Below are 102919 nucleotides of genomic sequence, written 5' to 3'. Positions count from 1 at the left end.
GTTAGCATCGACTGCCGAAATTAACCTGTAAATGATGGTAACCGTTCATATCCTGCGAACCTCGATCGTACTCATTTATACGTTGGTACTGTTTTTATATGCTTCCCGCCTCCCGCCTCCCGCCTCCCGCCTCCCGCCTCCCGCCTCCCGCTTCCCGCTTCCCGCTCTTGTTGTGTCCCATCCAAGGCTTACGCACTGTTGGTATCGCGATATTACATAGCACAGGTGAATATGGGGCTATTGAGAATAAGCCCCGGATCACCACTGTGTATTGTAAGGAGGAATCAGGATGTGCGTACTTAAATATGGAGACTCTGACAAGGATGTACGCCGTCTACAGAAATTACTTATTGCCAACGGGTATGATGTAAAGCTTAACGGCGCTTTCAATGAGGAAACCGAGCGTGCCGTTGAAGTATTTCAAGAGGATCATCGACTGGTCTGCGATGGGGTGGTTGGGCCCAAGACATGGGCGGCACTGAGTGGTGCACCGCTACCCAAGACGCTGTGTCAACGTGATATCGAAAAGGCTGCCGCTTTATTGAGTGTAGAGGTACCTGTTATCCAGGCTGTCAATGCTGTGGAGTCGAGTGGTTGTGGCTTTCTTGACAGTGGCATGCCCAAGATACTCTATGAACGACATATCATGTACCGGCAGCTAAAGTCGCATGGCCAAAAAGCTGATGAGTGGGCGCGAGGTATCCCCGCGCTTGTCAGCACGTTACCTGGTGGTTATAGAGGCGGTGCTAATGAATGGATACGCTTGCGTGATGCGGAGAGGATTCATGAAAAGGCCGCGCGTGAATCGTGCAGTTGGGGCGCGTTTCAGATCATGGGATGGCACTGGTCGCGCTTGGGGTACAGCAGTATTGATGAATTTGTTGACTGCATGCGACGTAGTGAGGGGTACCATCTTGACGCTTTTGTTCGTTTTATCATGGCGGACCCTAACCTGACCCGAGCACTACGGCAGCATGACTGGGCGACATTCGCGCATGGCTATAACGGCAAGGATTATCGCAAGCATGCATACGACACCAAGCTTGCACTCGCTTACCAGCGCTATGCAGCCAAGGGTACGGGAGAGGCTCCCTTTTCGAAGCCGGTACAGGCGACATATTGAGGAGGCATTCTGCTGCTTGATAGGTGGTGCATCAATCATTACAAAACAATAACCCTGCTATAAGCAGGGTTATCATTGAAACAATAAGAACTTTTAAGAGCACATGCCGTTGCCACCATGGCGATGGCTACTACTAAACAGGGAAGACCAGAAGTTCTGCCAACCTGATTCCTCCTTGTGGTTATCATAGGCGTACGCGTTACCTGTAGAGAGCGTGAAAGCGATGCCTAGGGCCATGATGGTTTTCATGAGTGTGACCTCCAATATCATTATTTAGCTGCGTGAGCGGATGGAAGTCCGCGCGCTGATTTAAATGACTTGGAAGGATAAAAACTGTGCTGATTGGGAGTACAGCAGGATAGCTGGAACTCAATTGATGTGAAAAAGGTGCTATCGGCATAATAGTGATCACCAGGACCAATCTTTGCGCCTCGGTCCTGGGGTTTGCGCCTCGGTCCTGAGAATAGTAGGGCTATTTAACGGTGACTAGAGTTAGCTCGATCAGTAACGACGTCCGATCAATATGCCAGTAATCAGGCCCAGTGCTGTGCCGGCGCCAATGTAGGCCCAAGGCTTGCGATGTACATGATAATCGAGATCACGCAAGGAGTCCTCGGTGTACTCCCAGGCGCGATGACCTTCATGATCCAGATAATCGCCAGCTTTGCCTAATCTTTCGCGTGTCCCTTCTGTCAATTCGCTGAGACGGCGACGTCCGTATTTATCCTGATGACGTAGCTCCTTGCGAAATTCCTTGGCATAACGATCGCGCTTGGAAGAAAAAAGCCCAAACATAAGTAGCCCTCCTGACGGTATATGGCCTGCATGTGACCTTGCTATTCAAGTTTGCCTAAAAGCGGACAACCTAAATATCCACTCTAATAGAAGCAAGGCTCTAAACCGAGGTAAATATGAACCAGGAACAAATTGCAGGCATCTTTAATCAATATGGTTAACTTCTTGTCGGTTCCAAAAGCTGTCTAAGGCATAGATAAGGCGTGTGCTTCACTGCGCCATTCCCGGCAGGGACCATTAGCAGGATCAGTTTGGCGTACTTTCTCTGGTGGACGCGGCCTCGTCGGGCGTAATTAGACGCCAGTCACGGTTGTACATACATGTGTTGAATTCATGTTGTGCTGTGTCGCTCTGGGCGCTGGTGATGAGACCATCATTGGCAGCGGAGTGTGCATCGGCAGGCAATGTTTTGGGTAAGGCGCTGCGCTCGGTCAATTCGAGTTGCTGGCCGCATTCACGGCTATCTTTACGATATTGCTTAGCGTTGACGTTTTCCTTGCTCCAGCCACGCTGTGTGCTTGTACACCCTGCGCTGGATAGGAGAGCGATCGTGACAAGGACCGTAGCAATACATCGGCTGTGAATTCTCATTGCCGTTCCTCTTGGGAAGTGTGGCTTACCCGCTCGCATCCATCATGATGCTATTGCTCGTATGAGACTGGCAAGCCGGAAAAGATGACGGCATGCTGGCGACTTTACGGGCTCAAGGAAATGGCATGACACTGACTCACTGGATATCGCTTGCATTGGTCTGTGCGCTGGGGGCGCTGTCGCCTGGACCAAGCCTTGCCATGGTGGTTCGACACAGTGTTCACGGTGGGCGGCGAGCCGGAATCAGTGCTTCACTCAGTCATGCGCTTGGCGTCGGCATCTATGCCTTGCTGACCGTGTGGGGGCTAGGGGCGATCATTCAGCATCAGCCGTTGCTTTATCGTGGGATAACCTTGTTGGGTGCGCTTTACCTGGCATGGCTTGGCTACCAGGCACTGCGTACCAAAGGGGAAGTGATTGACGATGAGCCCACATCAGGCGATGTGGGCCGTGCGGTACGAAATGGCCTGCTTGTGGCGCTGGGTAATCCCAAGCTGATTCTGTTTTTCGTTGCCTTGCTCAGTCAGTTCGTTGAAACCGATATGACGTGGCTGGGCAAGGCACTGATTGTGTCAACGGCTATGATCATTGACGGCGCTTGGTACATGCTAGTCGTGATCTTATTGTCACAAACTCGTGTGCTTGACCTGTTACGCACGCAGGCGGTTTGGCTAGATCGGATTATGGGCATCTTATTGCTGGCACTCGCCTTCAGCGTCTTCATCGAGGCATTGGCCTGACAGGAGCGGGTAACGGGTCGCTCGTTACGACCAAGGCAGTTCAATGATAAGCCCTGTATATTACGCCTTATATATGAACACGTTTATTACGCTTACATGTATTACCCAACGCTTTTAATCATGACGCTTCCTGAACAGGCTGGGGTGCTGTCCCATGTGCTCAAAAGGCGTTTGCCTAGAATAAAAGAGGAGGACTAATGTCCCCAGGCCAGGAACTCATTCAGATTACTGATGCGAACAATCGTCCTTGCGGTGCGACTACGCGCGCACGAATGAGGCGGTTAAAGCTATGGCACCGCGCAACCTATATCTTCGTCAGCAATCGTCAGGGCCAACTGTGCGTACAGCGGCGCACCATGAGCAAGGACATCTTTCCCGGCGGTTTTGATCTCGCTGCTGGCGGTGTCGTCGATGCTGGAGAGGACATGCACAGTGGGGCGCGCCGTGAGCTAGGCGAGGAGTTGGGCATTTACGGCGTGCCGCTCAGGCACTGCTTCGATTTTCGCTACGTCGATGCCGATCTGCACGTTCATGGCGGCGTATTCATGGTCCGCTACGACGGGCCGCTGATACTGCAGGCGAGCGAGGTCGCTGGCATTGAATGGCTCAGCCCCGAACAGGTGCTGGGGCTGGATAACGTCACGCCCGACAGCCGCCGGGCGTTCGAACGTTTGCTCAAGGAAAGCTGGCTGGCATCTTCGCCTCCTTCCAAGGCGAGAGAACAAGTGTCAGCCATGTGACATATCGCGGGTGCCTGGGTCCTTGACGCTGCCAGCGGAGAAATCGAGCGCGTCCTCGACGTCGCGGGCGAGCCACAGTGGGCCGTCGAGGTCGACAATGCGGGCCTGGGCGGCGAGCGGCAACGCCGCACGCATCGCCACTGAGGTGCCGAGCATGCAGCCGACCATAAGCTCCAGCCCCAGCCGTCTGCTCTCTTCGATCATGGCAAGCCCTTCGGTGATTCCGCCGCATTTGTCGAGTTTGATGTTGATCATCTCGTAGCGCGTCGCCAGCCGTTCCAGATCGGCGCAGGTATGGCAGCTCTCGTCGGCACATAGCGGCACGGGATGGGCGAAGTCGGCCAATATTGCATCCTCTCCGGCCGGCAGCGGTTGTTCGATCATCTCAACGTTCAGCTTGGCCAACGCCGCGCAGTGTGCCGCGACGCTGTCGGCACGCCACGCCTCGTTGGCATCGATGATGATCCGTGTCTTGGGCGCGGTATCACGCACCGCGGTGACCCGCTCGATTATCTGCTCGTTGTCGAGCTTGACCTTGAGCAGGCGCGCGCCAGCGGCCAGGGCCTGCGTTGCGGCGGCGGCCATCTCGGCAGGTGAGGCAATGCCAATAGTGTGAGCGGTGACGATCTCACAGTTAGGATCGAGGCTGAGCTGCTGCCAGATGGTACGTCCCGAGATACGCGCTTCCAGCATCCACAGCGCACAGTCGACAGCGTTGCGCGCTGGGCCGGCCGGCAGCCGCTGCTGCAGTGCCTGGCGGTCGAGACCTTGTTCGATCTCGGCCGCGATAGCATCGAGTTCGGCGAGGATGGTGTCGATAGAGTGACCGTAACGCGGCGTTGGCTTGCATTCGCCGATGCCAACGTGACCGTCCTGCGTGATGCGCACCTGCACCACGTCGATCGAGGTACTTACGCCGCGGGCGATCACGAAGGGGCGCTCAAGTGGCCAGGTCTGGACGAGGCGTTCGAAATGGCGAGTCGGCGTCATCTCAGCGATCTCCTTGCGCATCGAGGGCGAGCAGGTGAGAGGCAACCTTCTCGATGCCGAAGCGTACCGGATCGGTGGCGGGCACGCCGAAGCGCCTCTCGAGTTCCTGCAGGAAGGTACGCGCTTCCTCCTCATTGGCGCTCGAGGTGTTGACCGAAAAGCCGGCGAGGCGCACAGCGGGATTAGTGACACGCGCGCAGGTCAGGTTGAGTTCGACGCAGGCATTGATATCGGGCACTGGAAAGTGCGACATGTGGCGCATGTGTGGACGACCCAGTTCGTGGCACATGATCAGATAGTCGGGCTGGGCGCCATGGATCAGGCCCATGCTGACGCCAGCGTAGGCGGGATTGAGTAGCGAGCCCTGGCCCTCGATGACGTCCCAGTGGTCGGTGTCGTTGGCGGGCGTGAGCTGCTCGACTGCACCGGAAATGAAGTCGGCGATCACCGCGTCGATGGCGATGCCTTCGCCAGCAATCATGATGCCGCTCTGGCCGGTGGCGCGAAAGTCGGCGTCGATGCCGCGCTTTTTGAGCTCCGCCTCCAACGCCAGCGCAGTGAACATCTTGCCCACCGAGCAGTCGGTGCCGACGCTGAGCACGCGCTTGCCGGGACGCCGCGCGCCGTTGCCCACCTCGAGCGGCGGATGGACGTGGCGCACGTCAAACAGCTCGACGCCCTTGCCGCGCGCTGCGGCGGCGATATCCTCGACGGCGCCGAGGCGCTGGTGCATGCCGCTGGCGACGTTCATGCCGTGGGCCACGGCCTCGCGCACGCTGTCGAGCCACTGTATAGGCAGCTTGCCGCCGGCGTTGGCGGTGCCGATCACCATCGTCCTGGCGCCGCGCGCCGCCGCCTCGGCGACGGTGAGATCGTCGAGGCCGAGGTCAGGCGTCTGAGCATCGAGGCGAAGCTGGCCGACGCACGCCTCGGGGCGCCAGGCGAGGATGCCGCGCGCCATCTTGACCGCGAGCGGGTCGCGCACGTCGCCGAGAAAGAGCAGGTAGGGCTGAGGAATCTGCATGGCGGTCTCCAGGAGTTGACGGGAATACTGGCGACAGTATCCCGCGGTGGCATGCGGAGGACGAATGCTTATCCATCGTAGCGTCATAACCTCAAGTTATGGCTGCTCAAGCATTGTCACCTCGGTAGATGCAAGCCGTTGGCATAGGATATCGCGAAACTGTTGAGCGGTATGTGACAGCGGTGAGTGGCGGGGATGGAGCAGCACAACGTCGAACGTCAGCGCAGGCACGAGCGGCACAACCTGCAAGCGCTCGCTATAGCGTGCCGCGGTGAAGGCATCGACGATGCCGACCCCGGCGCCGGCCAGCACCATGTCAGCAATCACCGAGTAGGTCTTGATCTGATAGTCACTCAACGTCGATAGCCCTGCGTCCGCCAAAGCGTGATGGAGAATCGTGCCGAGCGGGTCGTGGCGCTGCATCAACAGCAGATCGCGTTCGCGCAGCCAGGCTAGCGACACGGGGTAGGGCGCGGCCATGCCTTTGGGCACGAGTGCCACCATTGCTGCACGGCACAGCACGTCTTGCCGGATGCCGTCCGGAACCTGTTGAGCGAAGGCGAGGGCGACGTCCATGCGATAGTTGAGTAGATCGTCGCATAGCGTGGCGAAGTGCGACGTCACCAGCTCAAGGGTGAGCTTGGGCATGCGCACGCGCGCAGTGATCATCGCCTCCGGCATTACCGCCTGGCCGAGCGCGTGGGCAGCACCGATGCGCAGATGCTGGCCATCGCCGCGACGCAACCTGCGGGTCAGCTCGTCGATGGTGTCGAGCTGCTGCATCACCTGTTCGATTTCGGGCCACAGGCGCAGCGCTTCAGGGGTGGGAATCAGCCCCTGGCTGCGCCGTTCAAACAGTGCGAAACCGAGCTGCTGCTCGGCGTGGGCGAGTACGCGAGTGACGTTGGGTTGCGACACGTTCAGACGGCGCGAGGCGCTGCTGATGCTGCCGCTGCGCATGATGGCATGGAAGATTTCGATATGGCGCAGGTTCATGGCACGCTCGCTGCCGGACAGAATGCACTATTGTGCAGCGCGCACGGCGGCAATGCATTCACTCATCCGGATTGAGCACGGCGTGGAGAAACTCGCGGGTACGTTCTTCCTTCGGCGCGGTGAAGATTTCCTCCGGGGTGCCTTGTTCCTTGATCTTGCCCTTGTCGAAGAAGCAGACCCGATCGGAGAATTGGCGTGCGAAGTGCATCTCGTGGGTGACCATCAGCATGGTCAGATCATGCTTGGCGCCGATTGAGCGGATGACATTAAGCACTTCACCGACCAGCTCCGGGTCGAGGGCTGAGGTCGGCTCGTCGAACAGCATGATCTTGGGGCGCATCGCCAAGGCTCGGGCGATGCCGACACGCTGCTGCTGACCGCCGGAGAGCTGGCCGGGAAACTTGTCGGCATGCTCGTTCAGTCCGACCATTTCCAAGAGCTCCTCGGCACGGGCCGTGGCGTCCTGTTTGGATAGGCCCAGCACGCAGCGCGGCGCCTCGGTCAGGTTGCGCAGAACGCTCATGTGCGGAAATAGATTGAACTGCTGAAAGACCATACCCATCTGTTCGCGCATGCGACGAAGATGGGGCTCTCGCGCATCGACCAACTTGTTGCCGCTGCGCCGTTCGTGCCACAGCGGGTCGCCGCCGACATAGACCACGCCACCGTTGATCTTTTCCAATGTCATCAGGATACGCAGCACCGTCGATTTGCCCGAGCCGGACGGACCGATAATAGTGACCTTCTCGCCTTGCCCGACCTCGAAGTCCAGCTCGTCGAGCACCGTTACCTTGCCGAAGCGCTTGGTAACCTTGTCGAATTTGATGATCGGATCTTTCATGTCGTTGCCCTTCGCAATTGTTGTATTGGCCGCTACTTGAGCGGCAGCCCATGCTTGGGCAGGCGCGTGTCGAGATAGCGCACGCCATAGGAGGCGATCAAGGTCATGATCAGATAGAGCCCACCGACCATCGACAGCGGAATCAGGTAGTTGAATGTGCGGTCACCGATGATCTTGGCGACGTTAAGCATCTCAAGTACGGTAACCACCGACAGCACCGGCACGTCTTTCATGATCGAAACCAGATAGTTGCCGAGCGCCGGCACGATACGCGGGATCGCCTGGGGCAGGATGATGTGGGTGAAGGTGCGCGTCGGCGACAGGCTCAAGGCGCGCGCTGCCTCGCGCTGGCCACGGGCCACTGCCTCCAGCCCGCCGCGGTAGACTTCGGAGGTATAAGCGCTGTACTGCAGGCCGAGGGCCAGTGCGCCGGTCAAGAAGGCGGGGAAGACCAGACCGTAGTCCGGCAGCACGTAATAGAGGAAGAACAGCTGAACCAGCAGTGGCGTATCACGAAGGAACTCGGTGACGAGCTTGGCCGGCCAGGCAATGAAGCGCGTCGGGGCGCCTTTCAGCGCGGCGAGAACGAGGCCGAAGATCAGTGCGATGATGAAACCGAGTACGGTCGCCTGGATGGTAACCCACAGTCCATGCAGCAAAATCGGCAGGATCGAGACGGCAAAGGCCCAGCCGCCGCTGGTATCCCATTCAATTCCAAACAGCATCGCTTATCTCCTTACCATGCGCCACTGGCCGACGTAGCGTTCGAGCAGCTTCATCAGCGCGGTAACGACCAGTGCCATGCCGAAATACATGAGCAGCACCAGCGTATAGACGGTGGTGCTGTCCTGGGTGAAATTCCTGATCTGTTCAGCGCGGAAGGCGAGATCGCCGAGACTAATCAGCGATACCAGCGCGGTGTCCTTGAGGTTCTGAACGGCCAAGTTGCCGAAGGTCGGCATCATCTCGGGGATAGCCTGGGGCAGGCTGATACGCCACAACACCTGGCGCGGGGTGAAGTTGAGCGCCTTGGCGGCCTCGTACTGGCTGTGCGGCACGGACTGGATCGCCCCGCGCACTACCTCCGCGCCGTAAGCGCCAATGTTGAGCGCCAGCGCCATGACGCCTGCGGTGACCGGTGCCAGACGCAGGTCGATGCCCAGCGCGTCACCGGCCACGGGCAGGGCGAAATAGAGCCAGAACAGCTGTACCAGCAGTGAAGTGCCGCGAAAGATTTCGATATAGGCGACGCTTACGCTCTTGATCAGCACATTAGGTGAAAGCTTGCCGATACCAAACAGAAAGGCGAACAGGCCGCCGAGCAGGGTGGAATAAACGGTCAGTTCAACCGTCACCCACGCCCCTTGCATCAGCGGGCCTACATAGCTTGTCCATTCCATGTCAGGCTCCACGTAACCAGACGTTCGCGTAGAAGCCGCGACCGGGTGGGCCCCGGAGCGCAGCGATCAAACCGGCGCAATGATGTCACGCCTGCGCAAATGCAGGCGTGAGATGATCATGCGCGACGCCTCATTGTGACGCGGAGCAGAGCTCTTCGGTGCTGTGCGCAGTAGAGCCTTGGATATCGGCTTCGGTGAAACCGTACTGGTTTAAGGTTTGCTGCCATTCATCGCTTTGCTTGTATTCGGCCAGCTGTTCATTGACGGCGTCGCGCAGCGATGCGGAGTCCTGGTTGAAGGTAAAGGCGCCCCAGCTGCGCACTTCCTCGCCATTAACGATAGGATCCTTGAAGTTGTGCACGACATCGACGCTCTTGCCTTTCTCGGCCAACTCGCTGGCGGTCAGACTGGTGGCGGCATAAGCATCTGCGCGGCCGGTGGCGACAGTAGAAATGGCATCGGCATTACTGGAGAGGGTGACGATACGCGATTCAGGTACGCCGAGCGCCTGAAGCATCTCTAACTGATCGGCACCGGCCATGATGGCGACCTTGATGTCATCGCGCTTGGCGAAATCCTCGAACGCGTGGATATCCTTGGGATTGCCTTGCTTGACTAGCAAGCCTTCGCCATAGGAGGAGTTGGGTTCGGAAAAAAGTACTTGTTTGCAGCGGTCGGGCAGCACCGCCATTTCAGCGGCAACCATATCAAAGCGATTGGCTTGCAGGCCTGGAATCAGTGAGCTGAAATTCGTGGTGACCCATTCGATATTATCGATCCCGAGTTCTTCAGCGATATGTTTGGCCACGTCGGGGCCAGCGCCCTTGGCTTCGCCGCTCATGTCGGTGTAACCATAGGGAATTTCGTTGGCGATGGCGATACGCAGCGTGCCGCGCTGCTTGACCTCATCCAGGGTAACGGCATGGGCAGCATTTGCTGCAAGGCAGGAAAGCAACGTGGTTGCCAGCAAGGTAGAGGTGTTTTTTTTGAACTTGTCGAGCATGGGTGAGTCCTTTTAATTGTGTTGTAGCCTTCACATCAACGCTTGTATCAGCATGCCAGAGCACCAGGTTATGAGCATTGATAAACTCCCTATAAACATACGTTATTCTTTTGTGGTGTTTCAATAAACTTACTGTGCTCTATAGGCTGCTGTTGAAGAGCGACTCATTCTCGCAGTCTACCCTTATCCTCCTGCTGGCGAAGGTATCGAGCGTTCAGCTCGTTAGTATGTGTTATGGTAAATATCGAAGCAGTACTGCATAGCTTCCCGCCGCGAAGCATGACACGCTGCATAACAATTCTTCCTTTATAAGATATCGATCACGCACCGATCATGCAGATTTACGCTCAGGACTGCCGGATGTTGACCGGCGAACCGTTCAATCTCCGTGCGCTACGCGGCCAAGTGTTGTTGATCGTTAACGTGGCCAGCCGCTGTCGCTTCACACCGCAACTTGCTGAACTCGATCAGCTTTATCGTCGCTACCGTGATCAGGGGTTTACGGTGCTTGCCTTTCCCTGCAACCAGTTCGCGCATCAGGCGCCAGAGGAGGGTGAGGCGTTCGAGTCCTTCTGTTCACGCAGCTATAACACCACTTTTCCGTTGATGGAGAAGGTCAAGGTCAACGGTGCGCACGCTCATCCGCTGTTCAGGCTGTTGCGTCAGCAGGCCCCGGGTATGCTGGGGTCGACGCCTATCAAGTGGAACTTCACCAAGTTCCTGGTAGGACGTGATGGCCAGGTCATTCGACGGTTCGGCCCCTCGGTACCCGCAGCTCGAATGGAAGAGGCCATCAAGCTGGCGCTAGATATCCCCTTTTCTGCCTGACATAATCCTCCCTCAAAGCAAAACAGCCGTCTTAAACAAGAAGTTAAGCCGTTAATGTGCCATGCAACGCAACTCATGGTGCAATAGTTTTCCTTTGGTCTTGGTGGCCATCATTTAATATGGATCATGGCTCATGGATAAGACGTCATGTGGCTGCGCCGTTGTGGATCGTTGCGTTCTTAGCTAGGTTGAAGTGGTTGTCTAATCTGGAGATCAACGCCCCGGCCAGTCTGGCTTTCAGCGTCTTGGACGGATACAAGCGTGTATGCTCATGCCTGATGGTGTCCACTACGGAACTGGTGTGACTTTAGGGATGAAACGTTAAATCGAAGAACAGGGAGATACCATTGTGGCGTTGATGAAGCTTTTCAGATGGCTTCGGCTAATGCCGTTCATCATGGTCTTTTGCATGGTGACCGGAGCGGTACAGGCTGCCCCGGGGGATGCGGCGCCGAGTGAATCGGCCGAGAGTGCACCCTACGCGACGCTGGCGGATATTCTTGAAAATGAGCAGAGTCGCAATCAGTTGATCGGCGAGTTGCGGCGCATTGCGCAGGGCGAGGCGCCAACGCCCGAGCAGGCCGGCGATCAAAGTGGCGCCAATGCCGATGCCACCGCACCTGCTGAAAGTGGCATGACTGTATCGCTGCCCCGGCAGATTGCCGATGTCACTCAGGAATTCGCTGAAGGACTGGCAGGTAAGGTCACCGCCGCGATTGCGACGGTTCAAGCCTTAGGTAACGGTGCCTCTAGCAGCCCCGGTTTCGATAGCGATGCGTTCATTGATACGTTGATTGGACTGGCACTGGTGGTCGTTGCGACCGTTGCAGCCTTCTTTATTCTACGCAAGCTCATCACGCCCTTGTTTGCCAAGTTCGATGGCTGGGTCTACAGCGAAGATGGTGCCACTACGTTGTTGAGACGCTGCCTTGCCGTCATCGGTGCCTTGATTCTTGATGTCGTGGCGATCTTGCTGGCGTGTGTTATCGGTTATGCGGTGGGCCTGTTTGGCGCTGGCAATACCGGTTCCATCGGTACCTATCAGTCGCTGTTTATCAATGCTTTTGCGCTGGTGGAAGCCATCAAGGCATTGATCCGTATGGTGTTTGCAACGCGTTATCAGCATCTGCGCTTGTTCGCGATGCCTGATGATGTCGCTTCCTACTGGAATCGTTGGTTGGCACGCATCGTGGGTATCATCGGCTACGGCATGATGGTCGTCGTACCGGTGCTCAATGCCACGCTGTCGACGGCGCTCGGCCAGTTGGTGGGGTTGCTGATCATGGTCGGCACCTACATCTATGCGGTGCGCGTGATTTTGAAAAACCGTACGTCAATTCGTGACCGTCTCCATGAGCGCGCTGCGCAGTCATCCGCTGGTTTCTTTGGTGTCCTGATCCGCATTCTGGCGAAAACCTGGCATCTGATTGCTATCGCCTATTTCACTATCCTGCTGGTGGTTAGCCAGGTCGAACCCGATCAGGCATTGCCATATATGGTTAGGGCCACAGTGCAAAGCCTGGTCGCCATTGCTGTCGGCTTATTGGTATCCAGCGCAATTACGCAACTGTTGGAGAAAAAGCTGCATCTCTCGGCGGATCTCAATCGCCGCCTGCCGCTGCTGGAGAAACGGCTGAACTCTTATATTCCAGCTGCTCTCAAGACGATTCGCGCTCTGTTGCTGATTGCGGTGGCACTAGTGGTGCTCGATGCCTGGCAAGCCTTCGATCTCACCGGCTGGCTCACCTCTGAAAGCGGCAAACATATTATTGCCATGATTGTCCATGTGGCGATTATCTTGTTCTTTTCTGCACTGATCTGGACGGTTTCGGCCAGCATCATCGAGCATCGATTGAGTCCGGATACCGGTCGTGGTGCACCGAGCGCACGTGAAAAGACTCTGCTGTCACTGTTCCGTAATGCATTGATTATCGTGATCTCGACGTTGACGATCATGATTGTGCTGTCGCAGATCGGTATCAATATCGGGCCGCTGATCGCCGGTGCGGGCGTGCTGGGTCTGGCGATCGGCTTCGGGGCGCAGAAGCTGGTTCAGGACATCATTACCGGCGTATTCATTCAGCTTGAAAACGCGATGAACACTGGCGATGTTGTCGGCGTTGCAGGGATTACCGGGACGGCGGAAAAACTGACGATCCGCTCGGTCGGCATTCGTGATCTGTCCGGTACCTACCATGTGATTCCGTTTTCATCTGTCGATACGGTATCGAATTACATGCGCGATTTTGCTTACCACGTCGGCGAATACGGTATTTCCTACCGCGAGAACGTCGATGATGCTATCGAGCATCTGCACGCTGCCTTCGAGGAGCTCAAGCAAGATCCGGTGGCCGGTGAAGGTATCCTCGAGGATATGACGGTGCCTGGCGTGACCGCGCTGGCTGACAGTTCAGTCAACATCCGCATCATGATCAAGACCAAGCCGGGCTCGCAGTGGGCCACGGGCCGTGCCTTCAATCGATTGGTCAAGAAGCACTTTGATGCCGCCGGCATCGAGATTCCGTTCCCGCATCTCACCATGTACTTCGGCGAGGACAAGAACGGCAATGCACCGCCCGCCAACATTCGCATGCTCCATGCGCGCGAGGTCATCGAAGGAGAGACGAGTACGCCTGATCAATCGGCCACGGCTGATAATGACAAGCTCAGTGATCAGACCCCGGCACATGAACCGGGCAAGACCTTAACCGGGCGCAACACCATGCCCGATCATGACAATGATGAAGGCGATAGCGAGGGCGTCGAGCGATAACTGCTTGCTGCTTCTCACGCTAACAACGGGGCGCCTCGGTGCCCCGTTTTTTATGGGCAGGACTTGTACATGTGACTTCTTGAGGGTTCAGTTCAGTCGATGGCGTGGCCGCGCCGGGCCAGAACCAATTCCATCAGTGTGCCCCAGCGATGACGCGTCATCATGGTGGTCAATCCGGAAAACAACAGCCATAGACGTCTGCGCCACGGCGTCAGTCGCTTACAGTGGCCGACCAGCTGCGGCAGGATGGTATCTTCGTCGAAATTTCGCCAGCCGCCGACCATTGATGCCTGGTATTTGGCAAGTACCGGAGAGAGCTCAAGCCGGTAGATCCATTCGAGCTGCTTTGCTGTCAGGTCATGCCGGTCGATTTCATCGGCCATACGAACATAGTCTTTTTCGCTGGGCTCGCGGTCGAGCCACAATGGCGCTAATGCAAGCCACAGCTCACGACGCGCGGCGATGATTGTTTCGGTATCGGTCATGGTGTTGAGTTGCCAAGTAGTGTTCAAAATCCGTTGATCGCTTATGCGCTCAACCAGAGACATCGTACAAGTACGAGAGTGGATGGGAGTAAAGGCGGACAGCCCGCCTATCTGCCGCTAAAATAACCCTCAACGGTGGTCGGCTCAACGACCATGGTGCCGTCCCGGACGGCCTGCCCATTCGATTCATTACCTTAAACAAAGAGGTTAGACGTGGTCATTCACCCCAAGGTTCGCGGTTTTATTTGTACAACGACGCATCCGGTCGGTTGCGAGAAAAATGTGCTCGAACAGATCGAGGCGACGCGGGCCAATGGCGTGCGCGAAGATGGGCCCAAAAAGGTGCTCGTGATCGGGGCGTCCAGCGGCTACGGCTTGGCGGCACGGGTCACGGCGGCCTTCGGTTACGGCGCCGACACGCTTGGGGTGTTCTTCGAGAAGCCGAGCAGTGAAAAAAAAACCGGTACGGCAGGATGGTACAACTCGGCGGCGTTTGACAAGTTTGCCAAGGCTGAAGGGCTCTACAGCAAATCGATCAATGGCGATGCGTTTTCCCATGAAGCGCGTGCCAAGGCGATCGAACTGATCAAGCAGGACATGGGCGGGCAAATAGACCTGGTGGTCTATTCACTGGCTTCACCGGTGCGCAAGCTGCCCGATTCCGGAGAGGTAGTACGTTCAGCACTCAAGCCGATCGGCGAGACCTACCGTGCTACCGCAATCGATACCAATAAAGACCAAATTATCGAGGCTGAAGTCGAGCCTGCGACGCAGGAAGAGATCGATAACACCATCACGGTAATGGGCGGTGAAGACTGGGAACTCTGGATCGACGCACTTGATCAGGCCGGCGTACTTGCTGATGGCGCCAAGTCGGTGGCGTTCAGCTACATCGGTACCGAGATTACCTGGCCGATCTACTGGCACGGTGCGCTGGGCAAGGCGAAGGAAGATCTCGATCGCGCCGCGCATGAGATTGATCAGCGCCTCAAGGCCAAGGGTGGCAGCGCCAACGTCGCAGTACTCAAGTCGGTGGTGACTCAGGCCAGTGCGGCGATTCCGGTCATGCCGCTCTATATCGCGATGGTTTATCGCATCATGAAAGAGCAGGGGCTGCATGAAGGCACGATCGATCAGCTCAACCGACTCTACCGTGATCGTCTCTACAGCGGCCAGCCGCCTGAGACCGACGACGCCGGACGTTTGCGTCTCGACGATTGGGAACTACGTGATGATGTCCAGCAGGCATGCAAGGATCTGTGGCCGCAGGTGACGACCGAGAATCTGTTTGAGATTACCGACTACGCCGGCTACAAGCATGAATTCCTCAAGTTGTTCGGCTTCGAGCGCAGCGATGTCGATTACGATGCTGACGTCAACCCTGATGTCAAATTCGATGTGGTCGAGCTGTAAATCCACCGAAGCAAGGTAATCTCATGATCTATCGTACGCCTTGGGCCGCTGTGTCGCTATTGATGCTGCTAGTGCTGACGGGCTGTCAAAGCGCCTATTACGACACGCTGGAGCAGGTGGGTGTTCATAAGCGCGATATCATGACTGATCGGGTCGAGCGAGCGCGCGATTCGCAGCAGGCCGCTGATGAGCAGTTTGCCTCGGCACTGGAGCGCTATCGCAGCGTTGTCAATGTGCCGGAAAGCGAGCTGTCGCGCACCTATGATCAGCTCAATGATGATTATGAAGACAGTCAGCAGGCAGCCGACTTAGTCAGCCAGCGCATTGATGCTATCGAGAGTGTCGCCGATGCCCTGTTTGATGAATGGGAGGATGAGCTCGACGAGTATCAGAATGCATCGTACCGACGCCAGAGCGCCGAGGAGTTGCGCGTCACGCGCCAGCGTTACAGTGACATGCTCAAGGCGATGCGCGCAGCGGAGGACAGCATGGCGCCGGTGCTGACAGCGATGCATGACAATGTGCTGTTTCTCAAGCACAACCTCAATGCGCGGGCAATCGGTGCGCTCAAGGGTGAAGTCAGTACGCTGGAAAGTGACGTTGCACAGCTTCGCCAACGCATGCAGACCGCGATTGAGCGCTCCAATGCCTTCATACAAGCGATGCCGGCCTCAGCTGATTCTTGAGACGCGTATTCTATATCATCCGTTCTACCCCCTCTCACGCACCGGCCGATATCGGCCGGTGCGTGTCTTTGTAATATGACAATGTGAACAAATGCGTGAAATCGCAAGCGCAGCGATGACGCGGCTGAGAACTGCAGGTACGATTCGCTGTCTTTGAAGTTTGTGTTTCTCATCTTTCAGGAGCGAAGAGACGATGACACGGTGGGTATGCCTCGGGCTGGCGTCGTTATTGATGACAATGACGCTGATGGGCTGCCAGAGCACGTATTACGATGCGATGAGCTATGTGGGGGTCAACAAGCGTGAAATTCTGGCTGGCCGGGCTGAATCGGCGCGTGAGGCTCAGCAGGAGGTGAGCGACAAGCTGGCATCGACCCTTAGTCTTTTTCATGATGTGGTCGATGGCGCGGCTGATCAGCGCGTTTCGAAGTTCAGCCAGCTACAGCTGGCCTACCAGAATGCACAGATGGCCGGTGACCGATTGGCACAGCGCAACGACGCCCTGCGCAATGTAGGCGATGCGCTGTTCGATGAGTGGAATACACTACTCGCACAGCAGCAGGATCAGGATCGCCGTTTTCAGCGCGCCGAAGAGCTTCAACGTAGCCAGGCTCTCTACACGGCAATGCTGGAAGCCATGGACGCGGCGCAAAAGCATATGGACCCGCTGCTGCTGGGTATTCGTAACGACCTGCTCTCCATGCAAGATGATATCCAGGACGGGGACGCGACCGAGTACCTGGCGGAAGCCAAGCGCCTCGATATCGAAATCAATCAGCAGCGCCAGCGGATGCAGACCGCCATTGAGCGCAACAAGGCATTTACCGAACAACTGCCAACGAACAATGCTCTCTGAACCTCAGGGTACGCTGGCGACCCGGCAGGTGGGATTTCTGCTGCTGCCGGGTTTCTCTCTACTTTCACAGGCTTGTGCGCTGGAGCCCTTGCTTATTGCCAACCAGCTCGCTAGTGCTCCGCTCTACAACCCCGTGTTGTTCAGGTCTGATGCTACGGCCAGCCATTGCGTATCGTCAGCGTCGGCAACGTCTTTTCTACCCGTGCAGCACATCGAGAATACGGAGCCTCAGTGCCTCGATATGCTGATGGTTTGCGGTGCCAGTGCGACACAAGTGATGGATCTACCGAAGCCGTCGCTCATCGTCTGGCTTGAAGGCTTGGCGAAGCAAGGCGTGATGCTGGGCGCTATTGCCGGCGGCTCGCATGTGCTGGCGCGTGCCGGTGCGCTAAATGGATATCGTGCAGCGATTCATTGGAAAAATGCCGAGTCCTTTCAGCGTGATTTTCCCGAGGTGCGCGTTTCTCATCAGCTATTCGAAATTGATCGTGACCGTTTCACCTGCGGCGGAGGGACCGCCGCCATCGATCTGATGATGACGCTGATCGGCCATCATCATGGCCGCACGTTTGCTGAGCGTGTGTCTGAATATCTCGTCTGCGAACGGATTCGTCTGGCAGATGAGCCGCAGCATGTGCCGGTCCGCTCGCGCCTGGGCCATGCACCGCAGGCGCTGGTCGAGGCCGTGACGCTGATGGAGTCCAATGTGGAGGAGCCGCTCGGTACCAATGAGCTGGCCGCTCATCTGGGGCTGTCACGCCGTCAGCTTGAGCGGTTGTTCAAGAAGTATCTACATGCCGTGCCGAGCCGTTACTACCTCGATCTTCGCCTGCAATGCGCGCGCAAGCTGTTACGCGAGACCGATCACGTCATTGGCGATATTGCGCTGCAGACAGGCTTTTCCTCGGCGGCTCATTTCTCTACCGCCTACCGTCAGCACTTCGGGCAAAGCCCACGCGATGAGCGACTGCTCTGATCCCTCGTTTTCCAAAAGGTTCGTTTTTCAAAAGATAGTGCTAAGAATGTGCCGGTCATGAAGGTAGAAGTGCCTGGCTGGAAAGAGATGATGCACAACAGCCAATAATTCATCATGAGTCCCCCATCGGCACGCCGGCCCTGATACCATGAAATGAGCCTTACCGTCGCCTCCCCCTGCTGGTCTGGTGGCGGGAACGGCCCGTTTTCGTAAATGGCTGTCCCAAAGCTGTAAGCCGTTCACTACGCGTTCTCATATACTCAAATAGCCCCATCCTAAGACTCTAGGAGACCATGGACATGAGCTGGACCCCGGCCCGCGAAGATTTCGACAATTATATGCTGCCCAATTACTCGCCCCAGCGGGTGATTCCCGTGCGAGGCGAGGGCAGCCGCCTGTGGGACCAGGAGGGACGAGAATACATCGACTTCGCCGGCGGGATCGCCGTCAACGGCCTCGGCCATTGCCATCCGGCGCTGGTCAAGGCGCTGCGTGAGCAGAGCGAGAAAGTCTGGCACCTGTCCAATGTCTATACCAACGAGCCTGCACTTGCTCTGGCTAAGTCACTGGTCGACAAGACCTTTGCCGACAAGGTGTTTCTCTGTTCGTCTGGCGGTGAAGCCAACGAAGCGGCGCTCAAACTGGCGCGGCGTTTTGCCTATGACACCTTCGGCGAGGCCAAGCACAAGATCGTCTCGTTCCGTCAGTCGTTTCACGGCCGCACTTTCTTCACCGTCAGCGTTGGCGGTCAGCCCAAGTATTCCCAAGGCTTCGGCCCGGTACCGGGCGGCATCGTCCACGGCGAGTTCAACAACCTAGATAGCGTGCGAGAACTGATCGATAACGATACCTGCGCGGTAATTGTCGAGCCGGTTCAGGGCGAGGGCGGCGTGACGCCGGCGACGCCGGAGTTTCTCAAGGGACTGCGTGAGCTGTGCGATCAGCACGATGCGCTGTTGATCTTCGATGAAGTGCAGTGTGGCATGGGCCGCACTGGCCAGCTTTACACCTACATGCACTACGGCGTGACGCCGGACATACTGACCAGCGCCAAGGCGCTCGGGGGCGGCTTCCCGATTGGCGCGATGCTGACCACCGACCGTATCGCCAAGGTGTTTGTGGTCGGTACCCACGGTTCGACCTATGGCGGCAATCCGCTCGCCTGTGCCGTGGCCCTGGCGGCGGTAGAAACGATCAGTCAGCCTGACGTGCTCAAGGGCGTGGAGCAGCGGTTTGAGCTCTTCAAGTCGCATCTCGAAGCGCTTGATCGCAAGTACGGCGTATTCAAGGAAATTCGCGGCATGGGGCTTTTGATCGGCGCAGAGCTGTCCGACGCTTACGCCGAGCGCGGCCGCGACGTACTGGCCGCGGCGATTGATGAAGGCCTGATGATGCTGGTCGCCGGGCCAAGTGTGCTGCGCTTTGCACCCTCGCTGGTGATCAGTGAGCAGGAAATCGAGGACGGCATGGCGTGCCTTGATCACGCGCTGGCCCGACTCCAGGACTGAATGACCCGCCATTTACTGTCAGGAGAACACCATGCTGGTTGTGCGTCCCGCCCAGCCCGGCGACCTGCCGGCGCTGGAGCGTCTGGCCGGTAATGCCATGCCCCGGCTGACCAACTTGCCAGCGCATCGTGATCGTCTGGAGGAGCGCATTGCGCGCTCCTCCCGATCCCTGGCAAGCCAAATCGATTATCCCGGCGATGAAATTTACAGTTTTGTGCTTGAAGACTGTCCGGGAAACGCTTCTTCCGGCGACATTGTCGGGACCGCCAGCATCCGCGCCCAGGCTGGTGGCAGTGAGGCCTACTACACGTATCGTCAGGAAACGCTGATTCACGCCTCGCAGCAGCTCGACGTGCGCCGTGAAGTCCAGGTGCTGTCGCTGTCGCACGAGCTGTCGGAGGTCACGCTGCTGTGTGCATTGACACTCGATGAACGATACAAGGACACCAGCGCTCATTACCTCTTGCGTCGCGCCCGGTTGATGTTCATCGCCCAGTATCCCGAGCGTTTTGCAGACACCGTGGCGGTGGCGATGCCGGGCTATCTCGATGCGGATAACCTCTCACCGTTCTGGGAGAGTGTCGGTCGTCATTTCTTCGATCGCAGCTTTCAGGAGATGAATGCCTTTGCTGGGGTGCGCTCGAAGAGCTTTATCGCCGAGGTGATGCCGCAATTTCCGCTTTATCTGCCGCTCTTGACGCCGGAGGCGCGCGCATCGATCGGGCGTGAGCATCCGTTGCATGAGACAGCCCTGGCGGACTTCATTGCCGAGGGGTTTCGGCGTTCGCGTCATGTCGATATCTTCGATGCCGGGCCAATTCTCAAGGCTGAGCGCGCCAAGCTGCACGGCATTGCCCAATGCGGCTGGCATCCGGTACGCATTCGCCCTGAACAATCATTGCCAGACGCTGAACTGGCACTGGTGGCCAATCAACGCCTCGACGGGTTTCGCTGTCTGCTGGCGCGCTATGCGCTGACGCCGACCGGACAGTTGATGCTCTCGCCCGAGCAGGCCGAGAGGCTTGATGTCGAGGAGGGGCGGGCAGTGCTTGTCACGCCGTTGAAGCTGCTCGACGCCGATGAGGGAGAGCTTTGATGCGTATTCGCCCTATTGTCCATGCTGACATCGAGGATCTGTTGCAGATCGCTCGCGAGACTGGAGTCGGCTTCACCTCATTACCCGATAACCGCGAGTTTCTGGAAGCCAAGCTCGCCCACACCCGGGCAACCTTCGAACGACATAGCCACGGTGCTGCGCCAAGCGCGGCTGATGAGCCGGAACTCTATTTCTTTGTGCTCGAAGATGATTCGCCCGAAGGCGCTAATCGTATTGCGGGCTGTTGCGCGATCGAAGCGCGTGTTGGCCTCGATACGCCTTTCTATAACTACCGGGTCGGACGCATGTCGCACTCATCGGTGCAGCTGGGGCTGCATCGTACCATCGACACGCTGTTTCTATCGTCCGATCACACCGGTGATGCTGAAGTCTGCTCGCTTTATCTACGGCCTGAATATCGTCGCGATCGCAATGGCGTACTGCTGTCGAAGTCGCGCTGGCTATTCATGGCAAGCTTTAGGGCACTATTCCCTGAGCGGGTGCTGGCCGAGATGCGCGGTGTCTTTGATGAACAGCACCAGAGCCCGTTCTGGGAATGCTTGGGGCGCCATTTCTTCCCGATGGACTTTCGTGATGCCGACCGCTTGACCGGGCTTGGCCAGAAAAGCTTCATTGGTGAGTTGATGCCGAAGTTCCCGATCTACACCCCCTTTCTGTCCGAGGCGGCACGGGCCTGCATTGGACAGGTGCACGAGCACACCCGCCCAGCCTTGGCCATGCTCAAAAAGGAAGGGCTGCGTTGGGAAGGCTACATCGACATCTTCGATGGTGGGCCGACGGTCGAATCCTATCTCGATGATGTGCTGGCGGTACGCGATAGCCGCACGGTGACGATAGACATTGCCGAGGGGTTGCCCAGCGAGGAGCGCACCTCATGGTTAGCGGCCACCTTCAAGGCGCCTGATGATTTTCGTGCCGCCTGGGTCGGACGTGCGCCGACCGGTGACATATTGATGGTCACGCCCGAAGAGGCACGCCGGCTAGGAGCCGTAAGCGGGGAGCCCCTGCGCATCCTTTCGGCCTGACAGCGGTGACCATCATCACTTGCTGGGCCCGATGCTTAACAGACGCAACCATCCACAGGGAAGACGTCCATGACGCTCGAATTTCGACAACAGCTCCTGGTCGGTAGTGACTGGGTTACAGGAAAAGGCGCTGCCTTCGAGAAACACGATCCAATTGGTGGTACTCGTGTCTGGCAGGGCCAAGCGGCAACGCCCGATCAGGTCGAACAGGCTGTCGCGGCGGCGCGCGTGGCGTTCCCCGCCTGGGCGCGTCAACCGTTTGACGCACGTGTCGCTATCGTAGAAGCCTTTCGTGAACGCCTTGAGCATCATCGCGAGCAGTTGGCTAATACCATCGCGCTGGAAACCGGTAAACCGCTGTGGGAGGCGCGCACCGAGATTACTGCGATGATCGGCAAGGTGGCGATCTCGAGTGCCGCCTACCGTGAGCGTACCGGTGAGCGCAGCAAGGAGGTTGCTGGCGGGCAGGCGACGCTGCGTCATCGTCCCCACGGCGTGCTGGCCGTGTTCGGCCCCTACAACTTCCCCGGCCATCTGCCCAATGGCCATATTGTGCCGGCGTTACTGGCAGGTAATACGGTGGTGTTCAAGCCGAGCGAGCTGACGCCAGCCACCGCCGATCTGGTGCTGCAGTGCTGGCAGCAGGCTGGCCTGCCAGCGGGGGTGATCAATCTGGTTCAGGGCGCAGTTGAGGTCGGTCAGGCGTTGTCTCAGGCGACTGACATCGATGGCTTGCTGTTCACCGGCAGTGCAACCACCGGCACGCTTTTGCATAAGCAATTTGCCGGTCAGGTCGGCAAGATCCTGGCGTTGGAACTGGGCGGTAATAACCCGCTGGTGATCAAGGACGGCTTCGATCAGCAGGCGGCAGTGCTGACCATCTTGCAGTCGGCGTTCCTGTCCGGTGGCCAGCGCTGCACCTGCGCGCGTCGCCTGCTGGTGCCGGAGACACAGGCGGGTGAGCAATTGATCGATGCGCTGATCACGGCGATGGGCACGCTTGAGGTCAAGGACCAGTTCGCTGTGCCTGAGCCGTTCTACGCCGGGCTGGTGACGCAGCAGGCTGCACACAAGCTGCTTGAGGCACAGCAGGCTCTTGAGGCGCGCGGTGCGCGGGTACTGGTCAGGATGAAACTGCTTGAAGAGGGCACCAGCCTGATCTCACCGGGGCTGATCGATGTCACGGGCTTTGAGGTGCCGGACGAGGAATATTTCGGACCACTGCTCAAGGTCAGCCGTTACCGCGACTGGGATGGTGCCCTTGCCGAGGCCAACAACACTCGCTTTGGGCTCGCCGCCGGGCTGATAGGGGGCTCCCGCGACGATTGGGATGACTTCGTGCTGCGTATTCGTGCCGGCATCGTCAACTGGAACCGCCAGACCACCGGCGCGGCCAGTGACGCGCCGTTCGGCGGTATCGGTGATAGCGGCAACCACCGTCCCAGCGCCTATTACGCCGCCGATTACTGCGCCTATCCGGTCGCCTCGATGGAGGCCGAAGCGGTCGAACTGCCCAATCAGCTACCGCCGGGAGTCACGCTATGAGCGCATCATCTGGCACCGCTGCGCAGGACACGACGCAGGAGGTCAACTTCGACGGTCTGGTCGGCACGACTCACAATTATGCGGGCCTGGCCCAGGGCAATATCGCCTCGTCGCGCCACGAGGGTCTCATTTCTAACCCTCGCGAGGCGGCACTGCAGGGCCTGGCCAAGATGAAGGCATTGCATGACGCCGGCTACGCTCAGGGCGTGCTGCCACCGCAGCAGCGTCCCGATATCGAGGCGCTCCGGAGGCTCGGCTTTGTCGGTAACGCCGAACGTGTGCTGACCCAGGCCGCTCATGAAGCACCGCAAATATTGCGTGCGGTGTGTTCGGCGTCTTCGATGTGGACCGCCAATGCAGCGACAATCACGCCAAGCACGGATGCCGCCGATGGCCGCGTTCATTTTACCCCGGCCAATCTACAGTCAAGTTATCATCGCTCGCTTGAGCCTGAGACCACCGGGCGCATTCTCCAGGCGATCTTCGCCAACGAGCATTATTTTGCTCATCATCAGGCGTTGCCGACCACGCCGGTATTCTCCGATGAGGGCGCGGCCAACCACACTCGGCTTTGCGGACGCTACGGCGCGCCGGGAATGCATCTTTATGCCTACGGTCGACGTGCCTTCGGTGGGGGCCCAGCGCCTCAGCGCTACCCGGCGCGACAAACGCTGGAGGCAAGCCAAGCGGTGGCGCGTCAGCATGGCGTCGATAATGGTCAGTTGGTGTTCGCCCAGCAACACCCTGAGGCGATTGATGCTGGCGTGTTCCACAATGACGTGATCGCGGTGGGCAACGGCCCGGTATTGCTTTATCACGAGCGCGCCTTTCTTGATGAGGAAGGCACAATCGATGCGCTGCGCGACAAGCTGGCGACGGTCTCCGGCGAGCCATTGATTCCGGTACGCGTGCCGGAGGAGGCGGTGAGTCTTGAAGATGCCGTCAGTACGTATCTGTTCAACAGTCAGCTGCTGTCCAATCCCGACGGTAACATGACATTGGTGGTGCCCGGCGAGTGTCAGGAAAATGAAAGCGTCTGGCATGCGCTGCATAGCCTGTTGCTCGACGGCCCCAATCCGATCGGTGAAGTCGTGGTACGCGACGTCAAGCAGAGCATGCGCAACGGTGGCGGTCCTGCTTGCCTGCGCTTGCGCGTGGTATTGAATGAGGCTGAGCGGGACGCGCTTTCCGGGCGGGTGTTGCTTGATGATGCGCTCTATGAGGAACTGGTCGCCTGGGTCAATCGCCACTATCGCGACCGCCTCGCCCTTGAGGATCTCGGTGATCCACTGCTGCTGCGCGAGTCGCTCACTGCATTGGACGAGCTTACCGGTATCATGCGCTTGGGCGCGTTGTATCCCTTCCAGCGGGGCTGATTCTTCAGGCGTATCGGCTGTGTTGTGTGCCGATACGCACTTATTGCCTGTTCGCCCCCTTTATCCTTTGGTCGTAATTTTCTCGTTACTGCTCTCCCTCAGATCGCTGGTGGTATGCGTGCGGCGTTAGCAATGGCGCGGCTGTCAGCGTCTTGGCGAACTGAATTGCAAAAACGTATTAATCGACTGCAATAAACCTACTAGTGGCCTGGACATCGACACGGGTAGCTTCTCCGCATCGGCAGCGCTAGACAGGCGCTGCGCTCATGAGTCGAGAAGGAGTCAGCGATGAAGGCCAAGGCATTGGTACTGGAGAAGCAGCACGAACTCAGCCTCCGTGAGATTGATATGCCTGACGAAGTGGGTTCCCACGACGTCAAGGTGCGGGTCCACACGGTAGGTATCTGCGGCAGTGACGTGCATTACTATACGCATGGCCGTATCGGCCCCTTCGTCGTTGAGACGCCGATGGTATTGGGCCACGAAGCGTCCGGCACAGTTGTCGCGGTCGGTGATCAGGTCAGCCACCTGAACATTGGTGACCGGGTCTGTATGGAGCCTGGCATTCCTGATCCCAATTCCAAAGCATCCAAACTGGGCCTGTATAATGTCGACCCCGCTGTGCGCTTCTGGGCCACGCCGCCGATTCACGGCTGTTTGACTCCTGAAGTGGTTCATCCCGCAGCCTATACTTTCAAGCTTCCCGATAATATCTCCTTCGCCGAAGGAGCGATGGTCGAGCCGTTCGCGATTGGTATGCAGTCGGCACTGCGAGCACGCCTGCAGCCGGGTGATACTTGCGTGGTCACCGGCGCAGGCCCAATCGGTCTGATGGTAGCGCTGGCGGCCCTTGCCGGAGGCGCCAGCCGTGTGGTGATTTCCGATGTTGTTGACGAAAAACTCGAGATTGCCGATGGTTACGATGGTTTGTTTCCGGTCAACGTTAGCAAGGCCTCGCTGCGTGAACGGGTCAGCGAACTGACCGGAGAGGATTGGGGGGCAGATGTAGTATTCGAAGCCAGCGGCAACCCGCGTGTTTATGATGATGCACTGGCGTGTGTTCGCCCTGGTGGTGCGCTGGTACTGGTCGGTATGCCAGTCGAAAAGGTCGAATTCGATATCGTTGCCGCACAGGCCAAGGAAATCCGCATCGAGACGGTATTTCGCTACGCCAACGTCTATGACCGGGCTATCGACCTGATCGCCTCAGGCAAGGTCGACCTCAAGCCATTGATTGTCGAGACCTTCCCGTTCGAGCGCAGCGTCGAGGCATTCGAGCGCGCCGCCAGCGCACGTCCTACCGACATCAAACTGCAGATCCAGGTGCAGCAGGACTGAACCTGCGCGGAGCGCACGCTAAGCGGGCGCTCCGTCATATGCTGATCCGCTGATTAGGTCTTCTCGAAAGGGTTTTAATTCTTTCAAGGTATGGCCTTGTCGATTTTCTATGTTTGATCTTACCGATAGTGGAAGCAAAGATGTCCGGGGAAACCTACGTGAATCAGGATCAATCAAAGCAGATTGTTCTTGGCATGCCCGTCGTATTGTTCTGGGGATATATTGCAATCGCCTTTTTCATGACCGGTGACGGTATTGAACAGGCCTTCTTGGCCAAATATATTGTTGATATCGGTTTCACTCCCGGTCAGGCGTCGATGGTGTTTACTGTTTATGGTGCGGCAGCGGCACTATCAAGCTGGCTTTCCGGCGTGTTGAGTGAGGTCTATGGTCCGCGCCGTATCATGTCGATTGGTGTTGTCATGTGGCTGGTACTGCATGCGGCTTTTCTGCACTGGGGGCTGGGAATCGGTAATTATCCCATGATGTTGCTGTTCTATGGGCTGCGCGGCTTCGCGTATCCATTGTTTTTTTATGCTTTCTTCGTCTGGGTAGTTCAGAAAACGCCGGATAATCGACTCGCTTCTGCGACCGGCTGGATCTGGGCGATGTTTACCATCGGGTACGGCATCATGGCTTCATATCTGCCGAGCTGGACTATTCCTGCGATAGGCTTTATGGGTACGTTATGGATGTCGATGATTTGGGTGCTGGCAGGCGGGGTGATGGCGCTATGGTTTGTCAAAGATACTCCGTCCGAGGCTGAGCGCGCCATAGCAAAATCAGCACCAACAAGCGATAAAATGCGCGAAATTAGCAGGGGCATGACGCTGATCTTCGAAAATAAGTATATGTTTCGCGCATTAATAATTCGCATTATATGCAATTTGTCGTTGTTCGGTTTTCCTGTGATCATGCCGCTATTCTATACTTCTGATCATGTCGGGTTTACGACTACCGAGTGGCTGCGTATCTGGGGCACATTCTTTGTCATTCAACCGTTGACCAATGTAATGTGGGGCATTATCGGTGACCGTATCGGCTGGATGCGTCAGATGCGATGGATTGGCTTCGTGGGCTGCGGTACTGCAACATTGCTGTTCTATTACCTACCATATTACATTCCAAATAACTTCCCAATAGCCATTCTGGTTGCATTGTTGTTCGCCTTGACTGTGACATCTTTCGTGCCGATGGGAGCCATCTTCCCAATGATAGAGCCCAACCATAAAGGCGCCGCAATCTCGATTCAAAATCTGGGCGGTGGCTTGAGCAACTTTTTTGGGCCGGCTATAGCCACGGTGCTGTTGTCTATTGGAAATGTTGCTTGGGTTGTGATTGTTTACGGCGCACTTTACTTCTTTGCTGCTGTGCTGACGCTATTCATTCATGTTGATCAGCCCAGGGGGAAAAGTGCGAGGAACTTTACAGCGCATTGAGCAATGATACAGCTAGCCGAAAAGATGCCGGTACGCTTGAGCTTATGGCTCAAGCGTACCGGCTTGAGAATGAGTGGCAGTTGTCTACTAAAGCTCCGGCGTTGCCATTGTGTGTTCAAGCTTAAATAGCAAAAAAATGAGTTCAAGAAGATGGCGAAGATATTGAATACGGGAGCTGATGTAAGTTCAGCGCTTGGCGAACCTGTGTTCGAGACTATTTCGCCTGCACCGCTGCATAGCTTCTATTGGCATAGACACGACTATCCGGCGCCTATCGCTAAATGGAATTATCACCCCGAGTATGAATTGCACCTGATTACGCATACCTGCGGCAAATTCTTTGTAGGCGATTATCTCGGCCTGTTCGAGCCGGGCCAGCTGGTTCTTGTGGGACCGAATCTTCCCCATGCCTGGTTCAGTGACCTACCTGAAAATGAGCACGTCGCCTGCGGGCGTGACGTAGTACTGCAGTTCAGGGGTGAGATGGTTGCGCAACTGGCTGGAACTTGCCCTGAGTTTGAGCGGATAGTGAAATGGCTCGCTCTGGCGAGGCAGGGATTTGAGTTCCAAGGTGATGTGGCAAGGCAAGGAGCGCAATTGATGCTGGCGATGGAGGATCAGGATCCTTTGGCGCGGCTGTTAGGTTTTCTTGAGCTGCTCAAGGTGTTGGCGTCCGACCGCGAAGGGAGCGTACTGGCAAGCGCCTCGTACAATCCGATGTTGCAGGGAGGCGCTTCGGAAATTATCAGTCAGGTGCTGCATTATCTGAGCAAGGAGTACGCCAGCGACGTTCGCATGGGCGACGTGGCTGCTATGGTAGGAATGAACGAGTCGACATTTTCGCGCTTTTTCAAACGTACTACCGGCGAGTCGTTTGTTGTTTTCTTGCATAGGTTAAGGATTCGCCAGGCGTGCAAAATGCTGCTCGATGAACGGTTGAGTATTTCGGATATCTGCTTTCAGGTTGGATATAACAACCTGTCCAATTTCAACCGCCATTTTCTCAGCGAAATGCACCTGACGCCTACACGCTACCGCCGCAAGATGCTGGCACGCAGCTTGAACGCCTCGGTTCATTGAGAGTATGAATCAGGCCGGGGTGATATGAGACGTTATGCCCTGATGGGCAACGACGCCGATGCCTGGCTGCGTTAAGCTTGTCGTTTTTGGCGTTACGGCATCGCGCCGTTCCAATCACGTTTTCTGGAGTGCACTTATGTTTCTGGTATGCGGCGAAGCGCTGTTCGATTTCTTTGCAGACCCCAAGGCAGCCGATAGCGACGCTTCCTCACTGGGGTTCGACGCCGTTGCCGGTGGTTCGCCGTTCAATGTGGCGATTGGGCTCAAGCGGCTGGGACGCGAATCAGCACTGTTTACCGGGCTTTCCACTGATTTTCTTGGCCAGCGCTTGGCACGCGTGCTGGCCCGTGAAGGCGTCAGCAGCGATTATCTGATCCGCCTCGACGACCCCACTACGCTTGCGATGGTGGCCCTTGATCCTAATGGCTCGCCGCAGTACGCCTTCTACAATGATCGCGGCGCTGATCGTGGCCTGGCGCTTGAGCACCTGCCTGAGCTCAATGATAGCGTGCGCGGTATCCATATCGGCTCGTATTCACTGGTGGTATCGCCAACGGCAGAAACGATCCAGGCGCTGGTGGAGCGCGAAAGTGAGCGGCGGTTGATTTCGCTTGATCCTAACATTCGCCTCCAGATCGAGCCGGATCTGGCCCGCTGGCGTGAGCGAATCGAGACGCTGGCGCAGGTAGCGCACATTATCAAGGTCAGCGAAGAGGATCTTGAGGCGCTATACAGCGACCGTGCATCGGAGGAGGTCGCTCAAGGCTGGCTTTCCGAGCGCTGCAAAATCGTGATCATGACTCGTGGCGAGCAGGGCGTCATCGTGTTCACTCAGGCGCATGGCCGCTCACATGTGGCGGCGTGTCAGGTCGAGATGGTTGACGCTGTCGGCGCTGGCGATACTTTCCAGGCAGCGCTGCTGTGTTGGCTGGATGAACATGATCTGGCATCGCCGGCCGGAGTAGCCGAACTGACGGCGGCCCAAATCGAAGCGATGCTAACGTTTGCCTCTGCTGCCGCTGCCTTGACCTGCTCGCGCCGTGGCCCCGACCTGCCAAGACGTGATGAATTGGCCGAGATCAATTAATAAGCATGTGCCGTCAAGTTGCACGCTGGGGCACATTAAGGCACGCATCAGTCTGCCGAGCGGAGATGTTCGTTAGTTATTAGAGAAACCGTGATGGTTACGATGAAATACGTCTTGCCCGCTACCGCTATGCTGTGTGCCGCGATGCTCACCGCCTCCGTACAGGCTGAGGAAACGACGACCCATGCCCACAATGATCACACTGTGACCAGCGTGGAGGCTGAGCAGATTATCAATGATCAGCAGGAGGCTGAGATTGAAACGCTCAAGCGTTGGGTGGAAAAGCATGACAGGTCAGTCAAGCCGTAACTGATGTGACTATTTTCTTCTACTGTTTCACTAAACCCGCGCCCTGGCGCGGGTTTTGCTTTATGGGTATACGGATTTAATGGTTGATGGTGCACTCTCACCCCACCAACCTGATACCACCCTCAGATGGTTGATAGATCGACCCCGTAGTTGAGTTCTTCTGCGAAGTCCGGCAATTCGTAACCGATGGTTTTCTTGTAGAACGGAGAGACCTTCGCAGTCGGAGCCTTCTTCTTGTGCTTCGTAGGGTAGAGCATTCGTGCCCGCATCACCTCAAAGGAGTAACCACGTCCTTCACGGTTCTTGTCCTTGGCCAGTCGGTTGATAGACTCCGTGTAAGCGTTGGTGACGGGCATGTCCGTCTGTCTCGAAGTAGGTCATGATCTCTTCGCGCCAGTTGCCCACCGCCCTGACCAGATTGCTCCAGACTTCCTTCTGGCCTTTTGGGATGGTGGCTATCCACTCGTCCAGGGCGGCTTCTGCCTGGGGCCGTGTGGTGGCGTCCCAGATGCCGTAGAAGCGTTCTTTGTACTCGTAGGCGGCCAGCAGTTGCGGAAATGCGCCTGTCCAGATCTCCATGATGAGCCGTTCCCGGTCTGAGACTTCGTGAGCGCGTTTCAGCAGGATTTTCCTCTCCCTTGAGGGTTCGGCTCTGGGAAGGTTTCAGCTCCTTTCTCAGGCCCTTGCGCACCTTCTCCAGGGCACCGTTGGCCATGCGCACCACATGGAACTTATCGACCACGATACGGGCCTGTGGCAACACTGTCTTGACCGCCGTCTGGTAGGGATTCCACATATCCATGCTGACGATCTCGACCTTCTGCCGGTCTTTCATCTTCATCAGGTAGTTGGTCACCACGTCCTGACGGCGGGTGGCCAGCAGGTCGAGCAGGGTTCGCTCCTCGATGTTGGTCAGGATGCAGCGGTAGCGCTTGTTCAGGTACAGCTCGTCGATGCCCAGAATGCGGGGCGTCTCGAAGCGGTGCCAGCGCCCCAGGAACTCGGCGCGGGCGTTGAAGATGTCGCGTACCGTATTCTCGTCCAGGCCGGTCTGTGCCGCCATGAAGGTGTAGGGTGGTTGAAGGATTCCTTCTCCACGTACTCATGCAGCCGCAGCGTCATGCGAAAGCCGTCCACCATCTCCGGTAGCTGGGGCCTGAAGGTGGTCTTGCAGGCCCGGCAGGTGTACCGGCGACGGACCACCCAGAGGGTGACCCGCTTGCCGTGGATGGGCAGATCACGATAGGGAACATCACGCTTGCCGAACCGCACGGACTCACCCTGCACCCCGCATTCCTCGCAGGCGATGGGATCGGGCGCGTCCACCTGGAAGTGCATTTCGTCATCGGTGGGTTTGCAGCCCAGCACTTGGTATTCCGGCATGTGCAGGATGTTGTCGGGCATTTCGGTCACGCAGTGTTCTCCTTAGAGGTTGGCTCCATTGCTATTCTAGTTTCGCAAGCCCCTTGCCGGTCACAGCGTGAAATACCGCCCAATCTTCGGGCAGATAGCAACTAAACTCACCCCGTAGTGTCTCGTCCAGCATGAAGCCAGGAATCAGAACGACCGAAACTGGCGGGCTGTCCATATTTTTCTCCAGGCCACTGTCATGCCAGCAAAAACCATTATCTCGAACGAGCTAAAGCTGCCTTAATAAGGCCGCAGCCAATATACCGGCAGCGATGGCTGGTAATGGCTTTTTCAACAACAACATGATGGTTGCCGTGGTCAACAACGCGAGGCGGGCACCGTTATCGCCCGCAATAGCCATGGGTGCAAGAAGCGCCACAAGTACAGAGCCAGACATCGCCTGAATGAACTGCTTTACTCGGTAGCTTATCGGTACGAAGGACATGACATAGATACCGCCCCAGCGAGTTGCCAATGTCACTACAGCCATGGCTAGAGCGATTGCCAGTGCTCCTATTCCCGCCGTTTCAACGTTCATTGTCTTGCGTCCCCCAAACTGTTCCGGCAACTCCGCCTGCCAGTGCTCCTACAATGACGTGGCTGTTTTCCGGTAAGTACCAGTACGCCAGCAATGATGAGATAGCCGCGATTGCCCATATGACCAGCATGCGTAGGTTCTTTTCCCCACCAACTACCATGGCGAGCAGGAAACATCCCATGACCATATCCAGACCAAGACTCTTAGGATCACTAACTGCATTGCCAAAATAGATACCCAGCCAGGTGCCAAATACCCAGAAGAACCAGAGGGCAAGGCCGCCGCCTAGCAGCAGCCCTAGCCCCGGCTGCCCACGACTGAATGCTTGCATGGACATCGCCCAATTGGCGTCAGATGCGACCAGCATCACTCCATATCGCTTTGCTGGTGACAGATGACGTAACCACGGATACAAAGTCGCGCCCATGAGAAGGTGGCGAGCATTGATTGCAAACACCGTAATCATCACAGTGAAAAATGGTATTTGCGTGCCCCACAGATCCAGCGCGGCAAACTGGGCCGCCCCGGCAAAGACCAGAGTGCTCATGACAACAATGGTCGAGTCGCTCAGTCCAGCCTGTGTTGCCGCCAGACCAAAAGCAGCCCCGAATGCGGTCACAAAGATAGAAATAGGGGCTAGCTGCTTGAAACCGGACCAAACCAGCGGTCTGTTGAGCTGATACAGCTCTGTATCGGCGTTTGCCATTTAGTAATCCTCTAGCTCAACGATTCCTCAAGCACTATGCACTGGTCATGTGACTTAGGAAATCGCATAATTCAGGCATAAGATATTCGATATTCTAATAATTAGTTGAGCACAATGACATACCAAGACCTCCAGGTGGATTGGCTCAAATGCTTCGTTGCCGTGGTGGATGCAGGCTCGCTGTCCGCTGCCGCTCCGGAAGTACACCGCTCTCAGTCTGCGGTGAGCATGCAACTGAAAAAGCTAGAATCCGCCTTGGGCTGCCAGCTCCTGATACGAGGCCCACGCCAACATCAGCTCACCCCCGAAGGGCAAAAACTGTTGGGGTATGCCCGCCGAATGCTCGATCTGCATGCCGAAACTCAAGCTGCGTTTCATGGCAGAGAACTGACCGGCCGGATTCGCCTCGGCGTTCCAGATGACTATGCCGCCAAGTACCTTACCCCTGTTCTAAAACGTTTTGCCCCGCATCATGGCTCGGTAGAAATCGAACTGAATTGTGAGCAATCAACCTCTTTAATTCCCCGTGTTAAGCGTGGTGATTTAGACTTGGCGCTGGTCTCACGGGATATTTCTCGACACGGAACGTTATTATTCTACGAACCCATGGTCTGGGTCGGGGCTTCTCAATTCCAAGTATGGAGACGAGATCCTTTACCCATTGCCGTTTATGAGAGCACTAGCCTTGCTAAGCGTAGTGCTATTAACTCACTGGCTTTGCAGGGGCGTCGGTATCGGGTGGTTTACAACAGTTCCAGCCTGGCAGGACAGATTGCAGCCGTTGAAAGCGGCCTTGCCGTTGCTGTGTTAACTCAGTGCAGCGCCCCTTCCCACCTTGAAATCCTTGGCAGCGATCATGGCCTTGGACCGCTTGAACCCATGGAGGTGGCTATCTATAGGAGTCAGGCTTCGCAGAGTTCGGAGGCTGTCGATAGTCTTTACAAGCTGATGGTCAGAACGCTCAGGACGATGGCTACATCCTAGGTTTACTAACAACCACTTATTCCGTTGTGAGAGTAAAAGCTATTGCTGCGCAACCAGATATTCCGATTACCCTGCTTTATTAGGCGTGGGAATGTCGTGAGGGATGATGGTCGCCGTGATAATTCGCTCGTCTCAAGCCAAGCGCCTTGGCATGATGGTAACGGGAAAGGCTAAAGTACCAAGGGAAACCGGCCCATGATGGCGCGATTCCCGACATGTCTGATTGAATAAAAACAACCGGAGTTGAATGACATGGCAACCAAGCATACCGCCAGCGAAAGCGTTGGCTACGAATCCGTTGATGCAGATTATCTCGAGAAGCGTCAGCTCAAGAAGGGCGCGGCAGGCTGGTGGTTACTGGCCGGTCTGGGCGTCTCCTACGTGATTTCCGGTGACTATGCTGGCTGGAACTTCGGCCTTGCGGCTGGTGGCTTCGGTGGCATGCTGATTGCCACTATTCTAATGGCGATCATGTATACCTTCATGGTCTTCTCGCTGGCCGAACTCTCCTCCTCGCTGCCTACCGCAGGCGGCGGCTACAGTTTTGCGCGTCGTGCTATGGGGCCGTGGGGCGGTTATATCACCGGCACCGCGATTCTGCTCGAGTACGCCATTGCCCCGGCGGCCATCGCGATCTTTATTGGCGGTTATGTCAACTCGCTGATCGGCGTCGATGGACCGCTGGTCTACGCCGTGTTCTACGTTATCTTTGTCGGCCTGCACCTGTGGGGTGCGGGCGAGGCGTTGAAGATCATGATGGGCATTACGGCACTGGCAGTACTTGCGATCATCGTCTTCATGCTCGGCATGTTGCCTCATTTTGACAGTGCCAATCTGTTTGACATGGCGGTCAATGACGCGGCAACCGGTGCCTCGGCCTTCCTGCCGCAGGGCTATATGGGAATATGGAGCGCGCTGCCCTTTGCAATGTGGCTGTTTCTCGCTGTAGAAGGCGTACCGTTGGCCGCCGAGGAATCACGCGATCCGGGCCGCGACATGCCAAGAGGAATCATTACTGCCATGATCGTGCTGCTAGTGTTTGCCGCCGGCGTGCTGTTGCTGACGCCAGGCGGTGCTGGTGCCCAAGCAATGAGTGAGTCCGATGCACCGCTTGTCGATGCGCTTGCTGCCGTTTACGGTGAGGGCAACTGGGCGTCAGGATTCGTCAACCTTGTGGGTCTGGCTGGACTGATTGCCTCATTTTTCTCGATCATCTTTGGATATTCGCGCCAAGTCTTTGCACTTTCTCGCGCTGGTTATCTGCCGCGTGCACTGTCGGTGACCAGTACGCGACGTGCGCCTTACCTGGCACTGATCGTGCCCGGCGTGATCGGATTCTTGCTTTCATTGACCGGGCAGGGCGATCTGATGATCACCATGGCGGTGTTCGGCGCGACGATCTCGTATGCGATGATGACCCTCTCGCACATTCTGCTGCGCAAGCGTGAGCCGAGCCTGGCGCGTCCTTACCGTACCCCGGGCGGCACGCTGACGTCGGGGATTGCCTTTGTGCTTGCCATCATCGCCTTTATCTCGACCTTCGTGGTCAGCGTTCAAGCTGCGCTATGGTCGGCGCTGTTTTACGCAATCATGCTCGCCTACTTCGGCTTTTATAGCCGTAAGCGGCTGGTCGCTCAGGCGCCAGAGGAAGAGTTCGAAGCGATCGCCCGCGCTGAGGCAGAGCTGAAATGAATGTTGGTTAGAACCTATATAGCGGAACACACCATGCGAATTGGATTGCTGCAATGTGATGATCTGGCCCCGCCGCTGCGTGAGGCTTACGGCAACTATCCCGAGCTCTATGCGCGGTTGCTGCAGAGTGTTGATCCTACTCTTGAGTTCACGACCTGGCGGGTTCATGACGGGTTTCTGCCGGGCAGCCCGGAGGAGGCCGATGCCTGGCTGATTTCTGGCAGCAAGGCGGGCGTGTATGAGAGCCACTCGTGGATGGCCGATCTGTTCGGCTTCATTCAGCAGCTATGGGAGGCGGAGAAGCCGCTGGTCGGGATATGCTTTGGTCATCAGGCAATCGCTCAGGCGCTAGGTGGCAGCGTCGTGCGTAGCCCTCGCGGCTGGGGCATCGGGATATCGTTCAACCGTGTCAATGGACGCAAGGAATGGATGACGCCGTGGCAGGAAGGCCTTGATCTGGTGGTCAGTCATCAGGATCAGGTGATGACGCTACCTCAAAGTGGCGAAGTACTGGCCGAGAGCAGCTTCTGCCCGCATTACATGGTCCAGTACGGTAAGCACTTTCTTGGCGTGCAGGGCCATCCGGAGTTTTCCAAGGCGTGCAGCGCCGATCTGATGGCCAGCCGTGGTGAGGCCTTGCCCGATCACCGTCGCCGTGAAGGTCTGGCCTCGTTGTCCGCTGCGGTCGATGATGCCGTGATGGCGCGCTGGATCGTCAACTTCATGCGTCAAGATGCCGGGATAGCCTGACGCTTGGCAGTGAGTGTTGGTAAATGAAGCTCAGTGCTCGAAACCGATACGCGTTGAGGTTTCGAGCGCTGGGCTCAGCGTGATTTTAAAATCATCGTCTTGCTTTTCGATAAAATAAATCGGCAGTTGCTGGGCGCGGGCGACCTTTAAACCCTCCTGCTCGCCCAGGCAGAGCATCGCTGTCGCCCAGGCGTCGCTGACGGCGGGGTCGACGCCGAATACCGAAGCGGAGACTAATGTATGCGTCGTCGGCCGACCGGTACGTGCATCGATGATGTGACTATAGATATTGCCATTATCATCGAAGTAACGCCGGTAACTGCCTGATGTGTTGAGTGAGACTCCGGATTCATCTTCGATAGTGACGATCTTTTGCGCCTCGATGCGATCGGGCACAGGACTTTCGATGCCGACGCGCCATTTCTCACCGCCGGGCTTGTGCCCGCGCACTTTCATATCGCCGCCCAGTTCGACGAGATAATCAGTCACGCCGCGGGCCTCAAGCTGCTCGCTCAGGCGACGGATCGTGTAGCCTTCACCGAGGGAGGAGAGGTCGATGGACAGTTCGGGCAGGTCCTTGCGAATGCGCTGATGCTCGGCGTCGACCTGAACGTGTTCAAGGCCAACATGGGCAAGGATCGTGGCGATCACGTCGGCATTGGGAACATGAAAATTGTGATCGTGAAATCCCCACAGCGAAAACAGCGGGGCAATGGTCGGATCGTAGCAACCGTTAGATTGTTGATGAACAGTGGCGGCAATCCCCAGCAGTTCTATCACTTCTGGCGGCGCCTGCTGCCAGTCTGTGCTGTGGTTGTGGTTGAACTCGGCTAGCCAGGAGTCGTCACGGTAGGTCGAAATTGCCTTGTCGATCTGCTTGAAGGTGGTGATGACGTCGGCGGCGATGGCCTGTTCATCAACATCGCCGTCACGCCAGTAGGTGATGTGATAGCTGGTGCCCTGAGCTTCGCCCTGGGCCTTGTATAATTCGGGCGTGCGTTCGCAGGCGGTGAGCAACGTAGCGACGAGCGCGGCGCCGAGCAGGGTAATTGAGCGATAGGTAAAAGAAAGCTGACGCATGATTTGCCTCTATGATGAGGTCATTACTGAAGATGAACATGGCTGGATGCCCTTGCTGGTCGCTATTGTGCGGGTTTACGACGCGGTATGCCAAGCTAGCGAGTACGTTGCCGGGCGCCTAGTCTTGTAAGCGATACGGCCAACTGACAGGAGACATCAATGCCGCTCGACCCGCTCATCAAACAATGGCTTGATGCTGACGCCGCACAACCCGGGCCAGATTTTACCTCTCTGGCACCCGCCGATATCCGTATTGCACTGGATGCGGCCAATATGCGCCGCATGACGACCGAGCACGTCGCAGTAGCCCGGGTCGAAGACGCTGCTGCACCGGGGCCGCGTGGTGATATACCGCTGCGTATTTATACCCCTACCGTCCATGGCAGCATGAAGACGCTACCAATGACGGTATTCTTTCACGGCGGCGGGTTTGTGGTCGGCAGTATTGCCAACTACGACATGCTTTGCCGCGTGCTGTGCCGCGAATCGAAGTCTCTGGTAGTGTCGGTAGATTACCGGCTGGCTCCGGAATACCCTTTCCCCGCTGGGCCGGATGACTGCCTTGCCGCGCTACGGTTCATCGCCTCGCATGGCGAAACATGGGGCGGAGACACGGCGCGTATTGCTGTGGCCGGTGACAGTGCTGGTGGAGGATTAGCGGCAATTACCGCATTGCGCGCTCGCGAGGAAGGTGGACCGGCTTTAAAAGGGCAGTGTCTGATCTATCCGATGGTCGATTTTTCCCGCGATGGCCTGCCTTCAGTGGCAGAAAACGCGCAAGGGTATGGATTTACCCGTCCGGCCCGTGACTGGTACATCGATCAATATCTTGGTGACGACAGTGAGCGCGACCATCCTTTCAATACGCTGCTCACGCGCGACGACCTTGCAGGTTTGCCACCGGCACTGGTCATAAGTGCTGAATATGATCCGCTGCGTGATGAGGGCGAGCGTCTTGCTGAACGGCTGGCACAGGCTGGCGTGCCTACCGTATCGACGCGCTATTTCGGCATGATTCACGGTTTCATGCGCCGCGCGGGTCAACATCCGCAAGCCGATCAGCTGATGGCACAGTGTGGTAACTGGCTTCGCCGAGCACTCAAAGCAGATTAAGACTTTGGTCGTTTACACCAAGGTCTAGCAGGCATGGTCAGTAACTTTCCGTAAGCTCCTCCCATACCACTTCACGTCTGGAGTGGCCTCCATCACCTAGTAGTCAATTTCCTCAGGCAGGTACGACAGTCCGGCAAGCGCGATTAACTCCTGTTGTGCCGACGCCGTCCTGCCTGGGGCCATCATGCGTATCCTTGGGGGTCGAGATGATCACATTTATTGCCGCTATCGCGCTGCTTGTCCTGGGGTATTTTACCTATGGCAAGTTTGTCGAGCGTGTATTCAAGTTCGATGACAAGCGCAAGACGCCGGCCTATGCGATGCAGGACGGCATCGACTATGTGCCGATGAATACAAAACGCAACTCATTGATTCAGCTGCTAAATATTGCCGGTGTTGGCCCGATCTTCGGGCCGATCCTCGGCGCCCTGTACGGCCCTGTGGCGTTTTTATGGATTGTGGTGGGCTGTATCTTTGCCGGGGCGGTGCATGACTACCTCACCGGGATGATCTCGATTCGCAATCACGGCGCGCATCTGCCGCAACTGGCGGGTAAGTTCCTCGGAAAGACAATGAAGCATGTGGTCAACTTCTTCGCCATCTTGCTGCTGCTGCTGGTTGGTACGGTCTTCGTGACCTCGCCTGCAGCGCTGCTGGCGAGTATCACACCGTTTAACATGCTGCTTATTGTCGCGGCGATCTTTGCCTACTATCTGGTGGCCACGCTGCTGCCGATCGATAAGGTAATTGGCCGCATCTACCCTTATTTCGGCGCATTGCTGCTGTTCAGCGCGGCAGGCATCGGTATCGGATTGGTGGTAACGGGGGCGCCGATCCCTGAGCTTTCTCTGACCAACATGCATCCGCAGAATGCACCGATTTTCCCGCTGCTGTTTCTGACCATCTCCTGTGGCGCGCTGTCGGGTTTTCACGCTACCCAGACGCCGATCATCTCGCGTACCACGCAAAATGAGCAGAACGGTCGCAAGATTTTCTACGGCATGATGATTACCGAAGGCGTTATCGCAATGATCTGGGCGGCGGCGGCCATGAGTTTGTTCCATGGCGATACCAGCCTGTCCGCCGTATTGGCGAACGGTGGCCCGGCAGCAGTGGTCAGCGCTGTATCGACGCAAATGCTGGGTGCGATCGGCGGTACTCTGGCGGTGCTGGGTGTCATCGTGTTGCCGATCACCTCAGGTGACACGGCGTTTCGCAGCGCGCGCATGATCATTGCTGACTATCTCAAGATCGATCAGCGTCCTATTGCCAAGCGTCTGATGATCGCAGCACCGCTATTCGTGCTGTCGTTCGCGTTGACCAAGATGGACTTCACTCTGCTGTGGCGCTATTTCTCCTGGGCCAACCAGACCACGGCAGTTATCGCGCTGTGGGTAGGAACCATGTATCTGGTACTGGCGCGCAAACCGCACTGGATTACCTCGATACCGGCGGTCTTCATGACCATGGCGACATTTACCTATATCGCCTATGCGCCAATTGGATTGGGGCTTTCAATGCAGATCAGCTATGTTGTCGCGGCACTCGCAACCCTTTTGTGCATCGCGCTGTTCATGAAGCGGGTACGCCGCCTTTCAGGAGGCATTTTTGCAGTGGACGAGCCGGTGGTTCCCGTGGGTTACACGCCACGCAATACAGCGTCAGCCGAGGCGATCAGCTAATTCTTGCGGCCATATGAGCGGAGACGCTAGCGGTACAGCGGACCTGATGTAGTGCCGTTTAGCGAAGTCGCAGCAGTAGCAAAAAAAGCGGTAGTACCAGAAAAAAAGGGCGGCCCATTGGGCCGCCCTCTGTTGTTGCATTAGCTTGCTTCATACCGCGTGTCAGACCGATATTGCTATTTACTGGTATCGTCGACGCTGAAATACTTATCATGAAGCTGCTGGTAGGTGCCGTTGTCCTTCAGCGTTTCGAGGGCGGTGTTGAATTTCTCGGCCAGTTCCTCGTCGCGCTGACGGAAGGCGATACCGAAGCCTTCACCAAAATACTGCTTCGGTTCGGTGATGGGTTCGCCAACCATCTTGTAGTCCTTGGCGTCGCTGTCGAGCATTGTGGTCTTGCCGATCGGATAGTCGAGGAAGGCGATATCGAGACGGCCTGCATCCATATCGACGACGAGATCATCGGCCGTACCGTAGCGCTTGATCTCGGCGACATCGCCGTACAGGTCGGTGACATAGTTATCCTGCAACGTACCGCGCTGTACGCCGATGCTCTTGCCTTTAAGACTCTGCTTATCGGGCGTTCCGCTTGCAGCGTTACCCGGTGCAAACCAGGCGGAGGGCGGTGTCAGGTACGGTTCAGAGAACAGCAACTGCTTGCGGCGTTCATCATTGATGGTCATTGATGACATGATGGCATCGAACTTGCGCGACATCAGGCCGGGAATAATGCCGTCCCAGCTCTGCTCTATCCACTGGCACTTGATCTCGGCCTGTTGGCACAGCGCATTGCCGAGTTCGATGTCAAAACCGGTCAGCGTGCCGTCAGGAAGCTTGTACTCCATCGGTTCGTAGGGAACATCGACACCGATGCGAATGCTGTCGTAGTCGCGCGCCTGTGCGCCGGAGGCGGCCAACGCGGCGCCGAGCAGGGATACGGTCAATAATTTTTTCATCTTCAATCCTCTATTGTTATACGAATGGCCTGCGTTTCTTTCGGCAACCGCGCGTTTTACCAGTTACGGTTTGGCCGCCTCTAGTGCTGCTTCGCCGAAGTACTTGATGACCAACTGGTCGTAAGTACCGTTTTCTTTTAGTTCATCAAGGGCGGCGTTGAATTTCTCGGCTAATGTCGTATCACGTTGACGAAAAGCGATGCCGAAGCCATCACCAAAATATTTCTTCGGTTCAGATACCATTTCACCGACGGTCTTGAACTGTTTGTCCTCCTGATCGAGCATCGTGGTCTTGCCGATCGGGTAATCAAGGAAGGCGAGATCAAGGCGACCTGACTCGATATCAATTACAATATCGTCCGCAGTCGCGTAGCGCTTGATGTTGGCATCGGCGTACTCATCAGTGACGTAGTTATCCTGCAGGGTACCGCGCTGCACGCCAATGCGCTTGCCCTTGAGTGCCTCGGGTGACGTGGCGGTGATGGCGCTGTCGGCGGGCGCAAACCAGGCTGAAGGTTGCACCAGATACGGTTCAGAGAATAAAAGCTGCTTGCGACGCTCATCATTGATGGTCATCGCTGACATGATGGCGTCAATCTTGCGTGATTTAAGGCTGGGGATAAGGCTGTCCCAGGCTTGCTCGTTCCACTGGCAGTTCATGCTGGCCTGCTGACAGAGCGCATTGCCGAGTTCGACATCAAAGCCGGTCAGCTCGCCACTTGCCGTTTTGTACTCCATCGGCTCGTAGGGCACGTTGAGGCCGATGCGGACGGTGTCATTGTCACGTGCTTGCGCAGCGGTTGCGGTGAGTGCTGCACCCAGCAGCGTGACGGCCAGTAGTTTCTTCATCACACACTCCTGCTTACATTGGGAACGTCGTGCTTTGTAACGCATGACACAGTTCAGGTCGCACTGACTCTTCGGTTCGATTATGTCTGAAATGCCGTATATCAAATCTTGATGTCGTAATCGAAGTATTTCTTCATCAGCCGGTCGTAGGTACCGTCCTGCTTGACGGTTTCAAGCGCCTGATTGAACTTCTCTGCCAGCTCTTTATCCCGCTTGCGAAACGCGACCGCTGCGCCTTTGCCGAAGATACGCTCGGGTTCACGAATGCCTGGTCCGACCTGCTGATAGGGACTGTCAGGTGAAAGAAAATTCAGCGTTTCCAGTGCCACTGGATAATCCATCATCGCCAGATCGAGGCGGCCGGCCTCGAAGTCGGTAGCAACGTCTTCGGCGGTAGCGTAGCGGCGAATGGTCAGGGTGTCGGCGTAGAACTCGCTGAGGTAGTTATCGCGGATATCACCGCGCTGAACACCGACTGTCAATCCCTTCAGCGAGGCCTTGTCGTCGATATCGATAGCACTGTCCTTGCGGGCAACCCATATGCTTGGCGTCAAGTAGTAGGGCTCGGAGAACAGCACCTGCTTCTCACGCTCCGGCGTGATCGACATTGACGACAGAATAGCATCGTACTTGCGCGCTAAAAGTCCCGGGATAATGCCGTCCCAGCTTTGTTCGACCCAACTGCATTTGAGCTTGGCCTCGGCGCACAGCGCATCGCCGAGTTCGATTTCAAAGCCTGTGAGCTTGCCATCGGCGGTGCGATACTCAAAGGGCGTATAAGGCACGTCGACCGCAATCCGTACATTTTCTCCCTCGCGGGCACTGGCGGCCTGAGGCAGTAATGTTGTGCAGGCAAGTACGGCAGAGAGGATATGTATTGTCTTTTTCATTTCGACCCTCAGCGGTTCCGCTAGAAGAAGTTATCGATTATTAGGTTTCAGGTGCACCAGCAGACGTTTTTCGAGATGGCGGAAAAATCCCTGAATCGAGAAACTCAAAGCCATATAGATGAACGCAACAAAGATGAAGGCCGGGAAGGGCGCGTAGAAGCGCGAGTAGACGTAGTACGCCGCCCCGGTCAGGTCCATGATTGTTACTACGCTGGCGATCGCGCTGGCGTGGAGCATGAAAATGACTTCATTGCCGTAGGCTGGCAGTGCGCGCCTGAAGGCGCTCGGCAGGATAATACGGCGCATCATCATGGCCTTCGACATGCCAAAAGCACGAGCCGCTTCGATTTCGCCCTTGGCCGTCGATTTGATCGCGCCATGGAAGATTTCAGTGGTGTAGGCGGCCGTATTGAGAGTGAAGGCGAACAGCGCCGGATAAAGCGGGTCCTGGACGAAGAACCACAGCCAGGAATCCTGAATGCCGGGCACGAAGGCGAAACCGTAGTAGGCTAGATAGAGCTGAATCAGCAGCGGTGTGCCGCGAAATATATAGGTGTAAAGCCAGATACTCTTGCTGACGAGCTTAAGCGGTGAGCCACGGCCAATGGCCAGGGGTACAGCGAGAGCAAGCCCGATCAGAAGCGATATGAATACCAGTTGGACGGTATTGACGAAGCCATCCCAGTACATGCCCAGCGTGTTGACAGTGAAAATGTCATTGCCGTTGAGGTAGCCCGCGATGGTTTGCAATAGTTGTTCCACGCTCATGTCTCCCCGAAGCCAACGTTATAGCGCTTGGTCAGCCACTTGAAGAACAGCTCCGAGACACTGGCGATAGCCAGATAGCCCACCGCTACCGGCAGCATGAACAAAAAGGGCGCATGTTCGGCCTTGGTCGCTTCATCGGCGATCTTGACCATGTCGGCGAGGCCAATGATGGACACCAGCGCGGTGGTTTTCAGCAATACCATCCAGTTGTTGCCAAGCCCCGGCAACGCATGGCGCATCATTTGTGGAAAGTGAACTCGCTTGAAAATCTTCCAGCTGTTCATGCCGTAGGCACGCGCGGCTTCGAGCTGTCCTTCGTCGACGGCAAGAAAGGCGCCGCGGAACGTTTCGGCCATGTAGGCGCCGAAAATGATGCCAATGGTGATCGTGCCGGCAACGAAAGCGTTGATATTGATGAAAATATCGATACCGAAAGCGTCATAAAGCCAATCGGTAAAGGCATTGATGCCGATCTGGCCGCCGTAGAAAAGAAGCAGCATCAGTACCAGATCCGGCACGCCACGAATCACCGTGGTGTAAAGCGTGGCAAAGGCATGCAGAAGGCGTGAGCGCGAGAGCTTGGCGGTAGCCGTTACCAGGCCAAGCAGCAGCGCCAATATTACAGAAAGTACCGCAACTTCGAAGGTAAGAAGAGCACCTTCGAACAAGCGGGGGCCATAGCCGTGGAGATCGATCATCTCTCGTTCCCCATGAAAGGTATACGGGACATCATTGTTGTCATCAGCGTTGTGTCAGCGGTTCGGCGCCAGGAACTGTTTTAGCCGGGGGGACTGAGGGTTGAGCAATACTTCACTGGGCGGCCCGGCTTCCTCGACCAAGCCCTGATGCAGATACATCACCTGGCTTGACACATCACGGGCAAAATCCATTTCGTGAGTGACCACGACCATGGTGCGTCCCTCGTCGGCGAGTTCGCGCATGACACGCAGCACATCGCCGACCAGTTCCGGATCAAGCGCTGAGGTCGGCTCATCGAACAGCATCACCTCGGGCTCCATCGCCAGAGCGCGGGCAATGGCACCACGCTGCTGCTGACCGCCGGAGAGTTGGGCAGGATAGTAGTTGGCACGCTCAGCCAGCCCGACGCGTCCAAGCAGGGCCATGCCACGCTCACGCGCTTCTTCCTTGGAGATGCCCAGCACATGGATCGGCGCTTCAACAACGTTCTGCAGGAGCGTCATGTGCGCCCACAGATTGAAGTTCTGAAACACCATCGACAGCCGCGAGCGGATCAGCTCAACCTGCTTCCAGTTTGCAGGCTCGCGACCCTGGCGGGTCTGCTTGAACAGAATCGGGTCGCCGTGGACGATAATCTCGCCTGCGTCAGGAAGCTCAAGCAGATTCATGCAGCGCAAAAACGTACTCTTGCCGGAACCCGAGGCACCGATCAGGGTAATGACGTCGCCTTTGTGCGCCTTGAGTGACAATCCCTTCAATACAGGGTTGTCACCGAAACGCTTATGCAGATCATTGATTTCAAGAGGAATTGCCTTGTCGGCCATGAGTCGGAAACTCCTGCGGTATGGCACGCCGTTCACATCGATGCCGGGCGCTCCGGCACGCAAAAGTGGCACATTCTAGCAGGGCGCATGTCGCTTATGTGTAAAACGAATGCCCCATTAGCAAAAAGAATGGCAATCAGGGGGCGTAATGTGCCGCGAAAAGTAGCTTACGTCTACAAAGCGTGTGACGGAATTGTGCTGGACTGGCAATTGAGGCGCTGGTTGGAGGGATGATGCTCGTCATAAAGATGACTCCTGTTGTTGTTATAGCACTATTGTCAGCGGCGATTTGACCGCTGTGGCTTCAAGGCTGTGGTATTGCTGGTGGCGCTACGGGATGCACCAGTAACGCGGCACGGGCGCCCGTTTCTACACGGGCATTGGGAAAGACGACGCAAAGCGGCGTATTGTCTGGCACGCGATACACTCCGGCCTTGGCATCACGAGCTAGCACGGTGCCCGGCGCAAACGCCGTGAAATTGGCGGTATCGTCAGGAAAGCACAGCTCGAACTGGGATGATTCGCGTATCAGCTCATCGACGACAGTGAAAAAGGCCATCGATTCAGCGGGTGTCTGGCGAGCAGGTCTACCGGCAAGTAACGCCTCGAGCAGTTTGCGCATCGGCACCAATGGAGCGAGATCGTTAGCGCCGAAAGGGGCGACCTGCCCCAGTTCCAGCGTAAAGCCCTGTGCGCCAAGATAATGACGTGAAAAATGCGAAAACGTCCAACTATGGGTGTGCTGGGAGAGCACGGCCTGGATTCCTGCGCCCGCCAATAATTGCCACTGCTCGGCTAGTGTGGGGGCTGCTGCAAAGGGTTCGACGGCAAAGCGCGGATAGCGACTGGTACGGATTGCGGTGTGAAGGTCGTAATGCAGGCGCGGACGATTCCGCTCGGGGTCGTGACGGTCGAAAAATGCTTCCACTTCCTGCATCAGCAGGCGGGCGCGGCGATGCTCGTCGCTGTTGCCCGATACATCGCGCTTGAACAGGCGGTTAAGGTTGGTGTCGACATAGCGTGTCGCTTGCTTAATCGCCGGCGGGTTGCCGAGAATCAAGAGCACAGGCGCACCGAGCGGGTAAAGGCCAGCCTCAAGACGGGCCAGTACGTCACCGAGAAGTTCGATCGGCGCGGTTTCATCGCCGTGAATGCCGGCAGAAATGACGCTGACGGTACTATCGCTCACGCGGCGATCAGGTACCAGCTCAAGCACTCCCGGCGCAATGATGTGATAACGCCCGCCGGGCACGCGCCCGCGCTGCGAAGCGTTGGGTTCACTATCGAAAGTTTCAGAATCGAGCGTAATGTCCAGCCAAGCGTCGAGCATCAGCGATGGCTCCAGCGTGAAGTGATGCCAAGACGATAACGCAGCCGCGACACAAGACAAGTTGGGACGTCGTCAACGCGAAAAAACACGATCATTGCATAAAAATGTTACATACGATTGGGCACGCTAGCTCACCAGGCGCAGCCCGATTACTGCAACGACGATCAAGGCGACGAAAAACAGCCGGGCTGGCCGACGAGATTCGCCCCAGAGCAGCATGCCTAACGTGGTGCTGCCCAGCGTGCCGATGGCAGTAAAGACGGCGTAGGCAACGCCTAGATCGATGCTGCGCATCGCAAATGACAATAGCGTAAGCGAAGTGCCGAAGCCCAACGTCAACAACAGCAAGCCGGCGCCGGGGCGGCCGCGACTGAAGCGTTCAAAACCAGCGACGCCGACGATCTCAAACAGCCCGGAAACGATCAGTGCTAGCCATGCCATATTAATCTTCTCCATCCCGGCTGCTGACGACTTTGAGCCCGACGATGCCGGTCAGTAACAGCGCAATCAGGGCGATCGTCGCCCAGCGGAAGGGGGCATCAAGAAACAGCATGTCGACGGCCACCGTACCGGTAGTGCCAAGGCCGACAAACAGCGTATAGACGGTGCTGGCCGGCAGTACCTTGGAGGCCTGAATGGCAAGCGTCAGGCTGATGGCTACCAGCACCACGACCAGCAGCCACATGCCGGGACTGTCGGCATACTTGAGGCTAACGGCCCAGCCCACTTCGACCAGCGCAGCCGGTATGAGTAACCACCATCTCGTCATGACGCGTCCCTGTCCATGTGTAATCAATAACTAACGACCGTTAGTTAGATTGACGGAGTATAGTGTAACGTGCGGTGTCAGGCAATCGGACGACGCAGCCTGCGATAATCGCTAGGATAGGCGGCAGAAAATGAAAGAAACGCAACGGTGGACAGGAGCCCATGCAGACAAGGGATAAAATCGAGGCCGCAGCCCTCAGATTATTTGCCGAGCACGGCTACGAGGGAACGACACTTGCACAGATTGCCGCTGAGGTGGGTATCAAGAAACCTTCGCTCTACAACCATTTTGCCAGTAAGGAAGTCCTGTTTCTGACGCTGGTCGAGCACGTCGAAAACGAAATCATTGATCGTTTCGATGCCAGCCTGGCTCAGCACCGCGAAGAAGACATCGAGACACGACTTTATCGCCTGCTGACCGATCTGAATGCGTTCATCTTCCAGGCCCATAAAGGCATCCTTTACAAACGCTTCATGCTGTTTCCTCCCTCGTCGCTCAAGCCAGCGATCACCGCTATCAATGCTAGAAGCGAGGCGCATATTGATGCAGGGTTGCGCAGTTTATTCATACAGGCCAGAAATAGCGGTGCGATTCGTGAAATGAACGAGCGGACCTTTATCGCAGCGTTCTATTGCCTGAGTGACGGTCTTTTAACTGAAAGCTTTCTCTATCCGCGCGAAGAGCTGGAACGCCGCCAGGACGATGCATGGAGCATCTTCTGGGCCGGCGTCACACCCTCAAGGTAACAAGGTAATTAGTGGGCAGGGCAGGACGATTCATGGTCGACCATGATCAGTCCGTCCACATCGAAGCCTTTATCGCGAGCGAAGTCGACTAAAGCGGTAAAGTCAGCCTCTGCCATGGTCGGCGTGCGTGACAGTATCCATAGATAGTCATGACTCGGCCCGGCTACCAGGGCATGGCGATAGCTTTCATCAAGATAAAGGATGTTGTAACCCCCATAGAAGGGGCCGAAGAAGGATACTTTCAAGCGGCCGTTAGGCTTGTGCTTATCGTCGAAATAGGCTTTTCCTTCGGCTTCGTCCCATTCCTCTTTCTGCGTGTCATAGCCACGATTGATGACCTTGATGCCGCCGTCGGCACGTGCCTCATAAGTTGCCGTGACGCAGGATAAACCACGCTCGAAGCTGTGATCGAGGCGGGCAATTTCATACCATGTGCCGAGATAGCGCTCGACATCCAATTTTTCGATAGGCGCGGTGCCGCTGGGAATATCGGTATGACCACCCATGGCGGTAACGAGCCCGCCAAGCATTCCTTTCAAATCAGCTATATCCGGCATAACGTCTCCCTGTTCGCCAATGCATTACGTGTTCATCACTTCTATGTCTTGAATTTAGTCAAAAGTTGCCTGAATGGTGCATCATTATCTCAAGCTTAACGCTATCGTGCCGATTAAGAGCGTTAATGGATCATCTACGATGAAGGTGGTCTGGCATCTTTCCGATCAGATAGCAGGCCTGCCTGCATAGAGTGAATTGAGATATGAGCACGCCATCAATGGTCGTCAAGGCCGCCCCCGTCTCCCACAAAAGAAAGAAGGCGATGTTTCGTACCGCCAAGGCCGAACAAAAACCGCCCATGACTATCGGCAAGAAACTGTGGATGGGCTTGGCGCTGATGTGGGTCGGCATGATCGCCATCGTTTTCAGTCTTGCCCTGCAGAGCCGCACTCAGATGTTCGATGAGCGCAAGGAAAGTCTTTCAAACGTCGTCCATCTGGCGACCGGTATTGTGCAAGAGTACGCCGCACGGGTGGAGACAGGTGAATTGACCAAGGCGGAAGCTGAACAACGCGCATTCGACATGATCAACAGTATCCGTTTCGGTGCGGATAACAAGAATTATGTCTTTAGCTTTGATAGTCAGGCACACATCCTGAACCATCCACGTCGTGAACGCGGCACCGACATGTCAACCTACAAGGACGACAACGGCACGGCGGTTTATCAAGAGCTGGTGAGCGAAGCCAAGCGCAACGGGGCAGGTTTCGTTGAATATGTGTCACGCGCTGCTGAAGGCGACGCGATCTATCCCAAGCTCAGCTACGTCAGCCTTTTTGCGCCCTGGGATGCCTACTTCTCTGCCGGTGTCTATGTCAATGACATCACCAGTGCCTTTATCGACAATCTGATACGCTACTGCTTGCTGCTGTTAGCCGTTGGCGGGATCGTCACCGTAGTCATGGCATTGTTGATCCGCAATATCTCACGCAGCCTTGGAGGTGAACCTTTTGAGGCCAACCGGATTGTAGGGCGTATCGCCGAGGGTGATCTGGGCGTGCATATTCCGCTGACCAAAAACGATCAGTCGAGCCTGATGTTCAACATCGCCCAGATGCGTGACAGCTTGATTGAAACTGTCTTCACCATTCGTCAGGCAAGTGAATCAATCGATGTCGGCGCACGTGAAATCGCGGCAGGTAACAACGATCTGTCATCACGTACCGAACAACAGGCTGCATCGCTTGAACAAACAGCGGCAAGCATGGAACAGTTGACTGCCACCGTGCGTCAGAATGGCGATAACGCGCGCCAGGCCAGCCATCTGGCGGCGCAGGCATCAACGACCTCCTCGCAGGGACGCGACGTGGTGCAGCGTGTGGTCAAGACGATGTCGAACATCACCACAAGCTCACGCAAGATTGAAGACATCATTTCCTTGATCGACGGGATTGCCTTCCAGACCAATCTGCTGGCCCTTAACGCTGCGGTGGAAGCCGCTCGTGCCGGAGAGCAGGGCCGTGGCTTTGCCGTCGTTGCAGGTGAAGTGCGCTCGCTGGCCAGTCGCAGCGCTGATGCTGCCAAGGAGATCAAGGCATTGATCGCGGCCTCTGCCAGCCAGGTCGAAGCTGGCTCGGCGTTGGTTGATGAAGCGGACAGCACGATGCAGGAAGTGCTCAGTCACGTGCAGCGCGTTTCCGATCTGATGAGTGAAATATCGGCCGCTTCCGCTGAACAGACCACGGGAATAGAGCAGGTCAATGAGGCGGTAACGCAGATGGATCAGGTCACGCAGCAGAACGCAGCATTGGTGGAAGAAGCTGCAGCAGCGGCAGGGTCGTTGGAAGACCAGTCTCGCCACCTGCGTGAAACCGTAGGACGTTTCAAGCTTGACGCCGAGGATAGCGTCACGGCTTGACGCTCAAAGGCAGTAAACGACAAGGGATGACCGTTATGGTCATCCCTTGTTGGTTTTCAATCGTGCCAGCGGCACCGTGAAGTGATTACTGCGCTATCCACTGACCATCGTCATTCTTGATCAGGGTTACATCGTCATCGATATTCTGGGTTTCCTGATCGACGGTAATCTTGCCGGTGACGTGACAGGTCCACTGTTCCTGATCAGCCTGAGATTCTTCACTGGCCTGACCTTCTTCGCCGTTCTGGCCCTGCTGGTCATCCTGCGCGTCAGCATCATTTTTCTTGCAGTCACTGACCTTGTCGAGATCGACCTGGAATTGCAGCTTATCGAGCTCATTTTTCTGCTCATCGTTGCCAAGCTGTGCGGCCAGTCCCTTGAGCTGGTCGATCTGCTGATTCAGCGTCGCTTCCATGGCCGCCTTGACCTCACTCTTGCCGGGCGCACTATCCGAGCACCCTGCCAACGTGAGAGGAAGGGCGGCTGCCAGGGCAATAACAGTATGTTTGAGGTTCAAAGCCATGAATGAAGTGTTCTCTTGCAAATGAGTCTGTAGGTCAATCTGAACGTGTCGTGCCGACAGGTGTCGGCGAACGGGTCATGCTAGAAGGCGCGCACGGCATTGGCAACCATAAGAGCGCCTGAATGTATGTGCCGCCCGTCTCTTGTCACCCTGAACCGCTGCCAACGCCGCGCTCTTTCAACCGGCCCTAATCGCCTCGGCGATAGCGCGGCCCAGTGATTCAGTGGTGCCCTTGCCGCCAAGATCAGGCGTAAGCGGGGCGTTTTCGGGCCCAGCGGCAAGCACGCGTTCGATGGCCTCGACCACGGCTTTACCCGCCGCATCCTGACCGAAATGTTCGAGCATCATCGCCCCGCACCAGATCTGGCCAATCGGATTGGCGATGCCCTTGCCGAAGATATCCGGTGCGCTACCGTGCACAGGCTCGAACAGGCTCGGGAAACGGCCTTCGGGATTGATGTTGGCTGATGGCGCGACGCCAATGGTACCGGTACAGGCCGGGCCAAGATCAGAAAGGATGTCACCGAACAAGTTGCTGGCTACCACCACGTCGAACCAGTCGGGATGAAGGACGAAGTTCGCGGCGAGAATATCGATGTGGTACTTGTCGGCGGTGATATCAGGGAATTGTTTAGCCATCTCCAGCACGCGCTCGTCCCAGTAGGGCATGGTGATTGAAATACCGTTGGACTTGGTTGCAGACGTCAGCTTGTGACGCGGTCGTTTAGCCGCAAGCTCGAAAGCGAATTTCAGCACCCGATCAACGCCAATACGGGTCATCACCGTATCCTGAATCACCACCTCGCGCTCGGTACCGGCAAACATCTTGCCGCCGACGCTTGAATATTCGCCTTCAGTGTTCTCCCGGACGACGTAAAAATCGATATCGCCTGGCTTGCGATTGGCAAGCGGGCTCTTGATGCCCGGCATCAGTTTGCAGGGGCGCAGGTTGATATATTGGTCAAACTCGCGCCGGAACTGCAGGAGCGAGCCCCATAGCGAGATATGATCAGGCACCTGATCAGGCATGCCGACCGCACCGAAAAAGAGAGCATCGAAGTTCGAAAGCGTCGCCTTCCAGTCATCTGGCAGCATCTTGCCGTGCTTCTGGTAGTAGTCGCAGCTGGCGAAATCGAAGTGTTCGAACAAGAAGTCGATACCGAAGGCGCTACTGACGGCTTCAAGGGCACGGACGCCCTCAGGCATCACTTCCTGACCGATACCGTCACCTGCAATCACGGCGATCTTATACTGTGGCATGGTGTTGCACTCCATCAATGCGTCGGGGACATCCCTGGCGCTTAGCGTAGAAAGGCGTTGATATGCCGGAGCACTTCTTCCGGCGCTTCTTCGGGAAGGTAGTGGCCGCAGGGCAGCGCTTCGCCATCGACATCATTGGCAACCTTACGCCATTCGGCGAGAGCATCGAATCGTTTTTCTATAATGCTATGCTTGCCCCACAGCACGCGCAGCGGACACGCGATACGCCGGCCAGCTACCTGATCGGCACGATCATGGTCAAGATCGATGGTGTTCGCGGCGCGATAGTCTTCACACATGCCATGTACGGCTCCGGGGGAGGCCAACGCTTGCTTGTAGGCAAGCAATGCTTCGGGCGCGAAAGGTGTAAGGCCTGCGTAGCGGCTGCCCATCACTTCTTCGATATAGGCATCTGTGCTGGGCTCGATCAGCCGCTCGGGCAGTGGCGCAGGCTGAATCAGCAAAAACCAATGGAAGTAGGCGGTGGCAAAGTCACGATCGGTCTGTTCGTACATGGCAAGCGTCGGCGCGATATCGAGCAGTATCGCTTTGGTAACGGCTTGCGGATGATCGACACACAGGCGATGACCCACGCGGGCGCCGCGATCGTGAGCGCAGAGAAAGAAATGATCGAAGCCCAATTCATGCATTACAGCGAGTTGATCCGCCGCCATGGCGCGTTTGCTGTAATTGCTATGGTCAGGCAAGCCGACCGGTTTGGATGACGTGCCGTAGCCGCGCAGGTCAGTGGCGATTACGGTAAAGTGCCCGGCCAGTTGATCGGCGATCCGGTGCCAGATCATATGTGTCTGTGGGTGGCCGTGAAGTAATAACAGGGCAGGACCTTTACCGCCGATCCGGCCATGAATGGTGATGTCGCCGATATCAATATCAAATGGGCGAAAGTGATTGAACATGACGCATTTCCTCCCTGAATCAGGAGTGTAGTCGTTCACATTGGCAACACCGGCCATATCCGCCTAATTATCTCCGGTGGCGCCAGGATATTGATTACTTTGGCGCTGCCGACCTGAATTCTGTAAGGCATGACCTATCCTTGTCAGGACAGGTATGTCATTCGCTATTCGGCTAAACGCCGCTGGAGTCATCATGTTTCCAACGTTTTCACTGCGTTACGTAAACCTGCCGGGACACTTCTACGAGCGCTTTGATCCCGTGCCGGTAAAAGCCCCCAAACTGATTGCCTTTAATCGCGTACTGGCTGAAGAACTGGGCTTTGAGCTTGAGTCCTTTAATGCCGAGCGTGCGACGCAGTGGTTTTCAGGCAATGAAGTGCCACCGGGGGCTGAGCCCCTGGCCATGGCGTATGCTGGCCATCAATTCGGCGGTTTCTCGCCACGCCTGGGTGATGGTCGCGCCGTTCTGCTTGGCGAGGTCATTGACCAGCAGAGCCGGCTGCGCGACATACAACTTAAAGGTGCGGGACGGACACCCTTCTCACGTGGCGGTGACGGACGCTCTCCACTGGGACCAGTGCTGCGTGAGTACCTGGTCAGCGAGGCGATGCATGCGATGGGCATTCCCGCTACTCGCGCGTTGGCGGCTGTCACCACCGGCGAGCGTGTCGCTCGGCGCACGCTTGAGCCTGGCGGTGTGTTGACGCGCGTGGCGTCCAGCCATATCCGTGTCGGCACGTTCCAGTACTTTGCCGCTCGCAGTGACATCGAGGGTCTGCGCATCTTGGCTGACCATGTGATTGAGCGTCACTATCCTGAGCTTCTTGACCACGCTGATGGCGAACGCTATCTGGCCCTGCTGAGTGCCGTGCAGAAGCGCCAGGCGGCATTAGTGGCTAAATGGATGGGTGTTGGCTTTATTCACGGGGTAATGAACACCGATAACACCGCTATCTCTGGCGAGACGATCGATTTTGGCCCCTGCGCCTTCATGGAAGCCTATGACCCGCGCCAGGTGTTCAGTTCTATCGATGAAGGGGGGCGCTATGCCTACGGTAATCAACCGGGAATTATTCAGTGGAATCTTGCTCGCCTGACGGAGACGCTGCTGCCGCTGATCGATGCCGACCAGGACAAGGCCATCGAGCGTGCCACCGAGGTACTCAAGACGTACGCCGGGCAGTACGAGGCCGAATGGTTGACGGTAATGCGCGCCAAACTGGGCCTTGCGCAGGAAGAAGAAGGCGATCGTGAACTTGTTGAGGCATTGCTGGAGGCGATGCATGCCGGACGGGCCGATTTCACGCTGACCTTCCGTCAGCTTTGCGATGTTGCCGAGTCTGATCAGGCACAGGCTGCGCTATTCAAACTGTTTGATCCCCTTGAGGGTATTGATGCATGGCTTGGCAGGTGGCGCGAGCGGCTTGGCCGAGAAAACGATGCATTTGATGTCATCGCAGCGCGCATGCGTGCGGTGAATCCGGCATTTATCCCGCGCAATCATCGGGTCGAGGAGGCGTTGTCCGCTGCCTATGAGGATAATTTCGAGCCCTTCGAGACGTTACGTGAGGTATTGTCTCATCCCTTTGATGATCAGCCCGGTCGGGGAGCCTATACGCTGCCAGCGGCGCCAAGCGAGCAAGTGTTCCGTACCTTCTGCGGGACATGATCCGCAGCAAGTGATGTCCATATCTGGTGACGAAATCTTTCAAGGCTATAGTGGAAAGATACGCATGTTCAGCCGGATAATGGGCCAAGGTTTGGCTACAAGCGGTTTCGCGTCATTGATCGTCAATGTTATGGCAGGGATGCCTAGACATGGATGAATGTAGGCGATACCAGCCGGTCAAGTGGTAATATAGCGGGCTGGCAACTAAAGGGTTGGCGTGCCGTCGATGCTGAGGTCAAGGAGATGCATGGCAATGGAATGTTGGTTACGGCCCGGAGGTCGTCGCTGCATGGCGGTCTATCCTTTCCCGAGGTGTGTGTTTGAGTCTGCGGCCAGAAGGGCTGAGTGGGAGACAGGAATTTGAACATCCTCATGTTCACCAACACTTATCGTCCTATCGTGGGCGGTGTGAGCGAGTCCGTTCAGCGCCTTCACGAGCAGCTTGAACGTCAAGGGCATCGTGTTCTGGTTGTGGCGCCAGCGCTTGCAGGGCAGCCCGAGCATGAGCCGCAGGTGTTCCGTGTGCCGGCGATGCAACATTTCAACGGCAGTGACTTTTCAGTGCCTGTGCTGGTACCGAGTGGGCTGCATGAACGGATTCGTGAGTTCCGTCCGCAAATCATTCATGCCAATCATCCCTTCTTGCTCGGCGATACGGCAGCGCGTATTGCCCAGACCTATCGGCTGCCCCTGGTGTTCACTCACCATACGCTTTATGAGCACTACACCCATTATGTGCCGGGTAACTCCCCAACCATGCAACGCTTTGCAATTGCGCTGGCGACCGGGTTTACCGATATGTGCGATGCCGTGATCGCGCCGAGTGAAAGCATTCGTGATCTGTTGATCGAGCGCGGGGTCACGACGCCGTTGCATGTGGTGCCTAGCGGCGTTAATACCGAGTATTTTTCCAGCGGCGACAGACAGGTTTGGCGAAATCGCCTGGGACTGGCTGATGACGTCCATGTGTTTGGTCATGTTGGCCGTCTCGCTCAGGAAAAGAACTTGCCCTTTCTGACCCGTGCCATGTGCCGTTTTTTGACGCGCACACAAAGTGCCCATTTTCTGGTAGTCGGCGAAGGGGAGGCGCGCAAGGCAATGCTGAAGCATGCCCAGCAAGCAGGCGTCGCCGACCGAGTACACTTTACCGGCGTGCTCAACGGTCGCGAGCTGGTAGATGCTTACCGGGCAATGGATACCTTCGTCTTTGCGTCGCATAGTGAAACTCAGGGAATGGTCGTGGCGGAAGCGATGGCCGCGGGGCTGCCTGTCGTGGCACTCAATGCCTCGGGGGTACGTGAAGTCGTTGAAAATAATCAAAACGGCTTTCTGCTACCCAAGGAAGATGAGGAGACATTCATCGCGGCCCTTGAGCGCATGCTCGACCCCGAGGTGCATCGCCGCCTTAGCGAAGGCTCATCGCAGCGAGCGCGGCTTTACGATCAACAAACGTGTGCCAGCCGCTGCCTTGACGTTTACCAGAGCGTACTCAAGGTACATGGCGAGCCACGAGAAGATGCTTTCGATGAGGCCAGCGCCTGGACTATGGCAAGAAGCCGATTGGAAGCCGAGTGGCAACTACTGCGCCATCGTGGATCGGTAATAAAGGATATGTTTTCGCGAACTCCCCATCACAGCAGCATCAAGGTTGAACTGTCAGGCGACTAAGCGATTCTGCCGGCTCGCTAAGCTGTCCTCACCGTTCGTGATTACGATTCACGACGCTGGGCGAGATGGCGCAGCGTCAGTAATACGGCAGCGGCGACGGCAACGGCACCTGCTGCTAACAGCACATTACTGAGACTGCTGGTCTGCAAAAGACTACCCAACTGACTGCCCGCGACAGTCACGGCGGCAAGTCCCGGCAAAATACCGATAAATGAGCCAATCATGTAAGCGCGAAAACGTAGATGGCAGGCGCCGGCGATCATGTTGGTAAACGTGAAGGGCGCCAAGGGCAGCAGATTGAAGACGATCATGGTACGAATGCCACGGTTGGCCAAGGCATCGGCCAGTTTGTTGATGCGCTGCCCGCCGTAACGTACCAGCGTGTCGCGGCCAAGTTTTCGGCCCAGCCAGTAAGTGCTCATCGAGGCGAGCATGGTGCCCGTCAAGCCATAGGCCAGACCCAGCCAGGGACCAAAAATCAGACCCGTGGTACCGACCAGGATCGTCAACGGAAACACCACAATCGATGCCACGACATAAATGACCATCAATACCATCGGCGCCCAGACGGTATTGCGCAAATACATTGTCTCGGCCAGTACGTTTTGTAATGTTTCGGGCGTCAGATTGTCACCCATCGCCAACCATTGCCAAACCCCTCCCAGCACGGCCATCACAACAACGATCAGAACCAACAGCCAAAGCCGTCTTGGCATGGCGAGTCTCCGCAGATAAAGGAAATGGAGTCTAGTCAGTGGTTGAATGCGCTTCAACTACATACTGCTACGGGTGCGCTGCACTGATTGTCCCTCGGTGATTCATGATTACCCCCAAGCGTCACCCGTTCTCTTTCCGAAATCTCTTACAGGCATGGGTTCGCGGCCCATAGGACAATCCGCTAACGACACGCCGATAGTTAAACCGTCTTTCAGAAAGCATACGCTACTGGCCGTGACGGCATGTCCTTGTTTGCTTTTCTTTGTATTGCCGGCGTAGCGAAGCGTTGAGCAACGTTATCTTCTTCATCGCTACGTGATGTTCTGTGTGATTGCTCGTGGCATGTCCTCTCGATTGATCCGTGCGCCAGTCTGTTCGATGCGCTGCGGGCGGTCACTACCGTTGCAGGGGTGTCTGGTAACCAGCGAAGCTGTTTCGGTCCGAGGTTGCCTCACGCGACGGTGGCTGAAAGCGATCATCTAACCTGGCGTCAGCGAGAATTTCGCCCTGAAGCGTGCAGCACTTAGGCATGGCCAGAAGCCTCGACAGGCCGCATACCATGCTTCGACCCGTTCAGAGTTGTGCACAGGATGACGATTGAAAACGTGTTCGACAAACGGCTAACCTGACCTCTAAGCCCAAGTCTAACTAATGGGCGTGTAATCCATACGGTTATGACCTCAGGAGCCTTTCATGCGTCGTTTGCCACCGCTGGCTTGGATGCAGGCTTTCGAAGCCGCCGCTCGCCACCTCAGCTTTACCGCCGCGGGGGATGAGCTAGGGGTAACGCAATCGGCGATCAGCCAGCGCATTCGCCTGCTTGAGGGGCGGCTGGGGCAGGCATTATTCATCCGTCATCCGCGTAGCCTTGAACTTTCCGATGCTGGTCGCGCCTGGCTGCCCAGCATCCAGAATGCCTTTGCGCGTCTGGAAGAAGGCACCTCCGAGGTGTTTGGCCCCGAACTCGGTGCACCGGTGACAATTCGCGCTACGCCTGGCGTACAGCAGTACTGGCTGGCGCCAAGGCTGTGTCAATTTCATCATGCTCATCCTGAGATAGATCTGAGGATCGTCACCGCCGTCTGGTCACAGCAGTTCGGGCTCGAGGATGCCGATGTCGAGATTCGCTATGGGCGTGGTGAATGGAGCGATGTCGTGGTGCACTCGCTCGGAGAGGAAATAATGACGCCGGTCTGCGCCCCTGAAGTGGCCAAGACGCTACATGCGCCCGCTGATCTCGTGGGTCATACGTTGTTGCACGCCGCCGGCTTCGCGCTCGGCTGGCCGGCATGGCTTGACGTTGCTGGTGTAAAAGGGCTGGAAGAGCAGTGCCAGCGTTTGATCTGCGATACTCAGGTCATGACGCTGCGCCTGGCAGCGTATGGCTGCGGCGTCGCGCTAGTTCATCGTCGTCTGGTGGGCGAGCGCGACGAGTTGGTTGCGCCGTTTACGCGGACTCTGCCAACGCAAGAGGGCTTCTGGCTGGTGCGGCCGGCAAGGCGTGAGCTGCGCGACGTGGCCGCGACGGTATGGGACTGGCTGGCCGGATCGGACTTGGCCGCAACGGAATCTACCTGACGAGAATCATGCCATGCAACACAGCGACTGCTGCGCTTCAGATAGATGACAGGCGAGATTTTCGAGCGTAACTGGCAAATCGCACGAGAGTGACCCAGACTTTTCAATCACCAGCCATGATGCTGCTTTTGCCACACCCTGTCACAGGAGAAAAGCATGCCCAACCGTCGAGATTTTCTGGCCGGCGCCGCTCTGGCTGCCGCCGCGACCGCTGCGCCACGCTTGATGGCTGCTGAAAAGCACCCAGAGGGTGACAACAATTGCGTTGCTTCAACACTGCCCAGTAATCCACCGCTGGCTTCCAAGCTTTTCCCCCCTGAGCACAGGTTTGGCGTGGGTGGGACTCAATTAGGCAACATGTTCAAGGTGACGCCGGACGAGCAGGCCGAGGCGATGCTTGAAGCCTCCTGGGCCAGCGGAGTACGTTATTTCGACACATCCCCATGGTACGGGCTTGGCCTGTCCGAGCGCCGATTGGGGCATTTTCTCGATGGCAAGCCACCGCAAGAGTATGTGCTCTCGACCAAGGTCGGGCGTCTGCTGATTCCTGATGCCTCGGTAGACAGCATCAATATCTGGCATGGTGATATCAACTTCAATTATCGCTACGACTACACGGCTGCCGGGGTACGTCGTTCGGTAGAAGATAGCCTGCAGCGTCTCGGTGTCCCCAAGATCGATCTGGTCTACATTCACGACCTGGCGCCGAGCAACGAGGACATGGGAGATGACTGGAAGAAGTATCTCGATACTGCACTCAAGGGCGCAATGCCCGAGCTGACGCGGATGCGTGAAGAGGGCATCATTGGTGGCTGGGGCATGGGCGTCAACGATATCGAGCCGAGCCTTGCCGCCATCGACAATGCCGACCCCGACGTGATTCTCCAGGCCACCCAATACACGCTGATCAAGCACGAGGATGCGCTCAATCGGCTATTCCCCAAGTGCCGTGACAATGATGTCTCACTGGTCATCGGCGCGCCGCTCGGTTCGGGCTTCCTCGCCGGCACCAATCACTGGATGTACAGCACTGATATTCCCGACGGCTACCGCGAGCAGCGCGAGCGCTTGAGCCGTATTGCCCGCGATCACGGTACCGACCTGCGTACCGCCGCGTTGCAGTTCACCGCTGCGCCGGACGTGGTTGCCGCGACCATTCCTGGTGCCCGCGACGCCGAGCAGGCGCGGCAGAACTACCAGTCAATGACAGCCAAGATTCCGGCCGAATTCTGGCAGACGCTGAAAAATGAAGGGCTGATCGCGCAGAATGCGCCCACGCCGAGTTAAAGGAGGCACACGGTAATTCTCGATTCTCCTTTCTGAGGCAGGAAAAGGGGCACGCCTGCCCCCATCGGACTGCCGGGATGCACCAGGCCCAGGCGTCCCGGCGGATCTGCTGGTTAGCGCCTGACAGGGTGTTTTGACACTCGCCGCATCCTTACACCTTGCTGAGGATCAGCGCGGCATTCACCCCGCCGAAACCGAACCCGAACCCGTTGCACAGCACGTGCCGGGAAAGGTGTTCGGTGCCACCCGCGAGACGAAGTCCAGGTCCTGCGTGTCGTCGTCGACGTTTTCCAGATTCAGGCTCGGGGGAGACGGTCGTGCATCAGCGCCAGGGGGAAGAAGATACTCTCCACGCTACCGGCGGCACCGAGCAGATGGCCAGTGGCCGACTTGGTCGCGGAAATCGGGATGCCGGGAAGGGCCTCGCCAAAGGCATTGCGCAGGGCGGCGATCTCGGCCCGGTCCCCCACCGGCGTAGAAGTGGCGTGGGCATTGATATGGCCGATAGCCTCGGGAGAAAGCCCCGCCATCTTCAGCGCTGCGCGGATGGCCACCGCGACCCCGGCGCCGTTTTCCCGGCCGGCGGTGATGTGGTAGGCATCGGCGCTGGTGCCATAGCCACTGAGGATGGCCATCGGTGTTGCCCCGCGCGCCTCGGCATGGGCCAGGCTCTCGATCACCAGCAACCCTGCGCCTTCGCCCATGACGAAGCCGTTACGTGCCCGGTCGAAGGGACGTGAAGCCTTAGCGGGATCGTCCTGCTCGGTAGAGAGCGCGGCAGGGGAGAGCCCAGTTCGATCATGCTGGAAGGCGTCAGAGACATGAGATAAGCCTCCTTAATGGAGCGTTGAGATTTGATTGTGTCCGGCGCGAGAGGATGGCCTCCATTCTAGGCGCAATACGAGTGTCGTTTTCAAGATAGTCGCGGCGAATCAATGCCGTGGAGCATTATTTATCAGTGATGAAATGGGATTTTTCTTTCTGGATCAGGGGATTATTTAGGGCATATAAGGTTCTGCCGATGATGCTAGAGGTATACGAGTAACCAAGGACTATCGCAGGCGATTGATAGAACGATCAGTGCTTGCAGGGTAGGGGCGGTAGCGTTTCCCCTCGCATAGTGGCCTCCTCCCGATCCATCAGCTTTGGTTTTCCGCTGGCGCTATAAACTAGTCCATTATGCAAGCGTTAAAAATAGTAGAGAGCAACAATGAGCCGTGATTCAGACTTTGTTTTTGTGTTTCACCCAGAAAGGCGGGAAAAATTTCGGACAGGAGAGCTGAGCGAAGAGTGGGTCAAAAGATATCCGGATTTATTTGACTCTGATGATGTCAGGATTCTCACGACCGAGCATCAGCGAAAATACCACTTCTTTGAGTGGCTAAGTTCGGTGCTGCTCTACGAATCCACGGGTTATGTTAGCTTGATGGAAAAATATTGCGCCAAAAGCCATCCAAGAAAGCTTCGTTTATTTTCCGAGCTGGTTCCCGAGCCGGTTTTTGATTATTTGATGAGTGCGCCGTCAGGTCATCCGGATTTGTTTTCTTTTTGTCCCCAGACAGGGGAGTGGTTCTTTTGTGAGGTGAAAGGCCTCGCCGATACTTTGAAAGAAAACCAAATCGTTATGCATGAACAGCTAGAAAAAATGACCGGCCGGAGAGTCAGAATTATTCAGCTTGATGAGGTGGCGCCGTAGGACTCAGTCGGGGACTTCTTTCTAACCAGCGAATCAAGCCGAACCATTTACTCGCTGCCATTCTTAAATAGGCGGCTTATTGCGAGAATTATATTTTACTTTCTTAGCGTTCGGCAAAGAGAGAGCGTACCGCCAATTGACGCGCAAAGGCCAAAAACGGCGAGGTTGCGGTCTCTATTTCACATGGGGGCGGGAAGTAAATAGATTGGTGCGCTCTTGGCAAAAAAAGGAGAATTTATGTCAGGAATCAACCAGTATCTCAAAGAAAAGCTATTGGAAGTTGGCGGGGCATACGGGTAGCCACCGAGGCCGGCGACGGAGCTGTCGATCACGCCGATGCCTTCCTTCAGTACGCAGGAAACATGACCGCGCGCACCGCCCCCGCGCTCACAGCCGTGCCAGCGGGTCTTGGCGGAAGTAGCGCCCGAGCAGGGCATAGAGCTCGGGATAGGCGGCGGCGAGCTCGTCTGGTGCGCTGAAGAAATATTCACACGTCACCGCGAAGCATTCACCGGGGTGAGTGGCGGCGTAACCATCGATCGGCGTCGGCTCGCCGCGTTCAAGGTGTGCCTGTAGATCGTCCCACACGGCGGTATAAATGCGGTGCCACTCCTTGGCCGACATGTCACGCGGTAGCGGCGGGAAGCCATCAACATCCATCGAGTTGCCCATGTCGAGCTTGTGGCTGAACTCATGGATGATGACATTGAACCCCGCCCAGTTACCGCTGTGCTCGATATCGGTCAGCGACAGCACCACCGGTCCTTGATAGGACGTCTCACCCACCCGCTCGTCGTCGAACTCATGAACCACACCGGTCTCATCCATCTCCTCGACCCGACGCCGGAAGGCGTCCGGCACGATGACGATTTCATGGACATTGGTGAAGGCTGAAACGGCATCATCCTCGCGCCATTCAAGCGTCATCAGGCTGACTTGGGCCGCGATCCCCAGCCGTTCACGCCAGCCCCAATCGAGCCCGGGCGGCAGTGTCAGCCGCAGCCGATGCAGCAAGCGCCAGGCCCGCTCGCCAAGTCGCCTCTGCTGGGCATCGTCAAGACCGGCGAGTATTGGCAGACGCGAGATTGCCTCGCGCCATGCCTGCTCGGGGAAGGGATGGCGGCCCACGTCGTGCCGCCGTTTTAAGTCCTTAAGCCAGCCCATGCCGTCTCATGCTCTCTGAGCCTCAGCAGCCGGCTTTCAGCGACCAGTCGCGCCAGCGCAGATCGAAAAGATCCTTGCGGCGGTCTTTCAGGTTGGTCACTGACCCTTCGCTTCTGACCACGCGCAGACGGCGCAGGTCGAGATCGGAGAACATCAGCATCTCGGTGTTGGGCGTGGTTTCCGACATTACCGCGTCGTGTGGGAAGGCGAAATCCGACGGCGAGAATACCGATGACTGGGCGTACTGCACATCGAGGTTCTCGATCGATGGTACGTTACCCACGCTGCCGCAGACCACGACATAACATTCGTTCTCGATCGCCCGCGCCTGGGCACAGTGGCGCACGCGCAGATAACTGTTCTTGGTATCGGTCCAGAATGGCACGAACAGAATGTCCATGTCCTGCTCGGCCAGCAGGCGCGGCAGCTCGGGGAATTCAACGTCGTAGCAGATCAGGATGCCGATCCGTCCGGCATCGGTCTCAAATACCTGCAGCGCATCGCCACCCTCGACCACCCAGTCACGACGCTCCTGCGGCGTGATGTGCAGCTTGGCCTGACGATCGATCTCGCCGTCGCGATGGCAGAGATAGGAGACGTTGTAGAGCTTGCCGTCCTCGCCTTCTTCGACCATCGATCCGGCAATGATGTTGATATTATAGGACACCGCCATGCGCGAGATTTCAGTCTTGAAACGCTCGGTGAAACCGGCCAGGAAATGGATTGCCTTGACCTGGTCGGACTGGTCAGTCAAGCCCATCAACGGTGTATTGAACAGCTCCGGGAAGACAGCGAAATCGCTCTGGTAATCGGCGATCGCATCGACATAGAACTCGACCTGCTGCAGCACCTGCTCGACCGAGGCAAATTCACGCATCTGCCACTGCACCGCGCCGACACGCACTTCGGTCTTGCGTGACTGCAGGACACGCTCAGCCGGCTCGAACAGAATGTTGTTCCACTCAAGCAATGTCGCATAGCCCATTGAGCGCTCATCTTCAGGCAAATACTTGCGCAGCAGACGCTTGACCAGGAAATCATTGGCGAGCTGAAACGACAGAATCGGGTCGTAGATCTCCTTGCGTGAGACCTTGTCGATATACTGCGTCGCCGTCAATTCATCGGCATGCTCGTAATAGTTGGGCACCCGGCCGCCGGCGAGAATCGCGCGCAGGTTCATCGAGCGGCACAGTTCCTTGCGCGCTTCATACAGGCGTCGACCGAGGCGGTAGCCGCGATAGCTTGGGTCGATCAGTACATCAAGACCGTAGAGCGCATCGCCATCAGGATTATTAAGGATGACTTCGCGCTTGCCGATCAGATCGTCGTACTTATGCGGGTTGGAAAACACGTTGTAATCAACCAGCGCTGTCAGGGCGACGCCGACGATTTTGCCGTCATCCTTGATCGCAATCTGACCATCGGGAAAGTCGGTAATCAGTTTGTCGATCGTATGTTTGGGCCAGCAACCACCGATATCGTCATAGACAGCATCCATGAGTACCTTGAGCTCGTCATAATCGCTGGATTCGAGGTTGCAAAGATGCAAATGTAATTCTTCGATGGACATATAAAGAGAGTCCTTATCAGTAATGGGCTCAGTCTGATACGCAGACCAATGGCTGCCTGAGAGGGGTGCTGCCGAACATCACTTACGGCGCAACGGTACTGATGGAGTGGCCGCTAAACTTGTTCTAGTCATTGCTGCTAATTAAGAAATTACGCAATTTTCTAGGCTGAACCATCATCAACGATGCCTTGATCTACAGGAAAGCCTAAAGATGCAGTGAGTTAGTGCTTAATAAGCGTGCAATGGATTATACGAAAGGATAGGGACAACTGAGACTACGGGGCGGTAAAAAGGTTCACTGCGACGAATCGGGACATTATACCTGCTACATTACAAGAATGGTAATTAGGCTGCGAACGTAGCTGGCAACGCTTTGTTCAAGGAGAACTGCATGGCGGTACGAACGCTTTACGATCTATGTGGAAAGGATGACAGGCTGCGCTTCTCGCCTTATTGCTGGCGGGCCAAGCTAGCACTCAAGCACAAGGGGCTGCCGTTCGATACCATCCCGTGGCATTTTACCGAAAAGGAGGCCTTGGCGTTTTCGGGACAGGGGCCTGAGCCGGAGCGCAAGGTGCCGGTATTGACCGATGAAGATGGTACTACTGTCACTGATAGCTTTGAGATCATGCGCTATCTCGATCGCTCTTATCCTGACAAGCCGCTGCTTGGCAATGAAATGGCCCAGGAACGGGCTCGTTTTATCAAGTACTGGTCGGAGGCCCAATTGGCGCCGGCAATCATGAAGATCGCGATTCTCGATATCTTCGCGCTCCTTGCCCCTGAAGATCGTGACTATTTTCGTGAAACACGTGAGAAGCGCTTCGGTACCACGCTTGAATCGTTCAAGAACCCCGAGCAGGGTCGGCAGATGCTTGCCTCTGCGCTGGCACCATTGCGCGCACGCTTGAGTGAGGCGCCTTATATCGACGGTGACGCGCCGGGCGGAGCGGATTATCTCGCCTTCGGTTTCTTCATGATGCCTTACACCGTGCTCAGTGAAGATTTGTTCGAAGCGAATGACGTTGTCGGCCAGTGGCAGGCGCGTCTGCTCGACGCCTTCGGTGGCTATGCTCGGGAGGCGACGCGGGTCGGCGACATCAGCAAGTGAGCGCATCAAGCCCACCTTTACGGTGGGCTTTTTGATTTCACCGGAAGTCACGACGTGTACGGCGTGATGCCGGCGGCGATGTTTAGTGCATGAGGCAGCGAGGCTGGCAGCATCGCGCCGTGCTCAAGTCCCGCCAGAGTGCAGGTATTCACCGTGAGGCCGGGGTGTGCAGCAAGTGACGCCGCCAAGGCGTCGAAGGCGTTGAGGTTGTTCGTGCCGGTGGGTGATTTGCTGCGCTTGCCCTCGTGTGAGCCACGCATAAGCCAGAGTCGTGCGTCTAGATCGCCAGCGTGAGCAGTGAGGTTGTTGGCGGCCGTCAGCATTGCATCACGCGTCCAGCCCAGCGATGGGCTGACGGCGACATAGTCGGTAAACAATTCAGGGCGGGTGAACAGAGTATGTAGTACGAATAGGCCGCCGAACGAGTGGCCCCAAAGCGTTTGTCGTTGTGAATCAAGCGACGCTCGGGAGGCAACGGCCGGCATGATCGTGGTTTCGATCAAGGCGAGGAAATCGTCGGCACCGCCGCCTTTATGGCGCAAAAATGGCGGTACGTCTTCGGTGCGGGCGGCATTGCGTTCAGGTAGATAGTCATGAGCGCGAGCCTCGACGTCAAAGCGCAACTCGGTATCGTAGCCGAGCGCGACGATCAGCGGCGACTCGTGCCGCGAAAGGTTCTCGAGCAGCGGCTCGTCGAGCTCGCCCATCGCCGCGTTGCCATCGAGCAGCCAGGCCACTGGATAGCCCCGCCCGGGTGCCGCACGACGCGGAATGCCTAGCCAGATACGGTAACGGCGCTGGCCGTCGGCGGAGTCGAAATAAAGTTGCTCGAAGCGGTAGTAAGCAGAGCCACGTTCGGCGATGGTCGGACCGAGCTTGCGCTTCAGGTCGGGACGAGCGACAGCCTGCCAGGGCAGTGCCGCCGCAAGAAGTCCGGCAAGCATCGCCTGTAACATTCGGCGGCGCTGCGAAGAATCGGGTCTTGCCCCGTGGGTAGATAGTCGTCGCAAGGGAACCTCTGCAACTCGTCATCAACGGCTCGGCCAGGCGCTGTGAACAGCGCCTGGCCGATGTGCAGTGGTGATTAGAAGGAAGCGGTCAGCGTGGTATAGAAGGAGCGACCGGGTTCGTTGTAGGTGGCGGCGCCGGCATCACTGGAGTTGCCTTCACGATAAAGACGCTTGTCGAAGATATTGCGTACGCCGAAGCTGCCACGCAGGTTGGCGTTGAATTGATAACCCGCATTCCAGCTGAAGATGCTGTACGGGGAGATGCTGTCGGTGGAAATGCCGTAGCGCGCCTCGCGGGCCATGGTGGCATGTGTGGCCGGCTCCTGCTTGCCGTACCAGGTCCAGTACAGCTGCGTGTCGATCCTCTCGTTGACCGTCCAGTCCAGCGTCGAGTTCAAGGTGTACTCGGGAATCACCGACAGCGGGTTGCCGGTGTCCTTGTTCTCGTTCTCGATCATGTAGGTGGCGTTGTTGATCCACAGCAGATCGCTGGTCAGCGGCATCTGGAAGGTGCCTTCGAAGCCCTGAATGACGGCGCGATTGGCGTTTTCCCACTGCAGGACCGCGCTGCCCGTCTCGGTGACGGCGAGCACCTCGGTGCCGGCGACGATCTTGTTGTGGTAGTCGTTGCGGAAGTAGGTCAGCCCCGCCACCCAGTCGCGGTTGCGGTACTGGATACCGATCTCCTTGTTGACGCTGGTTTCCGCGTCCAGGTCGTCGTTACCCAGCAGGTAGCAAGGACCATCGACGCCGACCGGACAGCCGTTGCCACTGGTGCGCAGCAGATAGTTGCCGTTGCTCTGGTAGAGGTTGGGCGCCTTGAAGGCACGCGCGATGCCGCCCTTCAGCGTGACGTGCTCGCTCAACTTCTGCGCTACGTTGAGGCTAGGACTCCACTGGTTGCCGAAGGTGGTATGGTGATCGAAGCGCAGTCCGGGGGTGATGGTAGTGCCTTTCCACGGCTCGATGTTGTCTTCGACGAAGACGCCTAGCAGCTCCGAGCTGGTACTGCTGTCGCGGCCGCCGCCGGTCAGACCGAACACGCTTTCGCCATCGGCGACTTCCTGGCTGGTCGAGCCCGGGTCATCAAGCGTGCTGCGATCCCACTCGGTGCCGAAGGTCAAGACCTGATCGATTGCCGTGTCAGCGTAGTAATCCGCTTCGGCGCTCAGTCGATAACCGTTCAGCTCGCTGGTCGTATAGTCGTCTGCGTCGCTGATCTGGCCTTCGATACGGCCGGTAAGGCCTTCGTCCAGACGCGTGTTACGGGTGTTTTCGTACTGGGCGGTCAAGCGCGTGTCGAGGTTCGACCAGTGGCCGTTGTGGCGGATGGAGAAGTTCTCGCGATACATGCGGTTGGTTTCGGCGCCATCCTCGGCCAGCGCCTGGGTGACGTCGGAGGCGTTGTTGGTCTGGGTGTCGCCGGCATAGATGTTGCCCTGGCGCGAGAAGCCCGCCCTGAATTCCAGTTCCTGTGCCTCGGTAAGCTGCCAGGCCAACAGACCGTTGATGTCCTTGTTGCGCACCCCCTCGTTGCCGGCCGTATCGCTGGCGGAATAATCGGCGTTGATGTCTGGTGAGTCGGCGTCGGTCTTGCTGACGTTGCCGTAAACGCGGAAGGTCAACACGTCACTCAGCGGGCCGCTGAGGCTGAAGTCGGCGCGTTTGGTGGCACCTTCGTCGTCATCTTCGGGGATATTGTTATAGATGCTCAGCGAGCCGTGCCAATCCTTGGTGGGTTGCTTGGTGATGATGTTGACCACCCCGCCCATGGCGCCGGAGCCGTAGCGGGCTGCCGCAGGGCCGCGCAGCACTTCGATGCGCTCGACCTGTTCTGCCGGCACCCAGTTGGTGTCGCCGCGGGTATCGCGCTCGCCGCCACGACCATAGCGTACGGACTGACGCGAGCTGACCGGCTCACCGTCGATCAGGATCAGCGTGTTCTCCGGCCCCATGCCGCGGATATCGATCTGGCGGTTGTTGCCGCGCTGGCCGCTGGCGCTGTTGCCGGTGAGATTGACGCCAGGCATGCGCCGGATGATATCGGAGAGATCGTTGACCGGCGGGCGTTTGGCGATATCTTCAGCGGTGATGGTTGAAACGCCGGGGGCCTGTTTCAGTGTGTTTTCGGCGGTGCCCAGGATGACCATGGCATCAAGTTCGACGTCTTTGTTGGCATCTGCCGAGTTTTCATCCTGCGTTGCGGTCTGTTCCGAATCTGCTTGCGTGGTAGCCGTTTGCGCCAGCGCAAACGAGGGTAACAGGACTGAGGAGGAGAGCGTCAGTGTGAGCGCAACGTGATGGCGATAGATAGAGTGCAGCATTCCCTTGTCCCTTAGCATTGTTTGGATTAGCCATGCCGCCTCAGTAAAGAGCGGTCTGTCGACAATCGCTGCAAATATTAATCGTTTTCATTTACAATTAAAACTGCTTACCATTAGCGGCAGTAAGTTTGAAAAAAGGTTTGGATGATAATAATTATTGTTACTATCTGTACGCAAGTTTTGGATTTTTATAAATAATCAGGCGGAGAAGAGCATGCGTATTGCGGGAACCGTAGCGTTGAAATCGGCCCTGATCACCGGCGCGTTGTGCGCCCTGCTGACAAGCAGTCTGGCTAATGCCCAGCAGGCGCCCCAGGTCGCCAAGAACGTAAGGCTCGGTGGTGGGCTGTACGAAGTGGTCTACAGTGCGGCAGATAAAGCGGTGTTCGTCACAGCCGCCGGCAGCCGAGGCAGCGGCGAAGGCGGTCACGTTATTAAGCTCGACCCCGAGACGCTCAAGGTGCTCAAAGACGTCACCATGCCGGAGCGGACCTTCGGCATTGCGTTGAATGATAAAACGCAGATGCTCTATACCACTAATACCATCGCGGGCTCGCTGTCGGTGCTCGATCTATCGTCAGGCAAGGTTATCAAGACGTTACCGCTGTCTGACGTCGCCAAGGCGCATGCTGCGGGTGAAAAGCCTGCTCAGCCGCACGCAGAAGGTGGTAAGCCTGACCAACCACGCCCCGAAGGTGGAAAGCCTACCCAGCCACGCCAAGTCGCGGTCGATGAGGCGAGCAACACCGTGTACGTTACCGGCGTGGCTAAGAAGGGGGTGATCTGGGTCGTCGATGGAAGCGACAATACCCTCAAGAACACCATCGAGAACGTCGGCGCGATGACCCTCGGTCTGGCGGTAGATGCGCCTCACCAGCGCCTCTATGCGGTGAACATGGGCGACAACGAGATCGCCGTGATCGACACCGCCAGCGACAAGGTGATCGAGCGCTTCGCGGCGGGCGGCAAGAAGCCGATGAATGTCGCCGTTGATGTCGATACGCAGCGTCTATTCGTTGCCAACATGGGCAGCAATGACGTCTCAGTGATCGATGCTCGCAGCGGAAAGCTGATTCGCACCGTTGCTACGGGAGAGGGTGCGCTCGGCGTCTCCTTTGACCCGGTAGGCAAGCGTATCTACGTTGCCAACCGCGGCGCCGGTACCGTGAGCGTCATCGATGCGACAAGCTATGAACTGCTCGCCGAACTCGAAACCGGTACTCATCCCAACACGGTGGCTATCGATCCCGCCACTCAGCGCGCCTATGTCACCAACAAGACGGCGCGGCCCAAGGAGGGCGAGAGCGCTCAGGACGACAACGGCGATACAGTGACGCTGATCACGCCCTGATTATCCGACATTACCCTACGAAAAAGCCCCGCCTTGGCAGGGCTTTTCGTTTTTGATCTCCGGCGCAGGCTAGGCGCTCTCGCGACGATGAGCGTAGGTCGCCGCGAAGCGCGACAGCAGCCACTCACCCGCCGTGGTCGGTGGGTAGCGGATGGGATTGTCGGCGTCAAAGCAGCCCGGCAGCGCCTTGATCTCGGTGTCGAAATCGGGCTCGGCGAAAAATGGCATTGAGTAGCGGTCGACGTTGCGCGGGCTGACCACTCGGTGTGGGGTGGAGCGGTAACGGTCATTGCTCCAGCGCGCCATCATGTCACCCAGATTGACGACGAAAGTGCCGGGAATCGGCGGTGCGTCGATCCACTCACCGCGCCTGTTCTGGACCTGCAGCCCGCCGGCACTGTCCTGATAGAGCAGGGTGATGCAGCCGTAGTCGGTGTGCGCACCGGCGCCCTGCTGTGCATCCGGTCGATCATGGTCCGGCGCATCGTTCACCGGCGGGTAGTGGATCATGCGAAATACGCTGATCGGCGCGCCGAAGCGTTGATCGAAGAAGTCGCGCTCGATCCCCAATGTGCTGGCGATGGCACGCAGCAGCGTGCGGGCCAGTGCGCTCATGTCGGCGTAGTGGGTCTCGAGCAGCGTCTGCCAGCCGGGCAGGGCGGGATGGTTATTGCTGCCGTGCAGTGGCTTGCCGGCGATGACATCGGGATGGTCGGCCGCCAGGTGGCGGCCCATGTCGAAGGTCTCCTTCAGGTCGCTGGGCCGGGTCGGGTCGAGCTGCTCGGTAGCCACCGCGCCATAGCCACGATGATGGCGGCTCTGGGTGATATCGATCTTGAGCTTCTCCTCCAGCGGCAGGGCGAAGAAGGTTCTGGCCGCCGCGAGCAGCGCGTCGAAGCGCTCGGCGGTGATGGGGTGGCCCTTGATATAGAAAAAGCCCCACTGCTGGCAGGCGTCGTCGATGCGGGCGGCGACCTCGTCCCGGCGTGCCAGGTCGTCAGCATAGAGCGGGGCGATATCGATGATGGGGAGTGAATTTAATGTCATGTCGGTGTCCTGACAGGGAAGAAGAACCAGCCGACAGCGCAGCAGGCGCTGCCGGCGGAAGATCACTTGGGCATGTCGGCCTTGAGGCCCTCGACGCACCAGTCCATCGAAGCGAGCTGCTGGTTGGTGATGGTCTCGCCGGCCTTGAGACGCTCAGTGCCGGATTGGTCCTTGATCGGGCCGGTGAAAGGATGGAACTCTCCGCTGCGGATGCTGGCGATGATCTTCTCGGCGCCCTGCTTGACGTCGGCGGGCACTACGTCGGATATCGGCAACTTGAGCATGTCGTCATGCAGCCCGCCCCAGAAATCCTCCGGCTTCCAGGTGCCATCCATGACCTGCTGCGCGGTGCGGATATAGAACGGTCCCCAGTCGTTGACGATCGACATCAGACACGAGTTGGGGCCGAAATGGCACATGTCGGAGGCGTAGCCGATCGAGTAGACGCCGCGCCGCTCGGCGGTCTGGATCGGCGCCGGGCTATCGGTATGCTGAAACAGCACGTCGACGCCCTGGTCGATCAGCGCATTGGCGGCGTCCGCTTCCTTACCTGGGTCGAACCAGCTGTTGACCCACATCACCTTGAGTTCGGCCTGCGGGTCGTACTTGTTGAGCGCCAGCTGAATGGCGTTGATGTCGCGGATCACCTCAGGGATCGGGAAGGAGGCGATGTAACCGATCTTGTGGCTCTTGGTCATCTTGGCAGCGAGGTAGCCGCCGACGTAGCGGCCTTCATAGGTGCGCGCCAGGTAGGTGCCGACGTTCTTGGCCTGCTTGTAGCCAGTGGCGTGTTCGAAGGTCACCTTGGGGAACTGCTGGGCGACCTTGATCGTCGGGTTCATGTAGCCGAACGAGGTGGTAAAGATCAGTTGATTGCCGCTCGTCGCCAGGTTACGGATCACCCGCTCAGCGCTGGCGCCTTCATCGACATTCTCGACATAGGTGGTCTTCACCTTGTCGCCGAAGTGCTCAACCAGCTCCTGGCGGCCCTGTTCGTGCTGATAGGTCCAGCCGTGATCGCCGACCGGGCCGAGATAGACAAAACCGATCTTCAGAGGCTCCTGGGCGCTGGCGCTCAGCGCGGCGCTCATGCCCAGCGCGGCGGTCAGTCCGCACAGCAATTTTTTAAACGATTGTTTTTTTAGTAAGGGGTACGACATGGCAAGGAATCCTTACGAAATTTGAATTGTGGTTGTAGTGCTGCGCGGAAAGAACGACCGGACGCTGCGCTGACGTGCCGGAAGGTTGTTACGTTTCGTTAATGCAAAAAGCTGACCAATTGGACAGTGGCGGTGTGACGACTGGCGAGCAAGGCGCGTCGCCCGGTGCTGACTCATCCTGGTGCGGCGCATAGTCAGCCCGCTACCAGTTGGTGCGCAGCGCGTCTGTGAGCGGTAATCAGCCCGACCAGATCGAGATCGACAATCTGCCCGTCGACCACGCGCCACTCTCCGCCGACCATGACGCGATCGGCACGGTCGGCGGCGCACAGCAGCAGCGCGGCGAGAGGGTCGTGGCTACCGGAGAAGCGCAGCTCGTCGAGCTTGAACAGCGCCAGGTCGGCCTGCTTGCCCGGGGCGAGCTGACCGATATCATCACGGCCGAGCAGGCGTGCCGAGCCGCGTGTCGCCCAGCCCAGCGCTCGCTGCGGGGTGACGCGCTCGGCGCCGTAGCGTAGACGCTGCAGGTACATGGCCTGGCGCGCTTCGATCATCATGTTCGAAGTGTCGCCCGAGGCCGAACCGTCGACGCCGAGGCCGACCGTCACGCCGGCTGCCTCCAGCTCCAGCGTCGGGCAAATCCCCGAGGCGAGGCGCATGTTAGAGCAGGGGCAGTGACAGACGCCGACACCGGCCTTGCCCAGACGGTGAATCTCGTCATCGTTGAAGTGGATGCCGTGGGCCAGCCAGGTGCGCGGGCCGAGCCAGCCGACGCTATCGAGATAGTCGACGGTGCGCATGCCGAAGCACTTGAGGCAGAACGCCTCCTCGTCGAGGGTTTCGGCCAGATGGGTATGCAGGCGCACGTCGTGATGCTCGGCCAGTGCAGCGCTCTCGCGCATGATCTCCGGCGTGACCGAAAACGGTGAGCAGGGCGCCAGCGCGATCTGCACCCGGGCGCCGTCGCCGCGCTGATGATAGCGGCGGATCAGGCGCTCGCTGTCGTCGAGAATCGTCTGCGCCTTTTGCACGGTATGCTGCGGTGGCAGCCCGCCGTCGGCTTCGCCCAGGCTCATCGAGCCGCGACTCAGCATGGCGCGCATGCCCAGCTCATCAACTGCGTCGACCTGGATATCGATCGCCTCGTCCATGCCATCGGGAAACAGATAATGATGGTCGGCCGCCGTGGTGCAGCCGGACAGCAACAGCTCGGCCAGCGCCACCCGGCTGGCCAGTGCCAGCGCCTCGGGCGTAAGCCGCGCCCATACCGGATAGAGCGTCTTGAGCCATGGAAATAGCGGCTGGTTGACTACCGGCGCCCAGGCGCGAGTCAGGGTCTGATAGAAATGGTGGTGGGTATTGATTAGCCCCGGCAGCACGACGTGGTCACGGGCGTCAAATATCACATCGCAGGGTGCGGTGGGCTGCTGGCCCGGCGCCAGACACTCAACGATGCGGTTGCCCTCGATCACCAGCCCACCGCGGGCGTCAAGGTCGTTAGCGGTGAAGATCGCCTGCGGCGCGCGCAGCCACAGGCGGGAAGAGGTAGAAGGTGCAGTAGACATGGGTGAATGCTTCTTATGGATGAATTCTTCTTATGAATGAACGTTAAGGCGCTTAGTGTCCCGGCTGCCACGGCTGGCCCAGCGATACTGGTGCATACAGTCGAGTGCGCACCGCGTCGCGCGACAGCAGCACCAACACGACGATGGTCGCCACATAGGGCAGCATCGCCAGCAGGTTGGAGGGAATCGATACGCCTAACCCCTGCAGCACCAGATGAAGAATGCTGGCCAGCCCGAACAGGTAGGCGCCGAGCAGCACGCGAAACACGCGCCAACTGGCGAATACCACCAGCGCCAGCGCAATCCAGCCGCGTCCAGCGGTCATGTTCTCCGCCCACATCGGCGTATAGGCCAGAGACAGATAGGCGCCAGCCAGCCCCGCCATGGCGCCGCCGAACAGCACCGCGAGCAGACGAACGCGACGCACCGGCAGGCCCATCGCGCTGGCGGCGGCGGGATTCTCGCCCACTGCCTGGAGCACCAGCCCGGTGCGGGTCTTGAGCAGCACCCAGCCGACCACGGCGAACAGCGCAAATGACAGATAGACCAGCAGATCCTGGGCGAACAGCATTCTGCCGAGCAGCGGAATCTGGCTGAGCAGCGGGATCGCCAGCGTCCCGAAGCCCACCAGCGGTTTGCCGACCCAGGCGGTGCCGATGAACGACGACAGACCGACGCCGAAGATGGTCAGTGCCAGGCCGCAGGCGATCTGGTTGGCGTTGAGATAAACGGCGACCAGCGCGAACAGCAGCGCCAGCACCATGCCAGCAACAATGGCCAGTGCCACGCCGAGCCACAGGCTGCCGGTGGCGAAGGCGACGATGAAGCCGATCACTGCGCCAAACAGCATCATTCCTTCCTGGCCGAGGTTGAGCACGCCACTCTTCTCGCACACCAGCTCGCCGAGCGCGACCAGCAAGAGCGGCGTGCCGGTGCGCACCATGGCGAACAGGATATTGCTTATGAGATCGAGATCCATGCTCAGGCTCCTTTGGCCACGGGGGTTGCGACGAACTGGCGCTGCCACGGCAGCTTCACGCGCAGGCGGTAGAGAATCAGCACGTCGCAGGCGAGCAGGAAGAACAGCAGCATGCCCTGAAACAGCCCGGTCAGTGCCAGCGGCAGATTGAGCGTCATCTGCGCCATCTCGCCGCCCAGATAGAGCAGCGCCATCAGCAGGCTGGCGAACAGGATACCAACGGGATTGAGACGGCCGAGAAAGGCGACGGTGATCGCGGCGTAGCCGTAGCCGGGCGAGACCTGCGGGATCAGTTGACCGATTGGACCGCTGACCTCGCACACCCCGGCCAGTCCAGCCAGCGCACCGCTCACCATCAGCGCCAGCCATACCAGACGCTTCTCGCGGAAGCCGACGAAGCGCGCCGCACGGCGATCGAGACCGAGCACCTTGACCTGAAAGCCGAAGAAGCTGCGCTGCACCAGCACCCAGATCGCCACCAGCGCCAGCAGGGCGAAGAACACGCCGACGTGCAGCCGTGTCCCCTCGAACAAAATCGGCAGGCGGCTGGCGTCGCCGAACATCGCCGACTGAGGGAAACCGTAGCCGGCGGGGTCCTTGAGCGGTCCGTAGATGAAGTACTGCAGTAGGTTGAGGGCGATGTAGTTGAGCATGATGGTGGTGAGGATTTCATTGGCATTGAAGCGCGTGCGTAGCCAGGCGGCGAGTCCCGCCCAAGCGGTACCGGCCGCCACGCCAGCGGCAAACACCAGTACCAGCGCCCAGCGGCTTTCGACGTCAATGAGCTGGATCGCCACTGCGCTGCCGGCCAGCGCGCCGACCAGCAGCTGACCCTCGGCGCCGATGTTCCAGATGCGCGCCCGGAAGGCCAACGCCAGGCCGAGGGCGCAGAGCAGGATCGGCAGCGCCTTGATGGCGAGTTCGGTCACGCCGTACATATCACTGATCGGCATGATCAACAGGGTGTAGAGCGTCTCGAGCGGCGGATTGCCCAACGCCGCGAACAACAGCGCGCCGCTGATCAGCGTCAATGCTCCGGCCAGCAGTGGCGACAGCAGCAGCATGGCGCGCGACTGCTGACCGCGAGGTTCGAGGGAAAGAAGCATGTTCAGGCTCCGTCATTCAGTATGTTGTGGACGTTGGTGCTGCGTCGGCAGCGTTCGCTGCGGTGTCGAACTGACCGGTCATCCAGCGGCCAACTTCGCTGGTCTGGGTCTTCGCGGTGGCCTTGAGGGGCGACAATCGCCCGCCGCACAGCGCGCCGATGCGATCGCTGATCTGGAATAGCTCGTCAAGATCCTCCGAGATCACCAGGATTGCCGCGCCGGCGTCGCGCAGCTCGATCAGGGCACGATGGATCGCCGCCGCCGCGCCGACATCAACGCCCCAGGTCGGGTGAGCAGCGATCAGGAGTTTGGGGTTCTGCAGGATCTCGCGGCCAAGAATGAACTTCTGCAGATTGCCGCCGGACAGGCTGCGCGCCGAGGTATGCATATCCGGCGTCTTGACCTCGAAACGCTCGATAATGCGTCGGGCGAAGGCGCTGACCTTGCCGCGCTGAATCATGCCGTGACGCACCAGACCCTGCTGGAAGCCGCTCAACAGCGCATTGTCGGCCAGGCTCAGCGAGGGTACGGCGGCATGGCCGAGGCGTTCGGCCGGCACCATTGCCAGCCCAAGCCTGCGGCGCGCGTCAGGCGGCAGATTGGCGACCGCCTGCCCGCCAAGCGTGATGATCCTGGCCGCCTGAAGAGGCAGACACTCTTCGCCGCTCAGCAGCGCCATCAGTTCGTCCTGACCGTTACCGGCCACGCCAGCGATGCCGACGATCTCGCCGGCGCGAACCGTGAGATCAATGTCGTGCAGTGACGTGGCAAACGGGTCAGGATTGCGCCACGACAACTGGGAGAGATCGAGAAAAACCTTGTCGCCGCTGCGCTTGGGATAGCGTGCCTCCAGCCCCTCGGCGTCGCCGACCATCAGCTGCGCCAGCGCCAGATCGCTCTGTTCGCGCGGGTCGCAGTGGCCCGTGACGCGGCCGGCGCGTAGTACCGTGGCGCTGTGGCACAGCGCGCGCACCTCGCCGAGCTTGTGGCTGATGAACAGGATGCTGACCCCCTCGGCGGCGAGTTTTCTGAGCGTGACGAACAGCTCGTCGACCTCCGGCGGGGTCAGCACCGAGGTGGGCTCATCGAGGATCAGCAGCTTGATGTCCTGCATCAGGCAGCGCACGATCTCTACGCGCTGGCGCTCGCCCACCGATAGGGCGTGCACCCGTCGTTCGGGGTCGAGCGCCATGCCGTAGCGTTTGGAAACTTCGCGAATCCTGGGCACCAGCTGGCGCGGATCGCCGGCGGCGGGACCCAGCGCCAGGGCGACGTTCTCGGCCACGGTTAGCGTCTCGAACAGCGAAAAGTGCTGAAAGACCATGCCAATGCCGAGTTCGCGCGCCTGAGACGGATCGCGAACGGTGACCGGCTGGCCCTCCCAGCGCAGCTCGCCGGCGTCGGCCGCGGCGGCGCCGAAGATGATCTTCATCAGCGTGCTCTTGCCAGCGCCGTTCTCGCCGAGCAGGGCACGGATTTCGCCGCGCGCAACGCTCAGGTCGATGCGGTCGTTGGCCAGGCAGCCCGGATAGCGCTTGGTGATGCCTCGTAGCTCAAGGCGGGGCGGAGGGGATGAAATATCAGGCATAGGCGGCTCGAAACGTGGTCGATTGGTCAGTGAGCCGGACAATGCAAAAAGTTGGCCAATCGGTCAGAAAGGTACGCCAGAGAACGGCGAAGCCGTAGTAACGGCTGAATTGTGCACAATTCAAAGTACGTTTTGTGCACCAGATAAGCGCAGGAAAGCCGGCCTGGCGAATCTTCTTGGCGATGGGGGCTAGTGATATACAGTTAGAGTGAATGAGATAACCGCCGACGTGCCTGGTCATACCGTGCGGACGTAGCCCATAACAACGACAAATGAGGATATTGGATATGGAATTTCACGACGCCACTGCCGGCGATACGTTGTTGCACCGTCATTTAACGTTATTGATGCCGAAGAGGCTGCTTGCCTGCCCAGCCTGTTCGAAGTATGCCCCCGGCGGGCAGGGCCAGCACATCACCAAGGAGCGTGTGACATGGACCCGATGATGCGTGAAGTGCATGACTGGCTGGCCGAGCAGTACGAGGCGATGGTCGACGGGCTCAAGACGCTGGTCGAGATCGACTCCAACAGCTACGACAAGGCCGGCACCGACGCGGTGGCCGATACCATCTTTGCCTGGCTGGCGGCCGATGGCATCGAAGTGATACGCCACGCCAGGCCTGATGCGGGCGATATCCTCGAAGTGCGCCTCGGCGTGGGTGAGGAGGCACATGCTCTGCTGATAGGGCATCGTGATACCGTCTTCCCGACAGGTACGGTGGCGACGCGAGGCTACAGCCAGCAGGCCGATCTTGCCTTCGGCCCCGGCGTGGCCGACATGAAGGCGGGACTGGTAATGAACTGCTTCGTGTTGCGTGCCTTGAAGCGGCTGCCCAGGCTGCCGTTCCCGGTCAGGGCACTGTTCACCGCCGACGAGGAAATTGGCTCACCCGATGGGCGTGCTTTCATTGAACAGGCCGCGACGGGGGCGCGGGCAGTGTTCAATGCCGAACCCGGGCGGATCAGCGGCAATGTCGTCACTGCGCGCAAGGGTGGGGCGAGCTTCACTATTGCGGTTGAAGGCAAGGCAGCGCACTCCGGCGTCAGCCATGCTGACGGGGCGAGCGCGATCGAGGCGCTGGCGCGCAAGATCATCAAGGTCCACGCCCTGACCGACTACGAAAACGGCATCACTACCAATATCGGCGTAATTGAGGGCGGCGTATCGCGCAATACCGTGGCGCCGTGGGCCAAGGCGCAGCTCGACGTGCGTTTCGTGACCAACGAACAGCGTGATGTGCTGTTTGCCGCGCTCAAGACGCTAATCAGTGAGCAGGAACTGCCCGGTACTACAGCGACGCTGACCCAGAGCTCGAGTTTTTTGCCGCTCGAAGCGCAGATGAGCGAGGCGCTGTTCGCGCGCTATCAGCGCCAGGCGGAGCTGCTCGGGTTCGCAGTCGAGGGCGAGTTCACTGGCGGTTGCTCCGATGCCGGCTTCACCGCCAGCCTCGGTGTACCCACGCTGTGTGGTATCGGGCCGGTAGGCGCAAAGATGCATACCGACCAAGAGTTTTGCCGCCTCGATACCCTCGTGCCACGCGCCCAGGCAGTGGCGGCGACGCTTCTCGATCTCGGCGCCGCAGAGCAGGGCCATTATTAAACGATAAGCGCGCTGCGTTCAGTGTGGGGCACGGGCGATAAAGGCTTGCTTCTCAAAGCGATCAAAACCGGCACGCTGATAGAAACGCAGCGTTGCTTCGTCACGCCGGCTAGTGGTCAGCACTACCTTGTAGGCGCCGTGTGCCCAGGCGTGGTCGAGGGCGGCATGCAGTAGGCGGGTCGCGAGGCCTTGACCGCGATGGTCGCGGTGGGTGACGACGTTCTCGATCACGCCGTAAGGGCGGCAGCCGCGTGTCAGGTTGGGGATCAGTACGATATGGCAGCAGGCGAGCAGGGCCGTACCCGCATACGCGCCGAGATGGCGGATATGCGGGCTGGCCTGGATTGTTCTCCATGTCGTAGCGCTGATCCCATTCTCGGGCGGCGGGGAGTCGTCCGGGTTGAGATGGACATAGAGCGCCAGCAGCTGGTCGAGGTCGCCTGCGGCGATCGTCCGAATGGCGATCGGTTCACTCATTTGTCACCTCACTCATCGCTGATCAGGCGCTTGCCGAGCACCGCGGTGGCGTTAATGTCGTAACCGAGGTGACGATAGAAATCGATTACGGTGGTATTCTCCGTGCGTACCATCAGCATGAGCTTGGGGCAGCCCACCTCGCTCAGCCGTCGTTCCGCTTCCGCCATCAAACGCTTGCCGTAGCCGCGCCGCTGACAGTCGGGCGCGACGGCGAGATAGTAGACCCAGCCGCGATGACCGTCGAAGCCGATCATCGCACTGGCGATAAGGCGATCTTCTACGGTGCCGACCAGAAACAGCTCGGGTTGCTCACTTAGCTTGCGTGCGATGTCCCGCTGCGGGTCGTTCCACGGCCGAGTCAGGCCACAGCGTTGCCACAGCGCGATGACATCGGTTTCGTCGGCGCGGTCGAATGTTCGAATTCTTATAGTCATGTGGCATCCCGTGAGACGTGTTATGTTGCGCCGCCTTGCGGGCGTACGCTGCGGTGAAGCCGTCCGAGCGTTTGGCCGCGTATCGCTTAGGTGTGAATCGCCGTTTATAGTGCAGAGGCTGGATACGTTTTTACCTTAAGTTATCTTTAAGGCATAGTGGGTCTTTTCAATCGACCAAGGATGGATTCATGTCTGGGTTTGTTTCTCGTTTGTTGATCGGTACCGCTACTGTTGCCACGCTGGTACTCTCTCCGCTGACCTTTGCCGCTGACAAGATTCAGGTCTACGCCGCTGCCTCGCTGACTGACGTGATGAACACGCTTGCTGCTGACTACGAAAAGCAGCACGAGGTTGATATCGTGCCGGTTTATGCCTCGTCGTCGACCGTAGCGCGTCAGGTTGCCAACGGTGCCCCCGCCGATATCTTCTTCTCGGCCAACGAGAAATGGATGGACTGGCTCGCTGCGCAGGGCATCACCTTGACCGCGCGCGCCGATCTGCTGCAGAACCGCCTGGCGCTGATCGCGCCGCAGAACACCGACATCGCATCGTTCACGCCCGATGCCGAGCATCCGCTCGTCGACGAGCTCGCCGATGACAGCCGACTTGCAGTGGGTGACCCCGATCATGTGCCGGCAGGCATCTACGCCAAGCAGGCGCTCAAGAGCCTCGGCGAGTGGAACACACTCGAGCCGCGCCTGGCGCGCAGCGATAACGTCCGCGCTGCGCTGGCGCTGGTTGAGCGCGGCGAGACGCCACTCGGCATTGTCTACGCCACCGACGCCAAGGCCAGTGACAAGGTCAAGCAGCTGGGCCTGTTTCCGGTCGAAAGCCATAAGCCGATCACTTATCCCGTTGCGCTGGTCAACGACACCCCCTCCCAGGCGGCGCAGGCGTTCCTGACCTGGCTCAAGAGTGATGAGGCAGCAAAGGTCTTTCGTCAGTACGGCTTTGATACCGATATGACCAGCCTTGATGATGGTGATGAGGTCAGTCCCGTCAACGGTGGTTGATCGTTGCCGTTATCGCTATGGCCATGACGCCTATGCTTAAGGCGTGCTACCTCGAAATGCTCGCTTACCTTTCGTAAACTTTGCTACTTCAGTCAGTATTGCTGCAACGTAAGGATCAGGACGCTTGCTAACCGACCTTGAATGGGAGGCGCTGACACTAAGTCTGCGCATTTCGAGTGTGGCTGTGGCGGCCATTCTCATCCCTGGCATTTGTATCGCCTGGGTACTGGCACGTCACGAATTCCGTGGCAAGGCGATGCTGGATGGCCTGATTCATCTGCCACTGGTGCTGCCGCCGGTGGTAGTGGGTTATCTGTTGCTGGTGGGACTAGGCCGCCGCAGTCCTCTCGGCAGCTGGCTAAAGGACACCTTTGATATCAGTCTGCCCTTTACCTGGCAAGGTGCAGCGTTGGCGGGCGGTGTGATGGCGTTTCCCTTGCTGGTACGGGCAGTGCGGCTATCACTTGAAGCGGTTGATCCACGCTTGGAAGCCGCTGCCCATACGCTGGGCGCGGGGCATCTGCGTGTTTTCCTGACCATTACGCTGCCGCTTGCGGTACCCGGTATCCTGACCGGTGGCGTGCTCGCCTTCGCGCGTTCGCTGTCGGAGTTCGGTGCAACGATCACCTTTGCGGCCAACATCCCCGATGAGACACGAACCCTGCCACTGGCGCTCTATACCTTGATCCAGATGCCGGGGCGTGAGGACGCGGCAGCGCGGCTGTGTGTAGTCTCGATTGTGGTGGCGATGATTTCACTGATGGCTTCCGAATGGCTTGCACGGCGCACACGAAAGCGTCTGGGCGGCCGTGATGCTTGAACTGAACGTCACCAAACAGCTGGGAGACTTTACGCTTGATGCCAATCTTAAGGCCCCGGCACAGGGGGTTACTGCGCTATTTGGTCAATCAGGCAGTGGCAAGACCAGCCTGCTGCGTATGCTTGCTGGTCTTGACCGGCCTGAGCATGGCCTGATTTGTATTGATGATACGGTATTCGTCGACACCGAGCGGCGCCTTTTCATTCCGCCACACAAGCGCAGGCTTGGAGTGGTCTTTCAGGAGGCGCTGCTTTTCCCGCACTACAGCGTGCGCGGCAATCTTGAGTATGGCATGGCCGTCGGCGCTAAGGCGGAGTTCGACATGCTGGTTGAGCTGCTCGGTATTGAACATCTACTTGGTCGCATGCCGGGAGTGCTGTCAGGCGGTGAGGCAAGGCGCGTGGCGATCGGCCGGGCGCTGCTGACCAAGCCGCGCATGTTGCTGATGGATGAGCCGTTGACCGGACTTGACGGTGCGCGTAAGCAAGAGCTGCTCAGCTATATCATGCGGCTTACTCATGAAGTCGATATTCCGGTTCTGTTTGTCAGCCACGATACGCAGGAGGTAATGGCCATTGCCGATCGGCTCGCGTTGGTAGAAAAAGGCCGGGTTGTGGCCAGCGGTGAGCTTGGAGCAATGCTGACCCAGTCCGAGCTGAGCGCACAGCTTGGCGGTTTCGCGGCCACTTCGCTGCTTAAGGCACGATGGACGGCACACGATGACATGACGGGGCTGTCGTGGTTTGAGCTGGACGATGGGCAGCGCCTGGCGCTGTCTCGTGTCGAATGCGTAGCTGATGACATACTGCATATACAGGTCAACGTACATGACGTGGCACTGGCGCTTTCAAGGCCCACAGGCACCAGTTTCATCAACATGCTCGACGCGGAAATAGAGGCTTTGACGGAAGGCCAGCAGGGCGGGGTTGAACTTACGCTGCGTCTTGGCGACCAATGCTTGCGTGCTCAGGTGACGCCTTACGTGGCCGATGCTCTCGGGCTGCGTGAAGGGTTGCCGGTCATTGCACTGATCCGCAGCGCTAGTCTGGCGCGACAGCGCAGGAGCAGGGCATCATAGCGGGGCGTTTCTTCTCGTCATCACACCACGGAGATGCCCTGCATGGCGATTATTTTGCCTGTGACCCAGCCCGATGACCATTTGCTTGATGAGCTGATCGAACTGCTGATCGATAGTGTGCATGGCGGTGCCTCGATGGGCTTTATGGCGCCGTTGTCCGAATTTGAAGCCAACACTTACTGGCAGGGCGTGTTCAAGCTGATGGGGCCGCAGCATCGCCTCTGGATCGCGCGTGAAGGCGAGCGCGTGCTGGGTGCCGTTCAGCTTGCACTGTGCCTGAAAGCCAACGGCACGCATCGCGCCGAAGTCATGAAACTGTGCGTGCACTCTGAGGCGCGCGGCCGAGGGTTTGCTTCAGAGTTAATGGCGACGCTTGAAGCCTTTGCGCGGATGGAAGGACGTACGCTACTGACCCTTGATACACGTGCCAGCTCACCGGCAGAACAGATTTACGGGCACCTCGGCTGGCTCAAAAGCGGTGAAATCCCCGGTTACGCCTTCGATCCCGATGGTGCCGGGCCACATGCGACAGCGATCTATTACAAGCGACTTGGTTGAGAATCGATATGACGCGCATTGCATTGATTGCTGATATCCACAGCAATGTATTCGCCCTTGAGGCGGTGCTCACCGATATCGATCGGCGTGGGGTTGACCATATCATCAACCTTGGCGATGTGCTCTATGGGCCGGTCGCGCCGCGAGAAACGCTTGATGTGCTGCGCCAGCGCGACGATATCATCACGATCAGCGGCAATCAGGACCGCCAGATTGCCTCGGCGAGTGATGAATTAAATGCTAATGCCACGCTGCGTTTTATTCATGATGAGATCGGGCGCACTGGCGTTGATTGGTTGACGCGCTTGCCTTGCGAGGCGCGCCTTGGCGAGCTTTATGCCTGTCACGGCTCGCCTGGCAGCGATACCTGCTATCTGCTTGAAGATGTCTCGCTCGGTTGGCCGCGCCTGCGTGATGAGGCGGCTATTATCTCTTCGCTGGCGGGCGAATCATCTGCGGTAATTGGCTGCGCGCATACCCATATTCCCCGCCTGGTGCAGCTTTCGAGCGGCCAATGCGTGGTCAATCCGGGTAGCGTCGGCATGCCGGCCTATCAGGATGACCAGCCCGTGCCCCATGTGATGGAAAACCATGCGCCACATGCGGCCTATGCGCTGCTTGAAGGCAGGGCATCCTCCTGGCAGGTGGAATTTTTTCGCATCCTCTACGACCATGAAGAAGCTGCCCGCGCCGCATCGACGCACGGCCGGGCCGATTGGGCGTATCTGTTGGTCAATGGCCGTATGCCGCCTGCCGATTAAATTTTCATAGCCTGATTGACGAAACCTTCCGGCTGGAAGAGGATGCGCGCTTCGCACTTTCGCGATGATTTTTGTGACAGTTTAAACGTGTCAGGAGTCACTATGTTCGGAATGCCGTACCAAGGAATTTCTACCTTCCTGAAATCGCCGGTAAGTGCACCGAGGCCGATTGGCTTCCTCGGCATTCCCTACGATTGCTCAGTGACGTTTCGCCCCGGTGCCCGATTGGCGCCGAACGCCATTCGCCAGATCAGCATGATGCTGACCGACGGGCGTCATCCCGAGTTCGAGACCGACCCCTGCGCCTCGGTAACCGACCTGGGCGATATCGCGATTACTCAGGTCGGGCAGCATGATGCGCTCAGGCAGATTGAGGAAGGTGTGCTTGCGGCACACAATGACGATCCCCAGCGGCACCTCATGTTTGCCGGCGGTGATCATCTGACCACGCTGGGCGTGCTGCGGGCGCTGCGCAAGATTCATGGCGAGCGGCTGGCCATCGTGCATTTCGATGCCCACTGTGACACGTGGAGTTATCATTTTGGCGATGATATCGGTCACGGCACGCTGCTGCGCAATGCCATTGATGAGGAGTTGATCGATCCGCGTAAGGTCATGAGCCTGGGGCTGCGCTCGCCGGTTGAGCCCGAGACGCGTGACTGGCTGCCAGCTCAGGGCGGCTTCTGGATGAATTCACGTCAGTTGATGAAAACCAGCGGCGAGGCGCTTCAGGCTCTGGTTAAAGAGCGTATTGGAGATACACCCACCTATATTACCTTCGATATCGATCTGCTCGATCCAGCCCATGCGCCGGGCACAGGGACTCCAGAAATCGGTGGCATCACGACCTTGCATGCGCTGGAGTTGCTTGAAGCGCTGCGTGGTTTCAATCTGATCGGTATGGATGTCGTTGAGGTCTCGCCACCCCACGATGTCAGCAATATCACGGCGTTGGCTGCTGCCACTCTGCTGTGGACTTACGCGGCGATGATACCGGCGTCGGATTTCACCCGCCCTTGAGTGTTCCGGCCGGTCGGCCGATGATAGAGCGCAATGAATGACGCCAGCCGCGGCTGGCGTCATCTGTTTGACGTTTACTTTATTTCTCTCTGTTCTCATGGCGCTGCACGCATGGTCGTTCGTGACAATCCCGGTTTTTTGAAGCTGTTTCTCGTAATGCGCGGCTCGACGCTGCCCAAGATTCTGCCGCAGGTACTGGTGATCATGGCGATTGGCATGCTGGTCGCCGAGTTGCACCGCTATTTTCCTCGTCTCTTTCCAGCCTATTCGACCGCGCCCTTCACCTTGTTGGGCATCTCGCTGTCGCTGTTTCTCGGCTTTCGTAATAACGCTTGCTACGACCGCTGGTGGGAGGCGCGCCGCCACTGGGGACAGCTGCTGATCGACAGCCGTTCGCTGATGCGCCAGGCTAATGCCTTTCTTGATCTGGACACGCCACGCGGACGCGAGCTTCAACGTCGCTTCGGTTATCTCGTCATTGCCTTCGCCCACGCCATGCGCCATCGACTGCGCGGTACTGATGCCTGGCCCGAGATAGCCGGGCGTCTAGACGAGGCAGACCGACGCCTGCTTGAAGGATATTCCAATCTGCCGACGGGTATTCTTCAACTGATCGGCCAGACGCTGGGGGTGTGTCTCAAGGAAGGGCGGCTATCGGATATTCTGATCCGCGACATGGACCAGACTGTCAGCTCGATGTCGCGGTCGCTGGGTGCCTGCGAACGGATTCACAGCACGCCCGTGCCGTTTGCCTACATGCTGCTTTTGCACCGCACCGCCTATCTCTATTGTTTCTTGTTGCCGTGGGGACTCGTGGGCACGCTCGGGCTGGCAACACCGGTTGTCTGCGGCATTATTGCCTACACGTTCTTCGGCCTGGATCGGCTTTCTGAGGAGCTAGGTGCACCGTTCGGGTTGGAAGCCAACGCCTTGCCACTGGATGCTATCTCGCGCACTATCGAAATCAATGTGCTGGAAGCGCTCGGTGAGCCTGTGCCGCCGCCGCTGGAACCCCAAGACCATATTCTGCTGTGAGCAGGGCAGGCGGAGCGTACCAACCGTTCGGTAATGATTCAGGCTGGCGTTGCCAGTTCGGCTAGGGAGTGAGCATAGCCAATCGTGTTGCGTCCGATGCGTTTAGCATCATAAAGCGCCTGGTCAGCCTGCTTGATCAACTCGTCGGCGCCCAAGGTGCGATTATGCGAGGGCCAGGAGATGGCAACGCCGACGCTGATGGTGACATAGCAATGCGTCGGCGAACATTCATGAGGGATGCACTGCGCCTCGATGGCCGTCCTTACGCCGCTGGCAATTTCGATTGCTCGTTCGGGATCGACATCCGGCAAGACGATGACGAATTCCTCACCTCCGATGCGCGCAATCAGATCGGATTCACGTTGAAACAGATCACTTAGCGTTTCGGCCAGCGCTTTCAGGCAACGATCGCCTTCAGGGTGACCATAGCAGTCGTTGTAGGCCTTGAAATGATCGACATCGATCATGATCAAGGCGACCGGGTACTCCAGACGATGCGTGAGTGACAGTATCTGAGGCAGCCGTTCATCCAACAGGCGCCGGTTGCCCAGCCCCGTCAGGGCATCCTTGTAAGTCAGCGCCTTGAGGCTTGCAGCGCGGTCATCATGATAATTGATCAGATATTGGAACTCGCGGGCCATGGTGCCAAGTTCATCGTGACGTGCCAACAGATCTGTCGGCGTCTCGATGTCATCCTTTTGCTGATGCAACTGCTGGGCATAAGCGGTCAGCTTGGTTATGGGATTCAATACCAGGCGTTGAAAGGTGGCTAGCGAGACGGCCAGTGTCAGACCCAGCAACCCCACGATGGCAAACAGGGCAATATAGTAAGTGGCGATACCGTCATGCAGACGATCACGTGGCAGCTTTATTTCGGTCAGTAATTGATGCCCAAAAGGGGGCGCAGGCTGAAGCCGCGTGGCACGCAAATGGCTGGTATCCATGCGTTTGACTTCAATCTGATCGGCGTCTTTACGCACGGGTACTTGACTATCGCTTAGCGTAACGTCGAATCCTGTCTTTTGGCGCAGCGCTGTCATCCAATGCTCATTGATGGCTTTTACCATGGTCAGCCTACCGGCTACCGGGCCGCTACCATCGCCATGCAGGATTGGCCATTGACTGATCATGGCAAGTGTTGGTGAGGTGATCAGCTGGCTGCGCCGCATTAGCATAAGGTCACGACGTGGCATGGCGGATTGCAGGGTTTTGACCAGAGCAAAACTCCAGGCGCATTTACCGGCTGGTATGTGACATGAGGTGAAACTACCGGTGACAGGATCGAAGCCGGCGACCCAGCTCACCATGTCGGTTTTGTCGGTGAACACCACAAGTGACAGCCCCAGCTCCTGAAACAGCTCAGGGGTGATAAACCTCTGCGGGAAATCTTGCTTGATGCCCTGCATGAAGGCGAAGGCATCATCCCAGGTAGCCCAGCTTTTGGTCGTCAGCGCCAGGCTATAAAGCTCATCATCAATGATGTTTTGGACGTGATTGAGGCTGATGCGGGCGTTATGGTCTTCTTCAAGCGTCAGAGTAGGGAGCATAATGTATTGAAACAGATACACCAGTGCCGCGAGCACAATGGCAAATGTTGTAGCCATTGTGGCGATGAAGCGGCGACGAAGCGAGGTGGGAAAGTTCATTCACGAGGCACCTGGTAGTATCCAACGCTTATTGTTCCGACGAGCAGATCAGCGGTTTTATTTTACATAAGATATGCTATCGGCGGTGGAGGCCGGTGTTTGAGGACGTGAAATTCCTTTTTTATACTTTTTATTGGTAGTTCTATTCTTCAAAAACGCCCACGCTGTTGCGTCCTTCGTTTTTGGCCTTGTAAAGCGCCCGGTCGCTGGCATCGATCAAGGCAGCTGCACTCAACGGACGCTGAGAAGTCGAGACGGCGACACCGGCACTGACCGTTACACAGTCGCTGGTCGGTGAGTGGTGATGGGTGATACTGAGCCTTTCTATGCTTAAGCGCAGCTCATTGGCATGTTGAATGGCATCTGCCTGACCTACGCCCGGCAGGACGATAATGAATTCTTCACCGCCAAGGCGTATGACCAGGTTTGACTTGACACCGAACAGCTTAAACAGCGCCTTGGCGAGTTGCTTGAGACAGCGATCCCCTAACGGGTGCCCATAGTGGTCATTGAATGCCTTGAAGTGGTCGACATCGACCATGATCATCGCGACGGGGCGATTGGCCTCATGGTTGATCTGCAAGACTTCGGGTAGACGCTCATCAAGCAGCCGACGGTTGCCCAGCCCAGTCAGCGCATCAAGATAGGAGAGCGCGAACAGGTTGGCGGAGCGATCATGCAGATGTTCGATCAGGTACTGAAACTGCTGGGCCATGATCCCCAGTTCGTCCGAGCGTTCCAGCAAGGCTTGGGCGGGGCGTTGATACGTATCGCCTTCACGCTGCTGCTGCGCATAGGCCGCCAGCTTCGTGACCGGCTTGAGTACCATTCGACGCAGCAGTATAAGTACGACAAGGACAACGACCAGCAGCAGACCGGCACTCCATAGCATCGCGAAGTGATAGATACGTACGCCGCTGCGAAAACGTTCGCGCGGCAGCTCGGCCTGAAGACGCAGGTGATAACCGTTGGGGAGCGCATTCAACCACATCTCGGCGCGCAGCCGATCATTGTCGAGCCGCTGCAGGTCGATATCATCATCGCCATGTCCGGCGCCGGATTCGGAGATCAGCGCCATATCGATTCCAGTTTCATCGGATAGATGGTTCAGCCACTCGCTGTCCATCGCTCGCATCATTACCAGCGTTCCAACAGGGGGGCCGGTGCCGTCTGTTTTGACAATGGCGCGTTGGGCCACGAGATAGAGATGGGGTAGCACCATCAGCGTATCCCGCTCAACAGGCCCGGCTTGGTTGGGCAGGTCGGAGACTAACGCTTCAAATATCGGAACGCTCCAGCTGCAATCGCCTTTGGCTTCGGCACAGGATGTGTAGACCTGCGTGTCCGGATCGGTACCTGCCACCCACACGGTATGCTGATTCATGTCGATATAAGCGATCAGCATCAGCTTCATGTCGTCGAGGATAAGCCGGCTCAGGTTTTCCTCGACATACGTAGGGTTGTTTCCCTCTACGAAATGGTAGCTTTCATCCCACGCGGCCCAGTCGCGGGTAAGCATGCCCACGTGTTCGGCTTCACGTGAAATAGCCTGCTTGACCCGCATCAAGGACGCCTTGGCGTCATTATTTTCTTCACTGAGCAAGCTAGGAACGATGATCCGCTCCGAAATGAAGGCCAGCGCTGCCAATGCCATCAGCAATACCAGGCTCAGAGCCACGATAAAGCGGTATTGCAGCGAAACAGTCGTTTTGGGCATGGAGTGTGTGGGCCTTTATTGGCTACCTGCAAAAAGCGATAGTGGGCAAGTGGAAACCATATGCCCTGATAGTGCCGGTCAGTAAGTGCTGTATAGAGTGTATGTTTTATCGGCGGACGCCGAGGGGGCTGAAGCCACAGAAGATCGCAATGTAACATAAAGTAACTATTCGGGTGCCGCCGCTAGTAACGGCCTAGGTCGTGGCTGCGATTGATTTTTCGTATCGAATAAATAGGGGTTAGCGCGCCTGCGCCAGCCAGTTGCATAGATCATTGGCTGATGCGTCCGATGCAGTCATCATTGGTACATGCCCGGTGCGGGGATAAACGATAAGCTCACTGCCTTTAATCGCATCAGCGAAAAGATAAGCATGCTCAGGCGGCACGAGGGGATCGACGTCGCCGGTCATGATCAGCGTCGGCAACGCAAGTACTGACAGACGTTCAACGCTGGCCAGATGGCGCTGGCGCCAAAACGCGGCAATGGCCAGCAGGATGTCACGATGTCCTGACGCGCAGGCCAGTGTTTCGTAACGCTCGACAATGCCGGCCGGAATCTCGTGCGGAGTAAATGTATCCCGCATCGCATCATTTACCAGACCATGCAGGTTCATTTTACGCAGCAATGTTCTACCTACCGAGCTGCCGGCAACGTTCAGGATCGTCTGAGTCTTCTGCGATTCGGCGCGGTTGTCCGCCCAGCCTGTTGCGGCGATTAGCACCAAGGCGTCGAGATATTCGGGATAACGCAATGCAAAGGTCCAGGCTACATTGCCGCCCATCGAATTGCCTATCAGCGTGAAAGGTGCCAGTTCAAGCCGTTCGACTACCTCCATGATAAGTTCGGCATAACGCTCAATACTGACGGGCCAGTCCCCGGGCGCTTCGGTCAGGCCGTGACCAGGAAGATCAAGCGTGATGATGCGAAACTCGCTGCCCAAGCGTTCATGCCAGGGATCCCAGGCGTGCAGATCCATCAGCAGGCCGTGAATCATGACCAATATGGGGCGATTATCGTCGGGCCCGAGAGTATTGTCGGTATAATGCAGTTTAATCCCGTTTGATAAAGAGATATTGCGAGAACGTGCGCTGCGATAGCGTTGCTGCAAGATGGGATAATCGATATCCGGCTTGGCCAAAGGCATAGCGCTACCTAGGATCGAGGTCAACATGCGCAGCAACGACTTTGTATTTTCACCGGGGCGACGTACAGGCAGGCGCATGCAATTCTTCCTCCATGATAGGCGCATAGTGCAGCAATCCAGCCGCTACTCACATTTACCTATGATAATGCGAGGCGTTTGAACAATAGTAGTCAATGGGCGCCGTGACAGTGAACCAGGCCGCTGACAGCAGAACGTTACGCTACTGCCATACACTCAAGGCGTGCTGAGCAACGCCAGAGGCAAACATGAAGCTACTTATCGTGCTATTAGGGCTTTTGGGGCTGAGCCAGGAATGCTGGGCAAAAAGCTCGGTCTGGGAAGTCTCGAAAGACGGCCATTCACTGTTGATTGGCGGCACCATGCACCTGCTGCGTCCCAGTGACATGCCACTGCCGGCGGAATATGACGCTGCACTGGCACAATCCTCCCAAGTCGTATTCGAAACGGATATGGCAACGCTTGAGAATCCGGCCTTCGCGCAGACGCTGGCTGACAGCATGCGCTATCCCCAAGGTGACGATCTGCAAACTTATCTTTCACCCCAGACCATGAGCGACGTACGTGAATTTGCCGCACGCCATCATTTTACTATCGAGCCTTTCATGGCGTTTGAGCCCGGTTATCTGGCACTGATCCTGACACTGCAAGGTTATCAGGCCCAGGGGTTTACCATCGCCACCGATCAGCGTCTCTATGCCCGTGCCAAGGCTGCACACAAGCCGGTCAAGGCGCTTGAGAGTATCAATACCCAGTTGAACGCGCTGGCGGCCATGAACGAGGTCGAACCTGATCAGCTGATCCGGCAAACACTTGTCGATATCGATACGCTGGCCAACGATGCAGATGCGCTGGTGTCGGCGCTGCGTGGGGGTGATCTCGATACGCTAAGCCGTTTCAGCCTGGCGATGCGTGATGATTATCCCGAGGTCTATAGCGCATTGCTGGTAGCGCGTAACGAGCGCTGGGTGCCGGAAATTGAAAAGCTGATCAATGACGGCACACCCACCTTCGTGCTGGTCGGGGCGCTGCATCTCGCCGGGCCTGACAGCGTGCTCGAAAAGCTTAAGCAAAGAGGCTACACGGTACGTTATTTCAGCGCATCGTGATCAGCACGATGCATAGGACGAGGCGATACAGGGCAGGGGCGGGAAGGCGCATGACAGCCGTATTGTCACAAAATAAATAGAACATCACTTCGACAACCGTAAGGGAGAGCATGGATGACGAATCACAACCGATATGCCGGGTGGCTGAGCGCAGCACTTTTGAGCGTGGGATTGATGAGCACTTCAGTAGCCAGCGCCGCAACCGGTGACGCTGGCAAGCAATTAAGTGAGCAGTACGGCATTCCCTATCATGCCGTCATTGCCCACCGCGGCGATTCTTTCGATGCCCCTGAATCGACAGCACCGGCTTACCTGCTCGCCCGCGATCTCGGCGCTGATTACCTCGAGCTGGATCTGCAGCGCACCAAGGATGGCCAGCTTATCGCTGTGCATGACGATACCTTGAAGCGCACCACCAATATTGCCGAGGTGTTTCCTGAGCGCGCTGACGATCCGGTCAGCACGTTCACGCTTGCTGAAATAAAACAGCTCGATGCCGGCTCATGGTTCAACGCACAGTACCCTGAGCGCGCACGCGACAGCTACCAGGGGCTCAAAATATTAACTCTCGATGAAGTGCGCCAGATTGCCGAAGGCGGTGACAACAAGCCGGGGCTTTATATCGAAACCAAGGTGCCTTCGCAGTTCCCGGGTATCGAGAAGGAGTTGAAGAATTACCTAAAACAGCATGGCTGGATTGGCGGCGAGCGCGAAGCGCCCAAAAGTTTTGACCCTATTCATCATGTCGGCGTGGCGTTTACGCCAGGGCGCGTGATCCTGCAAACTTTCGAAAAAGAGAGTCTGGAAAAACTCCAGCAGCAGATGCCTGAGGTGCCAAAGATTCTGCTTCTATGGCTAGATGACGGCTACATCGCGTCAAAAGGTACGGCTGAGCGTATCGAAGGGGAATCCGATGCCGATTTTTATGCCCGCCAGCAGGTCGCATCGAAGGAGGAATTCGAGCGCTGGCTCGATTTTGCCAAAGCGCACGGGGCTATTGGTACTGGCCCGTCGGCCGAGCTTCATGACCATGGCGCACAAAGTTATGCCGACCTTGCCCAGCCGTGGATGAACAAGATGACTCATGACAAGGGCCTGCTGATCCACCTCTATACGGTCGATGCCGCCGAAGATTTTGCCAAATACGATGCGCGTGGGGTGGACGGATTCTTCACCAACCATACGCCGGCACTGCTTGAGTTTTATCATCGTCCGCCCGCGCAGGGCGTCGACGAGATACTGAAGAAATACGACTTTTAGGCTGGCGCCGCGACTGAACAACGCAAGACGCCACCCTGCATTGGCTGGGTGGCGTTCTTGTATTCAAAGGGCCTGCGCTCAAGTGCCTTGTGTCTAAGGGTTGGGCCTAGCGCAGAATTCGGGCGCGGAACTTGCGGCCCTTGATCTTGCCATTTTGAATCTGGGCCAGTGCGCGCTTGGCACTTTTGTTGGCCACCGCCACGTAGGCAGCAAAATCGAATACATCGATCTTGCCAATCTCATCTGGACTCAATGCCTCGTCACGGGTTAACGCGCCAACAATATCGCCGGGGCGCAGCTTGTGCTTGCGGCCGCCGTCAATATCGAGCGTTACCATGGGCGCATGGCGCGGCGTGCCGGAGGCGTTGGGCGCCGCACGCGGGCCTTCGGCAATAGCGCCGTGTTGATACTCCTCGATAGCGGTCAAGCGCTTCGCCTCGCGTGGGGTATAAAGTGACAGCGCGAGTCCGGCATTGCCGGCGCGACCGGTACGGCCAATGCGGTGGGTATGCACTTCCGGGTCGGGGGTGACATCGACGTTGATCACGGCATCAAGCCCGGCAATATCAAGCCCGCGCGCGGCGACATCGGTGGCGATCAGCACCAGGCAGCTCTTGTTGGCAAAACGCACCAGCACTTGGTCACGCTCACGCTGCTCCAGGTCACCATGCAGCGCTTGGGCGCTGAAACCTTCCTTACGCAGATAATCGGCCAGCGCATCACAGTCGCGCTTGGTGTTGCAAAATACCACGGTCGATTCGGGCTGGTAGTGATGCAGCAATCCCGCAACCGCGGCGGGTTTGCCTGCGGGCTCACTGATCTCGAACTTCCACTGCGTGATGGTGCTTTCCGCGTTGGGCGCCTCGACCGTGATGCGCTGCGGGTCGCGTTGAATATGCTGGCTCAACGCTTCGATGCCTTCCGGGAAGGTGGCCGAAAACAAAAGTGTCTGACGGTCGCGCGGCGTCGCGTCAACAATCGCTTCGAGCTGGTCGGCAAAGCCCATTTCCAGCATGCGATCGGCTTCATCAAGCACTAACAGACGCAGTTGATCGAGGGCGAGTGATCCCTTGCGCAGGTGATCGCCAATTCTTCCCGGCGTGCCGACAATGATATGCGCACCGTGCTCCAGCGAACCGAGCTGCGGGCCGATTGAGACGCCACCGCATAGGCTCAGTATCTTGACGTTATGGGTGGCGCGGGCAAGCTGGCGCAGCGATTTGGCAACCTGGTCGGCTAATTCACGCGTCGGGCATAGCACCAGTGATTGAACGGCAAAGCGCTCGACTTCAAGCCGCTCCAGCAGACCAATACCAAACGCGGCCGTCTTGCCGCTGCCGGTTTTCGCCTGGGCGATCAGATCGGCACCGGCGAGCAACGGCGGCAGGCTGGCGGCCTGAATCGGGGTCGGTTCAGCGTAACCAAGAGACGCCAGGTTGGCGTGCATCGCGGCGCTCAGGGGCAGTTGATCGAAGGAGGTCATGGTCATGGGCATCATTTCTTGAAAAACGGGAAGCAGCGAACGGGGCAGGGAAGACTTAAGTCGCATAAAAAGCGTTGACGCTATGGTAACAGTGAACCCCGCAGCGCGTCCCAATGGTTTATATCTCCATCAGTAAAGCATCTCTGCCTGAAGAACACTCAACAACGCGTTATGCTATGAGAATGACAAGCCACTACAGGGCAAGAACGACACGTAATGAAGACACCTAAACGCCTCGAACCGCTGGTCGACGATGGCCTTATCGATGAAGTACTGCGGCCGTTGATGAGCGGCAAGGAAGCAGCCGTCTATGTCGTGCTCGCCTCCGGCGAGACGCGCTGTGCCAAGGTTTACAAGGAAGCCAACAAGCGCAGTTTCCACAAGCTGGCTGAATATCAGGAAGGGCGCAAGGTACGCAGCTCGCGCAAGTCGCGTGCCATGGAGAAGGGCTCGCGCTATGGCCGCCGCGAGCAGGAGGAGGCATGGCAGAATGCTGAAGTCGATGCACTCTACCGTCTTGCCGATGCCGGTGTGCGGGTGCCCAAGCCGCACTACTTCATCGATGGCGTACTGTTGATGGAACTGGTCGTCGACGATGAGGGTAATGCCGCGCCGCGTCTCAACGATGTCGAGCTCGACCCCGAACAGGCCCGTGCTTATCACCGCGTCATGATCGGCGAGGTCGTCAAGATGCTTTGCGCCGGGCTGATTCACGGTGACCTGTCCGAGTACAACGTACTGCTGACTGGTACGGGGCCGGTAATCATTGATCTGCCGCAGGCCGTCGATGCTGCTGCTAACAATAATGCCGAGAAGATGCTCAAGCGCGATGTCAACAACATGGCCGCCTACTTCGGACGTTTCGCGCCGGAGCTGCTGCGCACCGACTATGGTGCGGAAATCTGGTCATTATTCGAGCATGGTAAATTGCATCCTGACATTACCTTGACCGGCTCTTTCAAGCGTCGCGATCAGGACGCCGATTTGAGCAGCATCCTGCGCGAGATCGACGCCGCGCGTGATGACTTTCAGGGCAACCGACAGCAGGGTGGCGATAAGGACGGCGACGCAGACGATGATGAATCAGGCTGGGACGAATATCGCTGACTCATCGTTCCGCCAAGCCGAATGCGCCATACGGTGAAAATTAGTCTGTTTTAACGCTCGGGGATGGGCGGGTCGATGCGCGTACAGTGCGCATCGGCCAGAACATCACTAGATTGCCGGCAAGTGCCATGATAGCGCCGATGATACTGATAGGCTGCCAGACAAAGCCTTCCAGCCAGGTTGAAGCGCTCAATGCGACGATGGGAAACAGCACAGCAGTAAATCCTGCTTTAGCCGGTCCCAGACGATGCACCAGCGTCAAATAGCTGGCGAAGCCGAGAATCGAGCCGACAATTACTAAAAACGCCATTGCGCCCCAATAATCGATGCGGGTCGGCAGGGTAAACGCAGCGCCTGACAGCCATGCACCGAATGCCAGTCCGACCGCACCCATCGACATTGCCCAGGCATTGCCGCCAAACAGGGGCACGCCGGCGTTGCGGTTGCGTTGACCGACCAAATTGCCCAGTGAAAAGCACCAGGTGCCCAGCACGGCAAAACCGATCCCGGCCCAACTGGCTGAGGCGCCATGCAGCTGTGGCCAGAACATGCATGCCACGCCGCTGACGCCGAGCAGTGCGGCAGGCACCAGCCGGAGCGGCGGTGTGATTCGCAACAGCCACCATTGGTTGGCGGCGTTGAACAGCGAGGCGAGCGAGAAGATTACCGCAACCAGTCCGCTCGGCAGCAGCCCCGTGGCGCGGTAGAGAAACACGAAGTTGAGGCAGTACAGCAACAGGCCCTGCAGGGCGAGCCATTTCAGCTCATGCCGGCGTGGCCGCCAGAGTCGCCTGGCCAGCCCTAGTCCAATCAGCATTACCAGGCCGGAAAGGGCGAAACGGTAACTGATCGAGATATCCGGGGCCGCCAATCCGACCTGAACGTGAATGGCGGTCCAGGTCAGGCCCCAGGCAAAGACAGTGAACAGATAGTGTAAGGAAGTGGGCATGACAGCGACCGCTCGCAGCAAGAGAATCACGCGTATTATGACTGGGGGACTGGCCTGTGCCTTGTCGATTGTTGCGCAATGGTTGTCGTTTTCTGCGCTCAAGGCCTGGCGAGATGACAGGGCCAATCCCGCATGGCGTAGGCCCGCGAGTAGCCGCGCATGATCGCCACCCAGTCAGCCGTTGCGCTCAATTTCTCGATTTATCGCACGCTCAAGACCGCAGGCGCTGTACCGCTGCGTACGCTGGCGTTGCCCTCGGGGTTATCAATGGCACATTGGCAGAACTGCCAAGGCATGGCCCATTATCATCAGCCCGGTCATCATGCCTTGAGCGTCTATCTCGACGGTGGGGAGCAGACACAGCATGTGCGTGACGGTCAGGTGCTGCGTCACGGCCATGCCGGTGCCGTATGCATGATGCCCGCTGACAGTGAGTCCCACTGGCGGATCGGCGCCGCATTTTCCTTTTTGCACCTGTACTTCGATGACATCACGTTGCGGGACACCATAGCGCGCACCTGGGACCGTGAAGGCCGCGGTGTGGTACTGCGCGAGGCTTACCAGGAAAAACATGACCCGCTGGCATTGAGCGCACGCTTGATCGCCACTGCGGACTGGCAGGAACCGGCACTGCGCGTGGGGCTCGATCACCTCGCCCACTGGTTGCTGATTCAGGCCGCACGGGACTATTCCGACCGCCTTAACGTCTTACCGGAGGTCAAGGGGCGCCTCACGCCACGGCATGCCGCACGGCTACATGACTTTATCGAGGATCATCTCGATCAAACGTTGACGCTTGAGCAACTCGCGGCGCAGGTAGCGCTGAGCCCGTATCATTTTGCTCGGCTTTTTCGCGCCACGTTTGGCCATTCGCCGCACGCCTATATCACGGAGCAACGCTTGCTGAAGGCGCATCGCCTGCTCAAGGACACTAATGACAAGATCGGTGTGATCGCGCTCGAATGTGGCTTTGGGCAGCACAGTCAGCTTTCACGCCTGTTCAAACGCCATTTCGGCTACGCGCCGAGTGTACTCAGGAGCCTATAAATCATGGCAGCGACGACGCCGGAGCAGGTCATCGCGTTCTGGTTCGACACCCTCAAACCGCGCCAGTGGTTTCGCAAGGACGTACAGCTCGATAAGGAGATTGCCCAGCGCTTTGGCGACTCACTGACTGCGGCAGGGCGCTGCGAGCTGTGGCGCTGGCGCTCCAGCGACGAGGGCCGGCTGGCCGAAATCATCGTACTCGATCAGTTCTCGCGCAACATCCATCGTGATACGCCGCAGGCCTTCGCCAACGATCCGCTCGCGCTCGCGCTGGCCCAGGAGGCGGTAGCGCGCGGTGTCGATCGGCGCCTTGAGGCGGCCCGTCGTGCCTTTGTTTATATGCCCTACATGCACAGCGAATCGCTTGCGATCCACGCCCAGGCGCTGGCACTTTTCGACCAGCCGGGACTGGAGGACAGCCTGCGATCCGAGCACCAGCACCATGATATCTTACAACGCTTTGGTCGTTACCCTCATCGCAACGCTATCCTCGGCCGTATCAGCAGTGCCGAGGAGCTCGCCTTCCTCGCGACGCCAGGATCATCATTCTGAACTTTGTCCGCTGTGCTTGAGGATGCCTTTCAAGCGGGCGTCGAGCATCGACGTATCCGGCAGGCGCAGGCCAAAGGTATCTTCGAGGATCATGCGCAGTTCGAACACGCTATCGATGCGGCGCGTTTCGTGCTCGCCGCCAAGCGGATATACCGTCAGCGTATTGTCGAGCAGCGCATAACGATGCCCCACGCCTGGGCGGGCAGCAATCAGATGGTGAACAAAGCGCGATTCGGGATAGTGCGAAACATAGAAGTTGTACATCGTGTAATCGGCGGGATGCTGGGGCTGCAGATCGAACTGATAGAGCGTGCGCCAGCCGTCGATCAGCCTGACCTGAAGTAGATAGCCACCATGAACGGTGTCTTGCAGGCGGAAGGTCTCGTGCGGCGTTTCCTGTTCCTCTCCGGATTGCAGGCGCAGCGGCGCCGTCAGCGTCATGCCGCCGAAGCCGACATCGGCGATATAATGGCCTTCGTCGAGATCGATGCTCAGCAGCATGTGGGTGTGTGGCGGTGTCTCCTGCGGTGCGTTCCACAGCACCCGTGCGGCAAGCCCCTTGACGCGGAAGCCGAGCGTCTCAAGGGCGTGCTGAAGAAGGGTATTGTGCTCGAAGCAGTAGCCGCCGCGAGCATCGGTAATCAGTTTCCGCTGTAGCGACTCAAGATCGAGCCGGACCGGCTGCTCAAGCAGCGGGTCGAGATTCTCAAAGGCAATGGTCTGCGTATGGCAAAGATGAATGGCGCGCAGTGTGTCGAGCGTTGCCGTGTGGGGTCCGGCGTAGCCGATACGGCTGAAGTAAGCGTCCAGATCAAGGGGCGTCATGCCAGTCATGCACTATCTCTCCAAAATGTCGGCGCAGGCTCAGACCGACATGTTCTGCCATTTAAATGACGAGCAAAACATGACAATACGACAATTTAGCGTCCGTGCATGTAGTAAACGTGTGAACGCTTCATTTGGATGTTGTACTGACGCGCCGCACGCAGGGCGGTAAGGTTGCGCGGATGTACTGCCGCTGGCCGTATCTTCCTTTTGGTTTAATTGCATACTTTGGAGCCCGTTATGGCCCTGCATATTCGTGAAGCCGTGCCCGCCGATTTCGATTCTCTCTGGCCGATTCTTCATGCGGTCTTCCGTGCTGCACAGACCTATGCGCTTGCGCCCGACATGACGCGCGATGAGGCCTATACCCTGTGGTGTGAGACGCCGCTGGCGACCTTCGTGGCCGAGGGTGAGGGCGAAATTATCGGCACCTACTACCTCAAGAAGAATGCTGCCGGGCCGGGCGACCACGTCTGCAACTGCGGCTATATCGTGGCGGCCGAGGCGCGCGGGCGCGGTGTGGCCGGGGCGATGTGCGAACACTCGCAGCAGATAGCCCGCACGCACGGGTTCAAGGCGATGCAGTTCAACTCGGTAGTCTCGACCAACGAAGGCGCGGTGAGGCTGTGGCAAAAGCTCGGCTTCGATATCGTCGGCACGCTGCCCAGGGCCTATCGTCATACCAGCCTCGGCTTCGTCGATGCCTACGTGATGTACAAGTGGCTTGGCTGAATTCTCTTGCTACATTCTTGCGACACAAGGAGCAAGTAAGAATGATGGGTTCTTTCGGTTTGATGGCGCATAACAATCTCTGGTCGAATTATCGCTTGCTGAACGCCTGTGCGGCGCTCAGTCAGGAAGAATTCGAGGCGGAGCGTACCAGTTTCTTTCCATCGCTCATGGCTACGCTCAATCACATACTGATTGTCGACTGGTTCTATCTGGATGCCCTGGAAGCAGGAGGAAAGGGGCCCGCTGTCTATGCCAATGACATTCCGTGTCGGACGGTTGAGGAGCTGAGGGTAGCGCAGCCTCAGAGTGATGAGCGTCTCGTCGATCTCTGTGTATCCTTGAAGGCAGAACGTTTGGCTTCTCATGTGACTCTGTTACGTGAGAGTGGAGCGCGGCAGGTAGAGAGGATCGAGCGTGTGCTTTTGCATCTGTTCATGCATCAAATTCACCACCGTGGGCAGGTACATGCCATGCTGGCCGGTACCCGCATTGCGCCGCCGCAACTCGACGAGTTCTTTCTTGAAAGCGATGCGGCCTTGTGTGCCGATGATCTGGCAGCGTTGTCGATAAGCGCCCGGGATGGATAAAGGTTTTTCGGCCTTTAATCCTCCCGCTCGAACGCCACATCATCGCCATCCGCGCCGAGCTGCTTGATTTCGACCGGACGGCCCTGACGGTCGAGGCGGACAAAGCCAATGCCTGACTTGTTGACCAGCCGTTCGCCGGGCGAGCGACTGCTAGGCTGGCGTGGCGAGACTTCCATGTCGCGGCGCTTGGTCAACAGATTGAGCGGCGACCACGGCGCGTAGAGCCAGCGGTTGAGACGATCGAAGGTGTCGAGCAGCTTATCGGGAAAGGTATTCTTGATGCCGCTGCTGGTGATCTGCCAGATATCCGGGCTCTGCTTGTGGCCGCGGATATGCACGTCGTAAGCGAAGCTGTAGTGGACATCGCCGGAAAGAATCACGAAGTTCTGCGGCGTCTTGCTGTGCTTGAAGATGTTGAGCATCACGTAGGCTGCGCCGCGGTGCGACATCCAGTTTTCGGCATCAACCAGCAGCGGCTTGCCGAGCCAGATGAAGATACGCTGTATCGCCTCGATCAGCTTGACGCCGAATACCGGCGCTGGCGATACCATGACTACTGCCTTTTCATCTAGTAGCGCGTCTTGCAGCTCACTCAATGCTTCCCAGTCCATCAGTCCCGACGGCTTGCTGAAGCCACGTTCGCTGCGCCAGCGTCGCGTGCGCGTATCGAGCACCACCAGTTTGGGATAGGTCGCCAGCGTATAATGCCAGTGCTCGAAGGTGATGAGCTGGTCAATCAATGTTTCCTGAGCGTGGTCATGCGCCTTGGTGTTTCCATCGTTGCTCTCTTCATTGTCTAAGCGGCAAAACGCGACGAGAGCGTTCATGAGCTCATTGTCATCGCCTTGGGCATGACGAAACGCATCGGGATTATTGCCCCATCCCTGACAGAGCAGATAGGCGATCAGCGCATTGCCGATGATGCGTCGTGAGAAAGGATGTTCATAGGCTGAGGTTTCCCAGGCCGCGGTCAGGTTCCAGTCGTCGGTAATGTCGTGATCGTCGAAGATCATATAGCTCGGCAGCTGAGCGAGGGCGCGACGCACCTGCGGCAGAGTAGCGACAAAACTATCTATGGCACGTTGTTCGTCGCGATAGCGTGCGAGTGTTTCATCATCAAGTGGCGGTTCCTCCACTTCGATCAATGTCCACGCTACCGGTGACCATACCAGCAGGTACATGGCGATCATTTCAGCGAAGGTGATCAGATGGTTCTGCGCTCCGGCTGAGGTGAAGATCGGCTTGTACTTGCCTGAGAAAAAACGCTCGCGCAGGTTGCGGTTATCTTTCATCCGCGGCAGTAGCTGCTCGCGGCGGTAATAGTAGGGCTCGGCAAGCAGTGCGTCGCTGGTGGCGAGCTCGGCACCCTCGAAGCGCTCACCAAACAGGCCAAGCCGCTCGATCAAGCGATGAATGGCGACCAGCATCGGGCCTGCAACATCGTCAGCGTAGATCTGATCGCCAGTCATCAACAGCAGTGATGGCCACTGCTCGGGTGTGTCGCGGCGCTCGCTGAGCCAGGCGTCGGCACGGGCCAGGCCGTCGCCAGAGTTGCAGTGCGGCTTGCGGCATGAGCCGTGCAAGAGCGTGTCGAGTTTGAGGCTCATCTTGACGCGTGGGCGTGGCTCGTCGTCGTAACAGAGCTCCGGCGCCCACTGCTTGATCGACTGCCACTCGCCGTCGCGTTCGATAGCTAGATCGTAACCGAACACGGCATCTTCCTTGAGCGCGCAGTCAAGCGAGATATCGATTAAATGAGTAAACGCATACTTCCCGACGGGCAGCGTTCGACAGTGACTGGCGTCGAGCGTCTGATCGAAAAAAGGCTGATCATCGGCATCAAACAATGAAAGACGCAGGGTCAGCGGTTTGGAGCCGGCCAGCCACAGCACAATACGATCGGGCATCAGGCGGCGCAGGAGTGGGCCAGCCAGCACATCGGGTAGCGTGTCGGGGGAGGCAATGGAGGCGCATTCGGCCATGGTGCGGCAGTATCCTTGCATTGAGCCAGAGCGTGCCAGCATAGTCTTGCCGGCAAGAGGCGCGCCAGACAGAGTACCATGCGTGTGCGCTATGACGCCTGCGTCTTAGCGCTGGCAGCCCTCAAGGACGCCGGCGAGTGACACGCAGTCGCCTAGCCCGATGCCATGCTGTTCGAAATAACCGGCGTTGACTTCGAGCGCGGCGCGGTAAGGGCGACCGGGCCGGTAACTCGGGCAATTTTGCGCCTCTCCGCGACAAGGCATCATGGTATGAATGGAGCGAATCTCGCCATTAGCGCCGAGGAAGGCGATGTCGAGCGCAATGCGGGTGCGGTACATCCAGAAGCCGCTGTCACCTGGCTGGTCCTGAGTGTAGATGAATAGCATGC

The 102919-nt window shown here is 57.7% G+C and carries 99 protein-coding genes and 1 pseudogene (1 of these 100 running past the window's edge); 51 read left to right on the top strand and 49 right to left on the bottom strand.

All coding sequences use genetic code 11. The annotated features are described in order from the left end of the window. Positions 1-289 precede the first annotated feature (289 nt). On the top strand, positions 290-1123 hold the full coding sequence (locus tag C3Z11_RS09840) for an N-acetylmuramidase domain-containing protein (RefSeq protein ID WP_106477723.1): 834 nt from the start codon (positions 290-292) through the stop codon (positions 1121-1123). 501 nt (positions 1124-1624) lie between these two features. Here the strand turns inward: C3Z11_RS09840 and C3Z11_RS09835 are convergent. Then, positions 1625-1918 carry a DUF883 family protein gene (locus C3Z11_RS09835; RefSeq protein WP_106477722.1) on the bottom strand — a complete coding sequence of 98 codons (294 nt, stop codon included), beginning with the start codon at positions 1916-1918 and terminating at the stop codon, positions 1625-1627. Positions 1919-2164: 246 nt separating this feature from the next. Then, positions 2165-2509 carry a hypothetical protein gene (locus C3Z11_RS09830; protein ID WP_106477721.1) on the bottom strand — a complete coding sequence of 115 codons (345 nt, stop codon included), beginning with the start codon at positions 2507-2509 and terminating at the stop codon, positions 2165-2167. A 125-nt stretch (positions 2510-2634) separates the two neighbouring features. Here C3Z11_RS09830 and C3Z11_RS09825 point away from each other — a divergent pair, with 125 nt between their 5' ends. Both C3Z11_RS09825 and C3Z11_RS09820 read left to right on the top strand, forming a co-directional pair. Further along, positions 2635-3249, top strand: coding sequence for a LysE family translocator (locus C3Z11_RS09825; RefSeq protein ID WP_106477720.1), 615 nt, complete (start codon positions 2635-2637; stop codon positions 3247-3249). A 197-nt stretch (positions 3250-3446) separates the two neighbouring features. Beyond that, positions 3447-3989, top strand: a complete 543-nt coding sequence (locus C3Z11_RS09820) for an NUDIX hydrolase (RefSeq protein WP_106477719.1) — start codon at positions 3447-3449, stop codon at positions 3987-3989. On the opposite strand, the gene dgcA is transcribed toward C3Z11_RS09820, so the two are convergent. The 7 genes from dgcA to ehuB all read right to left on the bottom strand — a co-directional run bounded on the left by dgcA (position 3978) and on the right by ehuB (position 10243). After that, a complete protein-coding gene (gene dgcA, locus C3Z11_RS09815; protein WP_106477718.1) occupies positions 3978-4979 on the bottom strand; it encodes an N-acetyl-D-Glu racemase DgcA in 1002 nt (333 codons plus the stop codon). The genes C3Z11_RS09820 and dgcA overlap by 12 nt on opposite strands. 1 nt (position 4980) lies before the next feature. After that, positions 4981-6003 carry an N-acetyltransferase DgcN gene (dgcN, locus tag C3Z11_RS09810; RefSeq protein ID WP_106477717.1) on the bottom strand — a complete coding sequence of 341 codons (1023 nt, stop codon included), beginning with the start codon at positions 6001-6003 and terminating at the stop codon, positions 4981-4983. Between the two features lie 96 nt (positions 6004-6099). Continuing rightward, positions 6100-6999 (bottom strand): LysR family transcriptional regulator, encoded by a 900-nt coding sequence (locus C3Z11_RS09805; RefSeq protein WP_106477716.1) that lies wholly within the window; start codon positions 6997-6999, stop codon positions 6100-6102. 58 nt (positions 7000-7057) lie between these two features. Further along, positions 7058-7840: an ectoine/hydroxyectoine ABC transporter ATP-binding protein EhuA gene (gene ehuA / locus C3Z11_RS09800; RefSeq protein ID WP_106477715.1), complete on the bottom strand. Its 783-nt coding sequence runs from the start codon at positions 7838-7840 to the stop codon at positions 7058-7060. Positions 7841-7872: 32 nt separating this feature from the next. Further along, the gene (gene ehuD / locus C3Z11_RS09795; RefSeq protein WP_106477714.1) at positions 7873-8565 is read right to left on the bottom strand and encodes an ectoine/hydroxyectoine ABC transporter permease subunit EhuD; all 693 of its coding nucleotides are present in this window, start codon (positions 8563-8565) and stop codon (positions 7873-7875) included. Between the two features lie 3 nt (positions 8566-8568). Next, positions 8569-9240 (bottom strand): ectoine/hydroxyectoine ABC transporter permease subunit EhuC, encoded by a 672-nt coding sequence (ehuC, locus tag C3Z11_RS09790; RefSeq protein WP_106477713.1) that lies wholly within the window; start codon positions 9238-9240, stop codon positions 8569-8571. 130 nt (positions 9241-9370) lie between these two features. Next, a complete protein-coding gene (gene ehuB / locus C3Z11_RS09785; RefSeq protein WP_106477712.1) occupies positions 9371-10243 on the bottom strand; it encodes an ectoine/hydroxyectoine ABC transporter substrate-binding protein EhuB in 873 nt (290 codons plus the stop codon). 333 nt (positions 10244-10576) lie between these two features. On the opposite strand from ehuB, the gene C3Z11_RS09780 reads away from it, so the two are divergent. Both C3Z11_RS09780 and ybiO read left to right on the top strand, forming a co-directional pair. After that, positions 10577-11071, top strand: a complete 495-nt coding sequence (locus tag C3Z11_RS09780; RefSeq protein ID WP_106477711.1) for a glutathione peroxidase — start codon at positions 10577-10579, stop codon at positions 11069-11071. A gap of 358 nt (positions 11072-11429) precedes the next feature. Then, a complete protein-coding gene (gene ybiO / locus C3Z11_RS09775) occupies positions 11430-13844 on the top strand; it encodes a mechanosensitive channel protein (protein WP_262927324.1) in 2415 nt (804 codons plus the stop codon). A 92-nt stretch (positions 13845-13936) separates the two neighbouring features. Here the strand turns inward: ybiO and C3Z11_RS09770 are convergent, their stop codons facing one another. Further along, positions 13937-14329: a DUF7079 family protein gene (locus C3Z11_RS09770; protein WP_106477710.1), complete on the bottom strand. Its 393-nt coding sequence runs from the start codon at positions 14327-14329 to the stop codon at positions 13937-13939. Between the two features lie 213 nt (positions 14330-14542). On the opposite strand from C3Z11_RS09770, the gene fabV reads away from it, so the two are divergent. The 14 genes from fabV (at position 14543) to C3Z11_RS09700 (ending at position 30084) form a co-directional block, all read left to right on the top strand. Further along, positions 14543-15742, top strand: a complete 1200-nt coding sequence (fabV, locus tag C3Z11_RS09765; protein WP_106477709.1) for an enoyl-ACP reductase FabV — start codon at positions 14543-14545, stop codon at positions 15740-15742. Positions 15743-15765: 23 nt separating this feature from the next. Next, positions 15766-16428, top strand: a complete 663-nt coding sequence (locus C3Z11_RS09760; protein ID WP_106477708.1) for a DUF2959 domain-containing protein — start codon at positions 15766-15768, stop codon at positions 16426-16428. A gap of 193 nt (positions 16429-16621) precedes the next feature. After that, positions 16622-17284 (top strand): DUF2959 family protein, encoded by a 663-nt coding sequence (locus C3Z11_RS09755; protein WP_106477707.1) that lies wholly within the window; start codon positions 16622-16624, stop codon positions 17282-17284. Continuing rightward, entirely contained in the window at positions 17274-18260 is a 987-nt protein-coding gene (locus C3Z11_RS09750; protein ID WP_262927323.1) for a GlxA family transcriptional regulator, read from the top strand. The genes C3Z11_RS09755 and C3Z11_RS09750 overlap by 11 nt, the downstream gene beginning before the upstream one ends. A gap of 299 nt (positions 18261-18559) precedes the next feature. Beyond that, positions 18560-19768, top strand: a complete 1209-nt coding sequence (locus C3Z11_RS09745; RefSeq protein ID WP_106477706.1) for an aspartate aminotransferase family protein — start codon at positions 18560-18562, stop codon at positions 19766-19768. Between the two features lie 31 nt (positions 19769-19799). Continuing rightward, complete coding sequence (locus C3Z11_RS09740; protein ID WP_106477705.1) at positions 19800-20864, top strand: arginine N-succinyltransferase; 1065 nt, start codon at positions 19800-19802, stop codon at positions 20862-20864. Then, positions 20864-21910, top strand: a complete 1047-nt coding sequence (gene astA / locus C3Z11_RS09735; RefSeq protein ID WP_106477704.1) for an arginine N-succinyltransferase — start codon at positions 20864-20866, stop codon at positions 21908-21910. The genes C3Z11_RS09740 and astA overlap by 1 nt, the downstream gene beginning before the upstream one ends. Positions 21911-21979: 69 nt before the next feature. After that, positions 21980-23455 carry a succinylglutamate-semialdehyde dehydrogenase gene (gene astD, locus C3Z11_RS09730; RefSeq protein WP_106477703.1) on the top strand — a complete coding sequence of 492 codons (1476 nt, stop codon included), beginning with the start codon at positions 21980-21982 and terminating at the stop codon, positions 23453-23455. Beyond that, positions 23452-24831 (top strand): N-succinylarginine dihydrolase, encoded by a 1380-nt coding sequence (gene astB, locus C3Z11_RS09725; RefSeq protein ID WP_106477702.1) that lies wholly within the window; start codon positions 23452-23454, stop codon positions 24829-24831. The genes astD and astB overlap by 4 nt, the downstream gene beginning before the upstream one ends. A 288-nt stretch (positions 24832-25119) precedes the next feature. Beyond that, a complete protein-coding gene (locus C3Z11_RS09720) occupies positions 25120-26169 on the top strand; it encodes an NAD(P)-dependent alcohol dehydrogenase (protein WP_106477701.1) in 1050 nt (349 codons plus the stop codon). 140 nt (positions 26170-26309) lie between these two features. Next, a complete protein-coding gene (locus C3Z11_RS09715; RefSeq protein ID WP_106477700.1) occupies positions 26310-27608 on the top strand; it encodes an MFS transporter in 1299 nt (432 codons plus the stop codon). 150 nt (positions 27609-27758) lie between these two features. Continuing rightward, positions 27759-28688: an AraC family transcriptional regulator gene (locus C3Z11_RS09710; RefSeq protein ID WP_106477699.1), complete on the top strand. Its 930-nt coding sequence runs from the start codon at positions 27759-27761 to the stop codon at positions 28686-28688. A gap of 136 nt (positions 28689-28824) precedes the next feature. Further along, complete coding sequence (locus C3Z11_RS09705; protein ID WP_106477698.1) at positions 28825-29775, top strand: carbohydrate kinase family protein; 951 nt, start codon at positions 28825-28827, stop codon at positions 29773-29775. 102 nt (positions 29776-29877) lie between these two features. Beyond that, a complete protein-coding gene (locus C3Z11_RS09700; RefSeq protein WP_158700986.1) occupies positions 29878-30084 on the top strand; it encodes a hypothetical protein in 207 nt (68 codons plus the stop codon). Between the two features lie 122 nt (positions 30085-30206). On the opposite strand, the pseudogene C3Z11_RS09690 reads toward C3Z11_RS09700, so the two are convergent. From C3Z11_RS09690 to C3Z11_RS09680, 3 genes and pseudogenes are all read right to left on the bottom strand, one after another. Continuing rightward, positions 30207-31497, bottom strand: a pseudogene (locus tag C3Z11_RS09690) (ISL3 family transposase). Positions 31498-31723: 226 nt separating this feature from the next. Continuing rightward, positions 31724-32032 carry an AzlD family protein gene (locus C3Z11_RS09685; RefSeq protein ID WP_106477696.1) on the bottom strand — a complete coding sequence of 103 codons (309 nt, stop codon included), beginning with the start codon at positions 32030-32032 and terminating at the stop codon, positions 31724-31726. Beyond that, complete coding sequence (locus C3Z11_RS09680) at positions 32022-32738, bottom strand: AzlC family ABC transporter permease (RefSeq protein ID WP_106477695.1); 717 nt, start codon at positions 32736-32738, stop codon at positions 32022-32024. The genes C3Z11_RS09685 and C3Z11_RS09680 overlap by 11 nt, the downstream gene beginning before the upstream one ends. Positions 32739-32852: 114 nt before the next feature. Between C3Z11_RS09680 and C3Z11_RS09675 the strand changes: the two genes are divergently transcribed. The 3 genes from C3Z11_RS09675 to C3Z11_RS09665 all read left to right on the top strand — a co-directional run bounded on the left by C3Z11_RS09675 (position 32853) and on the right by C3Z11_RS09665 (position 36164). Next, on the top strand, positions 32853-33722 hold the full coding sequence (locus C3Z11_RS09675) for a LysR family transcriptional regulator (protein WP_106477694.1): 870 nt from the start codon (positions 32853-32855) through the stop codon (positions 33720-33722). A gap of 252 nt (positions 33723-33974) precedes the next feature. Next, positions 33975-35414, top strand: a complete 1440-nt coding sequence (gene eat, locus C3Z11_RS09670; RefSeq protein WP_106477693.1) for an ethanolamine permease — start codon at positions 33975-33977, stop codon at positions 35412-35414. Positions 35415-35447: 33 nt separating this feature from the next. After that, positions 35448-36164: a type 1 glutamine amidotransferase gene (locus C3Z11_RS09665; protein WP_106477692.1), complete on the top strand. Its 717-nt coding sequence runs from the start codon at positions 35448-35450 to the stop codon at positions 36162-36164. Positions 36165-36194: 30 nt separating this feature from the next. Here C3Z11_RS09665 and C3Z11_RS09660 read toward each other — a convergent pair whose 3' ends face one another. Further along, positions 36195-37244, bottom strand: coding sequence for an FAD:protein FMN transferase (locus C3Z11_RS09660; RefSeq protein WP_106477691.1), 1050 nt, complete (start codon positions 37242-37244; stop codon positions 36195-36197). On the opposite strand from C3Z11_RS09660, the gene C3Z11_RS17065 reads away from it, so the two are divergent. The 3 genes from C3Z11_RS17065 (at position 37243) to C3Z11_RS09650 (ending at position 40039) form a co-directional block, all read left to right on the top strand. Further along, entirely contained in the window at positions 37243-37374 is a 132-nt protein-coding gene (locus C3Z11_RS17065; protein ID WP_262927322.1) for a hypothetical protein, read from the top strand. The genes C3Z11_RS09660 and C3Z11_RS17065 overlap by 2 nt on opposite strands. A 29-nt stretch (positions 37375-37403) precedes the next feature. Continuing rightward, on the top strand, positions 37404-38357 hold the full coding sequence (locus C3Z11_RS09655; RefSeq protein WP_106477690.1) for an alpha/beta hydrolase: 954 nt from the start codon (positions 37404-37406) through the stop codon (positions 38355-38357). A 206-nt stretch (positions 38358-38563) separates the two neighbouring features. Then, on the top strand, positions 38564-40039 hold the full coding sequence (locus C3Z11_RS09650; RefSeq protein ID WP_106477689.1) for a carbon starvation CstA family protein: 1476 nt from the start codon (positions 38564-38566) through the stop codon (positions 40037-40039). A 176-nt stretch (positions 40040-40215) separates the two neighbouring features. Here C3Z11_RS09650 and C3Z11_RS09645 read toward each other — a convergent pair whose 3' ends face one another. The 9 genes from C3Z11_RS09645 to C3Z11_RS09605 all read right to left on the bottom strand — a co-directional run bounded on the left by C3Z11_RS09645 (position 40216) and on the right by C3Z11_RS09605 (position 47124). Further along, on the bottom strand, positions 40216-40995 hold the full coding sequence (locus C3Z11_RS09645) for a transporter substrate-binding domain-containing protein (protein ID WP_106477688.1): 780 nt from the start codon (positions 40993-40995) through the stop codon (positions 40216-40218). A 63-nt stretch (positions 40996-41058) separates the two neighbouring features. After that, entirely contained in the window at positions 41059-41844 is a 786-nt protein-coding gene (locus tag C3Z11_RS09640) for a transporter substrate-binding domain-containing protein (RefSeq protein WP_106477687.1), read from the bottom strand. Between the two features lie 101 nt (positions 41845-41945). After that, entirely contained in the window at positions 41946-42734 is a 789-nt protein-coding gene (locus tag C3Z11_RS09635; RefSeq protein WP_106477686.1) for a transporter substrate-binding domain-containing protein, read from the bottom strand. 30 nt (positions 42735-42764) lie between these two features. Beyond that, positions 42765-43496: an ABC transporter permease gene (locus C3Z11_RS09630; RefSeq protein ID WP_262927321.1), complete on the bottom strand. Its 732-nt coding sequence runs from the start codon at positions 43494-43496 to the stop codon at positions 42765-42767. Between the two features lie 2 nt (positions 43497-43498). Next, the gene (locus C3Z11_RS09625; RefSeq protein ID WP_106477684.1) at positions 43499-44200 is read right to left on the bottom strand and encodes an ABC transporter permease; all 702 of its coding nucleotides are present in this window, start codon (positions 44198-44200) and stop codon (positions 43499-43501) included. Between the two features lie 54 nt (positions 44201-44254). Beyond that, positions 44255-45025, bottom strand: a complete 771-nt coding sequence (locus C3Z11_RS09620; protein WP_106477683.1) for an ABC transporter ATP-binding protein — start codon at positions 45023-45025, stop codon at positions 44255-44257. A 304-nt stretch (positions 45026-45329) separates the two neighbouring features. Beyond that, complete coding sequence (locus C3Z11_RS09615; protein WP_106477682.1) at positions 45330-46355, bottom strand: succinylglutamate desuccinylase; 1026 nt, start codon at positions 46353-46355, stop codon at positions 45330-45332. A gap of 126 nt (positions 46356-46481) precedes the next feature. Further along, a complete protein-coding gene (locus tag C3Z11_RS09610) occupies positions 46482-46796 on the bottom strand; it encodes a DMT family transporter (protein WP_106477681.1) in 315 nt (104 codons plus the stop codon). 1 nt (position 46797) lies between these two features. Next, a complete protein-coding gene (locus C3Z11_RS09605; protein WP_106477680.1) occupies positions 46798-47124 on the bottom strand; it encodes a DMT family transporter in 327 nt (108 codons plus the stop codon). Positions 47125-47285: 161 nt separating this feature from the next. On the opposite strand from C3Z11_RS09605, the gene C3Z11_RS09600 reads away from it, so the two are divergent. Next, a complete protein-coding gene (locus tag C3Z11_RS09600; protein WP_106477679.1) occupies positions 47286-47870 on the top strand; it encodes a TetR/AcrR family transcriptional regulator in 585 nt (194 codons plus the stop codon). 8 nt (positions 47871-47878) lie between these two features. Here the strand turns inward: C3Z11_RS09600 and C3Z11_RS09595 are convergent, their stop codons facing one another. Further along, a complete protein-coding gene (locus tag C3Z11_RS09595) occupies positions 47879-48427 on the bottom strand; it encodes a lipocalin family protein (protein ID WP_394810202.1) in 549 nt (182 codons plus the stop codon). Positions 48428-48630: 203 nt separating this feature from the next. Here C3Z11_RS09595 and C3Z11_RS17185 point away from each other — a divergent pair, with 203 nt between their 5' ends. Then, a complete protein-coding gene (locus tag C3Z11_RS17185) occupies positions 48631-50286 on the top strand; it encodes a methyl-accepting chemotaxis protein (protein WP_317450662.1) in 1656 nt (551 codons plus the stop codon). 85 nt (positions 50287-50371) lie between these two features. Here the strand turns inward: C3Z11_RS17185 and C3Z11_RS09585 are convergent, their stop codons facing one another. The 3 genes from C3Z11_RS09585 to C3Z11_RS09575 all read right to left on the bottom strand — a co-directional run bounded on the left by C3Z11_RS09585 (position 50372) and on the right by C3Z11_RS09575 (position 52986). Continuing rightward, positions 50372-50809, bottom strand: coding sequence for a hypothetical protein (locus C3Z11_RS09585; RefSeq protein ID WP_106477678.1), 438 nt, complete (start codon positions 50807-50809; stop codon positions 50372-50374). Positions 50810-50986: 177 nt separating this feature from the next. Then, positions 50987-52069, bottom strand: a complete 1083-nt coding sequence (locus tag C3Z11_RS09580; protein WP_106477677.1) for a tartrate dehydrogenase — start codon at positions 52067-52069, stop codon at positions 50987-50989. Between the two features lie 41 nt (positions 52070-52110). Beyond that, positions 52111-52986 (bottom strand): alpha/beta fold hydrolase, encoded by an 876-nt coding sequence (locus tag C3Z11_RS09575; protein ID WP_106477676.1) that lies wholly within the window; start codon positions 52984-52986, stop codon positions 52111-52113. 193 nt (positions 52987-53179) lie between these two features. Between C3Z11_RS09575 and C3Z11_RS09570 the strand changes: the two genes are divergently transcribed. After that, positions 53180-54655: a protein adenylyltransferase SelO gene (locus C3Z11_RS09570; protein WP_106477675.1), complete on the top strand. Its 1476-nt coding sequence runs from the start codon at positions 53180-53182 to the stop codon at positions 54653-54655. 372 nt (positions 54656-55027) lie between these two features. After that, positions 55028-56323, top strand: coding sequence for a glycosyltransferase (locus C3Z11_RS09565; protein WP_106477674.1), 1296 nt, complete (start codon positions 55028-55030; stop codon positions 56321-56323). Between the two features lie 41 nt (positions 56324-56364). On the opposite strand, the gene C3Z11_RS09560 is transcribed toward C3Z11_RS09565, so the two are convergent. Then, positions 56365-57039 (bottom strand): TVP38/TMEM64 family protein, encoded by a 675-nt coding sequence (locus C3Z11_RS09560; RefSeq protein WP_106477673.1) that lies wholly within the window; start codon positions 57037-57039, stop codon positions 56365-56367. A gap of 694 nt (positions 57040-57733) precedes the next feature. Between C3Z11_RS09560 and C3Z11_RS09555 the strand changes: the two genes are divergently transcribed. Together C3Z11_RS09555 and C3Z11_RS09550 are read left to right on the top strand one after the other, a co-directional pair. Then, positions 57734-58618, top strand: coding sequence for a LysR substrate-binding domain-containing protein (locus C3Z11_RS09555; protein WP_106477672.1), 885 nt, complete (start codon positions 57734-57736; stop codon positions 58616-58618). Between the two features lie 156 nt (positions 58619-58774). Continuing rightward, positions 58775-59905, top strand: a complete 1131-nt coding sequence (locus C3Z11_RS09550) for an aldo/keto reductase (protein WP_106477671.1) — start codon at positions 58775-58777, stop codon at positions 59903-59905. A 296-nt stretch (positions 59906-60201) separates the two neighbouring features. On the opposite strand, the gene C3Z11_RS09545 is transcribed toward C3Z11_RS09550, so the two are convergent. Beyond that, positions 60202-60609 carry a hypothetical protein gene (locus tag C3Z11_RS09545; RefSeq protein WP_317450661.1) on the bottom strand — a complete coding sequence of 136 codons (408 nt, stop codon included), beginning with the start codon at positions 60607-60609 and terminating at the stop codon, positions 60202-60204. A gap of 506 nt (positions 60610-61115) precedes the next feature. Between C3Z11_RS09545 and C3Z11_RS09540 the strand changes: the two genes are divergently transcribed. Further along, complete coding sequence (locus C3Z11_RS09540; protein ID WP_106477670.1) at positions 61116-61601, top strand: VRR-NUC domain-containing protein; 486 nt, start codon at positions 61116-61118, stop codon at positions 61599-61601. Between the two features lie 387 nt (positions 61602-61988). On the opposite strand, the gene C3Z11_RS09535 is transcribed toward C3Z11_RS09540, so the two are convergent. Together C3Z11_RS09535 and C3Z11_RS09530 are read right to left on the bottom strand one after the other, a co-directional pair. Further along, positions 61989-62765 carry a M90 family metallopeptidase gene (locus tag C3Z11_RS09535; RefSeq protein ID WP_106477669.1) on the bottom strand — a complete coding sequence of 259 codons (777 nt, stop codon included), beginning with the start codon at positions 62763-62765 and terminating at the stop codon, positions 61989-61991. 22 nt (positions 62766-62787) lie between these two features. Then, positions 62788-64335 carry a bifunctional GNAT family N-acetyltransferase/carbon-nitrogen hydrolase family protein gene (locus tag C3Z11_RS09530; RefSeq protein WP_106477668.1) on the bottom strand — a complete coding sequence of 516 codons (1548 nt, stop codon included), beginning with the start codon at positions 64333-64335 and terminating at the stop codon, positions 62788-62790. Between the two features lie 391 nt (positions 64336-64726). Here C3Z11_RS09530 and C3Z11_RS09525 point away from each other — a divergent pair, with 391 nt between their 5' ends. After that, positions 64727-65446: a glutathione S-transferase family protein gene (locus C3Z11_RS09525; protein ID WP_106477667.1), complete on the top strand. Its 720-nt coding sequence runs from the start codon at positions 64727-64729 to the stop codon at positions 65444-65446. Between the two features lie 47 nt (positions 65447-65493). On the opposite strand, the gene C3Z11_RS09520 is transcribed toward C3Z11_RS09525, so the two are convergent. Beyond that, entirely contained in the window at positions 65494-66456 is a 963-nt protein-coding gene (locus tag C3Z11_RS09520) for an alpha/beta hydrolase (protein ID WP_262927320.1), read from the bottom strand. Between the two features lie 74 nt (positions 66457-66530). Continuing rightward, a complete protein-coding gene (locus C3Z11_RS09515; RefSeq protein ID WP_106477665.1) occupies positions 66531-68780 on the bottom strand; it encodes a FepA family TonB-dependent siderophore receptor in 2250 nt (749 codons plus the stop codon). A gap of 214 nt (positions 68781-68994) precedes the next feature. Between C3Z11_RS09515 and C3Z11_RS09510 the strand changes: the two genes are divergently transcribed. Then, positions 68995-70131, top strand: coding sequence for a YncE family protein (locus tag C3Z11_RS09510; RefSeq protein WP_106477664.1), 1137 nt, complete (start codon positions 68995-68997; stop codon positions 70129-70131). Positions 70132-70200: 69 nt separating this feature from the next. On the opposite strand, the gene C3Z11_RS09505 is transcribed toward C3Z11_RS09510, so the two are convergent. The 6 genes from C3Z11_RS09505 to C3Z11_RS09480 form a co-directional block, all read right to left on the bottom strand. Continuing rightward, positions 70201-71178 (bottom strand): 2-oxoglutarate and iron-dependent oxygenase domain-containing protein, encoded by a 978-nt coding sequence (locus C3Z11_RS09505; protein WP_106477663.1) that lies wholly within the window; start codon positions 71176-71178, stop codon positions 70201-70203. A 62-nt stretch (positions 71179-71240) separates the two neighbouring features. Further along, positions 71241-72338, bottom strand: a complete 1098-nt coding sequence (locus tag C3Z11_RS09500) for a BMP family ABC transporter substrate-binding protein (RefSeq protein WP_106477662.1) — start codon at positions 72336-72338, stop codon at positions 71241-71243. A 194-nt stretch (positions 72339-72532) separates the two neighbouring features. Next, positions 72533-73903, bottom strand: a complete 1371-nt coding sequence (locus tag C3Z11_RS09495) for an 8-oxoguanine deaminase (RefSeq protein ID WP_106477661.1) — start codon at positions 73901-73903, stop codon at positions 72533-72535. A 52-nt stretch (positions 73904-73955) separates the two neighbouring features. Next, on the bottom strand, positions 73956-74882 hold the full coding sequence (locus tag C3Z11_RS09490) for an ABC transporter permease (RefSeq protein WP_106477660.1): 927 nt from the start codon (positions 74880-74882) through the stop codon (positions 73956-73958). A 2-nt stretch (positions 74883-74884) separates the two neighbouring features. Then, entirely contained in the window at positions 74885-75988 is a 1104-nt protein-coding gene (locus tag C3Z11_RS09485) for an ABC transporter permease (protein WP_106477659.1), read from the bottom strand. Positions 75989-76004: 16 nt separating this feature from the next. After that, entirely contained in the window at positions 76005-77576 is a 1572-nt protein-coding gene (locus C3Z11_RS09480; RefSeq protein ID WP_106477658.1) for an ABC transporter ATP-binding protein, read from the bottom strand. A gap of 287 nt (positions 77577-77863) precedes the next feature. Between C3Z11_RS09480 and C3Z11_RS16815 the strand changes: the two genes are divergently transcribed. Both C3Z11_RS16815 and C3Z11_RS09475 read left to right on the top strand, forming a co-directional pair. Next, positions 77864-78022, top strand: a complete 159-nt coding sequence (locus tag C3Z11_RS16815; RefSeq protein WP_158700985.1) for a hypothetical protein — start codon at positions 77864-77866, stop codon at positions 78020-78022. Next, the gene (locus tag C3Z11_RS09475) at positions 78010-79176 is read left to right on the top strand and encodes a M20 family metallopeptidase (protein WP_106477657.1); all 1167 of its coding nucleotides are present in this window, start codon (positions 78010-78012) and stop codon (positions 79174-79176) included. The genes C3Z11_RS16815 and C3Z11_RS09475 overlap by 13 nt, the downstream gene beginning before the upstream one ends. An 18-nt stretch (positions 79177-79194) precedes the next feature. Here C3Z11_RS09475 and C3Z11_RS09470 read toward each other — a convergent pair whose 3' ends face one another. Further along, the gene (locus tag C3Z11_RS09470) at positions 79195-79653 is read right to left on the bottom strand and encodes a GNAT family N-acetyltransferase (protein ID WP_106477656.1); all 459 of its coding nucleotides are present in this window, start codon (positions 79651-79653) and stop codon (positions 79195-79197) included. Positions 79654-79661: 8 nt separating this feature from the next. Further along, complete coding sequence (locus C3Z11_RS09465; RefSeq protein ID WP_262927319.1) at positions 79662-80087, bottom strand: GNAT family acetyltransferase; 426 nt, start codon at positions 80085-80087, stop codon at positions 79662-79664. Between the two features lie 188 nt (positions 80088-80275). Here C3Z11_RS09465 and modA point away from each other — a divergent pair, with 188 nt between their 5' ends. From modA to C3Z11_RS09430, 7 genes are all read left to right on the top strand, one after another. Further along, positions 80276-81100 (top strand): molybdate ABC transporter substrate-binding protein, encoded by an 825-nt coding sequence (modA, locus tag C3Z11_RS09460; RefSeq protein WP_106477655.1) that lies wholly within the window; start codon positions 80276-80278, stop codon positions 81098-81100. Between the two features lie 124 nt (positions 81101-81224). Continuing rightward, complete coding sequence (gene modB, locus C3Z11_RS09455; RefSeq protein ID WP_106477654.1) at positions 81225-81920, top strand: molybdate ABC transporter permease subunit; 696 nt, start codon at positions 81225-81227, stop codon at positions 81918-81920. After that, a complete protein-coding gene (gene modC / locus C3Z11_RS09450; protein WP_106477653.1) occupies positions 81913-82998 on the top strand; it encodes a molybdenum ABC transporter ATP-binding protein in 1086 nt (361 codons plus the stop codon). The genes modB and modC overlap by 8 nt, the downstream gene beginning before the upstream one ends. A gap of 42 nt (positions 82999-83040) precedes the next feature. Beyond that, positions 83041-83556 carry a GNAT family N-acetyltransferase gene (locus C3Z11_RS09445; RefSeq protein WP_106477652.1) on the top strand — a complete coding sequence of 172 codons (516 nt, stop codon included), beginning with the start codon at positions 83041-83043 and terminating at the stop codon, positions 83554-83556. Between the two features lie 8 nt (positions 83557-83564). Further along, positions 83565-84317, top strand: a complete 753-nt coding sequence (locus C3Z11_RS09440) for a metallophosphoesterase family protein (protein ID WP_106477651.1) — start codon at positions 83565-83567, stop codon at positions 84315-84317. Between the two features lie 102 nt (positions 84318-84419). After that, complete coding sequence (gene speB / locus C3Z11_RS09435; protein WP_158700983.1) at positions 84420-85337, top strand: agmatinase; 918 nt, start codon at positions 84420-84422, stop codon at positions 85335-85337. A gap of 33 nt (positions 85338-85370) precedes the next feature. Further along, positions 85371-86372 (top strand): bestrophin family protein, encoded by a 1002-nt coding sequence (locus C3Z11_RS09430; protein WP_262927318.1) that lies wholly within the window; start codon positions 85371-85373, stop codon positions 86370-86372. Positions 86373-86410: 38 nt separating this feature from the next. Here C3Z11_RS09430 and C3Z11_RS09425 read toward each other — a convergent pair whose 3' ends face one another. The 3 genes from C3Z11_RS09425 to C3Z11_RS09415 all read right to left on the bottom strand — a co-directional run bounded on the left by C3Z11_RS09425 (position 86411) and on the right by C3Z11_RS09415 (position 90957). After that, positions 86411-88018 carry a diguanylate cyclase domain-containing protein gene (locus C3Z11_RS09425; RefSeq protein WP_106477649.1) on the bottom strand — a complete coding sequence of 536 codons (1608 nt, stop codon included), beginning with the start codon at positions 88016-88018 and terminating at the stop codon, positions 86411-86413. A gap of 142 nt (positions 88019-88160) precedes the next feature. Further along, on the bottom strand, positions 88161-89735 hold the full coding sequence (locus C3Z11_RS09420; RefSeq protein ID WP_106477648.1) for a diguanylate cyclase domain-containing protein: 1575 nt from the start codon (positions 89733-89735) through the stop codon (positions 88161-88163). A 238-nt stretch (positions 89736-89973) separates the two neighbouring features. Beyond that, positions 89974-90957: an alpha/beta fold hydrolase gene (locus C3Z11_RS09415; RefSeq protein WP_158700981.1), complete on the bottom strand. Its 984-nt coding sequence runs from the start codon at positions 90955-90957 to the stop codon at positions 89974-89976. 188 nt (positions 90958-91145) lie between these two features. Between C3Z11_RS09415 and C3Z11_RS09410 the strand changes: the two genes are divergently transcribed. Then, on the top strand, positions 91146-92006 hold the full coding sequence (locus C3Z11_RS09410; protein ID WP_106477646.1) for a TraB/GumN family protein: 861 nt from the start codon (positions 91146-91148) through the stop codon (positions 92004-92006). 114 nt (positions 92007-92120) lie between these two features. Next, on the top strand, positions 92121-93266 hold the full coding sequence (locus tag C3Z11_RS09405) for a glycerophosphodiester phosphodiesterase (RefSeq protein WP_106477645.1): 1146 nt from the start codon (positions 92121-92123) through the stop codon (positions 93264-93266). Between the two features lie 106 nt (positions 93267-93372). Here the strand turns inward: C3Z11_RS09405 and dbpA are convergent, their stop codons facing one another. Beyond that, a complete protein-coding gene (gene dbpA, locus C3Z11_RS09400; RefSeq protein WP_106477644.1) occupies positions 93373-94755 on the bottom strand; it encodes an ATP-dependent RNA helicase DbpA in 1383 nt (460 codons plus the stop codon). Positions 94756-94965: 210 nt separating this feature from the next. Between dbpA and C3Z11_RS09395 the strand changes: the two genes are divergently transcribed. Continuing rightward, the gene (locus C3Z11_RS09395; protein ID WP_106477643.1) at positions 94966-95856 is read left to right on the top strand and encodes a PA4780 family RIO1-like protein kinase; all 891 of its coding nucleotides are present in this window, start codon (positions 94966-94968) and stop codon (positions 95854-95856) included. 40 nt (positions 95857-95896) lie between these two features. Here the strand turns inward: C3Z11_RS09395 and C3Z11_RS09390 are convergent, their stop codons facing one another. Then, positions 95897-96805, bottom strand: a complete 909-nt coding sequence (locus C3Z11_RS09390) for a DMT family transporter (RefSeq protein ID WP_106477791.1) — start codon at positions 96803-96805, stop codon at positions 95897-95899. On the opposite strand from C3Z11_RS09390, the gene C3Z11_RS16810 reads away from it, so the two are divergent. Genes C3Z11_RS16810 through C3Z11_RS09380 form a run of 3 tightly spaced genes read left to right on the top strand, consistent with a single transcriptional unit; the run spans position 96804 to position 98404 of the window. Beyond that, positions 96804-96968: a hypothetical protein gene (locus C3Z11_RS16810; RefSeq protein ID WP_158700980.1), complete on the top strand. Its 165-nt coding sequence runs from the start codon at positions 96804-96806 to the stop codon at positions 96966-96968. The two genes, C3Z11_RS09390 and C3Z11_RS16810, sit on opposite strands and share 2 nt — an antisense overlap. Next, positions 96965-97852: a helix-turn-helix domain-containing protein gene (locus C3Z11_RS09385; protein ID WP_106477642.1), complete on the top strand. Its 888-nt coding sequence runs from the start codon at positions 96965-96967 to the stop codon at positions 97850-97852. Before C3Z11_RS16810 ends, C3Z11_RS09385 begins: the two co-directional genes overlap by 4 nt. A 3-nt stretch (positions 97853-97855) precedes the next feature. Next, positions 97856-98404, top strand: a complete 549-nt coding sequence (locus C3Z11_RS09380) for a DUF924 family protein (RefSeq protein ID WP_106477641.1) — start codon at positions 97856-97858, stop codon at positions 98402-98404. On the opposite strand, the gene C3Z11_RS09375 is transcribed toward C3Z11_RS09380, so the two are convergent. Beyond that, a complete protein-coding gene (locus C3Z11_RS09375) occupies positions 98396-99238 on the bottom strand; it encodes an arylamine N-acetyltransferase family protein (RefSeq protein WP_106477640.1) in 843 nt (280 codons plus the stop codon). The genes C3Z11_RS09380 and C3Z11_RS09375 overlap by 9 nt on opposite strands. Before the next feature lie 231 nt (positions 99239-99469). Between C3Z11_RS09375 and C3Z11_RS09370 the strand changes: the two genes are divergently transcribed. Together C3Z11_RS09370 and C3Z11_RS09365 are read left to right on the top strand one after the other, a co-directional pair. After that, positions 99470-99961: a GNAT family N-acetyltransferase gene (locus C3Z11_RS09370; protein WP_106477639.1), complete on the top strand. Its 492-nt coding sequence runs from the start codon at positions 99470-99472 to the stop codon at positions 99959-99961. A 41-nt stretch (positions 99962-100002) separates the two neighbouring features. Beyond that, on the top strand, positions 100003-100548 hold the full coding sequence (locus C3Z11_RS09365; protein WP_106477638.1) for a DinB family protein: 546 nt from the start codon (positions 100003-100005) through the stop codon (positions 100546-100548). A gap of 14 nt (positions 100549-100562) precedes the next feature. Here the strand turns inward: C3Z11_RS09365 and C3Z11_RS09360 are convergent, their stop codons facing one another. Both C3Z11_RS09360 and C3Z11_RS09355 read right to left on the bottom strand, forming a co-directional pair. Then, a complete protein-coding gene (locus C3Z11_RS09360; protein ID WP_106477637.1) occupies positions 100563-102530 on the bottom strand; it encodes an alkaline phosphatase D family protein in 1968 nt (655 codons plus the stop codon). Between the two features lie 105 nt (positions 102531-102635). Then, positions 102636-102919 carry the 3' portion of a DUF192 domain-containing protein gene (locus C3Z11_RS09355; RefSeq protein WP_262927317.1) on the bottom strand. The gene runs 196 nt beyond the window's last position, so 284 of the gene's 480 nt are visible here — the last part of the coding sequence; its start codon lies beyond the right edge, outside the window; the stop codon is at positions 102636-102638.

The sequence above is a fragment of the Phytohalomonas tamaricis genome (genome assembly GCF_003012345.1).
Lineage (GTDB): Bacteria > Pseudomonadota > Gammaproteobacteria > Pseudomonadales > Halomonadaceae > Phytohalomonas > Phytohalomonas tamaricis.
The sequence above is the reverse complement of the archived record's forward strand: the minus strand, read 5'-3'. Positions and strand labels throughout refer to the sequence as shown.

What these genes read in the sequence shown, in the direction of transcription:
- C3Z11_RS09840 (WP_106477723.1), top strand. Translation starts at nt 290, where the DNA reads ATGTGCGTACTTAAATATGGAGACTCTGACAAGGATGTACGCCGTCTA.
- C3Z11_RS09835 (WP_106477722.1), bottom strand. Translation starts at nt 1,918, where the DNA reads ATGTTTGGGCTTTTTTCTTCCAAGCGCGATCGTTATGCCAAGGAATTT.
- C3Z11_RS09830 (WP_106477721.1), bottom strand. Translation starts at nt 2,509, where the DNA reads ATGAGAATTCACAGCCGATGTATTGCTACGGTCCTTGTCACGATCGCT.
- C3Z11_RS09825 (WP_106477720.1), top strand. Translation starts at nt 2,635, where the DNA reads ATGACACTGACTCACTGGATATCGCTTGCATTGGTCTGTGCGCTGGGG.
- C3Z11_RS09820 (WP_106477719.1), top strand. Translation starts at nt 3,447, where the DNA reads ATGTCCCCAGGCCAGGAACTCATTCAGATTACTGATGCGAACAATCGT.
- dgcA (WP_106477718.1), bottom strand. Translation starts at nt 4,979, where the DNA reads ATGACGCCGACTCGCCATTTCGAACGCCTCGTCCAGACCTGGCCACTT.
- dgcN (WP_106477717.1), bottom strand. Translation starts at nt 6,003, where the DNA reads ATGCAGATTCCTCAGCCCTACCTGCTCTTTCTCGGCGACGTGCGCGAC.
- C3Z11_RS09805 (WP_106477716.1), bottom strand. Translation starts at nt 6,999, where the DNA reads ATGAACCTGCGCCATATCGAAATCTTCCATGCCATCATGCGCAGCGGC.
- ehuA (WP_106477715.1), bottom strand. Translation starts at nt 7,840, where the DNA reads ATGAAAGATCCGATCATCAAATTCGACAAGGTTACCAAGCGCTTCGGC.
- ehuD (WP_106477714.1), bottom strand. Translation starts at nt 8,565, where the DNA reads ATGCTGTTTGGAATTGAATGGGATACCAGCGGCGGCTGGGCCTTTGCC.
- ehuC (WP_106477713.1), bottom strand. Translation starts at nt 9,240, where the DNA reads ATGGAATGGACAAGCTATGTAGGCCCGCTGATGCAAGGGGCGTGGGTG.
- ehuB (WP_106477712.1), bottom strand. Translation starts at nt 10,243, where the DNA reads ATGCTCGACAAGTTCAAAAAAAACACCTCTACCTTGCTGGCAACCACG.
- C3Z11_RS09780 (WP_106477711.1), top strand. Translation starts at nt 10,577, where the DNA reads ATGCAGATTTACGCTCAGGACTGCCGGATGTTGACCGGCGAACCGTTC.
- ybiO (WP_262927324.1), top strand. Translation starts at nt 11,430, where the DNA reads ATGAAGCTTTTCAGATGGCTTCGGCTAATGCCGTTCATCATGGTCTTT.
- C3Z11_RS09770 (WP_106477710.1), bottom strand. Translation starts at nt 14,329, where the DNA reads ATGACCGATACCGAAACAATCATCGCCGCGCGTCGTGAGCTGTGGCTT.
- C3Z11_RS09760 (WP_106477708.1), top strand. Translation starts at nt 15,766, where the DNA reads ATGATCTATCGTACGCCTTGGGCCGCTGTGTCGCTATTGATGCTGCTA.
- C3Z11_RS09755 (WP_106477707.1), top strand. Translation starts at nt 16,622, where the DNA reads ATGACACGGTGGGTATGCCTCGGGCTGGCGTCGTTATTGATGACAATG.
- C3Z11_RS09750 (WP_262927323.1), top strand. Translation starts at nt 17,274, where the DNA reads ATGCTCTCTGAACCTCAGGGTACGCTGGCGACCCGGCAGGTGGGATTT.
- C3Z11_RS09745 (WP_106477706.1), top strand. Translation starts at nt 18,560, where the DNA reads ATGAGCTGGACCCCGGCCCGCGAAGATTTCGACAATTATATGCTGCCC.
- C3Z11_RS09740 (WP_106477705.1), top strand. Translation starts at nt 19,800, where the DNA reads ATGCTGGTTGTGCGTCCCGCCCAGCCCGGCGACCTGCCGGCGCTGGAG.
- astA (WP_106477704.1), top strand. Translation starts at nt 20,864, where the DNA reads ATGCGTATTCGCCCTATTGTCCATGCTGACATCGAGGATCTGTTGCAG.
- astD (WP_106477703.1), top strand. Translation starts at nt 21,980, where the DNA reads ATGACGCTCGAATTTCGACAACAGCTCCTGGTCGGTAGTGACTGGGTT.
- astB (WP_106477702.1), top strand. Translation starts at nt 23,452, where the DNA reads ATGAGCGCATCATCTGGCACCGCTGCGCAGGACACGACGCAGGAGGTC.
- C3Z11_RS09720 (WP_106477701.1), top strand. Translation starts at nt 25,120, where the DNA reads ATGAAGGCCAAGGCATTGGTACTGGAGAAGCAGCACGAACTCAGCCTC.
- C3Z11_RS09715 (WP_106477700.1), top strand. Translation starts at nt 26,310, where the DNA reads ATGTCCGGGGAAACCTACGTGAATCAGGATCAATCAAAGCAGATTGTT.
- C3Z11_RS09710 (WP_106477699.1), top strand. Translation starts at nt 27,759, where the DNA reads ATGGCGAAGATATTGAATACGGGAGCTGATGTAAGTTCAGCGCTTGGC.
- C3Z11_RS09705 (WP_106477698.1), top strand. Translation starts at nt 28,825, where the DNA reads ATGTTTCTGGTATGCGGCGAAGCGCTGTTCGATTTCTTTGCAGACCCC.
- C3Z11_RS09700 (WP_158700986.1), top strand. Translation starts at nt 29,878, where the DNA reads ATGAAATACGTCTTGCCCGCTACCGCTATGCTGTGTGCCGCGATGCTC.
- C3Z11_RS09685 (WP_106477696.1), bottom strand. Translation starts at nt 32,032, where the DNA reads ATGAACGTTGAAACGGCGGGAATAGGAGCACTGGCAATCGCTCTAGCC.
- C3Z11_RS09680 (WP_106477695.1), bottom strand. Translation starts at nt 32,738, where the DNA reads ATGGCAAACGCCGATACAGAGCTGTATCAGCTCAACAGACCGCTGGTT.
- C3Z11_RS09675 (WP_106477694.1), top strand. Translation starts at nt 32,853, where the DNA reads ATGACATACCAAGACCTCCAGGTGGATTGGCTCAAATGCTTCGTTGCC.
- eat (WP_106477693.1), top strand. Translation starts at nt 33,975, where the DNA reads ATGGCAACCAAGCATACCGCCAGCGAAAGCGTTGGCTACGAATCCGTT.
- C3Z11_RS09665 (WP_106477692.1), top strand. Translation starts at nt 35,448, where the DNA reads ATGCGAATTGGATTGCTGCAATGTGATGATCTGGCCCCGCCGCTGCGT.
- C3Z11_RS17065 (WP_262927322.1), top strand. Translation starts at nt 37,243, where the DNA reads ATGATTTGCCTCTATGATGAGGTCATTACTGAAGATGAACATGGCTGG.
- C3Z11_RS09660 (WP_106477691.1), bottom strand. Translation starts at nt 37,244, where the DNA reads ATGCGTCAGCTTTCTTTTACCTATCGCTCAATTACCCTGCTCGGCGCC.
- C3Z11_RS09655 (WP_106477690.1), top strand. Translation starts at nt 37,404, where the DNA reads ATGCCGCTCGACCCGCTCATCAAACAATGGCTTGATGCTGACGCCGCA.
- C3Z11_RS09650 (WP_106477689.1), top strand. Translation starts at nt 38,564, where the DNA reads ATGATCACATTTATTGCCGCTATCGCGCTGCTTGTCCTGGGGTATTTT.
- C3Z11_RS09645 (WP_106477688.1), bottom strand. Translation starts at nt 40,995, where the DNA reads ATGAAAAAATTATTGACCGTATCCCTGCTCGGCGCCGCGTTGGCCGCC.
- C3Z11_RS09640 (WP_106477687.1), bottom strand. Translation starts at nt 41,844, where the DNA reads ATGAAGAAACTACTGGCCGTCACGCTGCTGGGTGCAGCACTCACCGCA.
- C3Z11_RS09635 (WP_106477686.1), bottom strand. Translation starts at nt 42,734, where the DNA reads ATGAAAAAGACAATACATATCCTCTCTGCCGTACTTGCCTGCACAACA.
- C3Z11_RS09625 (WP_106477684.1), bottom strand. Translation starts at nt 44,200, where the DNA reads ATGATCGATCTCCACGGCTATGGCCCCCGCTTGTTCGAAGGTGCTCTT.
- C3Z11_RS09620 (WP_106477683.1), bottom strand. Translation starts at nt 45,025, where the DNA reads ATGGCCGACAAGGCAATTCCTCTTGAAATCAATGATCTGCATAAGCGT.
- C3Z11_RS09615 (WP_106477682.1), bottom strand. Translation starts at nt 46,355, where the DNA reads ATGCTCGACGCTTGGCTGGACATTACGCTCGATTCTGAAACTTTCGAT.
- C3Z11_RS09610 (WP_106477681.1), bottom strand. Translation starts at nt 46,796, where the DNA reads ATGGCATGGCTAGCACTGATCGTTTCCGGGCTGTTTGAGATCGTCGGC.
- C3Z11_RS09605 (WP_106477680.1), bottom strand. Translation starts at nt 47,124, where the DNA reads ATGACGAGATGGTGGTTACTCATACCGGCTGCGCTGGTCGAAGTGGGC.
- C3Z11_RS09600 (WP_106477679.1), top strand. Translation starts at nt 47,286, where the DNA reads ATGCAGACAAGGGATAAAATCGAGGCCGCAGCCCTCAGATTATTTGCC.
- C3Z11_RS09595 (WP_394810202.1), bottom strand. Translation starts at nt 48,427, where the DNA reads ATGCCGGATATAGCTGATTTGAAAGGAATGCTTGGCGGGCTCGTTACC.
- C3Z11_RS17185 (WP_317450662.1), top strand. Translation starts at nt 48,631, where the DNA reads ATGAGCACGCCATCAATGGTCGTCAAGGCCGCCCCCGTCTCCCACAAA.
- C3Z11_RS09585 (WP_106477678.1), bottom strand. Translation starts at nt 50,809, where the DNA reads ATGGCTTTGAACCTCAAACATACTGTTATTGCCCTGGCAGCCGCCCTT.
- C3Z11_RS09580 (WP_106477677.1), bottom strand. Translation starts at nt 52,069, where the DNA reads ATGCCACAGTATAAGATCGCCGTGATTGCAGGTGACGGTATCGGTCAG.
- C3Z11_RS09575 (WP_106477676.1), bottom strand. Translation starts at nt 52,986, where the DNA reads ATGTTCAATCACTTTCGCCCATTTGATATTGATATCGGCGACATCACC.
- C3Z11_RS09570 (WP_106477675.1), top strand. Translation starts at nt 53,180, where the DNA reads ATGTTTCCAACGTTTTCACTGCGTTACGTAAACCTGCCGGGACACTTC.
- C3Z11_RS09565 (WP_106477674.1), top strand. Translation starts at nt 55,028, where the DNA reads ATGTTCACCAACACTTATCGTCCTATCGTGGGCGGTGTGAGCGAGTCC.
- C3Z11_RS09560 (WP_106477673.1), bottom strand. Translation starts at nt 57,039, where the DNA reads ATGCCAAGACGGCTTTGGCTGTTGGTTCTGATCGTTGTTGTGATGGCC.
- C3Z11_RS09555 (WP_106477672.1), top strand. Translation starts at nt 57,734, where the DNA reads ATGCGTCGTTTGCCACCGCTGGCTTGGATGCAGGCTTTCGAAGCCGCC.
- C3Z11_RS09550 (WP_106477671.1), top strand. Translation starts at nt 58,775, where the DNA reads ATGCCCAACCGTCGAGATTTTCTGGCCGGCGCCGCTCTGGCTGCCGCC.
- C3Z11_RS09545 (WP_317450661.1), bottom strand. Translation starts at nt 60,609, where the DNA reads ATGGGCGAAGGCGCAGGGTTGCTGGTGATCGAGAGCCTGGCCCATGCC.
- C3Z11_RS09540 (WP_106477670.1), top strand. Translation starts at nt 61,116, where the DNA reads ATGAGCCGTGATTCAGACTTTGTTTTTGTGTTTCACCCAGAAAGGCGG.
- C3Z11_RS09535 (WP_106477669.1), bottom strand. Translation starts at nt 62,765, where the DNA reads ATGGGCTGGCTTAAGGACTTAAAACGGCGGCACGACGTGGGCCGCCAT.
- C3Z11_RS09530 (WP_106477668.1), bottom strand. Translation starts at nt 64,335, where the DNA reads ATGTCCATCGAAGAATTACATTTGCATCTTTGCAACCTCGAATCCAGC.
- C3Z11_RS09525 (WP_106477667.1), top strand. Translation starts at nt 64,727, where the DNA reads ATGGCGGTACGAACGCTTTACGATCTATGTGGAAAGGATGACAGGCTG.
- C3Z11_RS09515 (WP_106477665.1), bottom strand. Translation starts at nt 68,780, where the DNA reads ATGCTGCACTCTATCTATCGCCATCACGTTGCGCTCACACTGACGCTC.
- C3Z11_RS09510 (WP_106477664.1), top strand. Translation starts at nt 68,995, where the DNA reads ATGCGTATTGCGGGAACCGTAGCGTTGAAATCGGCCCTGATCACCGGC.
- C3Z11_RS09505 (WP_106477663.1), bottom strand. Translation starts at nt 71,178, where the DNA reads ATGACATTAAATTCACTCCCCATCATCGATATCGCCCCGCTCTATGCT.
- C3Z11_RS09500 (WP_106477662.1), bottom strand. Translation starts at nt 72,338, where the DNA reads ATGTCGTACCCCTTACTAAAAAAACAATCGTTTAAAAAATTGCTGTGC.
- C3Z11_RS09495 (WP_106477661.1), bottom strand. Translation starts at nt 73,903, where the DNA reads ATGTCTACTGCACCTTCTACCTCTTCCCGCCTGTGGCTGCGCGCGCCG.
- C3Z11_RS09490 (WP_106477660.1), bottom strand. Translation starts at nt 74,882, where the DNA reads ATGGATCTCGATCTCATAAGCAATATCCTGTTCGCCATGGTGCGCACC.
- C3Z11_RS09485 (WP_106477659.1), bottom strand. Translation starts at nt 75,988, where the DNA reads ATGCTTCTTTCCCTCGAACCTCGCGGTCAGCAGTCGCGCGCCATGCTG.
- C3Z11_RS09480 (WP_106477658.1), bottom strand. Translation starts at nt 77,576, where the DNA reads ATGCCTGATATTTCATCCCCTCCGCCCCGCCTTGAGCTACGAGGCATC.
- C3Z11_RS16815 (WP_158700985.1), top strand. Translation starts at nt 77,864, where the DNA reads ATGGAATTTCACGACGCCACTGCCGGCGATACGTTGTTGCACCGTCAT.
- C3Z11_RS09475 (WP_106477657.1), top strand. Translation starts at nt 78,010, where the DNA reads ATGGACCCGATGATGCGTGAAGTGCATGACTGGCTGGCCGAGCAGTAC.
- C3Z11_RS09470 (WP_106477656.1), bottom strand. Translation starts at nt 79,653, where the DNA reads ATGAGTGAACCGATCGCCATTCGGACGATCGCCGCAGGCGACCTCGAC.
- C3Z11_RS09465 (WP_262927319.1), bottom strand. Translation starts at nt 80,087, where the DNA reads ATGACTATAAGAATTCGAACATTCGACCGCGCCGACGAAACCGATGTC.
- modA (WP_106477655.1), top strand. Translation starts at nt 80,276, where the DNA reads ATGTCTGGGTTTGTTTCTCGTTTGTTGATCGGTACCGCTACTGTTGCC.
- modC (WP_106477653.1), top strand. Translation starts at nt 81,913, where the DNA reads ATGCTTGAACTGAACGTCACCAAACAGCTGGGAGACTTTACGCTTGAT.
- C3Z11_RS09445 (WP_106477652.1), top strand. Translation starts at nt 83,041, where the DNA reads ATGGCGATTATTTTGCCTGTGACCCAGCCCGATGACCATTTGCTTGAT.
- C3Z11_RS09440 (WP_106477651.1), top strand. Translation starts at nt 83,565, where the DNA reads ATGACGCGCATTGCATTGATTGCTGATATCCACAGCAATGTATTCGCC.
- speB (WP_158700983.1), top strand. Translation starts at nt 84,420, where the DNA reads ATGTTCGGAATGCCGTACCAAGGAATTTCTACCTTCCTGAAATCGCCG.
- C3Z11_RS09430 (WP_262927318.1), top strand. Translation starts at nt 85,371, where the DNA reads ATGAATGACGCCAGCCGCGGCTGGCGTCATCTGTTTGACGTTTACTTT.
- C3Z11_RS09425 (WP_106477649.1), bottom strand. Translation starts at nt 88,018, where the DNA reads ATGAACTTTCCCACCTCGCTTCGTCGCCGCTTCATCGCCACAATGGCT.
- C3Z11_RS09420 (WP_106477648.1), bottom strand. Translation starts at nt 89,735, where the DNA reads ATGCCCAAAACGACTGTTTCGCTGCAATACCGCTTTATCGTGGCTCTG.
- C3Z11_RS09415 (WP_158700981.1), bottom strand. Translation starts at nt 90,957, where the DNA reads ATGCGCCTGCCTGTACGTCGCCCCGGTGAAAATACAAAGTCGTTGCTG.
- C3Z11_RS09410 (WP_106477646.1), top strand. Translation starts at nt 91,146, where the DNA reads ATGAAGCTACTTATCGTGCTATTAGGGCTTTTGGGGCTGAGCCAGGAA.
- C3Z11_RS09405 (WP_106477645.1), top strand. Translation starts at nt 92,121, where the DNA reads ATGACGAATCACAACCGATATGCCGGGTGGCTGAGCGCAGCACTTTTG.
- dbpA (WP_106477644.1), bottom strand. Translation starts at nt 94,755, where the DNA reads ATGACCATGACCTCCTTCGATCAACTGCCCCTGAGCGCCGCGATGCAC.
- C3Z11_RS09395 (WP_106477643.1), top strand. Translation starts at nt 94,966, where the DNA reads ATGAAGACACCTAAACGCCTCGAACCGCTGGTCGACGATGGCCTTATC.
- C3Z11_RS16810 (WP_158700980.1), top strand. Translation starts at nt 96,804, where the DNA reads ATGACAGCGACCGCTCGCAGCAAGAGAATCACGCGTATTATGACTGGG.
- C3Z11_RS09390 (WP_106477791.1), bottom strand. Translation starts at nt 96,805, where the DNA reads ATGCCCACTTCCTTACACTATCTGTTCACTGTCTTTGCCTGGGGCCTG.
- C3Z11_RS09385 (WP_106477642.1), top strand. Translation starts at nt 96,965, where the DNA reads ATGATCGCCACCCAGTCAGCCGTTGCGCTCAATTTCTCGATTTATCGC.
- C3Z11_RS09380 (WP_106477641.1), top strand. Translation starts at nt 97,856, where the DNA reads ATGGCAGCGACGACGCCGGAGCAGGTCATCGCGTTCTGGTTCGACACC.
- C3Z11_RS09375 (WP_106477640.1), bottom strand. Translation starts at nt 99,238, where the DNA reads ATGACTGGCATGACGCCCCTTGATCTGGACGCTTACTTCAGCCGTATC.
- C3Z11_RS09370 (WP_106477639.1), top strand. Translation starts at nt 99,470, where the DNA reads ATGGCCCTGCATATTCGTGAAGCCGTGCCCGCCGATTTCGATTCTCTC.
- C3Z11_RS09365 (WP_106477638.1), top strand. Translation starts at nt 100,003, where the DNA reads ATGATGGGTTCTTTCGGTTTGATGGCGCATAACAATCTCTGGTCGAAT.
- C3Z11_RS09360 (WP_106477637.1), bottom strand. Translation starts at nt 102,530, where the DNA reads ATGGCCGAATGCGCCTCCATTGCCTCCCCCGACACGCTACCCGATGTG.